Source organism: Aestuariivivens insulae, assembly GCF_022662195.1.
Taxonomy (GTDB): domain Bacteria; phylum Bacteroidota; class Bacteroidia; order Flavobacteriales; family Flavobacteriaceae; genus Aestuariivivens; species Aestuariivivens insulae.
Genome location: NZ_JAKMCS010000012.1, coordinates 1 through 103,180 on the forward strand (window position 1 = coordinate 1; position 103,180 = coordinate 103,180).

At 36.9% G+C, this 103,180-nt stretch carries 77 protein-coding genes, 3 tRNA genes and 1 other RNA gene; 33 read left to right on the plus strand and 48 right to left on the minus strand.

Annotated elements, in window-relative coordinates; all coding sequences use genetic code 11:
- Positions 1 to 63: 63 nt before the first annotated feature.
- From MR062_RS13590 to MR062_RS13625, 8 genes are all read right to left on the minus strand, one after another.
- Entirely contained in the window at positions 64 to 384 is a 321-nt protein-coding gene (locus MR062_RS13590; RefSeq protein WP_242205198.1) for an Arm DNA-binding domain-containing protein, read from the minus strand.
- 231 nt (positions 385 to 615) lie between these two features.
- A tRNA-Arg gene (locus tag MR062_RS13595) sits at positions 616 to 689 on the minus strand.
- 233 nt (positions 690 to 922) lie between these two features.
- Positions 923 to 1,423: an SRPBCC domain-containing protein gene (locus MR062_RS13600; RefSeq protein ID WP_242205200.1), complete on the minus strand. Its 501-nt coding sequence runs from the start codon at positions 1,421 to 1,423 to the stop codon at positions 923 to 925.
- 2 nt (positions 1,424 to 1,425) lie between these two features.
- The gene (locus MR062_RS13605; RefSeq protein ID WP_242205201.1) at positions 1,426 to 1,746 is read right to left on the minus strand and encodes an ArsR/SmtB family transcription factor; all 321 of its coding nucleotides are present in this window, start codon (positions 1,744 to 1,746) and stop codon (positions 1,426 to 1,428) included.
- Positions 1,747 to 2,001: 255 nt separating this feature from the next.
- Positions 2,002 to 2,586, minus strand: a complete 585-nt coding sequence (locus MR062_RS13610) for a YdeI/OmpD-associated family protein (RefSeq protein WP_242205203.1) — start codon at positions 2,584 to 2,586, stop codon at positions 2,002 to 2,004.
- A gap of 153 nt (positions 2,587 to 2,739) precedes the next feature.
- Positions 2,740 to 5,661, minus strand: a complete 2,922-nt coding sequence (locus MR062_RS13615; protein WP_242205204.1) for an FAD-binding and (Fe-S)-binding domain-containing protein — start codon at positions 5,659 to 5,661, stop codon at positions 2,740 to 2,742.
- 211 nt (positions 5,662 to 5,872) lie between these two features.
- Positions 5,873 to 7,573 carry a tetratricopeptide repeat protein gene (locus MR062_RS13620; RefSeq protein ID WP_242205206.1) on the minus strand — a complete coding sequence of 567 codons (1,701 nt, stop codon included), beginning with the start codon at positions 7,571 to 7,573 and terminating at the stop codon, positions 5,873 to 5,875.
- Between the two features lie 11 nt (positions 7,574 to 7,584).
- Positions 7,585 to 8,472, minus strand: a complete 888-nt coding sequence (locus tag MR062_RS13625) for a LysR family transcriptional regulator (protein ID WP_242205208.1) — start codon at positions 8,470 to 8,472, stop codon at positions 7,585 to 7,587.
- Positions 8,473 to 8,558: 86 nt separating this feature from the next.
- On the opposite strand from MR062_RS13625, the gene MR062_RS13630 reads away from it, so the two are divergent.
- Together MR062_RS13630 and amaB are read left to right on the plus strand one after the other, a co-directional pair.
- Entirely contained in the window at positions 8,559 to 9,470 is a 912-nt protein-coding gene (locus MR062_RS13630) for a DUF1338 domain-containing protein (RefSeq protein ID WP_242205210.1), read from the plus strand.
- Between the two features lie 304 nt (positions 9,471 to 9,774).
- Positions 9,775 to 11,304 carry an L-piperidine-6-carboxylate dehydrogenase gene (amaB, locus tag MR062_RS13635; protein ID WP_242205212.1) on the plus strand — a complete coding sequence of 510 codons (1,530 nt, stop codon included), beginning with the start codon at positions 9,775 to 9,777 and terminating at the stop codon, positions 11,302 to 11,304.
- Positions 11,305 to 11,569: 265 nt separating this feature from the next.
- On the opposite strand, the gene MR062_RS13640 is transcribed toward amaB, so the two are convergent.
- Positions 11,570 to 12,901 carry an APC family permease gene (locus MR062_RS13640; protein WP_242205214.1) on the minus strand — a complete coding sequence of 444 codons (1,332 nt, stop codon included), beginning with the start codon at positions 12,899 to 12,901 and terminating at the stop codon, positions 11,570 to 11,572.
- 256 nt (positions 12,902 to 13,157) lie between these two features.
- On the opposite strand from MR062_RS13640, the gene MR062_RS13645 reads away from it, so the two are divergent.
- A complete protein-coding gene (locus tag MR062_RS13645) occupies positions 13,158 to 16,199 on the plus strand; it encodes an aminotransferase class III-fold pyridoxal phosphate-dependent enzyme (RefSeq protein ID WP_242205216.1) in 3,042 nt (1,013 codons plus the stop codon).
- A gap of 14 nt (positions 16,200 to 16,213) precedes the next feature.
- Here the strand turns inward: MR062_RS13645 and MR062_RS13650 are convergent, their stop codons facing one another.
- From MR062_RS13650 to MR062_RS13690, 9 genes are all read right to left on the minus strand, one after another.
- Entirely contained in the window at positions 16,214 to 18,514 is a 2,301-nt protein-coding gene (locus MR062_RS13650) for a TIM-barrel domain-containing protein (protein ID WP_242205218.1), read from the minus strand.
- Positions 18,511 to 19,539 carry a sulfotransferase family protein gene (locus tag MR062_RS13655; RefSeq protein WP_242205219.1) on the minus strand — a complete coding sequence of 343 codons (1,029 nt, stop codon included), beginning with the start codon at positions 19,537 to 19,539 and terminating at the stop codon, positions 18,511 to 18,513. The genes MR062_RS13650 and MR062_RS13655 overlap by 4 nt, the downstream gene beginning before the upstream one ends.
- Positions 19,536 to 20,723, minus strand: coding sequence for a chromate efflux transporter (chrA, locus tag MR062_RS13660; protein WP_242205221.1), 1,188 nt, complete (start codon positions 20,721 to 20,723; stop codon positions 19,536 to 19,538). The genes MR062_RS13655 and chrA overlap by 4 nt, the downstream gene beginning before the upstream one ends.
- A gap of 4 nt (positions 20,724 to 20,727) precedes the next feature.
- A complete protein-coding gene (locus MR062_RS13665; RefSeq protein WP_242205224.1) occupies positions 20,728 to 22,065 on the minus strand; it encodes an aryl-sulfate sulfotransferase in 1,338 nt (445 codons plus the stop codon).
- Between the two features lie 29 nt (positions 22,066 to 22,094).
- Entirely contained in the window at positions 22,095 to 25,214 is a 3,120-nt protein-coding gene (locus MR062_RS13670) for a glycoside hydrolase family 2 TIM barrel-domain containing protein (protein WP_242205226.1), read from the minus strand.
- A gap of 11 nt (positions 25,215 to 25,225) precedes the next feature.
- Positions 25,226 to 27,253, minus strand: a complete 2,028-nt coding sequence (locus MR062_RS13675) for an MGH1-like glycoside hydrolase domain-containing protein (protein ID WP_242205228.1) — start codon at positions 27,251 to 27,253, stop codon at positions 25,226 to 25,228.
- A complete protein-coding gene (locus tag MR062_RS13680; RefSeq protein WP_242205230.1) occupies positions 27,250 to 30,582 on the minus strand; it encodes a VCBS repeat-containing protein in 3,333 nt (1,110 codons plus the stop codon). Before MR062_RS13680 ends, MR062_RS13675 begins: the two co-directional genes overlap by 4 nt.
- Positions 30,583 to 30,765: 183 nt before the next feature.
- Complete coding sequence (locus tag MR062_RS13685; RefSeq protein ID WP_242205232.1) at positions 30,766 to 32,277, minus strand: RagB/SusD family nutrient uptake outer membrane protein; 1,512 nt, start codon at positions 32,275 to 32,277, stop codon at positions 30,766 to 30,768.
- A 12-nt stretch (positions 32,278 to 32,289) separates the two neighbouring features.
- The gene (locus MR062_RS13690; RefSeq protein ID WP_242205234.1) at positions 32,290 to 35,328 is read right to left on the minus strand and encodes a SusC/RagA family TonB-linked outer membrane protein; all 3,039 of its coding nucleotides are present in this window, start codon (positions 35,326 to 35,328) and stop codon (positions 32,290 to 32,292) included.
- A gap of 525 nt (positions 35,329 to 35,853) precedes the next feature.
- Here MR062_RS13690 and cysQ point away from each other — a divergent pair.
- From cysQ to cysC, 3 genes are read left to right on the plus strand one after another with little or no spacing between them, the layout of a single operon-like run.
- Complete coding sequence (gene cysQ / locus MR062_RS13695) at positions 35,854 to 36,660, plus strand: 3'(2'),5'-bisphosphate nucleotidase CysQ (RefSeq protein WP_242205236.1); 807 nt, start codon at positions 35,854 to 35,856, stop codon at positions 36,658 to 36,660.
- Positions 36,661 to 36,666: 6 nt separating this feature from the next.
- On the plus strand, positions 36,667 to 37,083 hold the full coding sequence (locus MR062_RS13700) for a DUF2061 domain-containing protein (RefSeq protein WP_242205238.1): 417 nt from the start codon (positions 36,667 to 36,669) through the stop codon (positions 37,081 to 37,083).
- Positions 37,080 to 37,697 (plus strand): adenylyl-sulfate kinase, encoded by a 618-nt coding sequence (cysC, locus tag MR062_RS13705; protein ID WP_242205239.1) that lies wholly within the window; start codon positions 37,080 to 37,082, stop codon positions 37,695 to 37,697. Before MR062_RS13700 ends, cysC begins: the two co-directional genes overlap by 4 nt.
- A 144-nt stretch (positions 37,698 to 37,841) precedes the next feature.
- Here cysC and MR062_RS13710 read toward each other — a convergent pair.
- The 3 genes from MR062_RS13710 to MR062_RS13720 all read right to left on the minus strand — a co-directional run bounded on the left by MR062_RS13710 (position 37,842) and on the right by MR062_RS13720 (position 40,299).
- Positions 37,842 to 37,916: transfer RNA gene (locus MR062_RS13710), tRNA-Pro, on the minus strand.
- 152 nt (positions 37,917 to 38,068) lie between these two features.
- A tRNA-Ser gene (locus tag MR062_RS13715) sits at positions 38,069 to 38,152 on the minus strand.
- A 95-nt stretch (positions 38,153 to 38,247) separates the two neighbouring features.
- The gene (locus MR062_RS13720) at positions 38,248 to 40,299 is read right to left on the minus strand and encodes an HD family phosphohydrolase (RefSeq protein ID WP_242205241.1); all 2,052 of its coding nucleotides are present in this window, start codon (positions 40,297 to 40,299) and stop codon (positions 38,248 to 38,250) included.
- Between the two features lie 251 nt (positions 40,300 to 40,550).
- Here MR062_RS13720 and MR062_RS13725 point away from each other — a divergent pair, with 251 nt between their 5' ends.
- Entirely contained in the window at positions 40,551 to 41,729 is a 1,179-nt protein-coding gene (locus MR062_RS13725) for an acetyl-CoA C-acyltransferase (protein WP_242205243.1), read from the plus strand.
- Between the two features lie 6 nt (positions 41,730 to 41,735).
- Complete coding sequence (locus MR062_RS13730) at positions 41,736 to 42,485, plus strand: C40 family peptidase (protein WP_242205245.1); 750 nt, start codon at positions 41,736 to 41,738, stop codon at positions 42,483 to 42,485.
- A 66-nt stretch (positions 42,486 to 42,551) separates the two neighbouring features.
- On the opposite strand, the gene MR062_RS13735 is transcribed toward MR062_RS13730, so the two are convergent.
- A complete protein-coding gene (locus tag MR062_RS13735; protein ID WP_242205248.1) occupies positions 42,552 to 43,799 on the minus strand; it encodes a tetratricopeptide repeat protein in 1,248 nt (415 codons plus the stop codon).
- Positions 43,800 to 43,911: 112 nt separating this feature from the next.
- On the minus strand, positions 43,912 to 46,449 hold the full coding sequence (gene gyrA, locus MR062_RS13740) for a DNA gyrase subunit A (protein WP_242205250.1): 2,538 nt from the start codon (positions 46,447 to 46,449) through the stop codon (positions 43,912 to 43,914).
- Positions 46,450 to 46,698: 249 nt separating this feature from the next.
- Here gyrA and MR062_RS13745 point away from each other — a divergent pair, with 249 nt between their 5' ends.
- The 4 genes from MR062_RS13745 to MR062_RS13760 all read left to right on the plus strand — a co-directional run bounded on the left by MR062_RS13745 (position 46,699) and on the right by MR062_RS13760 (position 51,644).
- Positions 46,699 to 49,251: an ATP-dependent Clp protease ATP-binding subunit gene (locus MR062_RS13745; RefSeq protein WP_242205252.1), complete on the plus strand. Its 2,553-nt coding sequence runs from the start codon at positions 46,699 to 46,701 to the stop codon at positions 49,249 to 49,251.
- A gap of 116 nt (positions 49,252 to 49,367) precedes the next feature.
- Positions 49,368 to 49,931, plus strand: a complete 564-nt coding sequence (locus MR062_RS13750; protein ID WP_242205254.1) for an RNA polymerase sigma factor — start codon at positions 49,368 to 49,370, stop codon at positions 49,929 to 49,931.
- Between the two features lie 11 nt (positions 49,932 to 49,942).
- Entirely contained in the window at positions 49,943 to 50,509 is a 567-nt protein-coding gene (locus MR062_RS13755) for a hypothetical protein (RefSeq protein WP_242205256.1), read from the plus strand.
- Between the two features lie 46 nt (positions 50,510 to 50,555).
- Complete coding sequence (locus MR062_RS13760; RefSeq protein ID WP_242205258.1) at positions 50,556 to 51,644, plus strand: DUF4097 family beta strand repeat-containing protein; 1,089 nt, start codon at positions 50,556 to 50,558, stop codon at positions 51,642 to 51,644.
- A gap of 78 nt (positions 51,645 to 51,722) precedes the next feature.
- Here the strand turns inward: MR062_RS13760 and MR062_RS13765 are convergent, their stop codons facing one another.
- Together MR062_RS13765 and MR062_RS13770 are read right to left on the minus strand one after the other, a co-directional pair.
- Entirely contained in the window at positions 51,723 to 52,706 is a 984-nt protein-coding gene (locus MR062_RS13765; RefSeq protein WP_242205260.1) for a hypothetical protein, read from the minus strand.
- 141 nt (positions 52,707 to 52,847) lie between these two features.
- On the minus strand, positions 52,848 to 53,333 hold the full coding sequence (locus tag MR062_RS13770; RefSeq protein WP_242205262.1) for an Lrp/AsnC family transcriptional regulator: 486 nt from the start codon (positions 53,331 to 53,333) through the stop codon (positions 52,848 to 52,850).
- 135 nt (positions 53,334 to 53,468) lie between these two features.
- Here MR062_RS13770 and metE point away from each other — a divergent pair, with 135 nt between their 5' ends.
- On the plus strand, positions 53,469 to 55,772 hold the full coding sequence (metE, locus tag MR062_RS13775; RefSeq protein ID WP_242205264.1) for a 5-methyltetrahydropteroyltriglutamate--homocysteine S-methyltransferase: 2,304 nt from the start codon (positions 53,469 to 53,471) through the stop codon (positions 55,770 to 55,772).
- A gap of 41 nt (positions 55,773 to 55,813) precedes the next feature.
- On the opposite strand, the gene MR062_RS13780 is transcribed toward metE, so the two are convergent.
- Positions 55,814 to 57,127 (minus strand): MFS transporter, encoded by a 1,314-nt coding sequence (locus MR062_RS13780; protein WP_242205266.1) that lies wholly within the window; start codon positions 57,125 to 57,127, stop codon positions 55,814 to 55,816.
- Positions 57,128 to 57,193: 66 nt separating this feature from the next.
- On the minus strand, positions 57,194 to 58,009 hold the full coding sequence (locus MR062_RS13785; RefSeq protein WP_242205268.1) for a M48 family metallopeptidase: 816 nt from the start codon (positions 58,007 to 58,009) through the stop codon (positions 57,194 to 57,196).
- A 169-nt stretch (positions 58,010 to 58,178) separates the two neighbouring features.
- Between MR062_RS13785 and msrB the strand changes: the two genes are divergently transcribed.
- A complete protein-coding gene (msrB, locus tag MR062_RS13790) occupies positions 58,179 to 58,667 on the plus strand; it encodes a peptide-methionine (R)-S-oxide reductase MsrB (RefSeq protein WP_242205270.1) in 489 nt (162 codons plus the stop codon).
- Between the two features lie 78 nt (positions 58,668 to 58,745).
- Positions 58,746 to 59,297, plus strand: coding sequence for a DUF1572 family protein (locus tag MR062_RS13795; protein WP_242205271.1), 552 nt, complete (start codon positions 58,746 to 58,748; stop codon positions 59,295 to 59,297).
- Between the two features lie 137 nt (positions 59,298 to 59,434).
- On the opposite strand, the gene MR062_RS13800 is transcribed toward MR062_RS13795, so the two are convergent.
- From MR062_RS13800 to MR062_RS13810, 3 genes are all read right to left on the minus strand, one after another.
- Entirely contained in the window at positions 59,435 to 60,814 is a 1,380-nt protein-coding gene (locus MR062_RS13800; RefSeq protein WP_242205273.1) for a putative oxidoreductase C-terminal domain-containing protein, read from the minus strand.
- 113 nt (positions 60,815 to 60,927) lie between these two features.
- On the minus strand, positions 60,928 to 62,304 hold the full coding sequence (locus tag MR062_RS13805) for a Gfo/Idh/MocA family protein (RefSeq protein WP_242205275.1): 1,377 nt from the start codon (positions 62,302 to 62,304) through the stop codon (positions 60,928 to 60,930).
- A 19-nt stretch (positions 62,305 to 62,323) separates the two neighbouring features.
- Entirely contained in the window at positions 62,324 to 63,532 is a 1,209-nt protein-coding gene (locus MR062_RS13810) for a DUF6807 domain-containing protein (RefSeq protein WP_242205277.1), read from the minus strand.
- A gap of 255 nt (positions 63,533 to 63,787) precedes the next feature.
- Between MR062_RS13810 and MR062_RS13815 the strand changes: the two genes are divergently transcribed.
- Together MR062_RS13815 and MR062_RS13820 are read left to right on the plus strand one after the other, a co-directional pair.
- A complete protein-coding gene (locus MR062_RS13815) occupies positions 63,788 to 64,810 on the plus strand; it encodes a LacI family DNA-binding transcriptional regulator (RefSeq protein WP_242205279.1) in 1,023 nt (340 codons plus the stop codon).
- A 12-nt stretch (positions 64,811 to 64,822) separates the two neighbouring features.
- Positions 64,823 to 65,752, plus strand: coding sequence for a ThuA domain-containing protein (locus MR062_RS13820; protein ID WP_242205281.1), 930 nt, complete (start codon positions 64,823 to 64,825; stop codon positions 65,750 to 65,752).
- Positions 65,753 to 65,807: 55 nt separating this feature from the next.
- Here the strand turns inward: MR062_RS13820 and MR062_RS13825 are convergent, their stop codons facing one another.
- Entirely contained in the window at positions 65,808 to 67,091 is a 1,284-nt protein-coding gene (locus tag MR062_RS13825; protein WP_242205284.1) for an NAD(P)/FAD-dependent oxidoreductase, read from the minus strand.
- Between the two features lie 473 nt (positions 67,092 to 67,564).
- On the opposite strand from MR062_RS13825, the gene lpdA reads away from it, so the two are divergent.
- Positions 67,565 to 68,941 (plus strand): dihydrolipoyl dehydrogenase, encoded by a 1,377-nt coding sequence (gene lpdA / locus MR062_RS13830; protein ID WP_242205286.1) that lies wholly within the window; start codon positions 67,565 to 67,567, stop codon positions 68,939 to 68,941.
- 155 nt (positions 68,942 to 69,096) lie between these two features.
- Here lpdA and aroQ read toward each other — a convergent pair whose 3' ends face one another.
- The 3 genes from aroQ to MR062_RS13845 all read right to left on the minus strand — a co-directional run bounded on the left by aroQ (position 69,097) and on the right by MR062_RS13845 (position 71,431).
- Entirely contained in the window at positions 69,097 to 69,513 is a 417-nt protein-coding gene (gene aroQ, locus MR062_RS13835) for a type II 3-dehydroquinate dehydratase (protein ID WP_242205288.1), read from the minus strand.
- 74 nt (positions 69,514 to 69,587) lie between these two features.
- Complete coding sequence (locus MR062_RS13840) at positions 69,588 to 70,196, minus strand: porin family protein (RefSeq protein WP_242205290.1); 609 nt, start codon at positions 70,194 to 70,196, stop codon at positions 69,588 to 69,590.
- 398 nt (positions 70,197 to 70,594) lie between these two features.
- Positions 70,595 to 71,431, minus strand: coding sequence for a hypothetical protein (locus tag MR062_RS13845; RefSeq protein ID WP_242205292.1), 837 nt, complete (start codon positions 71,429 to 71,431; stop codon positions 70,595 to 70,597).
- Between the two features lie 168 nt (positions 71,432 to 71,599).
- Here MR062_RS13845 and MR062_RS13850 point away from each other — a divergent pair, with 168 nt between their 5' ends.
- Both MR062_RS13850 and xerD read left to right on the plus strand, forming a co-directional pair.
- The gene (locus MR062_RS13850; protein WP_242205293.1) at positions 71,600 to 71,863 is read left to right on the plus strand and encodes a TM2 domain-containing protein; all 264 of its coding nucleotides are present in this window, start codon (positions 71,600 to 71,602) and stop codon (positions 71,861 to 71,863) included.
- 68 nt (positions 71,864 to 71,931) lie between these two features.
- Entirely contained in the window at positions 71,932 to 72,828 is an 897-nt protein-coding gene (xerD, locus tag MR062_RS13855; RefSeq protein WP_242205295.1) for a site-specific tyrosine recombinase XerD, read from the plus strand.
- A gap of 347 nt (positions 72,829 to 73,175) precedes the next feature.
- Here the strand turns inward: xerD and rny are convergent, their stop codons facing one another.
- The 4 genes from rny to MR062_RS13875 all read right to left on the minus strand — a co-directional run bounded on the left by rny (position 73,176) and on the right by MR062_RS13875 (position 75,587).
- Positions 73,176 to 74,750 carry a ribonuclease Y gene (gene rny / locus MR062_RS13860; protein ID WP_242205297.1) on the minus strand — a complete coding sequence of 525 codons (1,575 nt, stop codon included), beginning with the start codon at positions 74,748 to 74,750 and terminating at the stop codon, positions 73,176 to 73,178.
- A 56-nt stretch (positions 74,751 to 74,806) separates the two neighbouring features.
- Positions 74,807 to 74,933, minus strand: a non-coding RNA gene (gene ssrS, locus MR062_RS13865) — 6S RNA.
- Positions 74,934 to 74,987: 54 nt separating this feature from the next.
- Positions 74,988 to 75,281 (minus strand): cell division protein ZapA, encoded by a 294-nt coding sequence (locus MR062_RS13870; RefSeq protein ID WP_242205298.1) that lies wholly within the window; start codon positions 75,279 to 75,281, stop codon positions 74,988 to 74,990.
- Between the two features lie 15 nt (positions 75,282 to 75,296).
- Complete coding sequence (locus MR062_RS13875) at positions 75,297 to 75,587, minus strand: hypothetical protein (RefSeq protein ID WP_242205300.1); 291 nt, start codon at positions 75,585 to 75,587, stop codon at positions 75,297 to 75,299.
- A 176-nt stretch (positions 75,588 to 75,763) separates the two neighbouring features.
- On the opposite strand from MR062_RS13875, the gene MR062_RS13880 reads away from it, so the two are divergent.
- The 5 genes from MR062_RS13880 (at position 75,764) to MR062_RS13900 (ending at position 83,501) form a co-directional block, all read left to right on the plus strand.
- On the plus strand, positions 75,764 to 77,449 hold the full coding sequence (locus MR062_RS13880) for a M23 family metallopeptidase (RefSeq protein WP_242205302.1): 1,686 nt from the start codon (positions 75,764 to 75,766) through the stop codon (positions 77,447 to 77,449).
- A gap of 9 nt (positions 77,450 to 77,458) precedes the next feature.
- Positions 77,459 to 79,915 carry a TonB-dependent receptor gene (locus MR062_RS13885; RefSeq protein WP_242205304.1) on the plus strand — a complete coding sequence of 819 codons (2,457 nt, stop codon included), beginning with the start codon at positions 77,459 to 77,461 and terminating at the stop codon, positions 79,913 to 79,915.
- A gap of 10 nt (positions 79,916 to 79,925) precedes the next feature.
- The gene (locus MR062_RS13890; protein WP_242205306.1) at positions 79,926 to 81,113 is read left to right on the plus strand and encodes an aspartyl protease family protein; all 1,188 of its coding nucleotides are present in this window, start codon (positions 79,926 to 79,928) and stop codon (positions 81,111 to 81,113) included.
- A gap of 51 nt (positions 81,114 to 81,164) precedes the next feature.
- A complete protein-coding gene (locus MR062_RS13895) occupies positions 81,165 to 82,790 on the plus strand; it encodes a sulfatase (protein ID WP_242205308.1) in 1,626 nt (541 codons plus the stop codon).
- A 159-nt stretch (positions 82,791 to 82,949) separates the two neighbouring features.
- Positions 82,950 to 83,501, plus strand: coding sequence for a class I SAM-dependent methyltransferase (locus MR062_RS13900; RefSeq protein WP_242205309.1), 552 nt, complete (start codon positions 82,950 to 82,952; stop codon positions 83,499 to 83,501).
- Here the strand turns inward: MR062_RS13900 and MR062_RS13905 are convergent.
- Positions 83,494 to 84,648: a cysteine desulfurase family protein gene (locus tag MR062_RS13905; protein WP_242205311.1), complete on the minus strand. Its 1,155-nt coding sequence runs from the start codon at positions 84,646 to 84,648 to the stop codon at positions 83,494 to 83,496. The two genes, MR062_RS13900 and MR062_RS13905, sit on opposite strands and share 8 nt — an antisense overlap.
- A gap of 100 nt (positions 84,649 to 84,748) precedes the next feature.
- On the opposite strand from MR062_RS13905, the gene MR062_RS13910 reads away from it, so the two are divergent.
- The gene (locus tag MR062_RS13910) at positions 84,749 to 85,648 is read left to right on the plus strand and encodes a hypothetical protein (protein WP_242205313.1); all 900 of its coding nucleotides are present in this window, start codon (positions 84,749 to 84,751) and stop codon (positions 85,646 to 85,648) included.
- On the opposite strand, the gene MR062_RS13915 is transcribed toward MR062_RS13910, so the two are convergent.
- From MR062_RS13915 to MR062_RS13925, 3 genes are all read right to left on the minus strand, one after another.
- Positions 85,642 to 86,208 (minus strand): Smr/MutS family protein, encoded by a 567-nt coding sequence (locus tag MR062_RS13915; RefSeq protein WP_242205315.1) that lies wholly within the window; start codon positions 86,206 to 86,208, stop codon positions 85,642 to 85,644. The genes MR062_RS13910 and MR062_RS13915 overlap by 7 nt on opposite strands.
- Positions 86,209 to 86,296: 88 nt before the next feature.
- Entirely contained in the window at positions 86,297 to 86,503 is a 207-nt protein-coding gene (locus tag MR062_RS13920) for a hypothetical protein (RefSeq protein ID WP_242205317.1), read from the minus strand.
- A gap of 125 nt (positions 86,504 to 86,628) precedes the next feature.
- A complete protein-coding gene (locus MR062_RS13925; protein ID WP_242205320.1) occupies positions 86,629 to 89,313 on the minus strand; it encodes a polysaccharide lyase family 8 super-sandwich domain-containing protein in 2,685 nt (894 codons plus the stop codon).
- Between the two features lie 212 nt (positions 89,314 to 89,525).
- Between MR062_RS13925 and MR062_RS13930 the strand changes: the two genes are divergently transcribed.
- Together MR062_RS13930 and MR062_RS13935 are read left to right on the plus strand one after the other, a co-directional pair.
- Entirely contained in the window at positions 89,526 to 89,807 is a 282-nt protein-coding gene (locus MR062_RS13930) for a DUF2752 domain-containing protein (RefSeq protein ID WP_242205326.1), read from the plus strand.
- Between the two features lie 17 nt (positions 89,808 to 89,824).
- The gene (locus MR062_RS13935) at positions 89,825 to 90,151 is read left to right on the plus strand and encodes a CCC motif membrane protein (RefSeq protein WP_242205328.1); all 327 of its coding nucleotides are present in this window, start codon (positions 89,825 to 89,827) and stop codon (positions 90,149 to 90,151) included.
- A gap of 46 nt (positions 90,152 to 90,197) precedes the next feature.
- On the opposite strand, the gene rocD is transcribed toward MR062_RS13935, so the two are convergent.
- The 3 genes from rocD to MR062_RS13950 all read right to left on the minus strand — a co-directional run bounded on the left by rocD (position 90,198) and on the right by MR062_RS13950 (position 92,527).
- The gene (gene rocD / locus MR062_RS13940; RefSeq protein ID WP_242205329.1) at positions 90,198 to 91,439 is read right to left on the minus strand and encodes an ornithine--oxo-acid transaminase; all 1,242 of its coding nucleotides are present in this window, start codon (positions 91,437 to 91,439) and stop codon (positions 90,198 to 90,200) included.
- Between the two features lie 151 nt (positions 91,440 to 91,590).
- On the minus strand, positions 91,591 to 91,980 hold the full coding sequence (locus MR062_RS13945) for a DUF6768 family protein (protein ID WP_242205331.1): 390 nt from the start codon (positions 91,978 to 91,980) through the stop codon (positions 91,591 to 91,593).
- Positions 91,967 to 92,527, minus strand: coding sequence for an RNA polymerase sigma factor (locus MR062_RS13950; protein ID WP_242205333.1), 561 nt, complete (start codon positions 92,525 to 92,527; stop codon positions 91,967 to 91,969). Before MR062_RS13950 ends, MR062_RS13945 begins: the two co-directional genes overlap by 14 nt.
- Positions 92,528 to 92,650: 123 nt before the next feature.
- Here MR062_RS13950 and rlmD point away from each other — a divergent pair, with 123 nt between their 5' ends.
- From rlmD to MR062_RS13965, 3 genes are all read left to right on the plus strand, one after another.
- Complete coding sequence (gene rlmD, locus MR062_RS13955; RefSeq protein WP_242205334.1) at positions 92,651 to 94,075, plus strand: 23S rRNA (uracil(1939)-C(5))-methyltransferase RlmD; 1,425 nt, start codon at positions 92,651 to 92,653, stop codon at positions 94,073 to 94,075.
- A 130-nt stretch (positions 94,076 to 94,205) separates the two neighbouring features.
- Positions 94,206 to 94,745, plus strand: a complete 540-nt coding sequence (locus MR062_RS13960; protein WP_242205336.1) for a DUF6452 family protein — start codon at positions 94,206 to 94,208, stop codon at positions 94,743 to 94,745.
- On the plus strand, positions 94,711 to 95,448 hold the full coding sequence (locus MR062_RS13965; protein WP_242205338.1) for a DUF6048 family protein: 738 nt from the start codon (positions 94,711 to 94,713) through the stop codon (positions 95,446 to 95,448). Before MR062_RS13960 ends, MR062_RS13965 begins: the two co-directional genes overlap by 35 nt.
- Before the next feature lie 3 nt (positions 95,449 to 95,451).
- On the opposite strand, the gene MR062_RS13970 is transcribed toward MR062_RS13965, so the two are convergent.
- The 3 genes from MR062_RS13970 to ychF all read right to left on the minus strand — a co-directional run bounded on the left by MR062_RS13970 (position 95,452) and on the right by ychF (position 98,139).
- Entirely contained in the window at positions 95,452 to 96,354 is a 903-nt protein-coding gene (locus MR062_RS13970; RefSeq protein ID WP_242205340.1) for a DMT family transporter, read from the minus strand.
- Positions 96,355 to 96,476: 122 nt separating this feature from the next.
- Positions 96,477 to 96,950: an SRPBCC family protein gene (locus tag MR062_RS13975; RefSeq protein ID WP_242205342.1), complete on the minus strand. Its 474-nt coding sequence runs from the start codon at positions 96,948 to 96,950 to the stop codon at positions 96,477 to 96,479.
- Between the two features lie 94 nt (positions 96,951 to 97,044).
- A complete protein-coding gene (ychF, locus tag MR062_RS13980; RefSeq protein WP_242205344.1) occupies positions 97,045 to 98,139 on the minus strand; it encodes a redox-regulated ATPase YchF in 1,095 nt (364 codons plus the stop codon).
- Between the two features lie 191 nt (positions 98,140 to 98,330).
- Here ychF and MR062_RS13985 point away from each other — a divergent pair, with 191 nt between their 5' ends.
- Together MR062_RS13985 and MR062_RS13990 are read left to right on the plus strand one after the other, a co-directional pair.
- Positions 98,331 to 101,018: a TonB-dependent receptor gene (locus MR062_RS13985; RefSeq protein ID WP_242205346.1), complete on the plus strand. Its 2,688-nt coding sequence runs from the start codon at positions 98,331 to 98,333 to the stop codon at positions 101,016 to 101,018.
- A gap of 214 nt (positions 101,019 to 101,232) precedes the next feature.
- Positions 101,233 to 102,711, plus strand: a complete 1,479-nt coding sequence (locus tag MR062_RS13990) for a carboxypeptidase-like regulatory domain-containing protein (protein ID WP_242205348.1) — start codon at positions 101,233 to 101,235, stop codon at positions 102,709 to 102,711.
- Positions 102,712 to 103,180: the final 469 nt, after the last annotated feature.

Sequence of the window (103,180 nt, forward strand, 5' to 3'; positions counted from 1 at the left end):
TTTGTAAACTCAAATAGAAACGATTCTTAGTGGCTCACTTTCGTCCGGCAAGCTATGCTCAATTTAGACCGGCAAGGGTGGCTCACTTTGCTCCGAAGTTAGTGGTATACTTTGTCCGAATTTTGCACTCAGCAGGTCTTCGTAAGATTCATAAATTTTGGCGCGTACTTGCTCTAAATATTTATTAAAGAGCCTAGCTTGTTGCTTACTTCCTCTAGCCTTCCCTTTGTCAGCATCCCAACTGGAAATGGGTAGGCGTCTTTGCAAGCTTAAATTTGTTCGTTTACCATTTACGGTTATCCTGGCATAAACAGGAACTTGACCGTTTTTAATACGTGAAGTGTTAGCCCAAAATAACAGGCTAAAAGTCGATCGGGTTTTCATAATTATCGTCTTTAGTTAAACATTTACCAAGACGAAAGTCAAATACAACTATCTAAATATAAGGGTTTTAACCCCTTATTCGGTCAACACTTTTTCATTTTTTTAAACTGTTGACCGATTTAGCATCATTTAATCTTAAATCAAATCAAATTAAATTGCTTCCTTAAAACTATAAAACCTTGCAAATCATATAGTTTGCAAGGTTTTAACACTTTTTAATTTCAGTAGTAGTGATCGCGACAGGATTCGAACCTGTGACCGTCTGCTTAGAAGGCAGATGCTCTATCCAGCTGAGCTACGCGACCATGCATCTTTTGCTAAGAGCGGTGCAAATATAAGTACCTAACCTCAACAATACAACATAAATTTAAACAAATTTTGTACTGGGTAAAAGTAGCTCTGCACAAGGTTTTATCCTCTTTTTTATAATTATAATTTGCCAAGTTGGTTTTAAGAACTCCCTTAGAAAGAACTTTAAACAGCTTAAAACTGCATCGGCACTATACCTTTTGATCTATCATACACCTTTAGTATACACTTATTTTGATAAAATAAGCAGCAGTTCATCAAGTTTTTCAAGTGTAGACATCATACCTTCTTTCATACCCATATTGATAACGGCTTCAAGATCGTTAAGTGAATCATACGTCACCACTGTGGTAACCGTCGTATTTTCTCCCTTGTCATTAAACGTTACTTTCCAATTAGCTGTGGGCAACTCATTATTTATTTTTCCCTCACTATCAGAAAACGCATCAATTGTACGGTAAGAATCAATTGGATTTATATCGTGATATTCTGTATACCCCCAATATTCAGTTCCTTCTGGATCTACCATGGCATAATGCCAATGTCCTCCATTTTCAAATACCATGGATTTAGTTTTGGTTGTAAAGGGCTTTGGCGCAAACCATTGGTCCAATAACTCTTGTTTAGTGTAGCAGTCCCAAACTAATGGTCTTTCTGCCGCAAATTCACGAACAATGGTTAGGGTACTATTTTCCTTATCTACAAGGAAGTCAAATTGTAATCTGTTCATAATTATTTGTTTTTAAGTGTATTCAATAAATTATCCAATTGATCAAAGCGGTTTTCCCAAATTGTTCTTAACTGTTCTAACCACTTATCTATTTCTTTCATTTTATCAATTTTGATTTGATAATGAATCTCGCGACCTTGTTGGTTAGCTTCTATGAGATCACATTCATTTAAAATTTGAATATGCTTTGAAATGGTTGGTCTCGCTACATCAAAGTTATTAGCAATCGCTCCAGCGGTCATAGTCTGGGATGCCAATAAGATTAATATGGAACGTCTGGTCGGGTCTGCAATGGCTTGAAAAATATCTCGTCTTAATTTCATGTATCAAAGTTTATTTCTTCACAAAGGTCACGCTTCGACAAGCTCAGCGCAATCATGTAACATCTCATCCTACTCACTATTAATCTTTATAGTTTATAGCGTTGGATGTTTCATTATGAAGTTATTTGGCTACAAATATATGTGAAGTCATTTAACTACGCAATTTTTTTGACCGCTTTTTTTCCAACCAACATGTGAAGCATGTCCAAAAAAGGATAATTCTTTTAAGTATCTGGCTAAAATACAAAGAGACCTTTACGCATCGTTTAACCCTTTACCTTTAAGGATTTTATCAATACATTTTTCAATTCTGGATGCTCTAGTCTTGGATTGTTTTGCTCCAGAAAAATATAGGAGATAACCTCTTTGCCTTCCAGGGGTCAATGTTTCGAATGCGTTTTTTAGATCGGGGATTTCTTCAAATTTCAACAACAATTCTTCGGGCACATCATATTCCTGGGTTGTTTTCATCTTCACTTCCAAACCTGCCCGCTCTACCTCAACAGCTTCAAAAATATAGGCTTTGATTGTCGATTCAAGTGCTTTGATTTCTTCTATACTTGTGAATCTTATTTGGCGGGCTGCCTGCACATTTTCGGTCTGTTGGACCAGCATGTTTTCTGTATCTTTTAAAAGCGCCCCTTTATGGAAAAGCAATGCACAATACGCTTTAAATCCATGTATTAACACGATATTTTTACCTTGAAAGGTATAACAAGGGTGCATCCATTTAAAATCTTCGGTCAACCCACAATCTAAACAAATTTTTCGCAATAGGGTCATTTCTTCATTCCACTTTTTTGCTCGCGAAAGGAACCTATCAACAACTTTTGGATTCATATTTTAGTTTTTAAGAAGTTTTTTCTCTAGCTATACAATTTTAAATCTTACAGAAAAGCAATGTAAAGATAAGAAGTTATTCAAATCCCAAAAACAAAATGACACACCAAGGCATTGCCATTGAAAACTCATAATCCATCAAAACAAGAACAATTAGAGCAAAGCCCTATTTAAGATACTCACCGGGTGTTGTGCGTTACGCTTTGTGCCATCCAATATCTGATGCCTACAGCTCGTTCCTGCCGATGCAATTAGTGTTGAGGCATCCATCTTTCTAATTTTCGGGAACAAGGTGTCCTCACCTATTTGCATACTCACATTGTAATGTTCTTTTTCGTATCCAAATGAACCTGCCATGCCGCAACAACCTGAATTAACTATACTAACAGAATAGTTTTTGGGAAGGTTTAACATGCTAAACGCAGCCTCTATACTACTCAAGGCCTTTTGGTGACAATGCCCATGAATCTTGATCACTAAAGGTTCTTTACTAAATTGATCTTCTAAAATATTTTTATTGAGAATTTCGTTCTTTATAAACTCTTCTATAGTAAATGTATGCTTCGCTATTTTTTGTGCCGCACTTTTATCGGTTGCCAACCTTAAATACTCATCGCGAAAAGATAAAATGGCCGATGGTTCAATGCCTACCAAAGGCGTTTCATTGGTTATCAAATCTTTAAAAACAGCAATATTTTTATCTATCACTACTTTAGCCTCATCCAAAAAGCCTTTCGAAATAAAGCTTCTTCCGCTTTCTTCATGATCTACTATATTAACTTTATATCCCAATTTTGAAAGCAGCTCAACAGTATCTATACCAATTTGTAAATCGTAATAATTGGTAAACTCATCTACAAACAGATAAAGTTCTCTTTTGGCTTTGGATGAACTTTGAAATACACCTTTGTTTTTATTACACCACTTCCTAAAGGTTTGTGATGCCATTTTGGGGATACTCCTTTGTATTGCTACTCCCATTATTTTTTTGGCCAAAGCCGTATTTAAAACCATATTGGTAAGCAAAGGCACCAGGCTTCCTATTTTATTGTACTTAACATTATTGGCCATCATTTTAGTTCTGAAAGATGGCGGATTTGCCTTTTGATATTGATACAGAAATTCGGCTTTAAAACTCGCTACATCCACATTACTGGGGCATTCACTGGCACAAGCTTTACAGCTCAAACAAAGGTCGAATACCTGTTTTAATTCTTTATGATTGAATTTATTGGGTTTATCTGAATTTGTTAAAAATTCGCGCAGCGCATTCGCCCTAGCCCTGGTAGTGTCCTTTTCATTCCTTGTGGCTCGATAACTGGGACACATGGTCCCTCCTGCCGATGGCAATTTTCTACAATCCCCCGATCCATTACATTTTTCTGAAGCCCTTAAAATACCCTGAGAATCTGAAAAATCCAATAAGGTATCAACTTTAGGCTCTACCCTATCAACTTCATAACGCAAAGACTCATCCATGGGATAGGCATCAACAATTTTTCCTTCATTAAAAATATGATTAGGATCGAAAGCTTGTTTAATACGTTTTAACAAATCATAATTCTTCTCGCCAATCATCAAGGGCAAAAACTCACCGCGAACAATACCATCGCCGTGTTCCCCACTAAACGATCCTTTATATTTTTTAACAAGCTTGGCCGTTTCGGTTGTAATTTCCCTGAACAAACCTACATCCTTGGATGACTTTAAATTTAATATGGGCCTTAAATGAATTTCACCAGCCCCTGCATGGGCATAATAGACTGCTTTTTGTCCATAGCGATCCATCATCTTGGTAAACTCCGAAATGTAATTGGGCAAATCATCTAAATCGACTGCGGTATCCTCTATACAGGCAACGGCCTTTGCATCTCCTACAATATTGCCCAATAGTCCTAAACCAGCCTTTCGTAATTCAATAACTTTTTTTATATCGTTGTTGTAAAGTTTTGGGAATGCATAACCCAATTCATGCTGCTTTAGATCCTGAACTAACGCATTGGAAAGTAGTTCTACTTTTTCTTTTGATGACGCCCTAATCTCCAAAAGCAATATGCCTTCTGGATCCCCCTCGATAAAGAACCTGTTTTTACTTTGCTCCCTGTTATTTTTGGTACAATCCAAAATAGTCTTATCCAATAATTCACAAGAATACAGGTTATGTTTCATAGCCACCAATGTCGCCTCTAAACTCTCTTGAATAGACCTAAAATGCGCCACAACAAATACTTCGTGTTTTGGTGGAAGTTCATCTAATTGCAGCTTAATTGCAGTTGTAAAGGCTAATGTCCCCTCACTGCCACAAAGCAACTTGGCGATATTCATTTTTTCTGAAAGTCCACTAGCTGTATTCCTGTCCAATAAGGCATCTACGGCGTAACCTGTATTTCTTCTGTGGATGGTCTCTTTGGGAAACTTCTCATGGATTTCGGTTTGAATTTCAGGGTTGGACAACACTTCCAAAATGGTCTTGTATATTGAACTTTCCAAACTTGCCCCTACCTGTTTTTCCTTCAACTCCTCATTTGATAATTCAGAAAACACGGCTTCGGAACCATCTGATAATACCGTTTCCAACTCCAACACCTTATCCCTGGTAACCCCATACTGTATTGACGTTGATCCCGATGAGTTATTGCCTACCATTCCCCCTATCATGCAGCGGTTGCTTGTTGATGTATTGGGTGAAAAAAACAAGTTATAAGGCGCTAAATAACTATTGAGTTCATCCCTAATAATTCCAGGCTGCACTACAATGGTTCTTTCCTTTTCATTAAATTCCAATATGTTGGTAAAATGTTTAGACACGTCCACAACAATACCTTCCCCAACGCATTGGCCTGCCAATGAAGTTCCAGCGGTTCTAGGTATAAGAGTAATGCCCATACTGGTTGCGAAAGCGATCAATATCTTAATATCACTTTTATCTTTTGGAAAGGCTACTGCCAATGGTACTTTTCGATAGACAGAAGCATCGGTAGCATAAATGCTTTTGTGCAAATCATCATAAAAAAGTTCCCCTTTTAATCGTTTCGAAACTTCCTTTAATTCCTGCTTTATTTTAAGGTCGGTCATATATCAATCTCTATTTGATAGTTTTTTCGCATATCCTCTATTATGCCAGCTTTAGCTAAAAACTGTCACATCGAACGTGGTTGCTGAGCTTAGTCGAAGTACAGTCGAGATGTTTTTGCCAACCTTTCGACTGCGCTCAAGGGGACAAAAACATAAATCTTGAACAAAACTTTTACTACTGGCACAATAGTGTCTAATCAATGTTTTTATTTTAAATGTTTTCTAAGGCCTCGGTTAAGCTATCGCTCTTATTCAAGTTTAATTTCTTTCTAAGGCGATGACGGGCGATTTCAACTGAACTCAGTGAAATATTATTAATGTTAGAAATCTCTTTGGAGCTTAATTTCATCTTCACCTGTACTGCCAATTGGGTTTCTTTCTCGGTTAAACTTGGGTATTTTTCCTTTAGCCTGAACAAAAAATCGTTCTGAAGCGTTTCAACATTAGCATGGAACCGCTCTATATCTTCATTTAGATTAAGCTTAAAGGAATATTCTTTTATCAATGAAGACACTCTTTTCTTAATATCGTTAACATCTTTAAAATCAATACTTTTAAATGACTTTATTAATTCTTTATATAAGGCTGACCTTTGGGATATAAACAACGCTAAGTTAGTTAATTCCTTCATTTTAAAATCCAATTTATTCTCTAGCTTTTCCTTTAAAAGCAATTGGGTTCTTAACCGCTCTTTAGAAAGCTTCTCATTCTGTTCAAATATGGCCTTTTTCTTTTTTATGTTACTGCGAAGTGACACAATAATGAGGATCGCTATAATTACCAATAATACCGCTACCAGCATGATACCTTGGCGTCTTTGGGTTTCTAAATTGCGTTGTTGCTCCAACAATTTTATTTCAGACTCCCTTCGTTCTGCCTCATAGAGCACCCGCATTTCTGTTAGCTTTTGACTTTTATCTTTTGAGAAAATATCACTTTCGGCTTCTTTGTACTTTTTATAATTAAACAACGCTTCTTTGTAATTACCTATCTCTAAATAATAATCGGATCTAATCCTGTAGTTTTCGGCAATCCATTCCTTGTTATCCTTAAACCCTTCCAACAACAATCTAGCCTCATTTAAAAGGGTTAAACAGATATCATAATTTTTTAGCTTAAGGTTAACAATAGCTAGTTCATTTAAAATTTCAACCTTGTTTTGCTCATCCTTAATTTGGTTTGCGATTTCCAATGAAGCCTCCAAAAGTTGCTTTGCAGAATCCAAATCGTCAATCTTGCGATAGCACATCCCCATATTTTTCATGGTTTCCGAAATTCGGTCTTTATTATTGAAAGGCCTTTTCAGTTCCAACGATTTTTTAAAAAAAGTTAAGGCCAAATTACAATCGCCTTTTTGTTCGTGTATTAAACCAATACTATTGTAACTATATGCTATGCGCTGCATGTCACCAATTTTTTCATGCATTTGCAAGACTTCTTTGTGATACTCTAAGGCTTTGTCAAAATACCCTATATCGTAATACAGCCATCCCAGTGTACGCAAAGTATAAGCCACATCGTATTTATTGCCTAACTCCTTTCTTATTTCCAAAGACTGCAAGCCATACCTTAGCGCATCATCGTACAGGTCTTTCAACAAATAGCCCTGACACAAATTAATAAGTGCTAACCCTTCTTGGCTTCTATCATTATAGGCTTTTGAAAGTTGCAGGGCCTCAGCTCCGTATACTATAGTTTTATCTGGATCGATAAACCAATAAATTTCTGCCAATCGGTTCAACAATACCAGTCTTTGCTCCTCTTCAGCTTTGGGCAAAATGGTTAATAGGCTATCCAACTCAATCTGGGAATCGTTTGGGTTTTCGTCCCATATATTAACCTGAGAATACGACAGTAATCCTATTAATAATGCTAATAATGACGTTAATAAGTCTTTTTTCAATATGTTCATGACATACGAGATTATATAAACTTTAAAAAATTCTTTAAAGTAGGATTGGTATAGTTCTTTTTCCAAAACACAAATAATTCTGTCTTGGATTTTGTGTCTTTTAGCTCGATAAAGCGGATGTGATAATTATTTTCATCTCGCAAGGAATTAGGGACAATAGACAAGCCCATACCGTTCTCAACCAATTTAAAAATGGTGGCCCCATGAATTGCACGATGTGTTATAATAGGACTAAAATTATACTCTGAACACAAATTTAAAATCTGTTGAAAATACATAGGGCTACTTTCGTTTGGATATAAAATAAACGACTCGTTAGCCACTTGTCCTATATTAACAAAATTTTGTTCTGTTAAATAGTGGTCTGCAGGCAATACCAATGAAAAATTCTCCTTGTAAACAGATTTAATATTCATTTCGGGAGACACTAGGTTAGACCGCATAAAACCAACATCTATCTGACCCTCTTCCAAAGCCTTCAATTGATCTACATTTGTAAGCTCTTCGCAAGTTAAGTTTACCTCCGAATAGCGGGTTGTAAACTGTTTAATAATTGGGGGCAGATAATGTTTCATGGCAGATCCAACAAAACCAATTCTTAAATGGCCTTCGTTTCCTTTTAAAGTCTCCTGCCAACGGTGCACCGATTTGTCAAAATTATTAATAATATGTCTCGCTTCCTTTAAAAATATTTTCCCAGCGGGACTTAAAGACACACTCCTATTGGTTCTTTCAAACAGCTTGACGTCCAGTATGGACTCCAGTAAATTAATTTGCTGACTTAATCCAGATTGAGATATTAACACTTTTGAAGCCGCCTTCCTAAAATGCAAAGTCTCCGCTAAAACCAAAAAATATCGCAAATGACGAATTTCTAATTGATTTGTTTTACTTATCATTTACCATTTATTAAAAATCATTGCTACTCAAATTTAGATTTATATTTGTAGAATCAAAAATTTATTTAAAAAATATTGCATTCACCATGGAATTTAATACCCAAAAACCACTGGATACCATTTTGGAATCTTTATTGACGCCCTACAAAAAAAATGTACCAGATGTGTCGAAAATTATTGACGCCATGCTCAATAATGGCATCATTAAAAGTGAGAACGACATCGTCAATGACCATATAGCATTTAGAACACTAGGAGTCGGTAACTTAGGAATTAAGTCCTTTGAAAAGATATTTCTCCACTATGGCTATAAAAAAATGGGCTATTATCATTTTGAGGACAAAAAACTCAATGCCTATTGGTATGCCCCGCCTTCGGAACATTATCCAAGGGTTTTTATAAGTGAATTGAGAGTTAACGATTTATCTGTTGAATCCCAAAAATTGATTTATAAATATACCGATAACATTACTTCAGACCCTATAGACCATATTAACTTGGACAATATAGAAGACGTTGGTAATTTTTTCTACAATCCGCTTTGGGAAACTCCAAGTGTTGAAGATTATACTCAGCTCTTAAAAGAAAGTGAATATGCGGCTTGGGTAATTTACAACAGGTATTATCTAAACCATTATACCATAAGTGTTCACGACCTCCCCATTGGCTATAACACCATTGAAACGTTTAACGATTTCTTGGAAAGTATTGGCATAACACTGAATACCGCTGGAGGTAAAACAAAAATAAGTTCCGATGGTTTATTAAAGCAAAGCAGTACCGTTGCCGAAACCATTAAAGCTAGCTTTTCCAATGGCCAGGCAATGGAAATCGCTGGGAGTTATGTTGAATTTGCCGAACGTAAACCGCTTCCCAACCTACCCCATTCGGCAACCGATAAAATTGACAGCAAATACAGAAGGGATGGTTTTGAAACAGCCAATGCCGATAAGATTTTTGAAAGTACCTATAGTGAACAAACCAAATTAAAACGATAAGCATATCCAATTAAAACACTACGGACAGCAAGTCTTTAGATTTAACATAGATAAAAGTCTATTTCGCCACGAATACACAGATATTTTTTTGGCTTTATTATTCGTGAACCTGCCTATCAGCAGACAGGTTTGTGGCACACAAAAAAATTTAGAAACCGAACATTTTGCTCTAAAAATGCATAGTTACAACTAACATTTGAGATCGATGGTTAAGTCTTGTTTCCAGAACCTTGCCTCAATAGCTTACTTCTTGGTTCTAACTCCTAACCACTGTACCTCTAATCATTAACATAATTCTATTCAAATGAAAAACTTATTAAAAGAACTCAACCTTAACCCTCCATATTATAACACCAGCAGCGGCCAAGAACACTGGACAGGCCAAGGCAAAAAAACTGTTGTCATTAAATCTCCTGTTGATGATAATACTATAGGTTCCATACAATTAACAGATAAAAAAAGCTATGAGGCCATAGTTGAAACGGCCAATAGCGCCTTCAAGATTTGGAAAGCCATGCCAGCTCCACAACGAGGTGAAATTGTACGTCAGTTTGGTGACGCCCTAAGAAAAGAGAAAGAAAATTTAGGAAAACTAGTAAGTTATGAAATGGGGAAAAGCCTACAGGAAGGCTATGGCGAAGTACAGGAAATGATAGATATTTGCGATTTTGCAGTAGGCCTATCAAGACAGCTTTATGGACTACAAATGCATTCTGAAAGGCCAAACCATAGAATGTTTGAGCAATGGCACCCCTTAGGGATTGTGGGCATCATATCTGCTTTTAATTTTCCTGTGGCCGTTTGGGCATGGAATGCGGCACTAGCATGGGTTTGTGGTAACGTTTGTATTTGGAAACCTTCAGAAAAAACCCCTTTCTCCGCCATTGCTTGCCAAGAAATATTCAAAAACATACTAAAGCAAAACAACCTGCCCGAAGGGATATCAAACTTAGTTATTGGGGATAGTGAAATTGGAAAACTTATGGCTTCAGACCAAAACATTGCCTTGGTATCTGCTACAGGATCTACCAGAATGGGTAAGGACGTAGCCGAAACCGTTGGTAAGAGACTAGGGAAATCCATTCTGGAACTAGGGGGCAATAACGCCATTATTGTTACCGAAGAAGCCGATTTAAATGTTGCCATACCCGCAATTGTCTTTGGAGCTGTAGGTACCGCTGGCCAACGGTGCACCACGACACGCAGATTAATTGTACACAAAAGTCGCTATCAAGATTTATTGGAAAAACTAAAAGAAGCCTACAAACAATTAAACATTGGCGACCCTTTAAATGAAACCAATCATGTAGGCCCACTTATAGATACCGATGCTGTTAAGGCCTATTTAAAAACAATCGAAGAGGCTCAAAATCAAGGTGGACAATTGGTTTATGGGAATAAAGTTTTAGAAGGTGAAGCATTTAAATCGAACTGCTATGTAACACCAACCATTATAGAGGCAAACATCAATATGGAAATTGTGAAGCATGAAACTTTTGCCCCTATTTTATATGTTTTCCCATATGATACGTTAAAAGAAGCCATTGCCATACAAAACAATGTACCACAAGGACTTTCCTCTGCTATTTTCTCACAAAACATGCAGCATGTAGAAACTTTTTTATCTAATTCTGGGTCAGATTGTGGTATTGCCAATGTAAATATTGGTACTTCTGGGGCCGAAATTGGTGGTGCATTTGGCGGTGAAAAAGAAACTGGAGGTGGTAGAGAAAGTGGTTCAGACTCATGGAAAGCCTATATGAGAAGACAAACCTGTACCATCAACTATGGTAAAGGAGCTCAATTAGCCCAAGGAATAATTTTTAATGTATAGATTAAAATAATTAATCATCAATTTTTTAGGAGGCTGCCTGAAAAGTGTCATTCAGAACGAGCAAAGCGAAGTGAAGAATCTTATTCTATTATAAATAAGTAATTTCATTTTTTAAATAGATTCTTCATTTCATTTCGAATTAGCTCTATAACCACATTCAGAATGACACTTTTCAGACAGCTTCTTATTATTTACTTTAACCACTTAAACACTTTAAGCCTGATAATCAAAAACTGATATTCAAATCCAGCTATAGATAAAAGGATCATGGCTTTTTGTTTATTCCCTTCCTTTTATTTATTCTAAAACGATTAAACTTTTTTCTCAAAAAGTACATAACACTTAAAACACAAAAAAAAGCTCCAATACCCAAAACCTCATATTGCTTAAGCCCTGTAAGCATCCAAATAATTATGAGTGAAGATACTATAGGAACTGTGTATCCTCCTGGTATCCTAAATCCTTTTGTTTTTGAAATTCTACCATGCCTTAGCTTAATAACCGATAGGGATACCCCCAAGTAAACCAACAACATCGAAGCACTGGATATTATTGCCAATTGTTTAAATCCACCAAAAGAAGAAAACAAGAAACCTATACTTGCATAAACAATAATTGAGACATACGGTGTGGCACATGTTTTATGTACTTTGGTTAGTGGCTTAAACGGTAGCACATAGTCATTAGCAGCCCTGAACAACACCCTGGGAATTCCCAGCACTTCACTACTTAAAGTACCAAACATAGAAACTGCCGCACCAATAGTCATTATGGTAAAACCGATAGGGCCAAACACTTGATTGGCGGCAACACTTAAGGGATTCTCATTATAAGTCCCTAATTCATCCCCCAAAACCCCTTGGGAAACGGTTTGTATAAGTATATAAAGCACCAAAACACCAACGATACTAATTAATATCGCTTTAGGTATATTCTTTTGTGGATCCCTAACTTCCCCACTTACCGACAGCCCAGACTCTGCCCCCTGAAAGGCAAAAAACAGTACCAATGACATCTCCCCTAAATTACTTAGACTTGGCAAGTGATCAATAACGAGGTATTCCGTAGAAAATTCACCCCAAGAAAACATCACCAGCATTAAAAGCGGAAGCAACTTTATAACAGTAATTGTCTTTACCACATTCATCCCTTTTTTAACTCCAATAACATTGATATATCCTAAACCGGAAAAAATAATGAAGAAAAAAAGAACCCTGAAAAATTGTGTTTTAAATGCAGGTAATATAGCCCCTATTACATCGGCTACAGCATTGGCTACAGCAGCATCTGCTGATATTGCCGAAATACCAAAAAGAACAACCGTTAAAAAACCAAAATAAGACCCAAACGATGATTGTATATAAGTATAGGCACCTCCTGAAGTTGTTATCTTACTTCCCACCTCTGCAAAACATAGCATAACAAGTGTTACAAGTAGCCCACAAAACAAATATGCTAAAATACTTGCTGGACCAAGACCACTAGCTACAATGGCCGGCAAAGCAAATATGCCTGCCCCAACCATGGTGTTTATCAAATTGGAACTAAGCCCTAATACCCCTATTTCTCTTTTTAAATGTTCTTTGGTTTCTATCATCTTTGTTGTTTTCTTCTATTTAAGTGAACATATTATATAAATGGTTATTGAATACATTTACCCCAGTTTTATCTCCAACATAAATTTTCAATAAGGTTCTTGTTTTGTAAATTTCCACTTATGCAATAAGTCTTTCCAAAAATGGAAAATCTATTCTTTAATGTTAAAAAAACCACCTTTACATAACCTTTACTCTGCCATTGTTCACGGAAAACATTGCTAAATTTGTATAAACAATTTTTCTGAAAACATATCCATGGAACTTAACACGAACTATTCCGATTTAAAGATCACTTCACAGCAAGCCGAAGACATCCTTTTTACATTGTTTAATATTAAAGGAACAGCATCGGTATTACCAGGGGAAGTCGATTTTAACTTTAGGATAAAAACCCCAAATTCCGAAGGATATATTTTAAAAGTCTCTCGCCCAGATGAAGACTTGAACTATCTGGCTTTTCAGCAAAAACTCCTTCAGTATATCGAAGACCATGGCACTAACTTAATTGCTCCAAAAGTGGTGAAAGACATTGATGGTAATTGCATTTCGGAAATTACAGACGACCTTGGCAACAAACGAATAGTTCGTTTGCTTTCTTGGGTTTCGGGCAGGGTTTGGAGCAGTGTTAATCCGCAATTGGACGATTTAAGATATAGCTTAGGCCAGCAATGTGGTATTCTAACCAATGCCTTACAAGGTTTTGACCATAATGAAGCCCATCGCGAGTTTGAATGGGACATTGCCCAATCACTGTGGACCAAGGAATATATTCATTTATTCGATGGTGAACACAAAAAGATACTCACTACCTTTCAACAGCAATTTGAAGCTTCACAAAGCAGCTATTCCCAACTAAGAAAAGCCATAGTTCATAACGATGCCAACGACAACAATGTTATTGTCTCGGAAGACTTGATACACCCAACGGTAAAAGCAGCCATAGATTATGGTGATTCGGTACATACGCAAATCATTAACGATTTGGCCATTGCTTGTGCTTACGCCGTGATGAACCATAACGATCCATTGGATGCAGCCCTGCCCATAGTAAAGGGCTACCACAGCACTTTCCCCTTACAAGAAGACGAGCTGCAACATTTATATGTTGCAATAGCCATGCGATTGGTGATCTCGGTAACTAAATCGGCCATAAATAAAATTAAAGAACCCGATAACACGTACTTGCTTATTAGCGAAAAACCCGCTTGGGAGGTTTTAAAAAAATGGCATTCTATTTCTAAGGCATTTGCTACCTATAGCTTTAGGAATGCTTGTGGCTTTATAGGGCATCCAAATGAAGAAAAGTTTGTACAATGGGCTAAAAGCAACACCTTTAAATTATCCGACCTATTCCCTAGCATTGCTAAAAATGAAGTTCATCCCATAGATTTAAGTGTATCGAGTAAATGGATTGGACACCAAGAGGAATTTAACGATTTGGAGCTATTTGAATTTAAAATCAATACGCTTCAAAAAACAGTTCCCAATAAAATCATTGCTGGTGGTTACTTAGAACCACGAGCTTTATATACGGCTTCCAGTTATGACAAAATTGGCAACAACGGAAGAGAAAGCCGAAGTATTCATTTAGGGGTTGATTTCTGGTTACCCAAAGACACTCCTGTTTCTGCTCTATTCGATGGTGAAGTCGTTATGGCCGTTAATGATGCTGGTGATAAAGAATATGGCGGTTTGGTCGTTTTAAAACATACTGTTGATGCCTTTCATTTCTATACGCTTTATGGACATTTAAGTATTGAAAGCGCTACCCAGCATAACGTTGGAGACCATATAAAACAAGGAGAAATCATTGCCAATTTAGGAAATCACCCCGATAATGGCAATTGGGCACCCCACTTACACTTTCAAATCCTATTATCGACATTGGATTATAAAACCGATTTCCCTGGCGTTGCTTATTTCAGTCAGTTGGACGTTTGGAAAAGTATTTGCCCCAATCCAAACCTGTTATTTAAATTACCATCACTTGAACAACAAGACACCATTTCAAATTATGAATTAATCCAATACCGCAAACAACATTTGGGCAAAAGTTTAAGCCTGCAATATAAAACCCCCATTAAAATGGTACGTGGTGCAGGACAATACCTTATTGACCAATATGGCAAAAAATATTTGGATACGGTAAATAATGTGGCCCATGTAGGACACGAGAATTACGGCGTTGTAAAAGCTGGTCAGGAACAAATGGCACTTATCAATACCAATTCGCGCTATTTACACGAAAATATCAATGCTCTTGCCCAAGAGCTCATTGAAACCTTGCCGCCCCAATTAAGTGTATTACATTTTGTTAATTCTGGTAGTGAGGCCAACGAACTGGCCATAAGAATGGTTAAGGCAGCTACTGGTGAACGCGATATTATAGCTTCGGAAGTAGGCTATCATGGTAATGCCAATATGTGCATTGATATCTCATCCTATAAATTTGATGGTAAAGGCGGACAAGGTGCCCCAGAACACACTCATATATTCCCCATTCCCGATGCTTTTAGAGGCAAGTACAGAGGCCCTAATACTGCCGAATCTTATGCTGAAGAAGTACAAAAACAAATAGACATTGTACGTAGTAAAGGGCGTGGTGTTGGAGCTTTTATTATAGAACCCATTATAAGTTGTGGCGGTCAAATTGAACTCCCCAAAGGCTTTTTAGCTAAAGCTTACGAAAACATTAGAGCCGCTGGCGGACTTTGTATTTCCGATGAAGTACAGGTGGGCTGTGGTCGTGTGGGAAAAACATTTTGGGGCTTTCAATTGCATGATGTCGTACCCGATATTGTTACTATTGGCAAGCCCCTTGGCAATGGACATCCACTAGCCGCAGTAGCCTGTAGCCAAGAAGTAGCCGATAAGTTTGCCAACGGGATGGAATACTTTAACACCTTTGGCGGGAACCCAGTATCCTGCGCCATTGGGACCGAAGTATTACGAATCGTAAAGCGTGATAAGCTTCAGGAAAATGCCCTACAGGTTGGCGCATTTTTAAAATCTGAATTAAAAGCACTTGCCAGTACCTTTCCCATTATTGGCGATGTACGTGGTCAAGGTTTGTTTTTAGGCATTGAATTGGTTGATGCGCATATGAATCCGCTAGCTGCCCAAACCGATTATCTGGCCAACCGTATGAAAGACCATGGCATATTAATGAGTACCGATGGGCCAGACCACAATGTACTGAAGATTAAGCCTCCCATTATCTTCAACAAAGAAAATGCCGAAGAGCTTTTATTTTACTTAAAGAAAGTTTTGGCCGAGGACTTTATGAAAATAAACTAGTTAACTTAAGAACTCTATTTTTTTATAACGATAGTTGCCTTTTCATTAGCCAATTTCTCCAGAACTACTTCTTTAAACAAGGTATTTTTATGGTTTGCTGATTTAACAAACTGGCTTTGCTTACTGTTTACAGATACCGATTTGTAGGCATTCAAAACATCCAGCACTTTAATTATCCACTTTTTTGAAGTGAGTTTGTTTTTATAATCCCCTTCGGCTTTCCCTATGGTTATTATCAACTCGCCTTGCGCGCCTACTTTTTGACTTAAAAGGGTTTTTGAATACTCGCCATTTTGATAAGCTATAGTTTTACTATCATCTTCATATAAGGTAAAGGAAGCAGACGATTTGGTTGGATATACTTCTAGGATTAAAACCTCTTCTTGTTGTCCTTCCTCTATCCAATTACGTTCAGGTATTTTTGGTAGCATGGCTCCCGATTTTATAAACAGAGGCAACTTTTCTACGTCTTCGGTATTGTAGTTAATAATGCCACCATCCTTATACACTTCCTTGCTCCAATAGTCAATCCAGTCATTTCCTCGTGGCAAATATATTTCCATGGTCTTAAAATCGCCATAAACCGGGGCTACCAATAGATTGGGCCCAAACATATACTGATAGGGCCAAGTATCAGAAAAACACAAATAGTCATCGGGAAAAGCAATAAGCATAGGACGGCTCATGGGCATACCTGTTAGGTAATTTTCAAAAGCCGTGGAATATATATAAGGCAATAGCTTATAGCGCTCTTTACGATGTTTTCTAATACTATTTTCAGCTGTTTTACCTTCACCCATACCATCTACCGCATGGGTCAATCCGTCTTTGGTTTCCTTTACAACTACGTTTTCCCTGTCCTCAATTTTTATTTTATTCTGAAAATTGGCGACATCAATATTACCTGCCCAGGGTTTAGGATTGTGGGATCTGGAAATGGCCGAAAAATCGGAAAACTGATTCCACCTTGCTTGAATTTGCCAAGTCTCACCAACTCCATCAGACGATATATAGGATACCCCTTTTAATGCGCCATGGGTATTAGTGATGGCTTTAATTTGCCATTTTAACTCATTCCAATTAAAGGAACAATCGCCTGTCCAATCAAACGGATACCGTCTAGATCCAATAATATTATTTACTGGCGTTACACTATACCTAAAATCCCACGGATTTACAGCTTGCATTTTCCGACAGCCCATAAAAAGTACCCGATTATCGTCTCCCAAAAGCTCCTGTGTTCCCAACCATATTCTACTATCGGTAATATCATTTCGCCGCGTATCCTGCCAAGTGCCCCTAACACCAATATCCAATTTCTCTTTCCATTTTTGCCACCATAATGTTTCGGGTTGCACGGTTTCTGTCCAGCCTTGCCCTACTCTATTTTTAAAATCCGGTGCATTATGTTGGATTAACATCACATCAAAATGCATGGCCTTTAAACTATCTATCATGGTCTTTGGCGATAATGGCTTAGAATAGCTTTCAGACCAATCCATAGCACTGCCCCAAACAATCTCTTTACCGTCTTGACAGCCATCACCCCACTCAAAATCGATAATTAAATTATCTACTGGGATATCATGTCTACGCAACTGTCTAGCGGCCTCCATCAGCTGTGTTTGATTTCCATGGCATGCCAAATGCTGCGTTTGGAAAAAACCAAAGGCTTTTTTGGGCAATAAAGGCTCTGGCCCCACAAGCTGGTTAAACTGGTTATAGATCCCAGTATAAGAAGGGCCATAAATAAAGTAGGAATCCATAATGGCATCTTCTCCTAAATAAATGTCATAACGTTTGGTTTCAGGATTATAAAACCAATGGGCATACCTACTGTTATCGTTTTTTTCATTAAAAAAACTGGCACTGTCAAACATACTATAACCATCCTTAAACATCCCATAAACAGGCCCATCCGATGGATAGACGCGTTTTTGTTCAGCTTTATCATCTACTCTAAGTAGCCCTTTGTATTCATCAATTTCAACGGTTAACCTTTCGGTCATAATAAAGTAGCTTATTCCTTCTTGCCGTACATTCACCTCTACTTTCTCCCAAGGCTCTACATGCCCTATAACAAATGGAATATCGTACTTTTTTGAAAATCCAAGACTATCATTCTGCAACGACCTAACCCGAAACATTGTTGGTAAATAAAACGATACTTCTGTAGTTTTTGAAAGGATTGCTTTTGTGGCATATCCATCATAAATTACCCGAGCTGATTGTCCATAACAAGCAATACCTGCTACAAAAAGCACCATTAATATTCTAACTTTTTTTAACCGCTCTTTTAGCTTAACACCCGTCATGCCACAACAGCTTTAAAAGCGTTAAGCTCTTCCAATAATTCGTTTCTTTTAATGCGGCATAATCGGTCTACTTTTAAATGATTGGACAACAGGGCTTCTTTTTTAAGCAGAACGTTTTTTTCGTTAAATTTATTAATGGTTTCAGCAGAAAACCCACTGCTTACTGGATTTGTAATCAAACCATAACCATTCTCTTCTAAAACGTCACCTGCAACACGCTCAAAAATTTCAATTTCTTCAGGTGTAAGGACTTCCAAAAACTTTCTGGTGTTATTGGACATTATTGGCATGGTAAGATTGCTCCACATATATCCCGCCGCAGCAGTTATTTTAGATTCATTTGAATTGAAATATTCTAAAGCCGTCTCATCTAAATGCAATCCCAAAAAGGCATTTATCTGTTCAAGGACTTCTTTGGGGTTCGCTATAAGCGATTCATAACTAATCGTTAAACACCTTTTAGGTTCCACATGCTGAAATAACTTTTTTGCTTTCAAGTAATTGTTCTTCCAAATTGCTGCTAAATGGTAAGCATGCTTTTCGCCTACCAAAGTTTTTTTAAAGGATGCTGCTACATCGCGTCCATCCCTAACCAAATGAATATAATAGGGTTTCATGCCATTAGCCTCAATAGCTTCGTAATAGTTTAGGTTTGCCATACTCTTACAGCACCAAAAGCTAGCGCCTTCCTGTATAGCCATAGCTTCATAAACAGCTCTGTACACTTCAACAAGTGTGTGTTCTCTACAGTTTTTTAATATCTCGTTCCGGTCTAAATTTAGATTCCATTTTACCGGATTGGTTTCAACTAATCTACATACATCGTGCACTAACCTTGAAAAATTATCATGCTGCTCTAAGTCTCCATATTTATGCAGAATGGGATAAAACACCTTTAAAATATGTGGTGGGTGGTGTGCAGAAATCAAAGGTGATTGGTTCAAAATTAACCGAAGTAAATTCGAACCTGACCGTTGGGTTCCAACAATTTGAATAGGCGTTAATGTCTTGCTTAATAAGGTCATATAAAACTAAATAATAATGTTAGTAAAATAATTAGGGCTGGATGGATTTTGGTAAACAAAAACAATAAAAGGGAGATACTAAAAATTGCCCAAGGCAAGATGTTAAATCCAAAATGCTTTAACCCTATAATGTAGGCACCACTAAAAATGAGACCAATGACTACCGATCGTACACCTTTCATCACCGCATCAATGTAAGTAAGGTGTTTTATTTTTTGTTGTACATGCGAAAGCAATATCATAAGTAGCGACGATGGCAAAAAAATAGATAGGGTTGCTATAATGGCCCCTGTAATGCCTCCCATTTTATAGCCAATAAAAGTAACACTGGATAAAATTGGCCCTGGTGTTACCTGACTTATCCCTATGGCCGCATTAAACTCTTGAAGCGTTACCCAATGCAAATCACTTACAAGAGCTTGTTCCATGATGGGGATAATAACATACCCACCCCCAAATAAGGTTAAGCTCATTCCGGAAAATACCGATGCCAAAGACAATGAGGTACTCAACACTCCCGTAAAAAAAGATAAAAGCAGCATTAATGCTACAATGCTCGCCTCAATAACAACCAATGTTTTAAGTTCGGTTTTGTTTAAAGGTTTCGCTACACCAGGATTAGAATTAACAACTGGTTCTTCCTTACCATAAATAAAATAGCCTACCACCCCTCCTAAAAAAATAGATCCTATTAAAAATAGCACATTGGGAGCCGTAATAGCCACCATAAAAGCAATTATGGCAATACACCCCTGACTCACCAATCGCATTTGTTTTTTAGCCATGTTAAAACCAACACTTGCAATTACTGCTGCCACTACTGGTATAATAAAAGCAATATGAAAATCGGCTTGCTCCCCAGTAGAAAAATAATACACCGAAAAGGTAGCCACTAAAACAACGGTAGGCAAAAGCACTCCAAAAAAACTAACCATTGCCCCTTTCACGCCCGACAAAATAAAACCGTAATAGACCACAGAGTTTACGGCCAATGGCCCAGGAAGTATGGATGCCAAAGAAACGCCATCCAAAATTTGGTCATCTGTTAATACCTTTCGTTTATCAACCAATTGTTTTCTTACCATTGCGACCAAAGCCATATGCCCTCCAAAAGCATAACTTCCTATTAGGAAAAAATTCCAAAATAGCTCTTTAAGCGATATGCTAGTTTGAGGTGCTTTCAAAGGTTTAGTTTTTAATATAAAATGAAGGAACAAATGTCGCCCTGTACGGATCGGGGATTCCTGTATTGATATGATAACTAATTTCTCCTGATGGGGATAACACCAATATGGATCTGCTACGCGGCGAACATACTAAGTAATTGCCGTTGGGTAGGGTTTCTACATTTCCCATTTTATCGGCATACAAATCATCTGGAAGGTTTATGGACACTACCGTTTGGGCTTTATTATCCTCCAATTTATAGGACACAACACTTGTTTGCCTTTGTTTTCTGCCATTATTGAACAGCATGTAATTCCCTTTCGGGTCTTTATGAATGGCATGTTGACTATTGAAAGGCAGGTCTTCAAGTTGAAAATCGCCCTCTTCCCCTAATACCCATATCCGTTTGCCAGTTTTTATATCGATTTTCCATATTTGGCTCCAATCGCGATACGATATCAACAGGTTACCGTCATCATCAAATGCCAACGCATTGGCATGCCCCCAGTCGCCATCCATATCTTCAAAGGAAATACCAACAGGATTTTTTATATCGAAGGTGCTCCACTTCCAAAGTACCTCTCCTTCTTTATTCAGCCGTACAACGGCACTCGAAACCGCTTTCTCTAATTGACCATTAACTTTATTGGGAATGGTGTCGTACACTATAGTAAAGACATCATCTTCATGTTCCAATACCTCGTGGTGCGCAACAAAGCCTAATGCGCTTAAATCTATTTGGTAAGTTATATCCCCATCAATAGTATATGAAACTATTCTGTTCCCCGCACTATTATTATGTCTGGCATTACCAACCAATACCAAGACTTCATTATCTTTAGTCCATCTTGATAATTTGGGCTGCCCATCAACCATTTGATACCACACTAAATCGGATTCATTATCGAGCATATAAACACTTCCTTTAACTAACCGTCTTTGCGTAAGCACATAGCCATCGAATGCTTTTTTGGTATTAACCCTCTCGTAAACACTCACAATATTTTCTTCAATGGGAGCCGTTCGAAAAGAGTCTATAACCGCTATCTCTTTTTCACCGTCTAAAATCTGTAATGCATAAGTCTCATTGGGCTTTAAACCCGCCAACAACAACTCATGTGCTTTGCTTTTAGTAGACACCAGATATTGCTCCTTATGTCTCTTTAAATTTTGTAGCCGAATGGTTACCAAAGCCGAATCGCTTAACGAAAACTGCAGTTTTTTTACCGTTGGATTTTTTGTTTGGGTAATTGTTGGCAAACCATTTACGGAAACCGCTTCTTTACAACTATGAAAAAAAAGCACCACTAGCAGTAATACCGCATAAAACCCCTGTTTCTTTTTGTTTTCTATATCCATACTGCAATTTATAAAATTAGCATGTATTCTTAATTGGTTTTAAAAGGATGAATGGAAAACGAATAGCTAAACACCCCTGGCCTAATCGTATATTTCTCATGGGTTTTTGCACCCCAGGTGTTATCCCCTCCTACTCCCATCTGCATATAATCAATATTTAGAGCAGTGATATTACTGGACCTTATTTCTGAGCCGTGCTTATTGGCATCTTGATTATAATGCGACAATTCACTGTAGAGAAATGGGAACACACTAAAATTAAAAACAGAGTCGCTTTTAAACTTTATCCCTTGGCCTTCTCCATTAGTAATAGTAAACCAGCTTACATCGGACCTATTACCGTTCTCTTGGGGCCTTATGTATTTGGTGTTCATGTGCTCTACCTCATCCTTATATTTTCCTATAAAAGCCGCTGTTTTTCTATCCCAATAATTCTCTTCCGGTCCACGACCATACCATTCTACTTGGTTTAAGCTACCTTTTAAAATGGTACTCATCCCTATTCGGGGTATTTCAGACAGGTTTTTATCGGCTTCCAAATTAACCGAAACAGCAACCTTACCTGAACCATCAATCTTATAAACAGTAGTTTGTTTAAATACCGTATTGAAACCATGCTGAACGGTAACTTCCAATGCATTATCATCAAAAGTATAATTAAAGCTTTTTAACTGAAGCCCTTCACTTATGTCTTTCCAGATTTCAGCTCTTTTTTGCAAACCGTTACCCAAATCGTTATCGGTTGGGGCACGCCAAAAGTTAGGCTTAAGGGGTGCTTCGAGTAAATTACCCTGACCATTTTTAAGAGCTATGATATACCCTTGGGTTTTATCAAATGTAATTTGCCAAGCATCTGTTTGTACTAACAGCAGATTATCATAATCCACTACTTTGTTTTTATTTATACCTTCCGAAGATACCTTGCTTGGCTCCAAAATACCTTTATGCAAAGCTATTTGCTCCCTAGAAATGATATGGTTTTGGGGAACTAAATCTTTTTCTGCTTTGGTCCTTACCTCAAAATTGATGTAATAATCTGATGCTTTTTCAAAAGTTAAATCATGGATTGGCACTATAAATACAGTTGAATCATTAGGATTAACATCTATTTGGTTCAACGATCCATTTTTAATCACATGCCCATTTTTTAACACCTGGTAATCTATTTTAAAATTATTGGTATTCGTAAAAAAGAAATTGTTGTTTAACTGAAACTCCCCTTTTTCTAGCTGTTTGGGTTTAATTTTCAGGTTTCTATACACATGTTTAACTTCCTTTAAGTAAGGATATGGTGTACGGTCTGCATATAATAATCCGTTGGCACAAAATGTGGAATCGTTCATCGTTTTTGGATCTCCCATATCGCCTCCAGCGGCCCAAAATGCAATGCTGTCTTTATTTTTTTTGGCAAAGGTTTGATCTACCCAATCCCAAATAAAGCCCCCTTGAAGGTTTTTATACTTTTCCATAACGTCCCAATAATCCTGAAGGTTCCCTACACTATTCCCCATAGCATGGGCATACTCGCATAAAATAAGCGGGCGGGCATCATTTTTTTCTGCAAATTCCGATATAAAATCGATGTTCTTGTACATAGGCACCACCATATCGGTATGTTGTTCATACCAGGCTTCTTGATATTGCACGGGACGGGTATTATCTCTGTTTTTCATCCAATTATAAATCTCAACAAAGTTTTTGCCGTCTCCAGATTCGTTCCCCATAGACCAGGCTATAATACTTGGATGGTTTTTATCGCGTTCTACCATGCGCCTGGCACGGTCCAAAAACGCTTCTTTCCAATTATCGTCATTGGTTAGCCTTTCGTAACTTTCATAGTGAAACTTCATGCCATGGGTTTCTATATTCGCCTCATCTACAACATAAAGTCCATATTTATTACAGAGTTCGTACCAATATTCATCATTGGGGTAATGACTGGTACGCACGGCATTAATATTGTTCTGCTTCATTAAGCTGATGTCCTGAAGCATGGTTTCCTTAGTAACATATCGTCCTAAATTGGGGCTCCATTCACATCTATTAACCCCTTTTATATAAATGGGCTCTCCATTAACCAAAAGCTGACGCTCTTTAATTTCAATGGTTCTAAATCCAACAGCGATGTTAACCACTTCCTGTAGTGTATCATTTACCGTGTTTTTAATGACCAATTGATACAGATTAGGGTTTTCAGCAGACCATTGCTTTGGTGCTTCAATCGTTTCCTTGAATGCTACGGTTTGGTTTTTGGCTGCTTGTGGCATATCTATAACCTTACTCCAAATAGGTACTTCATTATCATCTAAAAGTTGGATATCCAATTTTAGATTGGCATCATGACCAAGCCTATTCGACAAATCTATTGAAACATCCAAAATTCCATTGTTATAAGTTTCATCCAAAGTTGCCTTTGCAAATACATCTTCAATATGAACATCGGGCACTTGATACAAATACACATTACGTTCTATACCACTTATGCGCCAGGTATCCTGACCTTCCAAATAGGAACCATCGCACCATCGGTAGACCATTACGGTTACATCATTTTCTCCATTAACCAAATAATCTGTTACATCAAATTCGATGGGCACTTTGCTCCCTTTGGCGAACCCAATTGCTTTGCCATTAATCCATACGTACACGGCTGCTCTTACCGAACCAAAATAGAGGATGGTTTTAGTATTGGCATCCCAACTATTGGCCAAGGTAAACTTGCGTTTGTAAACCCCAACAGGATTGTCTTCTGGCGTATATGGTGGATTGGGGGTAAAAGGATATTCTTCATCCAGATAATACGGCACCCCAAATCCTTGTGCTTCCCAATTGCCAGGCACCGAAATAGTGTTTAACTTTTCTAATGGATAGGATGGGTTGGTGATGCTCTTATCCACTTCATTTGATGTTTCAAAATATTGAAAATTCCATGTGCCATTTAACGATTGAAAGTGCTTGGAACTTTCCTTATCTCCCAACAGGGCCAATGCTTCATTTTCAAAAGCAAAAAATGTGGCCCGCGGTTTTAAGGTATTCTTTGAAACTATACTGGGATTATGGAGTTCTTCAGGATTATTTTGATGGTTGCCATTACAACCAACCATTAACATTGCAAATACCAGATATAAGTAGGTAAATTTATAATTCATTTAGTTTACTTTTATTCAATTAACAATAATACATGCGCTGCCGACCAACTAAAATGATTGGCATTCAAGCCTTCTCCGGTAATTGGATGATAATTTTCCCTAATGGGATATCCTTTTTCCAGAAGGCCTTCGGCATTTTTAATAAGTTTTTCCTTTAATTGGATCGCCTCTTGTTTGTACCCATAATTTTCCAAGCCAACTATGGCAAAATAGGCTTGATCTAACCAAACTGGACCACGCCAATATCCGTTTTGGGGATCGAAATCTTTATGGGTAATATTTAAAGTTGGAAATGGCACCTTACTATTAAATAAGGTTTGGTCCAGTATTTTATTTTTAACCGCTTTGGCTTTTTCTGAAGTGGCGATATTGGCCCAAAGTGGCAACCACCCTTCTGGCCCTATCACATTAATGGTTTGATGATTATCTGTATTACGATCGAAGTAATATTGTTCTTTGTCGTTAAAAAAAGCAGTATTAATTGCTTCTGAAATTGCTTCTGCTTCTTTCTCCAGAAGGTCTATAGATGCTGTATTACCTGAAACTCTCGCCAATTTGACCAATCCTTTTTTTTCGGCCACCAGATAAGCATTTAAATCAACCGATTCCTGATTTAACGACCAAGCCCTTGAATTGTTTTTAACTATTTGCGCCTCATCGAACCTCACGGCATTGTCCATACCACTTTCCCAAGCCGCAGCAATTCTAGTTCCATCGGTAGAGCCATATTCGCATAGCTTATTACCATCATGGTCTCTATTGGCATACCACCAATTATGGTATTTTAGAAGTTTAGGGAACATCTGTTTTACAAAAACGGTATCTCCGGTTTGTTCAAAAATTTCATTAACTGCCCACGTGGCCAGTGGAGGTTTGGTATCCCGCCAATTATGCTTCTCTATAAGGGTATCCCGAAACACACAATCGGCAATCATACCTTCGTTATCTTGGTAATCGAACATGGCCAATACTTGTGCCTTGGCTAATTTAGGCTCAAACCGAGCTAGGGCCACCGCATGCTTCCAAGAGTCCCATGCCCAAAACCCGTGGAATCCTTGGTATAGGTAAGACGGAAATAACCCGTCATGTTTCAATTCACCCTCGGCAGTTTTCCAGTTTCCTATTAGGGTCTGTATTGCTTTTGTTTTTAGCAATTCAAAATCCAATGAATCCAACCAATGCCCTTTTGTGTAGGGAAAGGCTTCATGATAAGCTTTCCATCGGTTAATGGTTTGATTATAGGAATTGACCACAAAATCATTACTAATAGATTGCTCCTTTTGGTTTTCAGCTTTTTGAAAAAATGAGGAATATTGTAAATTGACTGTTTCAGCTGTATTAGGCTGTATTTTAAATGCCTTTGAAGTCTTGGTTACAAACGATTTTCCTGAATCATCCACTTCAGTTTTAAAATCTCTGTCGAACTGATAATAATGAACCGATTCAGCATCTGAAAAGGTCACCTTTAGCGCTTCTTCTGAATTAAATTGAGCCATTTCCAACCACACATCACCTTCCCACCCCACAAAGAGTGCTATAGGTTTTGAATTGTTATTTTGAACTTTAGCCGATACCAACACCGAAGTACTTGAATAAAACCATAGTTTTAAATTGATTTCCAAGCCCTCTATTTCTGTAATAATATGCTGTTCTAAATAACCGGGATACTGATTTAAATTAGCCTTTACATACTGTATCTTATCTCCGTTTGCTTTATATAATGATAGTTTTGCAAATGTTTTCCCTAACCAAATGCCGTTGTCCCTATCCATAGAAAAAGGTCCTATAAAACTTCCGTAAAATTCCTCACTATTGTTGGGCAAGGCAAAAGCATGCCAAGATCCCAAATCGGTAAAACTAGACACCGAACGATCTTGTGGTGTATTGGGTACTCCTTTTAGATTGAGGACATTAGACATAAAATTGTTATGAGCTAATGGCAACGATTTGTTATTGACTTCCTTTTTACAGGACAGCCAACCTACCAATAGCGCCAAGCACAATAATGTGACATATATAGTAAATGTTCTTATTTTCATAGATTTGGTGCTTTACGCTTTTGGGTCTTTAATAAATGAAACCTCAGCTTATCATTGTTATAAACTGATAATAGCCCCTTGTCTCCATTACCCAAGGTGATTAATTTCATATCCCGAAGGTCTCCATTTAGATAAAGCCCAGTTTTTGTATTATCCAGATTTGAAAACCCTCCTTTGCCATCACCAAGTAAAAGTGTTCCCATACTGGCATCGTTTCTTGTGGTTTCTACTTCCGACTGATAATTGTTTCCTGCCAACAAAACATCTAAATGCCCATCATCGTTAAAATCGAATACCTCGATAGCATTAACCGCTGAGAACTGTGCCGAAATGGGCAATGGCCTAACCTCAAAGCTTTTATTGCCTTTATTTTCCACATAAACCGACGCAAAACTGTAAACACTGTAGTGCAACGCATTTTGAAGTTGATCTGTTCCATAAACATCAGATAGGTTTGCACTGGCAAATTCGTGATAGGTTGGAAATCTTTCTTTAATGCTTGGCATTTGCTGCGACGAACATTCTCGTCCACGCAATGGGTATAGATTACCTTTTTCGTGATAACTCAACACAATATCAAACTTGCCATTGTTATCAAAATCATTGGCAAAGACCTCAAATGGTGCTTCAATACTGGCTTTGTATTTATAATTCAATCCGTTATTCCCTATAATGTAATCTATATCGCCATCACCATCAAAATCGGAACCAGCAATGGCATTCCACCATCCTGTTGTATGCTCAATCCCCGTAATACCTTCATCTTTTTTAAACACGCCATTGTTATTTTCTAAAAAGACAACCCCTGTCCACTCGCCTACCAAAATGATGTCTATATCGCCATCGGTATCATAATCGGTCCAGGAAAAGTCGGTAATCATACCAATGTTCACCAAATCGGGTGCAAGCTCTAAAGTGGCATCTTTAAGTACGCCATGCTCATTTAAAAATAGTTTCGATGTTGTTGGCGAAGGGTATCTTCCGGGAAATTGTCTGCCTACCGAAAGGACATCCAAATCACCGTCCCCATCAAAATCGAATGCCTTTACTTGAGAACCACTCTGACTGGAACCATCAATTTTTACAGATTTATTATAGATACCATTATTGTTTATATACAAACGATCGGTATAGAGCTTATGTCCATTTACAAATTCATTTCCCCCACTTACTACATACAAATCATTATCGCCGTCGGCATCAACATCAAACAACAACGACCCCATGTCTTCATATTGTTTATCGTTTACCAAAGCAGGTTGGTTTATTCTTTTAAAACTACTTTCATTTGTTTGCATAAAAACCGCTCCTGCCTGACCCTGGGCTCCGCCAACATAAATGTCATTCAACCCATCATTATTAATGTCGCCTACGGATGCATGAGGCCCTAGCCTGCTCATACGATGTGGGATAAGCACTTCCCTTTCAAAATCATTAAACTCATTTTCTTTATGCTGAAAATCGAGACCTAAGCTATTGGCCGAATCTGTTGAAAACAAGTAATTATCTGCTATGTCCTTTATTTTTGAAGGCTTGGAAATTGCATTCTTACAATCCAAAACCAACTTTTGATTGGTGGCTACATTATATAGGGTTTGCTTTTTGTCATCCGGCCAAGTAATTTCTAAACTGTCAATGCTTTTACTGCCTTTAAAACCAAAATGGATAATAGGTTCTACCGAAGATTGATAGCCCCGAGTGGTATACATTTCCTTGGTTTGAAAGGTCCTTTCATTATAAACCCTTACTTGCGCCCCAATTCCAGAACTGTTATTTTCCGATCCTTTAAGGCTAAGGGTTAAATAATTGCCCAAGTGCTGGTCTACGCTATTGTTTTTATATATAAATGGTTCTTCATCTACATTATTGACCACCAAATCCAAATCACCATCGTTATCGAAATCGCCATAGGCCAACCCATTTGAAAAGGATTTGACAGCTATACCCCATTCGGAAACTTTATTTTCAAACTTCAGATTATTGTGTCCTTTATAAACATAATTAACCAATTGCTTTTGTGGTGTTAGATTTACCAAACTTTCAATTAGTGCTTTTTTATTGACGTTGGCTTGCTTTTCGGCTTCGGCAATAGCTTTCTTTTTATAATTTCTGAAATCGTTATTTCTAAAATCACGTTTTAGTCCATTGGTAACAAATAAATCCTGAATACCATCTAAATCGATATCCAAAAAAAGAGGCGCCCAACTCCAATCGGTATTGGACATTCCCGAATATTGTCCAATCTCACTAAAATGTAAATTCCCTCTGTTTAGTTGTAAGGTGTTGTGCATGTATTGGTAATGGAATCCGTTTTTAACATGGGCAAAGAACAGTTCTTCATTCATACTGCTCATGCTTGTTTTTTTTCCGTAATTGTCTTCGGAAACCATATCTAAAACAGCAATATCCATTAGGCCATCGTTGTTGATATCGGCTATATCGGTTCCCATGGCATAATTGGACTGATGACCAAATGATGATTTAGTTTCTTCCTTAAACGTACCGTCTTGTTGGTTTATGTAAAGAAAATCATGTTCGGAATAATCGTTTGCTACATACAAATCTGGCCAACCATCTTGGTTTAAATCTCCTGCCGAAACTCCTAAGCCATAGCCCAACTCGTTTGAAATGATTCCTGCTTTTTCTGAAACATCTACAAAAATGCCGTTATCATTCCGAAACAGTTTATCGCCCACATTGGGGTCTCTGGTCCGTTTAATTTTTTCAATATTAAAAAAGGGCTTAACGTTCACATTATGATTAAGTAGAAACATATCCAAATCGCCGTCCTTATCAAAATCAAAAAATAAGGCTTGGGTACCATAACCTGTATCTGCCAATCCTAGTTTGGTAGCAGATTCTTCATAGATAGGTATATTTTGGGTTGATAGTCCTTTTGATACAAAGAACAGATTGGCACGTTGTGCTTCTGGTAATTTACCTGAACGGCACACATAGATATCCAAAATGCCATCGTTATTTATATCGACCATAGTCGTGCCTGTGGTCCAGCTTGGAGAATCCCATACACCAGCTGCTTTTGTAATATCCTTAAACTTAAAACCTCCAAGGTTTAAATAGAGTTTGTTAGGGGTTACATTACCTGTAAAAAACACATCGGGCAAGCCATCTTTGTTCACATCGCCAACCGAAACACCGCCTCCATTATAATAGTACTCATAGGTCATACTATTCATTTCCGCACTCTCTGGTATGGTGTTTTTAAAACCCATCCCCATAGCATTTCCTTTTAGTACAGAAAACAATGGCTCGTTTGCGACAGCCTTAACGGTATTATTAACCGTAGCCTTATCGTTGTTACAGGCCATAAATAAACTTATTATCAGGAGTACTCTAAACTTCATGTGATATGGAAAAACTATAGTCTCTTCTATTTAAACTGAATACACAAAAGGATGGACACCTCTTGTTGTGATTGTTCCCTATTGCTTAAAAAAGAGGTAAACACTAAAATGATTTACCCCTTTTTAATAACAACTCAAAAAATTAAATTAATATCCTGGGTTTTGCACTAGGTTTTCATTGATATTCATCTCACTAAGCGGGATTGGGAAAATATCATGCTTGCCATCAACAAAGTTCTCCGCAAATGGTTTTGTGTGATCGGTTAATGTTTCGCTAATGGGTTCTGTATTGGCACTACCTTTCGCCCAACGGTATAAATCGAACCATCTTATGGTATATTCCATAGCCAACTCTACCGGTCGCTCATGGTGACGTATTTGATCGCGTAATTGCTCTTTATTTAAGCCTGCCAAGGCCTTTGCTTTCGATCGTTGTCTTACTTCATTCACCAAATCTAAAGCTTCGGGTGTTTGGTTGTTTTCATTAAGTGCTTCGGCTTGCATTAACAATACGTCTGCATAGCGCATAAGGTTAATATTAATGCCGTTGTAGAAACTTAAATCGAAATCCTCTGTATACTTTTTAAAATAGATAGGGTGACTTAAATTGTCCTTAACTTCAGCATAACTCTTGTTAACGCCTTCATATCTATCACTCATTTCAGACATGGGGTCGTCAAAGAATATACTGGCATACACGCGATCACTAAAGCCATCGGTATCTGTTAAATCCTGTTGCATTTCAGAGAACAACCAATCGGATGGATAATATAATTCCCATCCGCCTAAAGCTCCAGGGGTAACCTCGAAATTAAATGGGTGTCTTTCATCATTTCCATTTGAACGGTCTGCGCTCCATTGGATTTCAAATACGCTTTCTGAACTATTTTCCCCTTGACCGTTAAAATTATCGGCATAGTTTGGCAATAAGCTATACGCTCCACTTGAGATTACAGCTCCAAACTCTGAAATGGCCTGAGTATATTTTTCCTGAAACAAATATGCTTTTCCTAAATAGGCTGTAGCGGTGTGCTTTGTCGCTCTACCTAAATCGGCTCCATCCCAACTAGCTGGCAACCCCGCCTTGGCATCTGCAAAGTCGGCTTCTATTTGTGCCCAAACTGCATCTGGTGTAGTTTGCGACACGAAGAAATCCTCTGGTGTTTTAGGCGTTGAGGTTATTAAAGGAATATTTTCGAAAGCAATTAACAGATGAAAATTATATAATCCTCTTAAGAACTTTGCCTCTGCTATTATAGCGTTTTTTTCTGCTTCGCTCATAGACTCTATAGTAGGCACATTTTCAATAACCTGATTGGCATATGAAATTCCGGCATAATTAGATCTCCAAAAGCTGGAAAACGTAATATCATCGGTACCATTGGTAAAGCTTGCCAAGGATTTACCATAATCGGTTGGCGCATTTAAAATATCATCGGCTTTCCAGGTCACAGCAATGTACATCTGTTCGAAAAATGTCCATTTAGAACCATCGTAAGCTTGTAAGGCTGAGTAAGCAGCAACAATCCCTTTTCTGGCATCATCTGCATTTTGCCAAAACGATTCTTCTGTTAATTCCTGTACGTTTTTCTGTTCCAAAAAGTCATTACACGACCATAAGGTTAGTGTAAGACTAAGTAATAATATAAGCTTTTTCATTTAAATTCTTTTTTAAAAATTAAGTTGTAATCCCAATAAAATGTTTCTTGAAAGCGGATATAATCCTCTATCTACACCTCTAGCAAATGTTGTATAGTTTGATACGCCAGGATCGAAACCTGTATATTTTGTAAACGTTGCTAAGTTTTCGGCACTTACATAAACTCTCGCATTAGAAAGCCCTAATTCTTCTGTATCTATGGTATATCCCAACTGGATATTCTTAATTCTTAAATACGATCCATCTTCTAGGAAATAATTAGAAGGTCTTATATTTTCATTTGGATCTAATGAAGAAACTCTAGGCACACTGGTATTTGTATTGGAAGGTGTCCAGGCATTCAAGAAATCGGAAGAGAAATTTTTTCGGTCTCCCATTCTTCTATATAGAAGCACTTTCGTTCCATTATAAATATCGTTCCCTTGAGATCCTTGCATGAATAATGTGAAATCGAAATTCTTATAGTCTGCTTTAAAGGTTATACCATACTCTAAATCTGGTAAACCGCTACCAAAATATCTTCTATCATCATCATTCAACTCTCCATCACCATTTATATCTACAAATCTTAAATCTCCAGGCACTGCATTGGGCTGTACACCATGTGTATTAATTTCGTCTTGATTTTGGAAAATCCCATTGGTTTCAAATAAATAGAATCCGCCAATCTCCCTTCCAACTTCGGTTCTTGTTGTTGGGTGCGTATCGAAAATGGTAAACCCATCGGTAAACGACTCATCTTGGAATCCTAACTTGGTGACTTTATTTTTACTGGATGATGCATTTACCGTTACACTATAACTAAAGTCACTACTAGAATTTTTATAGCTCAATGACACATCCCACCCCTTATTCTCTAAGGTTCCTGCATTGGTAACTGGAGGAATGGTAATACCTGTAGTTGCAGGTACAGGTACACCAACAAGCATATCGGTGGTTTTGGTTATAAAATAATCGAATGTGGCACTTACCTTATTATTAAACATCCCTAGCTCCAAACCAAAGTTTGCAGTTCTAGATTCTTCCCATTTAATATCTTCGGCCGAAAGGGAACGGCTAATGGTCCCTACATTAACAAATTGCGATTCGCCTCCTCCAAAAGGATAGTTAATGGCATTATTGTTACTTGACAGTCTTGATAAGTATAAAAAGTTACCTATATTTTGATTACCAACGGTTCCCAAACTGAAACGTGGCTTTAGGTTACTGATAAAAGGCACATCAAAAAAGTCTTCTTCAGTAACTCGCCATCCTAATGAAAAGGAAGCAAATGTGGCATATCTGTTTTTAGGCCCAAATCTAGAAGACCCATCACGACGAACACTTGCATTCACCAAATACTTTTCTTTGTAGTCGTAGCTTAACTGCCCAAAGAAAGACTCTAAAGAATTAGTAACGTTAGATCCATAAGAATTGGCATCACCAATTCCCGCCCCTAAAGCCAATAGATTATTGGAAGGGAAATTGTTGTTTGAACCTCCTGTTGATCTATATTCCTCTTTTTCATAAGATATACCAGCCAGTACTTTTACATTATGGTCGTTATTAAAGGTCTTGGTATATTCTAAGGTATTGTTCCATACGGTTCCCGTAAACCTAGACCTTAATTCACCAATATCAGCTTGGTCATTGACTTCCTGTGGCCCAAACTGATAGGTTGGTGCATGGTAAAAATAAAAGTCATTGGAAATATTAATTCCTATTCGGGTTAAAAACTTTAATCCGTCCAAGAGCTCAATTTCACCAAATACATTACCTTGAATATGGTCTATCTCTGTTTGATCGGTAACAAGCTGGGTAATCCCAACCACATTACCAGATCCTACTACTGGATCGGCATAACCATCGATGGTATTGGGATCGTAAACGGCATTATGCGGTAATGATGACAACATGGATAGTATTGGTGAAAACCCAGAGTTTCCTCTACTTCCCGATTCATCTTCACCGATTAGATTACGCGTAGAACGTGCATAAGCAATCGACTGGCCTACTCTAATTTTATCACTTAAATTAAAGTCGGTATTAATTCTGAAGTTATAGCGCTCAAAATCTGAAGCTATTATCGTTCCCTTGCTATCAAAATACCCTAAAGACATACTATATCTGGCCTTATCTGAACCTCCAGAAATCCCTAAGTCGTATTTTTGCTCGAATCCAGTTCTAAAAAATTCATCTTGCCAGTTAGTATCTGCTACCCCAGTTAATGAAGTATAGGCCAATGGTGCCTCACCATCATTGGCATGGGCTGCATTACTTATTTGATTGTTTTGCGCTGTGTTTAAAACGCCCATACGCTCTGGTATGGTGCTAACTCCTAAATAAGAATTGAAAGTTACTTTTAAAGCACCTTCCTTACCTCTTTTTGTGGTTACAATAACAACCCCGTTAGAAGCTCGGGCCCCATAAATTGTTGCTGAAGACGCATCCTTAAGTACGTTTATAGCTTCTATGTCTGCGGGGTTAATGGTTGAAATATCCCCTGGAATACCATCTATAACATAAAGCGGATCGTTATCGCCTATAGTGGCCAATCCACGTACCCGAATTACAGGTGCACTACCTGGAGCACCAGAACCTGGGGTGGCAATAACCCCTGCTACTTGCCCTTGAAGTAAATTAGCAACGTTAGCTCCTGGCAACTTTTTAATATCTTCTACATTAACCGATGAAACGGCTCCTGTAATGTCTTTTCTATTTTGTGTAGTATAACCTACCACAACAACTTCAGACAGTGCTTCTAAATCTTCGGTGAGATTTATATTAATTTCTGACTCGCTTCCTACTGCTACTTCTTTAGTTTCATATCCAATGTAACTAAATACCAATGTAGCGTCTTGACTTACCTTTATGGAGTAGTTTCCATCAAAATCGGTTACAGCCCCATTGGATGTTCCTTTTTCTGATACGTTGACGCCCATCATCAACTCACCACTAGTTGCATCTTTCACTGTTCCAGAAACCACCTTCTCCTGAGCGAAAAGGCAACCTGCTGACACTAGAAATAATGCTAAGGCTAAAAAATGGTTTTTAAAGTTAGTTTGTTTCATAAAATGTTGAGATTATAAATTGTTTTGACCAAAATTGATAAAAATTACTTCCAGAGCATAGAAAAACACCTTTACACAACCTTTACAGCTTTATAAATACTTACTTGTTAACTACATGAAGAACTATAAAAGCTACCCTTTTAGGCGAATACCGAAAAGCCCAAACCCCTTATCATTAAAGACGACAAGGACAGTTAAGCATGATGCTTCCGCTTAGTATAATTGAAACAAACTAACTTAACTAACTATGTGAGAGATATAATAAGCCTTTATGGCTACAAGAGAAAAGAATTTACAAATTAAGGACTATATAAAGAACATTTATTTACATTTGAATTGAACCATAATTGTCTAATTGATACCTATTAAATTTAAGTTTCCAAAAAACCATTTTAATAATAAGCTGAAAAATAGAAATCATTGCATCTTGACTTTTTACGGCAATCGGGATAAAAACAATTAATTTAAAAACCCTTAACTTGAGGTATAACGATATTTGATATCGGCACCAAATAGAATTTACAAATGGATACACCCGCATCATACTTAAATATGGCTATAAAGGCCTCCTTAAAGGCTGGAGAAGAAATCCTGAAAATTTATAACCGCGATTTTTCCGTAGCATATAAAGACGATAAATCGCCATTAACGGAAGCCGATTTAATTTCCAATAGTATTATTAAAGCTGAGTTACGGCATACTAGTATTCCTATTATAAGTGAAGAAAGTAAACAGGATTCTTACGCATTGAGAAAAACATGGAGCCAATGTTGGATTGTAGATCCTATTGACGGCACAAAGGAATTTATAAAGAAGAATGGGGAATTTACTGTGAATATTGCACTAGTAGAGAAAGGCATAACCCAATTGGGTATAATTTATGTGCCTGTTAGCAAGGAACTCTATTATACCGATCCCAAAAAATCCAGAGCATACAAAACTATTGTTTCTGATGTCAATGGGCCTTTAAACAGCTTTTTGTTCAGTGACAAGGATCTTATAAAACCCTCTATGGAGCAAGGAGAAACAATAAGAGTTGTTGGAAGCCGATCCCATATGAACCAAGACACATTAAATTATGTTAAGAGCTTGGAAAAGATTGGTAAACAAGTTGAAATAGTATCAAAGGGAAGTTCATTAAAATTTTGCTTGGTCGCAGAAGGAAAGGCCGATATTTACCCTAGGTTTGCGCCTACCATGGAATGGGATACAGCTGCGGGCCAGGCCATATGTGAGGCCGTTGGACTTAAGGTTATCGATCAACAAACCCTTAATCCCATACAATACAATAAAGAAAACCTAACTAACAATTACTTTTTAGTTTCCCAATAATACCTGATGCAAAACAGCATATATAAAAGACATATAGCCAAAACAATAACCTGGAGAATTGTAGGTACTATAGATACCATTTTACTATCTTGGATGATTTCGGGCAATTCATTAACTGGCCTAAAAATAGGAGGACTGGAACTAATAACAAAAATGATTTTGTATTATTGTCATGAGCAAGTATGGTATAAAGCAAATGTCACCAAAAGCCAAAAAAGACATTTTTTAAAGACCATAACCTGGAGAATCATAGGAACATTAGACACCATGCTATTAGCATGGATTATAACAGGAAATCCATTAACAGGGTTTAGTATTGGCATTGCCGAAGTGCTTACAAAAATGGTTTTGTATTATTTGCACGAACGTACCTGGTATAAAATAGATTTTGGTTTAGAAAAGAGAAGAAGGTCAAAACAATGACAAAAAACATCAGAAATCAGCAATACAAAATTAGCAGGGAAGAACGCCAAAAATTAAACGGGCATCATTCGTTTTTGGTTTTCTTTACTGGTCTGTCGGGAGCAGGGAAATCCACTTTGGCCAATGCATTGGAAGAAAAACTGCATGGAATGAAAATCCATACCTATGTTTTGGACGGCGACAATATAAGGCGGGGCATTAATAAAAATTTAGGGTTTTCTCCTGAAGACCGATCTGAAAACAATAGAATTATAGGTGAAATATCCAATCTGTTTATAGACGCAGGTATATTGGTTTTAGCCGCTTTTGTGGCGCCCTATAAAAAGGACAGGGATTTCATTAAGGAAACAGTGGGTGAAGACCATTTTATTGAAGTTTTTGTTAACACCAGTTTGGAAGAATGCGAAAGAAGGGACACTAAAGGGTTATACCAAAAAGCTCGAATTGGGAAAATTAAAAACCTAACCGGCATTTCGGCTCCTTATGAAATACCTGAAAACCCAAACATTGAAGTGTCCCATTTAAACACCATTGATGAATCTGTAGAGATTATTTTCCAATATATTAAAGATAAATTGGATTTAAAATTAACTCATCCCGATAAAACACTTTGAGGTAAATCCTTTTTTAGCGGAATATCGCCTCCTGTTTCCTGCGAATAGATGCTTTTATTTCATATCAAATAAAATGCATAAAAACAAAAAACACTGAAAATCATACGATTAACAGTGTTTTATTCCTAGTTGATACTAGGTTCGTCGGGGTGGCAGGATTCGAACCTGCGACCTCCTGCTCCCAAAGCAGGCGCGATGACCGGGCTACGCTACACCCCGAAAAATGTAAACTTCGTTGTGTAGTTTACCCCGAGCGAAGTCGAGGGGCTACACCCCGGACTGAGTGTTAAGAAAATGTCCTATGAACATTTCTAGCGAAAGGACCAGCCGGCGGGAAGGCCTTTTAATCGCTTTACTCAAGTCTTTAAATGCGGAGAGACGGGGATTCGAACCCCGGCAACACTTACGCGTTGACAGATTAGCAATCTGCTCCATTACCACTCTGGCACCTCTCCTATATTATATTAAGAACCTACGCAATAAAATTGCGGTTGCAAATGTAATTTATATGAACATAGAACGCAACTATTTTTTTACTTTTTTAAACATTTTATTCTGGGTACTCAATTCGTAAATGGTAAATGTTTGCTAGCTTGTGCTTTAACACCTTTTTAATTGATTCTATTTCTTTAAAAGTGATGTTCGCATTTAAAAATTGTTCCTCCTCTATCTGCTTATCTATTATGTTTTCTACAAAAACATCTATCTTAGTTGAAGTTGGTTCTTTTAAACTTTTAGAAGCCGCTTCCACACTATCACACATCATTAAAATAGCCGTTTCCTTACTAAAAGGCTTTGGTCCTGGATAACTGTAATCCAATTTATCCACAATAACATCCTGTAGCTCCTTTTCCTTCATATAAAAATAATACACTATGCTTGTGCCGTGGTGGGTTCTAATGAAATCAATCACCCTATCCGGTAGTTTATTTTTTCTCGCTATTTCTATCCCGTTAATAACATGATCAACAATAATTTTAGCACTCTCCCTAGATGAAAGTTCGTCATGAGGGCTAATTCCTGTAGATTGGTTTTCGGTAAAATAGGTTGGATTTTTCATCTTACCAATATCATGATATAATGCCCCCACCCTAATCAACATGGCATTGGCACCTACTTCATTAGCGCAAGCTTCAGCTAGATTTGCCACGTTTAAAGAGTGATGAAACGTCCCAGGCGCCTTATTTGATAACTCTTTTAGTAACTTAGAATTGGTATCCGATAATTCCAAAAGAGAAACATCAGACACCAGGCCAAACAATTTTTCGTAAGCATAAATTAATGGCTGTACGAACAAAGTTGCCAAACCGCACAAAATAAACCATGCAAAAGTCTCCCATTTTATGGTTTCTACGGTTCCTTCATGAATTACAAAAAACGCGAAGTAAGCCACGATATATATTAACGTAATCTGCCCTACCGAAATAAACAAATTGGCACGCTTATAAAGTTCTGAAACGGTAAGAATGGTTACAATACCCGCTATAATTTGAAGGAACATATACTCGTAGCTATTAGGTACAATAAACCCTAATAACAATACCGTAATAACATGAGCAAACAACCCTAACCGGGCATCGAAAAAGGCTTTAAATACCAAAGGCAATATACAAATAGGAACAACATAGATGTATTTTGAATTGTAATTAACCACCAGCGTTGTTATGAATATGATAAGGAAAATATTAAAGAAGATGAATGTCACCTTAGTATTGTCATCGAAAACAGATTGCCTATACTTTCTTAAAAACAATAACAGCATCAATAAAGCCAAAGCAACCAATAGTGTATAGGCAAACAGTATCCAATTATAATTGGATGCGCTCCAAACTTGGGATTCGTATTCAGACTTTAATGAATTTAAAAGCAGATACTTATCACCTTCAACAATTTCACCCTTGGAGATGATTAAAGTCCCCCTTTCTACACTTCCCCTGGCATATGAAATATTTTTATATTCATCCTGCAAAGCTTTATCGGTAAATGATTTATCAAATGACAGATTGGGTTCTATGATGTCAAAAAACAAGGAAACAAAACTACTTTTATAAGCTTCTAGGTTTTTAACCAATAAGCTGTTAGTTATAACATCCGATATGGCATCTGGTTTTATTAAGTTTGAAAAAAACGTTTTTTCTGTTATCGTTCTACTGTTTAGAATGACCACAGGTTTTTCATCAGGAAAATCATAGGCCTGATCCAAAATACCATTTTTATACAGCTTCTCAATAGTTGCCTTACCTACATTAAACAAAAGGTTACGATCCAATCTTGGAATAGTATCTGAAAAAACGTTGTTGAATTCGGTCTCATAAGCCCCTTTAACCTTATTAACAACAATACTATCCAAATTAAAATACAAAACTGCATTATTGGCTATTGTTTCTTTCTCTGCTTCAATTTCTTCATTGGATTTTTTAATGGCAAAATCAAAAGGGGCATATAAATTTTCGGATTGCCAAGGTTTTCCTTTTTCAAAATTGTATTTAAACTTTCCACTCTTAGGGAATAAATACACAATTAAAAATGTAGCACTTATAAAAAGCAATCCTTTGTATATTAAGGAATGGTTTCTGTAAAGTTTGTTTATTAGGTCTTTCATCTATTCACTTTTATTACTTTTATCCCGATAGCTATCGGGAATTAGATGTAACCCCTTTAAGCCAGCTGGCAAGTTTCATGTTTAAACTTACGTATATAATATTTATATATGACCGTTACATGAAAAGAATTCAAGTTTTTCAAAAATAATAAAATAATGGGGGCTTTTTGATTTTTTATATTAACTGATTCGTTCGCCTTAATAGTAAAAAAATCCTTATTTTCGCAAGTATCTAACTCAATGCTATTTTAATGAATAAAGACGTTGTAATAGTTTCGGCTATAAGGACTCCAATAGGTAGTTTTTTAGGAGGATTATCGACTGTCCCCGCTCCTGTTTTAGGAGCAACAGCCATTAAGGGCGCTTTGGAAAAAATTAACCTCAACCCAGAAATGGTTGATGAAGTTATTATGGGACAAGTAGTTCAGGCTGGCTCTGGACAAGCACCTGCCAGACAAGCGGCCATTAAGGCCGGCATACCCAATACGGTGCCATGTACAACCGTAAACAAGGTGTGTGCTTCTGGTATGAAAGCTGTAATGCAAGCAGCTCAAGCGATTATGCTTGGCGATGCAGATGTTGTTGTTGCTGGTGGTATGGAAAACATGAGCCTGATTCCACATTATTTACACGCTCGTAATGGCAATAAATTTGGTCCTATATCATTGATCGACGGTATGCAAAAAGATGGCTTGGTAGATGCCTACGACCAAAATGCCATGGGCGTTTGTGCCGATGCCTGTGCTCTTGAATACAACTTTTCTAGAGAAGAACAGGATGCCTATGCCGTACAATCATATAAGCGTTCTGCTGAAGCTTGGCAAACCGGAAAATTTAACAATGAAATTGTTCCTGTTGAAGTTCCACAACGTCGTGGTGAGTCTATACTTGTTGCCGAAGATGAAGAGTACAAGAATGTTAAGTTGGATAAAATACCACAGCTTAGGCCAGCCTTCACAAAAGAGGGCACCGTTACAGCTGCTAATGCCTCTACCATAAATGATGGTGCTGGTGTTATGGTATTAATGAGTAAAGATAAAGCTGAATCGTTAGGCTTAAAGCCACTCGCAACCATTAAGGGTTATGCTGATGCTGCACAGGAGCCAAAATGGTTTACCACGGCTCCAGCCAAAGCCTTACCCAAAGCTTTGGATAAAGCTGGAATAACTCTAAAAGATGTGGATTATTTTGAATTTAATGAGGCCTTTTCAGTAGTTGGGCTTGCCAATATGAAAATACTAGGGCTTAACGATAACAATGTAAATGTCAATGGTGGCGCCGTTTCATTAGGACACCCACTGGGATGTTCTGGAGTTAGAATCCTTATTACACTTCTTAATGTATTAGAACAAAACAATGCTAAGATTGGAGCAGCAGCTATTTGCAATGGTGGTGGCGGTGCTTCGGCAGTTATTATTGAACGCAACTAATTTTTAATGCAATACGGAATTTGTAATTTAAGCATTGTTCCTCTAAGGCTCGACCCTTCAGATAAAAGTGAACTCGTATCACAAATACTCTATGGTGAGTATTTTAAAGTTATAGAACCGCGCAAATCTTGGAGTAAAATTAGACTGGACTTTGATGGGTATGAAGGTTGGATTGACAATAAGCAATATACCGAAATTGATAAGGACCTATATAACACCCTAAAAAAGGAAAAACCTAGGCTTACTGCCGATTTGGTTGAATTTATCCAGGACGAAAATCACCAACTCCATCCCATATTAATGGGGTCTTCCCTAAATGGTTTGCCTGTATTAAAACACCATTTTGATGGTAATGCCATTGAAGGTAAGATGGCGAAAAGCAACCTTATAAAAACGGCATTCCTATATCTAAACACGCCATATTTATGGGGTGGCAAAACCCCTTTCGGAATTGATTGTTCTGGTTTCACACAAATGGTATATAAACTTAATGGCTATAAACTGTTGCGTGATGCCTCACAACAAGCCACACAAGGTGAAGCCCTTAGTTTTATTGAAGAAAGCGAACCAGGTGATTTGGCGTTTTTTGACAATAATGAAGGGGAAATAATTCATGTGGGCATTATCATGGAAGACAACTATATTATACATGCCCATGGTAAGGTAAGGGTTGACCGATTAGACCATTCTGGGATTTACAATGTGGATAAAAGAATGCATACCCATAAACTTAGAGTCATAAAAAAGATTATATAAAAAAGCCGCATGCACTTCGAGAACCTCAGCGACCATACGGCTTTAATTTTTATTTAAAAGAGGTGTTTATTGCCCCTCCAAAGTTTCTACCTTAGCTTTCAATGCTTTGTAGTTGGCAGTATCGCCAGTAACACTATAAATATTCATTAAGGTTTTAGCGGCATTAATATTTTCTGGATCAATTTCTAATGCTTTTGATAAATACGGTATAGCATCTTTATATAACTGTTGACGCTCTTCTTTTAGCTCCTCATATCTTTTGTCATCTTCTTTAGAGGTCCCCAACCCATTCATTTCTTGAATAAGTGGCTCTTCACGGCTTAACACTAGAGCTGCCATATTAATATAAGCGTTTACATAATTAGGATCTAACTCAATAGCCTTTTTGTAATACTTCTTGGCATTTTCTTTATCATCAGATTCTGAAGCTATAACGCCCAAGTTGTATTGTAATTCTGGATTCTTAGGATCCATTTTTGTTGCTTCTTCCAAAAGCTCCTTAAATTTATCCTTATTGCCCATCTTATAATGCACATTAGCTTCACTAAGAATAAGGTTTATATCCTCTGGACTCTCTGCCCTGGCATCTTTCATAGCTTCAAGAGCCTTTTCGTTATTGCCCTCACTTACATAAATAAGAGCAACATTCTTAACTATTTCTGCTTTTTTAGATTCTGTTTTGCGCTCTCCTGGCTTAATATGGGTACCACTTTTTACATATAAATCCCTAGTGGTTTTGTCTAAAACTTCCTCTTCTCCAGTTTCCTTATTAGTCGCATAATATTCTGTAGCAACGCCTGTGTAACCTATCTTTTTTAATTCTTCGTATAATTTTAAAGCCCTATCGTATTCTTGGACGTTAACTGCTGTCGCTGCTGCATAATAAAGGAACAATGTATCTTTTGGAGAAGTTCTAAAGGCATGTTCGAAATGTTTTGAAGCCTTCGAAAAATCTTTTGCTTCATACGCCTTGTTTCCTTTAGTTAATATATTATTGGTCATTTGCTGTTTAATCTCAGCTATTTCTGATCCGTAAGCCCCATCAACCTTATTAAAGCTTTCTAGTGCTTGATCAATATCTTGATTAGAACCTGCTCCTCCTGCATAGAGGGCTTGCCCCAATAAATAATAGTATTTTGCCTTATTCTTTTCATCCATTGCAGACATTAAAGCCTTAGCTTGGTTTAAAGCCGCTTTAGCTTCTGCATAATTAGTCCCTTTAATAGCTTTTTCTGCTGTTTTCAACTCTTTCTTTTGCGCAAATGAAAATGCGCCAATCGAAACAGCTAAAGCTACGATAACTTGTTTTTTCATGAGTGTGTTTAAATTTATTGTTTTTTATCGGTTATATGTAACATCCATGTGTCCTTATACTATACGATAAAGGTCTTAGCATGGATGTTCCATTTTAAAATAATATTAGCTTTTAACTTTCTGCTTTATTTTCGTCCAAATTACTATCAAGAGTTGTGCCACCCTCCGAATCATTAGCATTTTCAATAGCTTCAGCATCTTCAACTTCATCATCTTCATGCATTACTTTTGCAACAGCAGCTATGGAATCACCATTTCTAAGGTTGATTAGTTTAACACCTTGTGTTGCCCGGCCCATCACCCTTAAATCTTCAACAGCCATACGAATAGCTATTCCAGATTTGTTGATAATCATTAAGTCATCTGCATCAGTCACATTCTTAATGGCCACTAAATTACCTGTTTTCTCTGTAATTGAAATGGTTTTAACTCCTTTTCCACCTCGGTTGGTAATTCTATAATCTTCTAAACTAGAACGTTTACCATAGCCATTTTCAGAAACAACCAATATATTGCTTTCCATATCGTCTACGGCTATCATTCCAACTACTTCATCACTATCGTTGGCTAAAGTAATACCTCGAACCCCTGAAGCATTACGCCCCATAGGTCGCGTTTTGGCCTCCTCAAAACGAATGGCTTTACCCGATTTAAGTGCCAACATCACTTGGCTATTACCGGTGGTTAGTTTGGCTTCCAGTAATTCATCGTCCTCTTTAATGGTAATGGCATTAATACCATTGGTACGTGGGCGCGAATATTGTTCTAAAGACGTTTTCTTTACCTGTCCGTTTTTAGTCGCCATAATAACATAGTGGTTATTAATATAATCTTCGTCCTTAAGGTCTTGCGTACAAATAAATGCCATGACCTTATCGTCCTGTTCTATATTAATAAGGTTTTGGATAGCACGTCCTTTAGACGTTTTACTACCTTCTGGGATTTCGTAAACACGCATCCAGAAACACTTTCCTTTTTGTGTGAAGAACAACATATATTGGTGATTGGTCCCCACAAACAAGTGTTCTAAAAAGTCTTCGTTACGCGTGGTTGATGCCTTTTGCCCAACGCCACCTCTGTTTTGTGTTTTATATTCGGTAAGTGAAGTACGCTTTATATAGCCCGCATGGGAAATGGTAATTACCACTTTTTCATCTGGAATCATATCCTCAATACTTAAATCACCTCCAGCATATTCTATAATTGAACGACGCTCATCACCATACTTTTCCTTAACCTGAAGCAATTCTTCCTTAATGATTTCCATACGACGCTCTTTCTTGTCTAAGATATCTTTTAAGTCTTCGATGGTCTTTAATAGCTCTTCATACTCTAAGCGTAACTTATCTTGCTCTAAGCCTGTAAGCTGTCGCAATCGCATTTCAACAATGGCCTTCGCTTGAATTTCGGATAATTTGAAGCGTTCCATTAACTTTTCGCGTGCTTCATCGGCATTGGATGATGCTCGAATTAATGCAATAACTTCATCTATATTATCAGATGCTATAATTAATCCTTCCAGGATATGGGCACGTTCTTCAGCCTTACGTAATTCATATTTCGTACGTCTAACCACAACCTCATGCCTATGCTCCACAAAATAATGGATCAAGTCCTTTAGATTGAGCAGTTGCGGACGACCGTCTACCAAAGCAATATTGTTCACACTAAACGACGACTGTAAAGCCGTATATTTATATAACTTATTAAGAACGATATTAGGAATGGCATCACGCTTCAGTACATAAACTATACGCATACCATTTCTATCGGACTCATCACGAATAGTTGAAATACCTTCTAATTTCTTTTCGTTCACCAAATCGGCAGTCTTTTTAATCATATCTGCCTTATTGACCTGATAAGGGATTTCGGTCACTATAACACATTCCCTACCATTAACTTCTTCAATATTGGCGTTTCCGCGAATCACTATTCTGCCACGACCTGTTTGGAATGCTTCCTTTACTCCATCGTAACCATAAATGGTCCCTCCAGTTGGAAAATCTGGTGCCTTTACATATTTTATGAGTTCATCGACTTCAATAGTATTATCCTCGATATAAGCCACTGTACCATCTACAACTTCAGAAAGGTTGTGGGGTGGCATATTGGTAGCCATTCCAACCGCAATACCAGACGCACCATTTACCAGCAATCCAGGAATACGCGTTGGCAAAACTGTTGGCTCTTGTAAGGTGTCGTCGAAATTTAATTTATGGTCTACAGTTTCTTTGTCGATATCTGCCAACATGTCTTCCGATATCTTGCGCATACGTGCTTCGGTATAACGCATTGCTGCTGGGCTATCGCCATCTATCGATCCAAAGTTACCTTGACCATCAACAAGCATGTAGCGCAAACTCCATTCTTGTGCCATACGCACCATAGCATCATAAACCGATGTATCTCCATGAGGGTGGTATTTACCTAAAACCTCACCAACTATTCTTGCAGATTTTTTGTGAGCTGAATTCGACCTTACTCCCAATTCGTGCATACCATAAAGTACGCGTCTATGTACTGGTTTTAAACCGTCTCTAACATCTGGTAGAGCACGTGACACAATGACCGACATTGAGTAATCAATGTATGCCGATTTCATTTCATCCTCAATATTAATAGGGATCAATTTTTCTCCTTCTGCCATATATTATTTAATTAAATTTTATCAATTTTTCAAAACATGCTAATATAAGTATTTCATTAGTTATACTAAGCTTTTCCAGCGTATTTTTTTGATGGTTTTTATTAACAATTTAAGCAGCTTTTTTAGTTAATAAGTATCTGCCAAAATGTTTTGATTTTATAAAGATTTTTTCGTCAATTAGCATTTTAAGGTATAGTTTTTGCCTTTAGTAACTATTATTAGTATTTTTAATGCAGAAAGGAGACTATTATGGATGATAATTTTTCACCTAGGGTAAAAGATGTAATTGCTTATAGCAAGGAGGAAGCATTACGTTTAGGCCATGATTTTATTGGCACAGAACATTTAATGCTTGGTTTATTAAGAGATGGCAATGGTAAGGCTATTAATATACTTAATGCTTTAAATGTAGATTTAAACCACTTAAGACGTAAGGTAGAAATTTTAAGCCCTGCCAATCCCAATATTTCTGCTTCTTCTAACGAAAAAAAGAACTTACATTTAACACGGCAGGCCGAACGTGCCCTTAAAACAACTTTTTTAGAAGCCAAACTGTTTCAGAGTACTTCCATTAACACGGCACACCTGTTACTTTGCATTCTAAGAAATGAAAACGACCCAACTACAAAACTTTTAAATAAACTAAAAGTTGACTACGACAATGTTAAAGAACAATTCAAACTTATGATTACAAACGACAGTGACTATATAGAACCTAAATCAGAGTCTTTCCAAGACGATGATTCAGGCACTGAAGAAGCTTCAGATAAGGACAATATTTTTAATACCCCTACAAGCAAGTCTAGCAAAAAATCCAAAACCCCTGTTCTAGACAATTTTGGGCGCGATTTAACTGCATTGGCAGAAGATGGTAAGTTAGACCCTGTAGTAGGTAGAGAAAAGGAAATAGAACGTGTCTCACAGATTTTAAGTAGACGCAAGAAAAACAATCCCCTATTGATTGGCGAACCTGGTGTTGGTAAATCTGCTATTGCCGAAGGATTAGCGTTGCGTATTACCAAGAAGAAAGTATCCCGTATTCTATTCAACAAACGGGTGGTTACACTCGATTTGGCAAGCTTAGTAGCTGGCACAAAATATCGCGGACAGTTCGAAGAACGCATGAAAGCCGTTATGAACGAACTTGAAAAGAACGACGATGTTATTTTATTCATTGATGAAATCCATACCATTGTTGGTGCTGGCGGCGCTACAGGAAGTCTAGACGCCTCAAATATGTTCAAGCCTGCTTTAGCAAGAGGTGAAATTCAATGCATTGGCGCAACTACCTTAGATGAATACAGACAATACATTGAAAAAGACGGTGCCCTGGAAAGACGTTTTCAAAAGGTTATCATTCAACCTACTACGGTTGAAGAAACCATTGAAATCCTTAACAACATTAAGGGCAAATACGAAGAGCACCATAACGTCGATTTTACCCAAGAAGCCATTGAAGCTTGTGTGAAATTGACCAATCGTTACATGACAGAACGCTTTCTGCCAGACAAAGCCATTGATGCTTTAGACGAAGCTGGATCGCGCGTACACATTACCAATATTCAAGTTCCTAAACAAATTATTGAACTGGAAAAGAAACTTGAAGATGTTAGGGAAACCAAAAACTCGGTAGTAAGAAAACAAAAATACGAGGAAGCCGCTAAATTAAGGGACGACGAGAAGCGTCTTGAAAAAGAATTGGCCATTGCCCAAGAAAAATGGGAAGAAGAAACAAAACTCCATAGAGAAATTGTTACCGAAGACAATGTTGCCGATGTGGTATCTATGATGACAGGAATACCCGTAAACCGGATTGCACAAACCGAAATCAATAAACTGGCACAATTGCCAGACTTAATAAAAGGTAAGGTTATTGGCCAGGATGAAGCCGTTTCTAAAGTCGTTAAGGCCATTCAGCGCAACCGAGCTGGACTTAAGGATCCTAACAAACCTATTGGTTCGTTTATCTTTTTAGGTCAAACCGGAGTTGGTAAAACACAATTAGCCAAAGTACTATCGAGAGAACTTTTTGATAGTGAAGACGCACTGGTCCGCATAGACATGAGCGAATACATGGAAAAATTTGCCATTTCCAGATTAATTGGTGCGCCTCCCGGATATGTTGGTTATGAAGAAGGCGGGCAGCTCACCGAAAAAGTAAGACGCAAACCCTATGCGGTAATCCTTTTGGATGAAATTGAAAAAGCCCACCCCGATGTGTTCAACATGTTGTTACAAGTATTGGACGATGGTTATTTAACCGATAGCCTGGGCAGAAAGATTGATTTTAGGAACACTATAATCATTATGACATCTAACATTGGAGCCAGAAAACTTAAGGATTTTGGAACTGGTATTGGATTTGGAACCGCTTCGCAAAAAGCACAAGAAGATGCCAACGCAAGAAGCGTGATTGAAAATGCCCTTAAAAAATCGTTTGCTCCAGAGTTTTTAAATAGAATTGATGATGTAGTGGTATTCAATCCGCTTGAAAAAGAAGACATCAATAAGATTATTGATATCGAACTGGAAAAACTTCTGGCAAGAATAAAAGGCTTAGGTTACAATCTTACCATAACCAATAATGCCAAAGATTATATTGCGGAAAAAGGATTTGATAAACAATACGGAGCCAGGCCATTAAAACGCGCCATTCAAAAGTACGTTGAAGATGCATTGGCTGAAGAAATTGTAGCATCCCATTTACAAGAGGGCGATAGCATAAAAATAGATTTAGACAAGAAAAATAATGAACTAAAAATATCTATTGAAAAAGCCGAAAAGCCTACAGAATCTGAATAAAGAACACTTTTAAACATTATTAAAATCCTACTTTCAATTTGAATGTGGGATTTTTTTTTTGAAAAAACTGTAACAAAAAAATAATTCGCTAATCTATAGAGTAACAATTTGTTTTATTGACACCAACCCAATTAAATACTGAGCAGCTAATAGCACTTTGTAAGTCTGGAGACCAATCTGCGCAATTGGAAATTTATAACAGATACTACAAGGCCATGTACAATGCTTCCATAAGGATTATAAAAAACCAATTTGAGGCAGAGGACATCATGCAAGATTCATTTTTAATGGCGTTCACAAAACTGGATACCTTAAATGATCCTAAAATTTTTGGTTCATGGTTAAAACGAATTGTTATAAACAATAGCATACATCACTATAACAAAAACAATAAAAACAACCATGTTCCCTTAGATGATGTACTATACAAGATTAAAGAAGAAACCAATGGCTTTGACAGTGCTTATGATTTTAGAAACCTAAAAGCCAAACAGGTTTTAAATGCAATGAAATTACTAAAGGATAATTACAGGATTGCGCTAACCTTAAATTTAATTGAAGGCTACGATTATGAAGAAATAAGCGACATTATGAATATCTCTTACACCAATTGTAGAACAACCATCTCAAGAGCAAAAGAGAGTTTAAGGCAAAAATTACAAGCCTCAATTGCTTACTAAATCATTTGATTATGGACAAGACAACTTTAGACGATATATTTAAAAACCTAGAACATGATTTTGATACTGAAAATCCCGAAACTGGGCACGAGGCGCGCTTTTTAAAAAAACTTAAAGACCAGGACGCTCCAGTAATTAAAGTAAACAACACAAAAAAATACAACTGGAGATCTTTTGTTGGGATTGCGGCATCCATTTTACTTCTAATAACCATTGCTTTTGGCATGCAGCAAGAAACAGAAACGGGTGATTTAGCTAGCATATCTCCCAAAATGGCAGAAACGCAAGGTTTTTTTACTGCAACTATCGATGAAGCGCTTAATAAACTAAAAGCAGAGTCAATTCCTGAAGTTCAGAGCTTGGTACAGGACGCTTTAAATCAAATCAAAATATTAGAAACAGACTACGAAAAACTCAAAACCGATCTAATTGAAAGCGGTGATGACAACCGCGTTATTTATGCCATGATTTCAAACTTTCAAAATCGTATAACTATTTTGAAAAATACTTTAGAACAAATTGATACGGTAAAACAATTAAATGATACATCAAAACATTTAAACGAATCCCATATTTAGATTACTAAAACATTATATTTTTTCACAACAATTAAAAAACGAACACATGAAACGAGCACTACATTTTAAAACCCTAGTTACATGCTTAATGTTGCCCTTATTCATTTCTGCCACATCTGTTATAAAAGATAAGCATAGCAAGACTAAAACTATAAACAAGGAATTTTCGGTTAATGCAGATGCTAGCTTAAAAGTAAAAAACAGCTATGGCAACTTAGACATTGTTACCTGGAACGAAAACCGAATTGTTTTTGAAATCACCATTACCGCTTCTGGCAAAGATGAAGAAAAAGTAATGGAAAAATTAAATGCTGTAGATGTAACCTTTTCAGCTACAAAAGATTTGGTTGCCGCAGAAACTAAATTCAACAAGAAAAGCTCTAAATCTTGGTGGGATTGGGGAGGCAAAAGCAAGGTTAACATAAAGGTAAATTACGTGATTAAAATGCCCATATCCAACCATGTTAATTTAAAAAACAATTATGGCAATATAAACTTAGAGAAACTAGAAGGTAAGGCCACAATACATTGTGATTATGGAAAAATAACCACTGGTGAATTAATGGCAGATGATAACGCTCTCGAATTTGACTACAGTAAAGGCTGCTACTTTGAATATATAAAAAGCGGAAGTATAAATGCCGACTATAGCGAATTCACCGTTTCGAAAGCCCAAAAAATTGACCTTAATGCAGATTACACCAATTCAAAAATTGAAATAGCGGAAGACGTAAATTACAATTGTGATTATGGCAATATCAAAATAGATAAAGCAAACAATATAGTTGGAAATGGCGATTACCTAACCACTATTATAGGAGATGTTTACAAAAGCGTTACCCTTAAAGCAGATTATGGCAATATTAAAATAGGTAGAATGGATGAACATGCAACGAATGCTACCATCGACTCCGACTATACCGGTATAAAAATAGGTTACGATCCAAACTATAATTTTAAATTCAACTTAGATTTAGATTATGCGTCTTTTACAGATAAGGACGGACTAACCGTCACCAAAGAAACCAAAAACTCTGTTAGCAAATTATACCAAGGATATCATGGTAACCAATCATCAAATAATGTCATAACCATTAAATCAGATTATGGCAATGTAACCTTTTTCAAAAATTAAATGCATCATCAGCAAACAACGGACAGTAACAAAAAAACCACTCAAATTGAGTGGTTTTTTAATAACTTATTTAAACCTTTAATTGACTGTATAAACCTTTAATTCCTGTAGAACATTACTAGTAATATTATCGTCTGCATCATAAACAGTACCTTCAACTTTTACCACACCTACATCCTTAGCAAAATAATAAACATAATCTACAGTAGCAGTGCTTGCTGGCAGACCTTCTATTGATGTTACCTGCTTAAACCCAAGCTTAATAACATTAGAGAACGTTACTCCATTCGACTCTACAGATATGTTTTTGTCCAAAATTTCGCAATCAATATTATAATTAGACTTAACATCTGGTAAGTTAGGTACACCATCAGCTATTGGAGCATAAGATGTTACCACATCAAAACTAGTACTCCATTTCCCTCCTACATCAAGATAATCCCTTAAAATTATATAATCATAAGCGCTTTGGGTTACTTTATAAGTTTGAGGTATTTCTAATGTCATTTCACTTATCGCAATGTGATAATCCCCATTGTGCTTATGTGTGTAATATTTAACATTAATATTTTCAAGACCTGTGCCATCAGTACCCTGTGCAGCTCCTATAAAGTTACTGTAATAATATCTTGAAACCCCTAGATAGTCTTCTACTCCACCTATTTTCATAGTCGATTCTGGCTGGGAAACACCATCAATCTTTTGATTGTAAGTCCAACTGTTCTCCACATTCATAGGCCAATAATCACCAGATGCTGAAGGCTCCTCTCCACAATCTCCCAAGGCATCAACCAATAATTGAAAACTACCATCTGGATCGCCACATACCGCTATTTGATCTTCTAGAGCAGCCTTATAGGCTTGGCATAGCACTATATAATTTTCATCTGACGGCACTACCGTTGCATAATTCAATGCCGCTGCTGCTAGATTTTGAGTCGCTTCTTCACAAGACGGAACTTCTTCAGGTACATCCCCTTCATAAGGCTCTATATTACAAGAGAAAAAAAACGAAACAAGTACAATGGTAGCAAAAAAAGACTTCAAGTGGTTAAAATTCATAATGTAGATTTATTTCTACAAACATACTAATTAATATTATTTTTCGGATACTTTGTCTTACCTCTTTGACACTAAAAACGGATTCAAAAACTTATCTAAAACCACCCTTGATCCAGACTCAATTACCCCACATACATTGCTCTATAAGGGAATTGCATACGTATGCTTTATCTCCCCCATAACAAAAGTACTATGAGCACTTCCTACACCTGGGATATTACCCAAGCGATCCAATACAAAACTTTGATACTCTTTCATATCGCTAACCCGAATTTTTAAAAAAAAGTCGTAATCTCCAGAAATATTGTAGCACTCTACTACTTCTGGAAGCGCAAGGATCCCCTCTACAAATTGATTTCCTATTTTACGTGTGTGTTCCTTTAATGAAATATTACAAAAAACCATTAAGCCTTTATTTAACTTCTCTGCATCTAAAACAGCTACATAGTTTTTTATATATCCAGCCCTCTCCAACTTCTTAACACGCTCAAATACAGGCGTTGGAGATAAATCCACTTTAGCCGCCAATTCTTTAATGGTTAAATTAGACTTTGCCTGTAATATTTTCAAAATACGCATATCAACAGTGTCCAGCTGCAATACAGATTTTTTTTCTATTAACCCCATCCTTATTTAGTTTGAAAAGATTTTTATTCTGATATATCTATCAAATATAGATATTATATTCAAATAACTACATATATCATTCTTTTTCATTCTTTAAATTTAATTTTGAACAGTCATTAACACTAATAATATTTTATGAAATCTACCATTTTAGGATACCCAAGAATTGGAAACAAACGCGAACTTAAAAAAGCCTGTGAAGCTTTTTGGGCTGGAAAAATAGACGAAACGGCACTACTGCAAACCGGAGCTGAAATAAAAAAACAAAATTGGCTTCTGCAGGAAGAATTAGGGCTTGATTTAATTCCATCCAACGATTTTTCTTTTTACGACCAGGTTTTAGACACCTGTTTAATGGTTGGATGTATTCCAACACGCTACAAAAACATTGCTGAAAATAACTTTTTAGAGCTCTATTTTGCAATGGCCCGAGGTCTTCAAAAAGAAGATATCGATGTAACCGCCATGGAAATGACAAAATGGTTTGACACCAATTATCATTATATCGTTCCTGAATTTGAAAAAGGACAAACTTTCGAATTCTTTTCAAAAAAAATTATCAACGAATATACCGAGGCACTGGAACTGGGAGTTAAAACAAAGCCTGTACTGGTAGGCCCTGTAACATTTCTTTTGTTAGGAAAGGAGAAAGAAGCAGGGTTTCACAGATTGGATTTATTAAGTGAGCTGCTGCCTGTTTACCTTGAAATAATTCAAGAACTAACAAACTTAGGAGTTGAATACATACAATTTGATGAGCCTTGCCTTGCCCTAAATCTTAATTATAAAGAACAACAAGCTATTAAATCCACTTACGAACAAATAAACACCAAATTCCCAAAGCTAAAAATATACCTAGCCAACTATTTTGACTGTTATGGTGATAATTTAGAGATTGCCCTTCAATTACCGGTAGACACATTGCATCTGGATTTGGTAAGGTGCCCGCTTCAACTTGATGACATTCTGGAGTCTAAACACTTTAACCCTAGCACTAAATTATCCTTAGGGCTTATTAACGGAAGAAACGTTTGGAAAAATAACTTTGAAGCGTCATTGAAAATTATAGAAAAAGCATCCTCTAAAATTCCTTTGGATAATTTATGGATTTCGGCTTCTTGTTCGTTACTACACACACCTTACGACCTAGACCTAGAAACCAATTTACCATCCGAAATAAAACAATGGCTGGCCTTTGCAAAACAAAAACTTAATGAAATAATAGCGCTTAAAAACCTGTCCTTACCAGAAAACGATGCCTATTTATTCCTTTTTGAGGAAAATAAGCTGGCCAACTTAACAAGAAAAAAATCAAAATTAATTCACAACCAAAACGTAAAAGAGCGCATTGCAAACCTAGAAGATTCAGACAGCCATAGAGCAAGTAATTTCAAGGTACGGCAAACAAAACAAAAGCATGCGCTTAACTTACCTTTATACCCAACAACTACCATTGGTTCGTTCCCACAAACAAAAGAAGTTAGAAGTTGGCGGTTAAAACATAAAAAGGGGCTGTTATCCCAAACAGAATACGACGCCCTAATTGCAAAAGAAATAGAGGCCTCTATACATTTTCAAGAAGATATAGGACTGGATGTACTTGTTCATGGTGAATTTGAGCGTAATGATATGGTTGAATATTTTGGAGAAAAATTAAACGGATTTGTCTTTAGTGACTTTGGATGGGTACAAAGCTACGGTAGCCGATGCGTAAAGCCCCCTATTCTATTTGGTGATGTATCCCGCAACAAGCCTATGACCGTAAAATGGTCTTCCTACGCCCAGTCGTTGACCAACAAACCATTAAAAGGTATGCTAACCGGTCCTGTAACCATTTTGCAATGGTCCTTTGTTAGGGATGACCAACCCAGAAAAATTACCTGCAATCAAATAGCCCTAGCCATTAGGGACGAGGTTGTTGACCTTGAAAAGCATGGTTTAAAAGTAATACAGATTGACGAACCCGCTATTAGAGAAGGCCTACCGTTAAGAAAAGAAGACTGGGCTAACTATTTAAACTGGGCCGTTAAAGCGTTTAGAATTTCAGCCAGTGGCGTTAAAGATGAAACCCAAATCCATACCCATATGTGTTATTCTGAATTTAATGACATTATAGCGAGCATTGCCGATATGGATGCCGATGTCATCACCATTGAAACCTCACGCTCTGAAATGGAACTGCTTGATGCCTTTGTTAATTTTAAGTATCCCAATGAAATAGGACCTGGAGTTTACGATATTCACTCGCCGCGAGTACCAACGCTAGATGAAATTGAGCAACTTCTTATAAAAGCTAAAAACGTACTGCCAAAAGAGCATATTTGGGTAAATCCAGATTGTGGCTTAAAGACCAGGAATTGGCCAGAAACCAAAAAAGCTTTAGAGAATATTGTAAAAGCTGCTAATAATCTAAGAAAGCTGGAAACTGAACTAGTATAGCCCAAAAGCCACGCTTCAACTAAGAAAGCCTAAATTCTGAGTTAAAACAACTCAGCATTAGGCTTTTCTTTTTTCGGCACCCTAAACAATAAAATAATGCCTAATAAAAAGAAAATGACCAAAAACAAAATAGCATTTCGCATGCTTCCCGTAAACTGGTCAATAGTGCCATAGATAACCATACCAATAACAATACCTATTTTTTCGGCAACATCATAAAAACTAAAATAGGATGTTGTGTCCTCTGTTTCTGGTAAAAACTTTGAATATGTCGATCGTGCTAAGGATTGTATCCCCCCCATAACCATCCCCACAATTCCTGCGGCGATATAAAAATCAAAAGGTGTAATCATAAAAAAAGCATAAACACAAAGCACCATCCAAATAACATTTACCCCTATAAGTGTTTTTATGTTACCAAACTTTTCAGACGCCTTCGATGTTAACGTTGCCCCTATAACAGCAACCAGTTGAATAACCAAAATACTAACAATCAATCCCGTAGTTTTTTCTTCAGCACTAGCCCAAGCAATCTCTTCCTCTCCAAAAAATACCGCAACCAACATTATGGTCTGGACTGCCATACTAAACACAAAAAAAGCATACAAATAACGCTTTAACCTCAAGTCTTTCTTTAAATCCTTCCAAACCAATCGCAATTCATTAAAGCCATTAAACAAAATAGCTTTAGTTATTTTATGACCTTCTGAAACACCTTTTGGCAACCAATAAAATGTATACTGGCTAAACAACGCCCACCATACACCAACAGTTATAAACGAATAACGCATCATTTGCATTTTAGCTTCACCTGACTCTTGACTCATTACCATTGCTAAATTTATTATCAATAAAACAACGCTACCTATGTACCCCATTGAAAACCCTTTAGCACTAATACTATCCTGTTGTTCTGTATATGCAATATCCGGCAAATATGAATTATAATACACCAAACTTCCCCAATAGCCTATTAGGCCCATGAAGTAAAATAACAAGCTTAAATGAATATATTCCAAGCTAAACCAGTACAAGCCAATACAGCCTGCACTTCCTAAATAGCAGAAAAACTTTAGAAACGTTTTCTTGTTACCTATATAATCGGCTACACCAGATAATATGGGTGAAATAAACGCCACTACCAAAAAAGTAAATGCCGTAACAAAAGTGATTAACGCCGTACTTTTAAACTCAAAACCAAAGGCTTGTACTTGTTTAACTTCAGTAAGAAATAATGCCGAATAAAAAATAGGGAATATAGATGATGCTATCGTTAAGGTATATACCGAATTTGCCCAATCGTAAAACGCCCATGCGTTAAGAAGCTTTTGGCTTCCTTTTTCAAGTTTTCTCATAAAAAAAGCTGTCTAAATTGACAGCTTCTAAAGTAAACAAATATTTTATTTTAGTCATACAAACTATTACCTAAATGAGGTAACCCCAAATTTTCTAGCTTCTTCTTTTGCTTTGGGAGCCCATTTGGTCAAGTTACTTATTCGCGTTTCATTGGAAGGGTGCGTGCTTAAAAATTCTGGTGGTGTCTGCCCGCCACTACTAGCTTTCATGCGTTTCCATAGCTCTGCCGCTTCATCAGGGTTATACCCTGCAACAGCCATAAGGTATAACCCTATTTGATCGGCTTCGGTTTCATGACTTCTACTAAACGGTAACATAACCCCTACTGTAGATCCTACTCCATAGGCTTGATTAAATACATTTCTTTTTTCTTCATCTTTAATGACAACATTTCCGGCCACAGCTCCTACCTGCTGTAACATGCCTGCGCTCATACGTTGCTGCCCATGGTTTGCCAAGGCATGTGCTACCTCGTGTCCCATAATGGCCGCCACACCGGTTTCATTTTTGGCGATAGGCAAAATACCGGTATAAAACACTATTTTCCCTCCTGGCATACACCAAGCATTAACGGTTTTATCGTCGACCAAATTATACTCCCATTTATAATCCTTTAAATAACCGTGATTACCGTTGGCATTTAACCAACGTTCTGCTGCTACTGCAATACGCTGGCCTACCCTGGTTATCATTTCGGCGTCTTTTGTGCCTTTAACCACTTTGTGCTCACTTAAAAAATCATTGTATTGGGCAAACGAGGTAGGGAACAACTGGGAATTTGACACTAAAGCCATTGTCTTTTTACCTGTAAATGGATTGGTCGCACAAGCCATAATTAATACAGCTGAACTTATAATTAACAAAGTCTTTTTAATTTTCATTACATCAATTTTTAATTTTATTTAATGTTAAAAATACAAAACATCTATATATACAACAGACACTTTTTATTTTTATTGGTCACAAAAATTTATTTAATTTGAATATTGATCAATACAACATGTTAGGTATAAATTAGGTTTTCGACTTAGTACAAACAAAATCCATACCATGAATAAAATCATAATTATACTGTCGTTTATACTAATATGCAATTGCAATTCTTCTGCCCAAAAGCAAGCTGAAAAATCCAATACCAAATACAAGGTTTCCAAGACAGAAGCCGAATGGCAAAAACAATTAACGGATTTGGAATATTACGTTTTAAGGAAAGCGGGTACAGAACGTGCTTTTTCCAGTCCTTTAAACAACAACTACGAAAAGGGCATTTATGTTTGTAAGGCTTGTGAAACACCTTTGTTTAAAAGTGAACACAAGTTTAATTCCGGAACGGGTTGGCCTAGTTTTGACCAAGAGATAAAAGGCAATGTAGCATACGCCAGCGGCAATACCAATAGCTTTTATGGCATTGAAGAGCATTGCGCCACCTGTGGTGGTCACTTAGGACACATTTTTAATGATGGCCCCAAAGACACTACGGGTAAACGCCACTGCATAAATGGTGTTGCCATAAAATTTATTCCAGAAAAAGATAATTAGAGCGCTCTAAAAATTATTTTAATGCCCAAAATCTCATTACCGTTTGGAAATTGGGATTTGAAATTTTATTTTTATTGAATGGAAAGCTATCTCACAAGTATTATTAAACAATTTGAATATTATAAAAGCTTAGGTGATAAAACCTTTAGCCAGCTAAATTTTGACGACCTACAAAATGAAATTGCAAAAGATGCCAACTCTATCGCCATAATAGTGAAGCACATGTCTGGTAATATGTTAAGTCGATGGACTAATTTTTTAACTGAAGACGGAGAAAAAACCTGGCGACATCGGGATTTGGAGTTTGAAGACAGCTATACTTCCAGAGAAGAGCTTCTTGATACTTGGGAAAAAGGGTGGCAATGCTTATTTGATACCATAACACCTTTAAAAACTGAAGACCTAGAAAGGATTATTTATATTAGAAACCAAGGGCATACAGTTACCGAAGCCATAAACCGACAATTGGCGCACTATGCTTACCATGTTGGGCAAATTGTTTTTTTGGGAAAAGTCTTAAAAGGTAAAGACTGGAAATCGCTTTCAATTCCTAAAGGGGACTCTAAAAGTTTTAATCAAGAAAAATTCAGCAAAGAAAAGACCAGAACACATTTTACTGATGATCTGTAAAACAACCTGTTTTCTACTCAATACAAGACAGGAAACTTTTTGGCCCTCATTAATACCACCTCGTTTCAGTTACAGGCTAGAAAGCAAAGAAAAAAATACAAAGGATTTTTGTCATGTCCTAAACCTATTAACCCATTTTAGTTCTGTATTGCCATTTTAAAAGCTTCAATAGTGGTATAGTATTTGGCTATCATATTGGGTTCTTCCCAATCGGGAAGTTTACCTGCCTCCAAGTACTTTAGATAATTTTCTGTAACCTGTGAAAAATGGGCTTCATGACCTATTTTAAAGACGTCTGGCACCTTTATTTTCCAAATATTGTCTGCAATTTTCTCTGCCGTTGTTCCAGAAAACACCTTATCTACTTCAGTTTTCAGTACTGTATTTAAAGCTTCTTCAAACCCTTTTGTGTTTTTTGCTTCTACATAAAGCGTCGGTTTATAATGTTCTTCTTTTCCCTGCTTAATAATAAGGTTGCTTTTAGTTCCCCTCATATTACTATAATGCGTGTCACCTGTACCTTCAGGAGCTTGGTAATTCCAAATTACCGACACTTTAGCATGCTTTCCATTAATTTTATAAATCATTTCTCCATTACAATACACATGCAGCTTTCCATCTTTCACATCCTTTTTAAGATATTCTGGAAAAGCGTCCAATCCCGTAACCTTTTGAAATTGTTCCTTACTCAAAACAGTCGCCCAACGTTTGGCACTCAACATTTCAATATTAGTTGAATCTATAACCTGGCCTGGAAAAGCTTCCCATTGGATTAAATCGACCAAATGTGTGGTTACATCCACTATCCCCTCGCCTTCTTCATTAACATCAAAAAACCAAGCCGGACGCACCAGAGGTTTACCCGAGACATACTTAAAAAAATGATGGATACTTTCTTTACTTATTGACGGATCTTCCAGAGTCCCTTCTTCCAAACTTCCAAATACCTCTGGTAATGTGGAAAATAATTTTTGGATTGCTGTTGTAGATTCAAACCTTTCGGTCATTATATCGTAAATCAACACTTTATTTTTCTTGGCTATTTTAAAGGCTTCTTTAAGCTTTTCAAATCCTTCGGGATTAATCACTAGTGGCTTATCTGCATAAACATTCAACCCCGCTTTTACGGCTGCCAGAATATAATCTACCTTTTTAGAGTTCTTTCCTGCTACAACCATAACATTACCTGGTTTCTTCTCCAACATTTGATTTAAGTAATCTTCACTTAAAAATGTGTTGACCTTCCATTGTGTAGGCGACTCTTCTCTTGAATTATAAGATGCTATTTTGCTCAAAAAATCATTTACTTCTGGACCTTCGGGAGCAAAAACATATATATTAGGATCTACTTGATCATACATTGTTTTTTGAACCAATGCCGCATGAAAATGTCCAGGGTCTAAAGTCATTAACTTAACCTTTTCTGGCTTTTCTACCTGAACCGCTTGATCTGATTGCTTCTTATTAGCACACGACATGCCAAAACACATCAACAATATTAATACTAAATATTTCATTCTATACTATCTATTAAAACCCGAAACTATGAGCTAACATAGTTACTGATTTTCTTTAATAAATCAAAACACCTCCGCTTTAATAAAGGAGGTGTTCCCTAAGTTTATCTAAATTATATTTTTACATAATCGGTACCATATGGCTTACGCTGCTCTCGACGTAACATGGCATTAGCTTCATCGTCATTAATAAACACCTCTTTTTCTGGGTCCCATTCCAGATTTCTATCAAATTGCATGGCGATATCACTTATTAAACAAATGGCACATGCCTTATGTCCTTTTTCTATTGATGAAATGGGTTGTTTCCTTGTTTTAATACACTCCAACCAGTTACCATGCTGATCGTCTATTTCTTCAAGATGAATTTCATTTTCACCAATAACGGATTCTAATAGTTTTGGATCGGATGCATTTAATGCCTTAGCACTCTTTTCTTTATCTACCGGATCTGAAGCCGAAGCTGTATAGGCTCCTCGGGATACAAAAATCCAACCATCGTCTCCTATATACTTGATTCCGTTGGTATATCCACCACTAGTATAAACGGTAACTCCGCTTTCGTATTCATGCTTTACAAAGAAATCGCCATGTACGTTCCAAAGTCCCGATTTTGGGAATTCGGCCAATGCTTCTACAGAAATTGGCCCCGTTAATTCGGTGTTCATTCCCCAAGCTGCTGAATCGTAATGGTGTTGTCCCCAACCGGTAATCATTCCCGCACCATAATTTCTTTGGCGCAACCACCCTGGTCTACCATAGCCATCTTGTGGATGCACACCTATTTCTGTATATGGCACTTCTGGGGTCGACCCTAACCACATATCAAAATTTAGGTTTGGAGGAATAGGCATTTCTGGTGCTTCTGGTCCAGCTGGATCACCTGGAAGTCCAATTTTAACTGTATGGAGTTTCCCTATACGTCCGTTTCTCACCAACTCAGCTGCAATTCTAAATTGAGGCATGGCACGTTGTTGTGTACCTACTTGTAAAATAGTCCCACTTTTCTGTACGGCTTCCCGAAGCTGTTGCCCTTCCCTAACAGTTAAAGATGTTGGCTTTTGCAGATAAATATCTTTACCGGCCAATGCCGCTTCCATAGCAGGCTGTGAATGCCAATGGTCTGGTGTACTGATAACCACCGCATCAATATCTTTATTTAACAGCATTTCCCGATAATCTTCATACACCCTGGTATTCATATAATTGGCTTTCCCTGTCTTTTCCTTATAGAACCCATCAACCAAGTTTTTAGCGTCTATAGCTCTTTTGGAATCGACATCGCACACGGCCACAAATCGGGCTTCATCAAAGCGAATGGTATCATGTATGTCATGGTCGCGCGCTATACGTCCACAACCAATCTGACCAATATTTATCTTGTTACTAGGCGCATTTTTACCTAATACATGTGCCGGGACAATGGACGGAAATCCTACCATAGCCACAGTTCCCAATGCTGTTTGGTTAATAAATTTTCTTCTATTCATAATACTTTATCGGTTTAAATTATAAAACAATCTGCACTTGCAAAGGATTTGCGAATGCCTGCCAATAGGCTTCTGCTTCTTTTGCTGTTAGCTCCCCATCAAAAACGACCATTCGATACTTAAGGCTATAGTTTTTATCTGGTTCTATTTTCCATTGGTTATGGCGGATGGGACAAAACTCAAAAAACATGTCTCCCCTCCCGTTATTGGCATCTTGCGGCCAAACACGCATGGGTTCCGGATGCATTCTGTTATCTGGATAACTCATGAATAAAATCCCATTTGTACTATCTCCCTTGCTATTTTCGCCACTCACTATAACCCATCTTGCATTGGAACCATCGGCATCCAAACGGGTCTTTCCTTCGGAAGTCAACACCTTACAATTGTCTTTATGCCAACGTTCGTTAAACCGCATACCGAGACCGCCTCCATATCTGTAAGCTTCAAAAAGAATACCTTTTTCTAGTGGAGTACTAAATTCTGAAATATAATCGAACATATAACGATCGGTTCTATCTAGATCCCATAAACGTACCTTTAAATTTTCGTTTAGTGCAACTTGGGGAGCCTCTTTGGTCTTCAAATCAATATGTTCCTGGATAGCATTGAACCCGTTGTAGACAATTCCTTCTTCAGTGGACTCAAACGCTTTAAACAGAACCGTACCTTGACCGTCTCCCAAATTCCAAAAATCTACACGTACCGAGTCAATCTGTGTATGGGTCCAAGGGCCCCAAATTCCGTAATGATGATTATGATCTGGCGGATTGATTCGCGTCAAGGTATCACCTTTAGGGGTTATAATAGGGTGTATGTACCCTGACTTTTTAAAAATGGAATCTACACCTTCTGGCGGATAATGCATTTCATATCTGTATTGCAAAACTGGCTTGTTGTTTAATAACAATTTAAGGTCCCCATTTTCATTCTTATATTTCAATTTTGTTTCTTCTTGTTCTTCTTTAGGCTTTTCTTCAATATAAAATGTGGTAGACTGATTGGGCTGATATATAAACCATAGCATATTATGCTCATGATCTACTTGATAAGGTACTTCTCCATTTTCATTTAGCAGAACAAAGTCCTTAAATGTTACATTTGACATATCCAATGCTACTGGAGTTTCCGCTAAGTATGGTTTTCCCTGAATTTCAAAACGGTAAACCTCCTTATTATTACAGGCCAATAAACTCAACAAAAAACCATATAGAATGAGGTACTTCAACTTAATAGGTTTAAACAATAAATTAATCAAATATTCATGCATTTTTATAAGTCTCAGCAAACATAATTAAAAGCAACATATTACGCAACCGATTGCGTAATTATAATTCATTAAAAATGACTTTATTTTAAATATTATACATGTCAAAACACAAATATATTACAAATAACTAACTATTTATTATATTTTAAATTCTAAAAACGAAACAATTTCACTATTATTTCGTAGTATTGCATTGATAATTTTAATTTTTAAATGGATAAGAAAGTAACCATTTATGACTTGGCAAAGGAACTTAATGTTTCTCCTGCAACCATTAGCAGAGCACTAAATGACCATCCTTCGATAAGCTTAAATACTAAAAAGCGGATTGTATCGTATGCTCAAAGATCTGGATATCGCATCAATAAATTTGCAGCTAACCTAAGTAAGCAAAAATCTAATACCATTGGTGTAATTGTCCCAAAGCTAAATTCTTATTTTATGTCGTCTGTTCTATCGGGAATCGAAAAAGTGGCAAACGGCCATAACTACAACCTGATAATAAGCCAATCTTTGGAATCTGAAAACAAAGAAAAGCTCAACACACAAACATTATACGATAGTGGTGTAGATGCGCTTATGGTTTCCCTAGCTTTTGGCACCGAAAATTACGACCATTTTGCGCTATTTAGAGATCAAAAAATCCCGCTTTTGTTTTTTGACAGGGTATGCCACTTACCAAATTGTCCTACCATAACGATCGACAACAGAAAAGCGGGAGCTGACGCCACCGAGCATTTAATACAGAATGGATGTAAAAACATACTGCATGTTGGCGGCCACTTAAAACGGAATGTCTATACTGATCGTTTTACAGGCTTTAAAGATGCGTTGAATAAATATGGGCTGGAATACAAACCTTCCAATTTTATAGAGACAAATTTGGATGCTGCCAAAATTGAGGAGATCATTGATCATTTGATTAATTCAAAAGAAAAATTCGATGGTATTTTTTTTGCTAATGATGCCATGGCCGTGGCCTGTATGCAATCGCTTCTCAAGAAAGGTTATCGTATACCCGAAGACATCAAAATAATAGGGTTTAACAATAATCCCATTTCAGAAATAATACAGCCCAATTTAAGCACCATTAACTATCCTGGTTACGAATTGGGTGTGTTAGCTGGCCAAAGCATTATAAGCCATTTAAACGGGAATATTAATATCGAGTCAGCAGAATCCATTCTTTTAAAACATGAATTAATAGCCAGAGCATCATCATCATCAACAAATTAAAGATAACAAAAGATGAAAACAAGATCCCTAATAACCATTTTACTTTTTACCACATTGTGCCTGTTTAATGGCATTGCACAAAACATGAAAGAATTTGAGATCTCACCTGAGTGGATCTCTAAAATAGAACGTCTTGCACCCTCTGAACCTTCAGTGAAAGATGTAAGCAAAAAACGTATTTTGGTGTTTTCCAAGGCTACTGGTTTTAAGCATTGGACCATTCCGCATAATTTAGAAATGCTTAAGATACTGGCCAAGAAATCTAATATTTTTGAAGTTTATATAGGTTATGATATCGAGAATTTTAGCAAGGAAAGCCTTAAAAAGTATGATGCAGTCATCCTAAATAATTCGAATCCCGAAAGCCCAAAGCGCGACCTGTTTTGGGATCTTTTAAAATTAAACAGTTCTTTATCTGACGAGGATATTGCCAAAGAAGCAAAAAAATACGAAAATAACCTCTTGGAATATGTAAAAAAAGGGGGCGGTCTCATGCTTTTACACGGCGCCATTGTTGTGCAAAATAATTCGCCAGAGTTTAGCAACATGACAGGGGGAAGTTTTGATTACCATCCGAAACAACAACAAATGCACGTCAAAGAGGTTGATGTAAACCACCCTTTGGTAAAAGCTTTTAAAGGAAAAGGCTTAACTCATGTAGATGAGCCTTACTTTTTTAAGAATGCCTACTTCAATTATAATTTTCATCCCCTACTATACATAGAAGCAGACCAATTGGAAGGCTTAAGAAAAAAGCCCGCAAACAATATTAACTATGTCTCATGGATCAAAAGATATGGTAAAGGCAGAGTATTTTACAGTTCGCCTTCACATAATGCCCAAACTTTAGATCACCCTGAGTTTCTTCAGTTTTTATTAGATGGCATGCAGTATGTTGTTGGCGATCTTATTGTAGATGACAGTCCTTTAGTTAAGCATTAACGACATCTAAATCTAAAATCAGCAATTGTCCATAACACCTTCCTTGCTAAATACACTATATTTTTCTATTTTTTTTAAATGGTCTTATAATCAATCGTGCTTCCCTATCAAAGCGCACGTAATTATATACCCAATTGATAAAGACCACCATACGGTTTCTAAAGCCAATAAGGAAAAATAAATGGACAAACATCCACACGTACCAAGCAAATACACCTTGAAACTTAAACCGTTTTAAGTCTACCACAGCCTTGTTTCTACCAATGGTCGCCATAGCTCCTTTATCTTTAAACGTAAATGGCTTCATGGGTTTTTGCTCGATAAAACGCAGTAGGTTACTCCCTAATTGTTCGCCTTGTTGTATTGCGGGCTGGGCCATCATGGGCAAACCATCTGGGAAATTTTCGGTCACCATATTCGCTATGTCTCCAATGGCAAAAATATGCTCAAACCCTTTAACCTGATTAAATTCATTTACCAAAAGCCTATTGTCCCGGGTTATAAGTTCGGTTGCATCCAGACCTTTAATGGTGGCTCCCTTTACACCTGCTGCCCAAATTAGCGTTTCAGTTTCAAAGGCGAGGTCGGTATTGGTTGTTACGGTTTTGCCATCGTAATGGGTTACTCTAACATTTTTCCAAATATTAACACCTAGCTTTTCCAAGAACTCTTCTGCTTTTTCCGATGCCTTTTTGCTCATGCCCTTTAAAATACAATCGGCCGATTGTACGATATGTATTTGCGCCATACGGGTATCTAAATCAGGATAGTCCTTGGGTAAAATCCCTTTTTTTATCTCGGCCAAAGCACCGGCCAATTCAACTCCTGTTGGCCCCCCTCCCACAATCACAAAGTTCATAAGGGCATTGCGCTCGTTTAAATCAGAAGTCAGTAAAGCAGCTTCAAAATTTTCAAGAATCAAGCTTCTTAAATTAAGCGACTGTGGTATGGTCTTCATGGCCATACTATACTTTTCAATTTCAGAATTACCAAAATAATTGGTTTTAGAGCCCGTGGCAATCACTAAATAATCAAATTTAAGCTTTCCTATATTAGTAACAACCTTATTTTTTTTGGTATCTATGGCTTCAACATTAGCCAGCCTAAAATAAAAATTAGAGAAATCCTTAAGTATTTTTCTAATGGGATAAGCTATGGAATCTGGTTCCAGCCCTCCGGTAGACACTTGATATAACAAGGGCTGAAAGGTATGGTAATTATTTTTATCCAAAAGGATCACCTGTACTTCTTGTTTGGCTAATTTTTTGGCTAGGGCAACGCCGCCAAACCCGCCTCCAATTATAACAATTCGCGGACTACTCGTTCTTGGTATGTTCATAAATAAAAACTTGGTACACAAAGGTAGTAATACCATTTATCATTTGGAATGACCTTAATAAAAAGTAATGTACGACAAACCTCTTTTTTGCTAATCGTTTTTTGGGCAAATGGCAAGCCACCACGCTATACGCTATAGTTTTTATAAATTTTAAGAATTTAAAAAAAGCTGCCGCTCCTATCGTTTTTGCGGGTTTTAGTCTTTCAAATACCAGCTTCCAGCTTTCAACTTCCAACTTCCAATTTCTAGCTTCTAGCTTCAAGCTTCCAACTTCAAGCTTCTAGCTTCTAGCTTCTAGCTTCCAACCTCCAATATATCCATCAATCTTAACCACGCTTTTACAATCCATCCTAAAGATAAAATTTGCCGTAACCCCACTCCAAATAACAACTGGTATAAAGATGTAAATTTAGCCTATTCTAAATTCACTATTAAAATTGGTTTTTGTAAATTCGTAGCCTAAAATTTAACACATGAGTAAATACGATATTATTGTTCTTGGAAGTGGTCCTGGTGGTTATGTTACAGCGATTAGAGCATCACAATTAGGGTTTAAAACAGCTGTTGTTGAAAAAGAAAATTTAGGAGGTGTTTGTTTAAATTGGGGTTGTATACCAACAAAAGCCTTGTTAAAATCGGCCCAAGTTTTTGAATATCTTAAACATGCCGAAGATTACGGTTTGAAAGTAAAGGATGCCGAACACGATTTTGATGCGGTTGTAAAGCGAAGCCGTGGAGTTGCCGATGGCATGAGTAAAGGTGTTCAATTTTTAATGAAGAAAAACAAAATTGATGTTATAGAAGGTTACGGTAAACTAAAACCTGGAAAAAAGATTGATGTCGATGGAACAGAATATAGTGCAGACCATATTATAATAGCAACTGGAGCGCGTTCTAGAGAATTACCTAGTTTGCCTCAAGATGGTGAAAAAGTAATTGGTTATCGTGAAGCTATGTCCTTGCCAAAGCAACCTAAAAAAATGATTGTGGTTGGTTCTGGTGCCATAGGCGTTGAATTTGCGTATTTCTACAATTCTATGGGTACCGAAGTAACCATTGTAGAATTTTTACCTAACGTAGTACCTGTTGAAGACGAAGAAGTTTCTAAACAATTGGAGCGTTCGTTTAAAAAGAGTGGTATAAAAATAATGACTTCTGCTGAAGTGACCAGTGTAGATACTTCTGGCAGTGGCGTTAAAGCGACCGTAAAAACTAAAAAAGGTGAAGAAATCCTTGAAGCCGATATTATTTTAAGTGCCGTTGGTATTAAAACCAATATTGAAAATATAGGACTGGAAGATGTAGGTATTGTGGTAGACCGCGACAAAATATTGGTCAACGATTTTTACCAAACCAACATTCCGGGGTACTATGCTATTGGCGATGTAACTCCTGGTCAGGCTCTAGCGCACGTTGCTTCTGCTGAAGGGATTCTTTGTGTTGAAAAAATTGCAGGACAGCATGTAGAAGCATTGGATTACGGAAACATCCCTGGTTGTACTTACTGTTCTCCAGAAATCGCTAGCGTTGGGCTAACCGAAAAACAAGCCAAAGAAAAAGGATTTGATATTAAAGTTGGTAAGTTCCCATTCTCTGCTTCTGGAAAAGCTAGTGCAGGTGGTAACAAAGAAGGCTTTGTAAAAGTTATTTTCGATGCCAAGTATGGCGAATGGTTAGGATGCCATATGATTGGTGCCGGTGTAACCGATATGATTGCCGAAGCTGTATTAGGTAGAAAATTGGAAACTACAGGCCATGAGGTTTTAAAAGCCGTTCATCCCCACCCAACTATGAGTGAGGCTGTTATGGAAGCTGTAGCTGCTGCTTACGATGAAGTGATTCATATATAAAACGCCCCTCCTAACCTCCCCTAAGGGGAGGAAATCCACTCATACTAAAAAAAAAAAAAACGGTTCATAAAAAATTTATGAACCGTTTTTTTTTAGGACTAGTCATTGTTTACGCAAGATTAAGCGTTCCTCCCCTTAGGGGAGGTTAGGAGGGGCTACAAAAAACTTTGAATAGCCAACTCGTAACTTTGCAAACCAAACCCAAGAATAACACCTTTGGCATTTGGTGAAATGTACGATTGGTGCCTAAATTCCTCCCTTGCATACGTGTTGGAAATATGCACTTCTACAACAGGTGTTTCAATACCTTTAATCGCATCGCCTATTCCAATTGATGTGTGTGTATAAGCACCAGCATTTAAAATGACGCCATCATAGCTAAATCCCACCTCATGTAATTTATCGATAATTTCTCCTTCAATATTCGATTGGTAATATTCCAACGCTATGCCTTCGTATTTTCCTTTAATGGTATCGAAAAACTCAGTAAAAGTTAAACTACCGTATATATTAGGCTCTCTCTTTCCCAGTAAATTCAAATTGGGACCGTTGATGATGATAAGTTTTTTCATAAATCCAAAGATATTTAATTTTTGGGCATAAAAAAACCGAAGGCTAACTTCGGTTTTAAATAAATCAATATATTTTATGGTTGAATAATTACGCCCACATTAAATGCAGACGTAGTATTTGTTAAACTAAAATCTAAATTATCTATTACATTAATAAAGCCTCCATAACCTTGGTACTGAATGTAAAGCTGTGTAGTATCTGAAACTTCAAACTTATAACCTATCCCTATACCTAACCCTACGTCAAAGGTTGCATCAATTTCATCTTTGATATCAATCTCACCTTGCGGGGTATCTGCTTTAGCACTTAACAAAAACCCCAAAGTTGGTCCAAAGTTCAAAAACCAATCTCTTTTAGACCCAAAATGCCAGTTGGCGTGTAGCGGAATGGCAAGATAATTTAATTTATCTATATAATTTTCTCCTGACTCAGTTATTTTCGTCCCTTTAGAATCATAAAGTAGACCAGAGCGCACACTCCAACGGTCACTAAAATAATATTCACCTATAGCTCCTGCATTAAAGGATAACCTAATTTTATTGTTTAGATTTTCAGAGCTTGTGTAATTAGAAAGGTTCAAACCGACTTGAGGTGCTATAGTAAAGTCTCCAGACCTAGATTGTGCCTTTACATTTAATAAGCCAAATACAGTTAAAGCTGCAACAAAAAATAGTTTCTTCATAATTATGATTAATTTAATTGGTTTTATTATGCGAATAAATATAATAAAATAACTACGCATACTAGAAAACAAACTTATAAATTATTAAATATTTTCCTATAAGCAATAACATAAAAATAATAGCACTAATAAATAATAAAAATCTTACTAAAAGAAATATTAAAAGTTATGTTTAAAACCCTAGGCTTCCCTAAAAATGGATAAATATTCTGACCTAAGGTCAACTTTAGTTATGCCAGAACCTATTATAGGAACAATAATGACCTGTTTGATATTGAAGTACAGTTTGAAAAACCACTCTTACATTTAAAATTTTAATCGTCCCTACTAGATAGTTAAATAAATCATATTCTCTTTCAAAATACATAGGTAAATCCGGAGAAAATACCTCGGTTTTCTTACTTTTGCCTAAGGATATCAATTTGGGTTGTTTCCCCCGTATTTAAATTGGATAGAGCTTTTATGGTATTGTTATCATCTTCAATTTCAACAATTACGGTATTTGGAGCGATTAAGCCTTCGTTTAGTGCCTTGATAACAATCTCTGTTTTATCATCTATCATTTCAACCGCAAACACTTTTTTAACCTTGTTGGCTTCAAAGTTTGATAAGATTTGTTTGCCATTACTAAAAATTGATATTCTATCGCCATCTTCCTTTCCGCCATCGTAGATTGTAAACTTTATTGTTTTTGCTTTACTGAACATAGACATAACCTGATCCTTCTTTAAAACATTCATTTGTAAAGAATCCATCATTTTATATAAATTCAATTTTTGCTTGATACTGTCTGGAACCTTTTTAGATTTATTTATTTTATCGGTAACTTTATTCAAACGCTTTTCAACATCTTCAACCGCATTCAAAAAAATTTCCCCATTAACGCACTCCGTATGGTCTGAAAAGAGCCCAATAAACTTGGTCTTTATTTTTCTGGTTTTCCCTAAAGCAAATCCTTGTATTGTGGTATTAACATGACAAAACCCATAATCTTCTTCCAAAGGCGTTTTGGTATAAACTACAGTCACCTCCCTAAAACTAAGTGCTTTATTTATCTCATCATATTCACCTAAAATAGTCGATCTTGTTTCATAAATTCCTCCTAAATCTGTGATAGAGAACCCTTTTACATTGCCTTTATTTACCTGAAAATTGATTTTATAAGATATTACTGTTGAGTCATTAAGCTTAATACCTCCAACATATTTATAGTCATTTTGAGAGAAACTATGCATTGAAGTTATAAGGATGAAAAAAATCAGTAATCCGTTTTTTATCATTATCTGCGTATTTTTTTATACATTAGTGAAACAAACATAAACTAATTTATTATGAAAATTAAATTATTACTCACTCTATTAACTGTATGCTTAACAGTTTCTTTTAGTTATGCTTCCTTTCCCGTGAAACGCACTGTTGCCTCTTCTGAGAATACTGAACTCCATAAATCGGATACCTCAGTGGCATCCTATGTACCGCTGGCTAATACAGCCGCCAAAGATTTAACCGTTGGTATTATCTTATGGTTTTTCTTAGGATGGGCTGCCGGTCATAGATGGTATTATGGTAAACCTGTAGGGTGGAATATTTTATTTATTATAACTGCTGGCGGACTAGGTGTTTGGTGGGTAATTGACTTAGTAAATATGATCCAGGGTAATTTCTAAAGAAAGAATCGAAAATATTATTGAAGACCACTATTTTAGTGGTCTTTTTTTATGCTATTTTTACACTAATGAAATGGCAAAACGCACTTAAAGACTATCAACTCTACTTAAAAATAGAGCGCGGATTATCTAAAAACTCAATAGATAATTACACAAGGGACGTTAAAAAATTGATTAATCATTTAGAATCCCATGACATTAAAATATCTCCCATTGCCATTACCACCGAAACTATTCAAGCCTTTATTTATGAAACCGCCAAACAAGTAAACACACGATCGCAGGCACGCTTAATTTCTGGGTTACGCAGCTTTTTCAGCTATTTGGTATTTGAAGATTATAGGGACTCTAACCCCTTAGAACTTATCGAGTCGCCTAAAATAGGTAGAAAATTACCGGATATTCTTGAAGAACAAGAAATTGACCAACTCATTGCGGCCATCGACTTAAGTAAACCTGAAGGCGAACGCAACCGAGCCATTTTAGAAACGCTTTATGGCTGTGGGCTACGTGTTAGTGAACTGACCAATCTAAAACTGTCTGATCTTTTTTTTGAAGAAGGCTTTATAAAAATTACAGGGAAAGGCGATAAGCAACGTTTTGTCCCTATTGTCCCCACTACGCAGAAATATATCAACATCTATATAAAAGAGATTCGGTCTCACCTTAACATACAATCTGGACACGAAGACACCTTATTTTTAAACCGTCGTGGTAAGCAATTAACGCGCGCCATGATCTTTACGATTATTAAGCAATTGGCTGAAAAAATCGGGCTGAAAAAAAGTATTTCACCTCACACCTTCAGACATTCCTTTGCGACACATTTATTACAGAACGATGCCGACCTAAGGTCCATTCAACTTATGCTAGGGCATGAAAGCATTACCACTACAGAGATTTATGTGCATTTGGATAAGAGTCACCTTAATGAGGTTATCAACAAATTCCATCCTAGGAAATAGATAATGGACGTTAGATGTTAGATGTTAGATGTTAGATGTTAGATGTTAGATGTTAGATGTTAGATGTTAGATGTTAGATGTTAGATGTTAGATGTTAGATGTTAGATGTTAGATGTTAGATGTTAGATGTTAGAAAAATACCATTATATATTTGAAATCTTATGTTTTAAAACAAAAAGATATAATTCATTTTAAAAATCATACTGTTATTCAGAGCTGTCAGACTGAGCGTGGTTGCTGAGGCACTCGAAGTGCAGTCGAAGTCGAAGCGAAGAATTTCATAATAATTGGATTTAACCTCCAGCTTCGAACCTCCAATTTCGAACTTCAATGCTCCAACAAATAATCTACTTCGCAATATTAACCGCTCTGGTCTCCCTAATTACGGTAATCTTTACCTGTCCAGGGTAGGTCATATCGGTTTGTATTTTTTGCGAAATATTAAATGATAATTCTGCGGCTCTTTGGTCATCTACCTTTTCGCTTTCCACAATAACACGAAGCTCCCTTCCTGCTTGTATGGCATAAGCCTTTTTCACACCTTGGAAACCAAAAGCGATATCTTCTAAGTCCTTTAATCGTTGGATATAACTATCCAATACCTGACGCCTTGCTCCCGGTCTTGCTCCAGAAATAGCATCACAAACCTGAACTATAGGAGCTAATAACGATTTCATTTCTATCTCATCGTGGTGAGCTCCAATCGCATTGCAAACCTCAGCTTTCTCTCCAAACTTTTCGGCCCATTGCATACCCAAAATAGCATGTGGTGTTTCCATATCGGTTTCGGCATCTGGCACTTTTCCTATATCATGCAATAATCCAGCTCGCTTGGCCAGTTTCGGATTTAATCCAAGTTCTGCCGCCATAACACCACAAAGTTTCGCTACCTCACGCGAGTGTTGTAACAGGTTTTGCCCGTAAGACGAACGGTATTTCATTCTACCTACCACCTTAATAAGTTCTGGGTTTAAGTTATGGATGCCCAAATCGATTACAGTACGCTTACCAACTTCAATAATTTCCTGATCGATTTGCTTTTTAGTTTTCTTAACCACCTCCTCAATTCGTGCAGGGTGTATACGTCCGTCTGTTACTAATTTATGTAATGACAAGCGTGCTATTTCCCTCCTAACAGAATCGAAACACGACAAAATAATAGCTTCAGGTGTATCATCTACAATAATCTCAACACCCGTAGCCGCTTCCAAAGCACGTATATTTCGTCCTTCACGACCAATAATCCTTCCCTTAACATCATCAGACTCAATATTGAATACAGAAACACAATTGTCTACAGCTTCTTCTGTACCTATACGCTGTATGGTGTTTATAATAACTTTTTTGGCATCTTGTTCTGCTGTAAGTTTTGCTTCTTCCAAGGCATTCTGAATGTAAGCCATAGCATCGTTCTTGGCCTCCCCTTTTAAAGATTCTACCAATTGGGCCTTAGCATCTTCTGCAGACAAACTTGAGATAACCTCTAACTGTTCTACCTGGCTCTTATGCAATTTATCCAGTTCCTGCTTCCTTTTTTCCAAAAGCTCTTGCATGTGGTTATATTCTTTTATCTTACCTTCTATTTCGGTATTAAGCTTTTTGTTTTTGGAAAGTTCACTGGATATTTGGGACTCTTTATCTCGGGTACGTTTTTCGGCTTCGGCCATTTTTTTATCACGGGCCAGAATGACCTTTTCATGCTCGGCCTTAAGCTCTATAAACTTTTCCTTAGCCTGAAGAATTTTATCTTTTTTTATACTTTCACCTTCAGCCTTGGCTGCTTTTAAAATAGAAGCTGCACTGCGCTTAGCGTCTTTTATCAATTTAGAGGCATTACTTTTTTCAATTGACTTTGCAATAAAAAATCCAACTACCAATCCTAGTAGCACTCCTCCTGCAATTAATATGATTGTATTATCCATTATTTTAGTTTAATTTGAATATATAAAAAAGCCTACACCGGTTTAAAGTTTTGTATAAACTCCTTAAAAACAAGTTTAGGGCTAACAAGCTGATCAAGGGTCTGCTAAGTACCGAAGTTAATTCAATACAGCAGCATGCTTTTACAACTTAAACTCACCCTTTTTAAAGAATTAATGTTGAGTTTATCAAAAAAAATAACCAATGTAGGCAGTAACTTTTATTTATTTTAAAGAACGTTAAGAGATTAAATGAGACTGTAACAATTTATTAAGGGCATCTAGTTTTTCTTCTAAATGCTCATTGACATGCTCTTTATCTATTGATTTCTGTTCTAATTGAGAAGCAAACTGTAAGGCACACATGGCCAATACATCTTGCTTATCGCGAACAGAATAACTTTGCTCAAATTGCTGTATCATAGCGTCAATGTTCTTAGCTGCTTTACGTAATCCCTCTTCTTGATGGGCGTCAATAGTTAAAGGATACACTCTGTTAGCTATTGATAGCTTTATTTTAAGCTTTTCTGACATTGAATTTATGTTGCCTTATTCCGATAATTGAGCAATACAATGGTCAATGTCTCGAATTAATGCATTTATTTTAAGCTTAGTTTCTCTTTTATTATCGTCACTACCAAGCATTGTATTTGCAAGTTTAAGCGCTTCGTACTTTTCTTCCCATGATGCTATTTGCTTTTTTTGGGCTTCAAGTTTTTGCTTTGAGTTAGCCAACTCATCATTCAATTTTGAATTTTCAAGCTTTAAAAGCTCTAATCTGTGCAATACCTTACTGATTTTGTTTTCTAATGAATCTACAATATCTTCAATATTACCCATTTACAAATTTCAATACTTATCTCACAAAGTTAACATACCTTACCATAAATTACAATTGTTTTTCAATAAAATTTTTTATTTCCCGTTACAACTGATACTAAGCGTAATGCTTGATTTTTATTTAATTTTTTGTGTATTTAAAGCAATTTAATATTTTAGCCTCAACGCCATTATCTATGAGATTAATCCTATTTACTCTTTTATTTTTTTCGATTACAGTTTTTCCCCAAAGCAACTATCCGCAGGATTATTTTATCCCACCTTTAGAGCTCACTCCATCATTATCTGGTACATTCGCCGAATTGAGATCCAATCATTTTCATTCTGGTGTAGATTTAAAGACCCAACAACGCGAAGGCTTTAAAGTTTTAGCTGCTGCCGATGGCTTTATTAGCCGAATTAAAGTCTCTTTTTTTGGCTATGGTAAGGCTTTATATATTACCCACCCTAATGGATATACTACGGTTTATGCCCATTTACAAAAATTTGCTCCAGAAATTGAAGCCTATGTAAAAAAACACCAATATGCTAAAGAGTCCTACCAAGTAGAACTCTTCCCAAAGGCTGGCGACCTTTTGGTTACTAAAGGCCACTTGATAGCCATTAGCGGTAATAGTGGGGGTTCCCTTGCCCCACACCTACATTACGAAATTAGAGACAAAAAAGAGCGTCCCCTAAACCCAATGTTGTTTGGTTTGGATGTTAAAGACTCTACGCCTCCCTTTGTTACAGCTGTTTATGCTTATCCTATTGGCGATAACTCGCATATAAACCAATCTAATACCAAACAAAAATTACGCCTTATACCGCTTCAAAATGGAGACTATACGGTTGAAAACATAGAAGCCTTTGGTAAAATTGGTATTGGCATTGTTGCAAACGATAGACAAGATTACGCCCCTAATAAAAATGGGGTTTATAATATTCAAACCTTTTTTAATGGCAGTAAGTCTTATGAATTGGATTTTAAGCAATTTTCATTTGCCGAAACAAGGCATATAAACAGACTTATAGACTACGAACACTACAAGGAAAAAAAGCAATACTTACAAAAACTGTTTAATGACAACAATCCATTAAGCATTATAAAACCAGCAATAAATGATGGCTTTTTAAACATTAAGGATAGTACTTACTCCGTTTATAAGATTAAGGTAAACGATTATAAAAACAACCCCACATGGATAACCATGGAAATAAAGGGCGTAAAAAACAATTCTATTAAGCCTAAGGTGAAGCAAACAACACCTTATTTTATTAAGGCCAACCAAAATACCCACTTAAAGGAAGGTCATGTTTCGGTAGATATCTATAAGGAAACGTTTTACGATGACTTCTATATGAATTTTGAAGTACATAGTGATACGTTAATACTTCACGAGGATATTTTACCAGTAAAAAAGAACATGACAATATCCTACGATGTTAGCAATTTTACCGAAGAGGATAAAGAAAAACTGTATATAGCCAACTTAATAGGCCGTTCAAAATACCCCGCCTATACATCTTCAACATTAAAAGGGAACTTATTAACTGCCCGAACCAAAAGCTTAGGCACTTATGCATTGGCTTTGGATACCATTCCTCCAACTATAAAACCCAAAAACTTTAAGAATAAACAATGGGTTAGTAATTACCACTATTTAAAAATTAAAATCGAAGACACTCCTAGTGGCATATCCAATTATCGCGCCACTATAAATGGCAAATGGATACTAATGGAGTATGATTACAAAACCAAAACCCTAACTTACGATTTTAATGATGGCATTGTAACCAATACAAAAAATAATTTAAAATTAATTGTTACCGATAATGTTGGAAATAGTTCTACTTTTGAAATACTGTTTTACCGAAAATAAGTTACGCCTTTGAACACAAAACATATACTAACCACTATTTTTGTTTTACTAACCGTTATTGGGTTTGCTCAAACCGCAACTGTTAAAGGAGTTATTCTGGATAATAACAACAATCCTGTTACTAGTGTAAACATTAAAGCTGGTGCCGTAGGCACCGAAACTAACGACAATGGTTTTTACAGCTTAAAAATTCCAGCGAATCAAGATATTACTATTGCTTTCACACACCTTTCATACAAAAGAGTAGTAACAACTTTTAATTTAAAAAATGGAGAAGAATACGAGTTCAACCCTGTCTTAAATGCTTCTGTAGAACAAATAGCCACGGTAGTTATTTCTGGTAATAAGCGAAAAGATGTAGAAGGAATTACGGTTTTGGCGCCAGAGACCATTAGAAAGATCCCAGGAGCCAATGCAGGTGTGGAAAACCTGTTACTTACCTTGCCTGGTGTAAGCAACAATAATGAACTGAGCACACAATATTCGGTACGTGGTGGTAATTTTGATGAAAACTTGGTTTATGTAAACGATATTGAAGTATATCGCCCTTTTTTAATCCGTTCGGGACAGCAGGAAGGCTTAAGCTTTGTTAATACCGATTTGGTACACAATGTCGATTTTTCATCAGGTGGGTTTCAAGCTAAGTATGGTGACAAGCTATCCTCGGTATTGGATATCACTTATAAGACACCATATCAATTTGAGGTTAATGCAGACCTTAGCCTTTTAGGAGGTGGTGTGTCCGTTGAAAACATTAGTAAAGATTCTAAATTTACAAGTATTGTTGGACTTCGCTACAGAGACAACGGTTTACTGGTTAATGCCAAGGAAACTGAAACAAATTACAAAGCCGCTTTTGCCGATGCCCAAACTTTCCTAACTTATAAATTTACCGATAGATTTCATTTGAGCTTCTTGGGCAATGCTTCGCTCAACAAATACAATTATGCTCCACAGGCGAGACAAACCAATTTTGGAACTTTGGCAGATCCCATTGCTCTTATTGTATTTTATGAAGGCCAGGAAAAAGACCGTTACCAAACATTATTTGGCGCCTTAAAAGGTTCCTTTTTTGTTAATGACAATCTTAATTTAAAGCTCATCACTTCTACTTACCATACTACCGAGGAGGAATATTTCGATATTTTGGCACAATATAACCTTGGTGAAGTCAATACCAATATTGGAGATGAAGATTTAGGCGAAGTTGAATTTAGTGAAGGTATAGGCAGTCAACTTAATCATGGGCGAAACGATTTGGATGCACTTATTACTACCGTAGAACACAAAGGTGATTTAAGTATAAACGACAATCGCATAGAATGGTCCATTAAATACAATAACGAAGATATAAGAGACCGATTGGTAGAATGGGAAGTTATCGATTCAGCTGGTTTTTCTATTCGACCGCCATTTATACCGGGCAATGAACAACCTTATATCCCTTACAGTGGTCCTTTAGAGCCTTTTCAAAATGTTAGAGCAACCAATAGCGTTAAAATAGATCGACTACAAGCTTATGTTCAATGGAGCAAACGCTCTACAATAGGTGCAAGCGATGTTTGGTACAATGCTGGGGTAAGGGTTCATAACTGGTCTGTAAACGGTAAAGGTATCGAATCATCAAACCAAACCGTTTTTAGTCCACGTGCCCAGTTTGCTATTAAACCGTATTGGCAAAAGGATATGTTGTTTAGACTTGCTGCAGGGTTATACTATCAACCACCTTTTTATAGGGAGCTTCGCGATTCATCAGCTACCATTCAACCTCAAGTCAAGGCTCAAAAATCATTTCATATGGTGTTAGGTAACGATTACAGTTTTAAAATGTGGGATCGCCCGTTTAAATTAACCTCTGAGGCTTATTATAAAAACTTAAGCGATGTTAATCCCTATACTCTGGAAAATGTACGTATCCGTTATCGGGCCAAGAACAATGCCAAAGCTTATGCCTACGGATTGGATATGCGTTTAAATGGTGAGTTTGTACCCGGAACAGAGTCGTGGTTTAGCTTTGGATATTTAAAGACTGAAGAGAACATCGATAATCGCGGGTATATTTCCAGACCTACAGACCAACGTTTAAAATTCGCTGCTTTGTTTCAAGACTATGTCCCCAATATTCCAAGCATGAAAATGTACTTAAACTTGGTTTATAATACAGGTTTGCCAGGGGGATCACCCAGTTATGCAGATCCCTATGTTTACCAAACCCGATTGCCCGATTATAAACGTGCCGATATTGGGTTTCAGTTTGTTTTAGTTGATGAGAAAAAGCAATTTAGTAGCGGCTGGAAAAAACCATTTAAAGAACTGTCTTTTGGCGTTGAAATATTCAATATTTTCGATGTACAAAACTCCATTACCAATACTTGGGTTAGGGATGTATATAGTAAACGTCAATTTGCTGTTCCCAATTACTTAACCCCTCGTGTATTCAACCTAAGAACCACCATGAAATTTTAAAAATCATAGCGTGACTAAATATGTCTTAAATATCATTTTTTGTTTTGTATTAGTCAATTTTAGCGGTGCCCAAAACAATACATTTAAGACGGGCAAACCAACCACCAAACATTATTACACAGAGATTCCATATAAAAATGTTAGAGGAAAGCTTATAATACCTGTAACAATCAACAATACTTCTTATCGTTTTCTTTTTGATACGGGAGCTCCCAACTTAATATCTTCAACTTTATTAAAGGAAATAGGTAACAATAAATATAAGTCCATTTCGGTTAGGGATGCCAACCAAAATAGACAGCGCATGAAACTTACAACGATCCCCCTTTTAACTATTGGCGAGGTTTCCTTTAAAAATACCAGTGCTTTGGTTTTTGATGAAGCGGATAATTTAGTGTTCGATTGTTTCGAGATTGATGGTATTATAGGTAGTAACCTGTTGCGGAAATCGATTGTTCAAATTCAACCTAAAAGAAACCTCTTCATTATAACAAACAATCGCAATAAACTTCAACTTAACAAAAGCAAAGGCATTGAATTAATGTTAAGAAGTAATCAAAGCAGTCCCTACATTACTGTTAAAATAAAAGGAAACAAAAATGCCAATGAACATGTACTCATCGATACTGGCGCCAGTGGACTTTACGATATGTGTAAAACAAATTACAAAGTATTAGAGCAACAAAATGTATTAAGTTATTATGCAAGTGGCTCAGGCGCATCCAGTATTGGCTTGTTTGGCACACCGGAAGCACAAACCCAATACCAAGTAAAACTACCCGAAATGGAAATAGGTGGGCACCTTTTTAAAAATGTATCGACCATCACTTCTGGTGATGACAATTCCAGAATCGGTTCAGATATTTTAAAATATGGTGGCATGACCATAGACTTTAAACACAAACGTTTTTATTTTAACGCTTTTAACACTACTAGTGATGCCACCGAAAACGATTTTGGCTTTACGCCTACTATTAAGAACAATAAATTAATTGTTGGGGTTATTTGGGATGAAACTTTAAAAAGCAAATTAAACAGTGGTGATGAAATTTTAAAGATAAACGACCTCGACCTTTCAACATTAGATCTTTGCGACCTCATCACCAAGCCCTCGCCTTTTTTAATGAATGATACTATTCAAATCGTTATCAAGAACAACAATGGAAACACTACTTCTTTCGACCTAAAAAAGAATTAATAATTTATTGTATTTTACCACCATTAAATCATACCAAAACTATTAATTATAATGCTTGCTACTTTACGCTTTACAACCCAAATTATAAAAACTATTTCCTCCTTTTTATTTCTCTCAATTATAATAACCGTTACATCCTGCCAACAAAAAGAGTCCAAAGAAAATGTAACAAACAAACACCCCAACGTTCTTTTTATTTTAGTTGACGATTTAGGCTATAAAGATTTGAGCTGTACGGGTAGCGCTTATTATGAAACCCCAAATATTGATAAAATTGCCAATGAAGGCATGGTCTTTAACCAAGGCTATGCAGCCAGTCGTGTTTGCAGTCCGTCTAGAGCTAGTATCATGACCGGAAAATTTACGGCTAGACACGGTATCACCGATTGGATTGGAGCCCCACAAGGTGAAGCATGGCGTAAACTTAATAGACATGATAAATTACTACCTGCAAATTACGAACATATCTTGCAAAAAAACGATATTACCATTGCCGAAGCCATGAAGGCTGCTGGCTACAAAACCTTTTTTGCTGGAAAATGGCACTTGGGCGAAGAAGGATCTTATCCAGAAGACCATGGTTTCGATATTAATAAAGGAGGCTGGAAAGTTGGGAGCCCCAATGGCGGGTATTTTTCACCTTGGAAAAACCCTAAACTGGAAAATAAAGTAAAGGGAGAAAACCTTTCCATGCGCCTTGCTAAAGAGACTGCCGACTTTATCACAAAGCATAAAGACACTTCGTTCTTTGCCTTTCTATCTTTTTATGCCGTTCATGGCCCTATTCAAACAACACAATCTAAATGGGAAAAATATAGAAATAAAGCTGAAGCTCAAGGCATTAAAGACAAAGGTTATAAAATGGAACGGGTCCTCCCTATAAGGCAAGTACAGGACAATCCCATTTATGGCGGATTGGTTGAAAGCATGGACGATGCCGTAGGCCATGTGCTCAACACCCTTAAAACATTGGGATTAGATGACAACACCATTATTGTATTTACTTCAGATAACGGAGGTGTTGCTTCGGGAGACAGTTATTCCACTTCAAATTTACCCTTACGTGGCGGAAAAGGCTACCAATGGGAAGGTGGTATCCGCGAGCCTTTCTTTATAAAAGTGCCATGGCTTAAATCTAATGGTACTTCAACAGATTATCCGGTTATAGGCACAGATTTTTATCCCACTATTTTAGATTTGGCCAACGTTAATTTATTGCCTGAACAACATATGGATGGCGTAAGTTTAAAACCGCTTTTAGAAGGTAAACCTATAGCCGAAAGGTCACTCTTTTGGCATTACCCTCACTACGGTAACCAAGGCGGTGAACCTTCTTCAATTATAAGAGAAGGGAATTGGAAACTCATCCACTATTGGGAAGATGGCAGAAATGAATTGTACAACCTACAAACAGACCCTGAAGAACAAAACAATGTTGCTGGTTCTAATGTCGATTTATCTAAAGAACTATATAGCAAACTTAATGCTTGGTTGGACTCTGTAAAAGCCAATAAACCTTCAAAAGACTTAGAGTATGATGACGCATTGGCACAAAAGCGTAAAGACTACTTAAAAAATACATTTTTACCTAAACTAGAACAAGATCGTTTAAAAGTACTATCAAAAGATTTTGAGCCTAATGCAGATTGGTGGCAAAGTAAAGTGACTATAGATTAGCTTTCCCTCTACTTGATAAGAGATTAAAGTTTTTATTCTACCCGTTATTCAATATCTTTATATTCCATAACTGGCCTACATTAATCCATTGACATGGGATTATATCATAAACATATACTTCCTAAATTAATTGACTTTGCCTGTAGACAAAAGCCAAATATGAAACAACGCGAGAAAGTGGTTCCATTGGCCACCGGACGTGTTTTGGAAATCGGTATTGGTTCTGGATTAAATTTACCATTTTACAATAACCAAAATGTAAAGCAATTAACCGCTTTGGATCCTTATGAAGCACTGTGGCAGGAAAACAACATAGCTATAGACGACCTTGGTTTTGACTTTCAATTCATCAAAGCTTCTTCTGAAAATATTCCGGAAGACAATAACACATTCGATTCTGCAGTAATCACCTATACCCTATGCTCTATAGATGATGTTAAAAAAGCCTTGCACGAAATTAAACGGGTCCTAAAACCTAATGGCATGCTTATATTTTGCGAACACGGGAAAGCTCCCGATAAATCCGTAGAAAGAGTACAGCAGCTCATTACCCCCATTTGGAAAAGACTTGGCGGAGGTTGTAACCTGCAAAAGGACATTCCTAAAATCATAACCAATAACGGTTTCAAAATTAATGATTTAAAAACCATGTACATCCCTGGATGGAAACCTATTAGCTATAATTTTTGGGGAACCGCAAGACCTAATTAACAATCAATTCCTTTAAAGCACCTATCACATAATCAATCTCTTCTTTTGTATTATAAATACTAAAGGAAAAGCGAATGGAAGGTTTCTGTAAGTCTTCTTCACTTAATATTTCGGCCAGTACATGGGAATTTTGGTTACTCCCACTTTGGCAGGCACTTCCCTTGGAACAAGCAATACCTTTCAAATCCAACTGAAACAAAAACATAGCTGCTTTATTACTGGATATGGGCAGACAAACATTTACCAAGGTATAGATGCTTTTGTCCATATCACCAGAATTACCATTAAAGGTTGCTTCAGGAATTTCAGTAGTTATTTTTGATATGAAATAACGCTTCAATTCTTTAACGTAATCACTTTCTTGTGCCAAATTTTCGTAAGACAAGCTTAACGCTGCCTCTAACCCCACAATATTATGTGTGCTTTCGGTTCCTGCCCTTAAGCCCCGCTCTTGTTCACCACCAAAAATTAAAGGCTTCAAACCAGAGTTTTTTCTAACAAAAACAAAACCAACACCTTTAGGTCCGTGAAACTTATGTGCACTAGCCGCTAAAAAATCAATAGGGATTTCATCTAACGGTAACCGATAATGCCCCACAGATTGCACCGTATCGCTATGGAACAAGGCATTATTGGCCTTACACAAATGGGCCACACGACTTAAATCCAAAATATTGCCAATCTCGTTATTAATATGCATTAAGCTCACCAAAGTTTTTAAAGGCTTGCCCAGCAATGTTTCTAAATGGCTATAATCTATTTGGCCTTGTTTATCTAAGTTTACAAAACTTACCTCTAAACCGTATTCCGCTTGTAACTGATCTACACTGTGCAATATCGCATGATGCTCTATTTTTGCAGTAATAATGTGTTTCACCTTCAAATCCCTAACAGCACTCCTAAGCACCAAATTATCAGCTTCGGTCCCACCAGAGGTAAATACAATTTCACCAGCTGAAACATTGAACTGTTTAGCAATGGATTTTCTGCAAGATTCGATAACCGATTTAGAGGAACGTCCAAAACCATGCGACGACGAAGGGTTGCCATAGCTGTCTTTCATGGCAACAACCATACGTTCCACAACCTCATCCCGTATAGGGGTTGTGGCAGCATTATCAAAATAAACAGGCTTTGGCGAAGTCATTGAATAGAGTTTTAGACCCCAAAAATACTTGAAATAAAATTATTTTCAATATGGTACGTTATAAATTACAATTCTATTATTTTTGCCTAAAACCCAAACCATGAGAAAGGTCATTTTTGTTTTTATTGCTATTGGCATATTTTTTCAATCGTCTTGCGACGACGGTGATATTATTACAGTTGAATTTGATTTTGCCGATACATTTAAAAGTTGTGGTGATTTGGTATTCTACAAAACAAAGAACGATCCTTCCGAATCCTTATCCCTAAGGGTTACCGATGTAGATTTTGAAAGCCTTTTTAATTTAAATGCAGGTGAAACACTCACTACTCCTTCAAATTCTAATACCTTTAACTATAGAACCTATAGCAATACCTCCTTACCTTCTAATTTATTTTGTAGTGATATCCCGCCTTCTGAAATCGATATCAAAGAAGACTACGAAAGTACTAACAACAAGGCCACCTTTACCACTTTGCTTGTTGAAGACGACAACGATGGCATCCCTGCTGAATTTGAAGATATAAACGGTGATGGCAATTTGGATAATGATGATACTGATGGTGATGGTATCTGGAACTATTTAGATGACGATGATGACGGGGATAATGTACCAACCAAAAGCGAAAACCCTAATTTTACGGAGGCAGACGGCCTTGCCAATGCACAGGACACCGATGGTGACGGCAAACCTGATTACCTAGATGATGACGATGATGGTGACGGTGTGTTAACCCGTGATGAAGAAAGTGTTGACCAAAATGAAGACCCTAGAGACGATGTTAGAGACCCCGATGTTGGTGCAGATTATTTGAATAAAGATGTCATTGAAGCTGTTCCTGCCAAAGCCTATCGCGAGCATACCATCTACCAAACTTATAATATTACTCTTATTATTGAAAATGTTAATTTGGAAATCATTACCCAAGATTTCAACTTTGGCTCCTTGGAAGACAGCGCTACATCAAAATCCAGAAAGGTAACGCCTCCTTTTCAGTAAGTCGGTTTAGCATTTTGGTAAATATAAACTTCTGTTGCCCCTAAGCCATATTTTTGGTAATTGGCATCGTAGAATTTTATATTGCCATAGCGTCCAAACAAATATTCCAGTTCCAGCTTTAGGACACCTTCACCAACACCATGTATAAATACGATTTTTTGTATACCCTTTTTAATTGCAAATTCTAGTTGACGCCTTGCTGTGTCCAATTGTAATGTTAAGATGTCGTGATTAGACATCCCTTTGGGCGACTTCATCAATTGGTTAATGTGCAGGTCGACTTCCATTGTGGGCTCATAGCGTTCCTTTGCTTTGGTTCTTCCGGTTTTTTTCCTTTTGGGACTTTCTTTTTCAGAAACTACAGCATTTAAATTATCGTATGAGAAAATACCTTGCTTAAGCGAATTATCCGCATGATGCTTAATTAAAGCTGCTCTGGGAAAATCCAACATGAAACCCTCATCGGTTTCAATAGAAACGGTATCTCCAAAAATCTTTTGAACCGTACCTGAAAGGTCTTCATCTAAAACCAAAACATAATCACCTATCTTCAAAGCCATGATCTTTAATTGAACTTTATCAAACTTTCAACTTTAAAAGTTCTTGTAACGCTATGCTAATTCCCCTCTTCAAGCTTTATCAATCCCTTTAATCTTTTTCAATCTCCCCGCTCTTATCTTGCTCAACCTCTTTATCCCGCTTACTCGGAATCGTTTTTGATATGCGGTATACACCAACCATCAACATAATTATCCCTCCTATCAATATGTATGGACTCTGAGCTTCAGATACTTCCCCATAAAAAGCTACAATCACCCCTAAAACAATTAAAATATAGTTTTTATTTTTATTCATAACAATCCTACAATAGAGCCACAAAAATACAAAATGGTTTGCTTTATATACCAAAACAATTGAGTGCAACACATTTTATAATAAACATGTTGCACTCAATAATAGTTACGCCTTTTATTATAAGCTTACTTTTCTACCAATATTTTTTTGGTAACCGTTTTGCCTCCATCTAATTGCAGTCTTAAGAAGTAAATCCCGTTTTGAATATTAGATATATTAATTTGATTATTTATAACTTGAACATGACCAACATACTGCCCCAGTAAAGAAACAATAGAAACACTGTATAGCCGATTAGATTCCAAACCTCTAATGTTAATACTGTTTTTAGCCGGATTTGGGTAAACCTTAATCACATTTTGCTCATTATAATCCTCTACTCCAAGTGCAGCCGGATTAAGCAAAACCTCACTAGACAGCCCATCCTTCAATGTGAATTCAATAACGGTATCTTCAGATGATTGTGGAGTTACATCCTGTACATTATTATAAGCCTGACCCAGACTCCATTTACCTTGCAAAGTTACCTGCCTTGTGGTAGCATTTACGGCCGCATAAGATTTATAACCTGTAATACCTACATCTGGATTAACTACAGACAATCTTAGCTGTTGTCCACTGCTATCATATTTAGTCATAACCAAACACGACGCATTCACCCCTTTTACATAATCGTAACTTAAGTTTGAAACTGTGTTGAAAAAGGCATAGCCCCAAATAGACTGTGCGTGATACTCCAAGATATGGGCATTGGCATCTTTTTGGTGTACTGTATAAGGCTTGTTTCCTCCACTTATAGTGGTATGCAAAGTGGTCATTTCACTGGTTGTGGTATTGGGTTTCACGATATACTCGTATCCTGCATTCGATGGCTGCTTTCCATGGTCCAAATAACTGATATAGTAATAATCACTTCCCGTTAGCACACTGGGGTCGGTTTGGTTTTCATTTGGGGTTTGGTTCAATACACGCATGCCCTTAATCGTTGCATTCGACACAATATAAAATCCTGTGGCATAATTACTCATTAGCCAGTTATTTGCCCCCGATATATTTATTGTTCCATTGTTAACACTTCCATTTAAATAAACATCTCCATTATTATCCATCCGCTGGTATAAAGTGGTAATGGTGGGGTTTGAACTATCATCATTGCCTATCCCAGATCCCAGGCTTACGATGAAATCATCTAAAAAGAAGGTAGACTTTTTAAACACAAAAGTATTATTATGGTTAGAGGTTGAAGAATATACCGGAGTACTCCAGGCTAACCCCTCCTGTTCTTGAAAATCCATGGCAAACATACCATAGATTCCATGGTTATTATCCAATACCCCATTGTTTTTTTTATCTAGGGCTAAAGCACCTGCAAAACGCTTTTGCTGGCGTTCGTCCAGTCTGGCTGCCTCTGCATGTAACTTATCCCATGGCAAATGGATAACGGTAGTGCCCGGATTATAGTTCCAATCCCACGACTCTACATTATAACCATTACCGGTAGATTTATCCCCAGGGTACAAAATCTCCAAGGCTCCATAACTTTGGTAGCGCCCATACCTATTTTCGTCTTTATAAATTTCACTGCCCCACGTGCTAACAACAAATCCTTTATTAAAGGCTACCCAGTCGTTACCGTTTCCTGTCTCTTTCCTGAATGCACCAGCCGATGTATGATTAAATTGAAAAAAACCAGATTCAAAAGGAGCTATGGTACTATAATTAAAACTTGAATATACGCCATGAATCCTGTTATACATACCTGCTAAAATGGGGTCGGCCGTCGATAAGCCCAAGATTTTACCTCCTGATATAGCCAATGCCCTTAAATTGTATAAACCAAATTGCCGTGATCTTGCTTCTGGGTTTCTCCCTGCTGTAGACAGCGCCTGATGCCCATAATCGTTGGCCTGAATGTACTGCGCATAAACGGCATCACGAAACACCTTGTAACTATCGGAAGACACCTGAAACTCGGTATCATCCATATAAGACAAAATGCTAGCAGCTGTTTTATAGGCATACATATAATTATTATAAGCCGCAGCGTGGTGAAACCCCGAACCATCGGGTTTTAAACCATCCCTAGCCCCAGTGGTATAAGAAAAAAAACGCTCCATATAGCGTTTAAAACTACGCATATAACGGTAACGCTCATCGGCTGTATTGGGATAGGTTAAACAATAGGCCAACAGGCCATCTCCAATGGTATATATGACATCGGTAACGATGGTTCCGTTATTGGTTTGATAGGCCTCATCATAATTCGCAACAAATAGGGGACCAAAATTATCTGTTTGCACATATAAGGTATAGGCAAATTTATCCTTTACCGCTTGTGTTAAATTAGGAATGCACAAGGAAGCCGCCCTTCCAAAGTCATCATAGGCATATCCTGTACCATCAACTGCCAATGTACCAGCACAGAATTGGTCCGAGGCCCATTCAATGACATTGTTCACCTTAGTTTCAACATCTATATAAGTGGCAGTTCCAGAAGTAGCATTTCTTAAATACTGGACATAGGTTTTTAAAAAACCCCAACTTTGACTTCCCCAAGTACTAATAGATTTCTCTCCCCCCTGGCCTATTTTAAGCCCATCATAAGTTGAATTGGCACTTGTAAGAGATGGCACTCCTGTACCCAAATACGCGGTCGCAAACCGATTAAACATTGTTTCTATTTCTGTTTCAATAGATGCATTTGAAGTAGTAAGGGACAAGTCTGGTGTTACAGTAACCGAACACTGTGGGAATGCCGAAAAAACAGAGGTAATTATTACTGTTATAATTAATTTGTGAATAAATTTCATTTTTAGTAGGTTAATTATTAGTTTCAATAATCATCAAAAATCTTACAAATTCTACCAACACTAAGGGTAGTTCCTGTTCTTTTAAAGGGTGCAAAATACCCTAGCATCAAGTTTATCAAAAAAGTATAGCTACCAATAGATGATCAAGTAAATTAAATACGCTATTTAAATAAGGGGTAAATTTAATATATTAGCCCTACAAACTTAAATTTATGTCCGGTTTAGACGATTATATGCTCCCTTGTTTAAACAAAAAGCTTTTTGGTTTTGAGTGTATGGGTTGCGGGTTACAACGATCGGCTTCTTTAGTGGTTCAAGGCGAGTTTACTGATGCTTTTTATATGTATCCAGCCATTTACACTTTAATACTTCTCTTAATAGTAATAATTCTTAATGCATTTAAAAAATTCAGGTTAGGTAATAAAATTATTACTATTTTGGCTGTACTTAATGTTGTAATTATTGTTACAAATTTTGTTTTAAAACTTATTTAACCTATTAATATAGAACTATGGAACAACAAAAACTCAATCCTACTCTTGTATATGTTTTAGCTATTTTAGGCCTTTTATGTTGCTGCTTTGGTGGCTTAGGTTTTATTTTATCTGGGATTGCATTCTTTATCGCTTATAGTAAATTAAAAAATGCAGAAAACAATCCCGATGCTTTCGATCCTGCCAGTGTAAAAGCAATGAACACGGCAAAAATTGTAGCAATGGTTATTTTAATAATCAACATTCTATATTTTATTATGACCATTTATAGAATATCTACTGTTGGATGGGATGAAATCATGAGACAATCCCAAGAAATGATGGAGCAAATACAGAATCAATAATTTAAATGCAACAAAAAAGCACCCAATGGGTGCTTTTTTGTTTGCTCTATTTTTCAAAGGCTTTTAGTGTTTTACTTATAATCGCGATACAGTCCATTAGTTGCTCTTCAGTCATTACCAGTGGTGGTGCAAAACGAATGATATTCCCGTGCGTTGGCTTAGCCAGTAAGCCATTATCCCTAAGCTTCAAACAAATATCCCATGCGGTAGAACTGTCTTCAGAATCATTAATAACAATAGCATTTAAGAGTCCTTTCCCCCTTACCAGTTTTACCAAATCGGTCGTTTCAACAAGTTTTTGCATATGCGCTCTAAACATATTACCGAGACGTTCGGCATTTTCGGCTAAACCTTCCTCTTCCACAACTTCAAGAGCAGCCATAGCAACAGCACAGGCCAATGGATTGCCTCCAAAGGTAGAACCGTGATTACCAGGGCGGATTACCTCCATCACCTCATCATCGGCCAATACAGCCGATACTGGCAATACACCTCCAGAAATGGCCTTTCCTAAAATAAGAACATCTGGCTTAATCCCCGAATAGTTCACTGCTAACAACTTCCCTGTTCGTGCAATACCCGTTTGTACCTCATCGGCAACAAACAATACATTGTGTTGCTTACACAAGGCATAGGCAGATTTTATATAATCTTCATCTGGCACATAAACACCAGCCTCACCTTGTATTGGCTCAACTAAAAAAGCGGCAACATTTTGGTCTTTTAATGCAGCTTCCAACGCACTTAAATCATTATAGGGTATAGACAACATACCAGGTGTAAACGGCCCAAAATTTTCAGTTGCTACAGGATCGTTGGATGCAGAAATTATAGTAACTGTCCTACCATGAAAATTATTTTGGCAGACAACTATTTTAGCTTGATTGGCAGGAATTCCTTTTTTTTCGTAACCCCATTTTCTGGCCAACTTGATAGCGGTTTCAACAGCCTCGGCTCCTGTATTCATAGGTAATACCTTGTCAAAACCAAAGTATTGGGTAACATACTTTTCATACTTACCCAATTGGTCATTATAAAATGCCCGGGACGTAAGCGTCAAACGCTCGGCTTGATATTTTAGGGCATCGATGATTTTAGGATGGCAATGCCCCTGGTTAACCGCTGAATAAGCCGATAAAAAGTCATAATACTTTTTGCCTTCCACATCCCAAACAAACACACCTTCTCCTCTAGTAAGCACTACGGGTAACGGGTGGTAATTATGGGCACCATACTTGTTTTCTAAATCAATTGCTTGCTGTGACGTTAATTTTTCTAAAACAGCCATTTTAAATCATTTTATAAATTAAAAAATAACCATTCCTACTATACCTTTATCCTTTCGAGAAGTATCGAAAATTCAGCGTGGGAGAGAAATCATCCTTAGATGGGTGCAAGTTAATAAATATAGGCTGCTTTATAAAATCATATAATGTTTATTATTCTGTTATTCTACTTGATAAGGATAAAATCTGCAATTCCAAACGCTTAATTTCACGCATTAAAGCGTTTTTATCCATTTGCATCCAGGCAAATACCTTAAGCATACTTACCCCTAATAAAAAAGCTATACTGCCTATGCCCCATTTTATTAATTCATTTACAGCTTCAGTATTAAAGAACTGCACCAGACAATACACGAATAGCACAAAGAATACTAAGGTCATTACATTCATGAGGTACATAATCCATTTATTTTTACCTTGGAACAGCCCCCCTAGCATCTGAATCACATTTTGTTCTTCCAGTCCTTCATAAAACTTAGCTTCTTCTTGCGTTAAGGTCTCTTTGATTAACTTATCAATGTCTTCCATATTAGTCGTTTTCATAATTCTTTTGTTTTAATATTATTTTTAATTTTTCCCTAGCGTGAAATAACCTGGATTTGGCAGTCCCAACCGATATTCCCAACATATCACCAATTTCCTTTAGTGAATACTCCTGAACATAAAATAATCGAACAACCAATTGTTGTTGCTCCGGCAATTTATTAATCAGCTTTAAAAGATCTTGCTGTATGTTAATAACGTTAGATACTTCATATTCTTCAAACGTATCTTGTTCTTGTTTTAGTTGGTTCTGAATTGTATTTGCTTTATTAACTGCCTTAAGGACATCAATAGACTTTGTATAAACTATACGCATGGCCCAAGCTCCAAAACTATTAGGGTCTTTCAGTTTGTCTATATGTTCTATAATAATCTGCCAGCAATCTTGAGCGATATCTTTGGCAGTATCGAGATCCTTAACAATCCAATACGCCTTATCGCAAAAAGTTTTATGCCAACGCTTCACTAGGGCAACCAGTGCCTGGTTATTGCCTCTTTGAAATTCCACAACCAATTTACCATCGATTATGCGTTCCTTTTTGTTCATGTATCAAGTGCTCTTGTACTATAAAGACGTTAGAATTGAAATAAGGTTCAATTATTTTCGATAAAAAATTCAAAATCACCTAAAGTTAATAGATTTATCTCAAGCGATTACTATTTTTGCAGCATGTCTAGAAAAAAAGCCAGAAAACAATTTTTTGAACAAATAGAAGTATTGGATGCCGGGGCGAAAGGCAAGAGCATTGCCAAAGCTCCAGATGGTAAAGTTATATTTTTACCCAATGCCGTACCAGGTGATGTTGTTGATGTACAAACCTTTAAAAAGCGTAAAGCTTATTACGAAGGTAAAGCGACAACGTTCCATAAACTCTCAACCAAGCGTGTAGAGCCTGTATGTGAACATTTTGGCACCTGTGGCGGATGCAAATGGCAACATATGGGTTACGAACACCAATTGCACTACAAACAAAATGAGGTTACTAATAACCTAACCCGAATAGGCCATGTAGGTTTACCCGAAATAACTCCAATTTTAGGATCTCAAAAACAGTACTTCTACAGAAATAAAATGGAATTTTCCTTTAGTGATAGCCGTTGGTTAACACAAGAAGAAATTCAGTCTAATGAAGATTTAGGCAATAAAAATGCCCTAGGCTTTCATATTCCGGGGATGTGGGATAAAATTTTGGATATTAACCAATGTCACTTACAAGCCAATCCTTCCAATGCAATAAGGAATGCGGTTAAGCAATTTGCCACCGAAAATGGATTGGCCTTTTTTAACACCCGAAACCAAACGGGCTTTTTACGTACCATGATGATTCGTACAAGTACTACGGACGACCTTATGGTGCTTATACAATTTTTTAAGGAGGATGTTCCCAAACGTGAACTGCTACTTGATTTCATTGCTGAACAATTTCCAGAAATCACTTCATTGCTATATGTTATCAATGAAAAAGCTAATGATACCATATATGACCAAGAGGTGATTTGCTACAAAGGCAACGATCATATTTTTGAAGAAATGGAAGGCTTGCGCTTTAAGATCAATGCCAAATCGTTTTACCAAACCAACTCCGAACAAGCTTACGAACTCTATAAAATAACCCGCAATTTTGCCGGACTTACAGGAAATGAGCTCGTTTACGATTTGTATACGGGAACAGGTACCATTGCCCAGTTTGTTGCCAAGCAAGCTAAAAAAGTAATTGGCGTAGAATCTGTACCAGATGCTATTGTCGCTGCAAAGGAAAATGCACAATTAAATGACATAAATAACGTTGATTTTTTTGTTGGCGATATGAAACAAGTTTTTAACGAACAATTTATTGCATCGCATGGGCTTCCTGATGTTATAATTACCGATCCCCCTCGAGACGGCATGCATAAAGATGTTGTTCAACAAATATTGAATATTGCTCCAAGTAAAGTGGTTTATGTGAGCTGTAATAGCGCAACACAAGCAAGGGACCTGGCCTTAATGGATGCAATATATAAAGTTACCAAAACACAAGCAGTAGATATGTTTCCACAAACGTTTCATGTTGAAAATGTTGTACTTTTGGAACGCAGACAAACTGAAAATTAATTTATGAAATGAGGATAAACAAATTTCATCATTACATATCAAACATTATGATTAAATTTTTTATACGAATTGCTGAATGCACAGAAATTTTTAGTTTCTTCATTTTCAGTGAACTAAAAATTTCAAACAGATGAAAAAAATAAGCCTACTTATTTTAGTGGTATTACTAACCAGTCATTTTAGTTGCGAACGTGATGATATTTGCCCTGAAACCACTTCCACTACACCACGGTTAATTATTGATCTATACGATTTCTCCAATCAAGAAGAAAAAAAGAACGTTATAGATTTTAGGGTTCAAGGGGTTGATAATGATGAAGTCTTACCTGACTACAACGTCATTAAAGCCACCAATAATATTATCCTCCCTTTACGTACCGATACCAATAAAACGGAATACATGCTCCACATTGATTATGCTGTTAACGACAATGGTACACCAGACAACACAGATGATGATTTTACTGAAGGCAACCAAGATATCATCTCCATTAATTACACCACCGAAGAAGTCTATGTATCAAGAGCTTGTGGTTATAAAACCATTTTTAAAAATGTAACACTTTCCATTGTAAGCGATAACGATAACTGGATTAAACTAAAAGAATCTGTAACCGAAAACCAATCTGTAGAAGATGAGACAACAACACACTTTAACCTATACCATTAGTAGCTTAGTTATAGCACTATTGCTTTGTGTGTCTGTTAGTGCACAAAACGATAGTATCCCAACAACCCCTACAGACTCTATAACCTACAAATTAAAATATGGTTTGCGTGTTGGTGGTGACATTGGCAAACTTATTCGTTCCTTTTTAGATGATGATTATAGCGGTTTTGAAGTGATTGCAGATTATCGCCTAAAAAATAAATTATACATCGCTGGTGAATTGGGGATTGAAGAAAAGAACACCATTACCGACCATCTAAACATTACCACTAAAGGCAGTTACCTTAAAGGTGGTATTGATTATAACTTGTATCAAAATTGGTTAGATATGGACAATATGATCTTTTCTGGGTTTCGCGTTGGTGCCAGTTCCTTTAGCCATACCAGAAACAGTTTTCAAGTGTATAGCACAGACCAATATTGGGCACCTCAATATACAAATACCGACAGTGAAAAATTCAATAGCCTAACTGCCGTATGGATAGAATTGATTATAGGTATTAAAGCCGAACTATTCAACAACCTTTATCTAGGGCTTAACCTTCAATTAAAGGGATTGGTTAGCGAAACAGAGCCCAGTGGTTTTGAAAATCTTTATATTCCTGGGTTTAATAAAACTTACGACAGTTCTGGTATTGGTGTAGGATATGGCTACACCCTTTCCTATCGCATCCCGCTTTACAAAAAGGATAAGCACAGGTAACCACTACCTTTTGGGGCTCTTTAATGACACCAACAAAATCCCCACGATAACCACCAAGGTTCCCATTAGTTGTATCAAAGTTAACTTTTCACCTAGAAAAATAGCGGCTAAAACTATAGTCGATATGGGGCCTATACCTGCTATTATTGCAAGATTAGATGAATTGATTAGCTTTATTGAAGCAGATACTAAATATGATGGAATAACGGTGGCAAAAACAGCTATACAAAACCCTAGCAAATAGACTTGCCACGGTAGGCTTAGTATACTTTCTTGTGCTGTAATACCATAATGTACAAATACACAAAGACAGGACACCAACATGGCATAACTTGTAAACTTTACAACCCCAAACTTTGGAATTAACCAACCACTTCCCACTAAATAAGAAGCATAGGTTATAGCGCTAAGCAAAATAAAGACACCTCCTAAATACGTATTGCTCCCAGACACATTAACCTCTTCTCCAATGGTTATTACAATACCCAAGTAAGTTAAAATAATCGCTCCCAATTGAATTTTACTTATAGTATACTTTAAAAACACTCTATTTAACAACAGTACAATGGTAGGGTATATAAACAAAATGATGCGTTCTAGGCTGGCCTTAATATAGGTTAGGCCTACAAAATCAAAATAACTGGCCAAATAATAGCCTACCAATCCAAATACAACTATCCAGTAATAATCTGCTTTTGTAGTAACAACATCGCTGTTCTTTTTTCTATATAAATAGGCTATAGTAACATAAAATGGAAATGAAAAAACCATTCTTAACAATAAAACACTAATGGCATCAACCTTATATGCATAAGCTAATTTTACCATAACCGCCTTAGATGAAAACAGAACAATCCCAATAACACCTAGTACTATACCATAAATAAATCTATTAGTATCTCTCATGTAGCTAAATTAGAATAGACTTATCTGATACCTTATTAAAAATTGAAGTGTCTACGATGTTCAAGAAATAAAAAAATGGAAAGCTTCAAGTGGTAAATGATTATTAAAGCTTGTCTTCTTTACTATAATACTCTATAAAGTTCTTCTGCCCGATCTTTAATAGATTGCCCACGTCTTTTTATGAGGTTTCTCATATAACGCTTTAAAAAAACCTCATCTGCAAACCTTCCCAAAAGCTTATATGGCGACTTAAAATGAAAGATATTGGTCATTATTGTTTTACTTTCGGTATGCTTTGAAGATGTAAAATGATACACTAATCGAAATGACTCAAAAGCTCCAAGGACCATTTCTACTACAAAATAATTAGGAGCATCAAACTCGGTGATTTTAGAAGTTAAATGTTGAACAAAACCTAAATGATTAGCTTCCCAACTTACCCATTCACCTGGACCAATTAAACCCGAAATCCTTCCAGCTATAGCCTTTTCTTTTGAGAACTTTAAGGTTTCCTGATGAAAATCAATATCTCTAGCTAGATCAAAACACATTCTAGCATCAGCATTAATTTCTGTTTCGATTTTTATTGAGGGCATAATACTTAGTATTTCGAAAGATACAAAAGTATTAAAATTCTTATAACTACAAAAAAAACTTACAAAATAACTCTACATATGTTTTGCTATGTACCTAAACATTAAACAAGAAATGCATCACATCGCCATCCTTAACTATGTAATTTTTACCTTCCACACGCATTTTTCCAGCTTCTTTTACTTTTGCCTCACTACCATAATTTACATAATCCTCATAACCAATAACTTCGGCTCTAATGAAGCCTTTTTCAAAATCAGTATGAATCACACCAGCTGCTTGAGGTGCTGTAGCTCCAATGTTAACAGTCCATGCACGTACTTCCTTAACACCTGCCGTAAAGTAGGTTTGTTGATTTAACAATCTGTATGCTCCACGAATTAATTTAGCCGATCCAGGTTCATCTAGCCCTATGTCTTGCAAAAACATTTGGCGTTCCTCGTAATCGTCCAACTCGTTAATATCGGCTTCCGTACCAACAGCCAAGACCAAAACCTCTGCGTTTTCATCTTTAACCGCTTCCTTTACTTGCTCTACATAGGCATTGCCAGAAACTGCAGCCCCTTCATCTACATTACAAATGTACATTACGGGCTTATCGGTAATAAACTGTAAAGGTTTTACAAAATCGTTATAATCATCTTCATCAAAGTCTAAGGCCCGTACAGAAGTTCCAGACTCTAAACCAGACTTTAACTGTAAAAGGGTAGCTTCCTCTTTTTGCGCCTCTTTATTCCCTGTTTTCGCAGCTCGCTTAACTTTATCCAGCTTCTTTTCAACTGTCTCTAAATCTTTAAGCTGAAGTTCCATATCTATGGTTTCCTTGTCTCGAATAGGGTCTACACTACCATCCACATGAACAATATTATCGTTATCAAAGCAGCGTAACACATGTAATATAGCATCAGTTTCTCGAATATTACCTAAAAACTGATTACCCAAACCTTCCCCTTTACTGGCTCCTTTTACCAAACCTGCTATATCTACAATTTCAACAGTTGCTGGAAGTACACGTTCAGGTTTCACTAAAGATTCCAATGTTTCCAATCGCGGATCTGGCACATTTACAACCCCAATGTTAGGCTCTATGGTACAAAATGGAAAGTTTGCACTTTGTGCCTTGGCATTAGACAAACAATTGAATAAAGTTGATTTCCCAACATTTGGCAATCCTACAATTCCTGCTTTCATGTGTTTTAATATATTGATTTTTGCGAGTGCAAATATATATTATATTCAGGGTTTTCCTTTTATTTTTTCAGTTGGAAATTCATTAATCGCTTCATATAACCTTAATTTTTACTAAGAAACCGCTCATACTTAGTGGTTTTAAACAAAAAATTAACTTATATTTAATGTAACTAACTCAAACAAAACAACTTATGAAACACATTTATTTTTATTTGTTCATGTTAGCTACATCGCTAGTATGGGCTCAACACAGTGTTACCGGAACTGTAAACGATACAAATGGAACACCGCTACCTGGTGTTAACATTACAGAAGAAGGTACTTCAAAAGGAACAACCACAGATTTTGATGGAAATTTTACCATCACTGTTAATGAAAACGCAACCTTAATTTTTAGTTATGTAGGTTATAATACCGTAAGAATGGCAGTAAACAACCAATCGACCATGAGTATAACTATGGAAGAAGGGGTTAGCTTGGAAGAGGTTATACTGGTAGGTTCGCGTAGCCCTCGCAGAACAGCAACAGACACACCTGTTCCTGTTGATGTTATAGATGTTTCGGGTATAGCATCAACTACCGGGAAAGTAGAAGTTAACGACATCCTTCAGTATGCTGCACCCTCCTTTAATGCCACAAGACAATCTGGATCGGATGGTGCCGATCATATCGTACCGGCATCCTTACGCGGTTTAGGCCCAGACCAAACCCTAGTGCTAATTAATGGTAAACGTCGTCATCAGTCATCATTAGTCAATATTTTTGGAACGCGAGGTCGAGGTAACTCAGGAACCGACCTTAATGCCATACCTGCTTTTGCTATAAAGCGTATTGAAGTTCTACGGGATGGTGCTTCTGCCCAATATGGTTCCGATGCCATAGCCGGTGTTATCAATATTGTTTTAAAAGACTATACCGATGGGTTTTCTGGAGGAATAACCTATGGGGCATATAGCACAGCCATTGGTGATGGTTGGGAAGATGCCACGGGAGAAACTCTATATAACGTAGAAGGCAAAAACCGATTGGATGGCAATGATAAAAACTTTGATGGTGCTACCGTTAAAATTGATGCTAATTATGGAGTACTCCTTAATAATCTGGGAGGTTTCATAAACTTTACAACCGAATTTCTATCCAAGGAACGTACATTACGTCCCGGATTCTCATGGAGAAAGGGTTATGGTAGTGCTGGCGTAGATGGTTTTAACTTTATGATCAATTCGTCATTACCAATAAACGACAATACCGAAGTTTATGCCTTTGGTGGTAGAAATTATAGAGATACTGATGCTTATGCCTTTTCAAGGGATAGCTTTCAGGATGGGGATAACCGCTCTGTCCCAAGCTTATACCCCAATGGTTTTACACCTAGGATAACATCTAACATTACCGATGTTTCTGTATCTGTTGGTGTTAGACATAAAATGGACAATGGTTGGAACGTGGATTTCAATAATACCTTTGGAAAAAATAGCTTCCACTACTTTATTAAAGGCAGTAACAATGCCTCCATGAAGGACGCCTCGCCAACCGATTTTGATGCTGGTGGCCACTTTCTATCCCAAAATACAACAGGATTGGATTTTAACAAATACTTGGAAGATGTCGCTTCTGGACTGAGCTTAGCTTTTGGGTTTGAATATAGAACGGAGAATTTTGGCATTTTTTCTGGTGAAGCACAATCCTATGGACTTTACGACAATAACGGAGTTATAATTACCAATCCTGCAGTTCAAACCGTTGCCACAGATTCCAATGGTGATGACTTACCTGGAGGCTCACAAGGATTCCCCGGTTATAGCCCTGCCAATGAAGTGGATAGAAGCCGAACCAATTATGGTATTTATTTCGACACCGAATTTAATGCTAGTGAAACTTTTATGGTTGGTGCCGCCGTTAGGTTTGAAAACTACAGCGACTTTGGCAATACCTTTAATGGAAAACTGGCCACTAGACTAAAGTTAAGTGAAGACCTTTCAATAAGAGGCTCTATCTCAACAGGGTTCAGAGCCCCCTCCTTGGCACAGCTTTACTACAACCTTATCTTTAATAACATTGTGGCAGGCGAATCTGTTCCTTCATTGTTATCGGCCAATAACAGTACGGTAACCAAAGCCTTTGGCATTGGACAGCTAAATGAAGAAAAAGCATTTAATGCCAGCATAGGGTTTACTTTTAAAAGTGGAGATTTCACAGCAACAGTTGATGCCTATTCCATAACAGTTGATGACAGGATTATCTTAACCGATAACTTTACCGATCAAGCTGTACTTGGTCCTTTAAATGTCGATGCCGCTCAGTTCTTTGCCAATGGCGTGGATACCAGAACGTCTGGTCTTGATATTGTTTTGGGTTACGAAACCAGTGTGAGTGACGATTCCAAAATTAAAGTAGGGTTAATAGGTAACATTAACGACTTGAAAATTAAAAATATAAACAATGGCAATTTAAATGAATTTACGTTCTTTGGGCCTTTCTCACAAGCTTATTTAGAAGCCGCTGCACCCGATTATAAATTCGGACTAAACCTGGGGTACAACTGCAAAAAATTTGATGCTTCAGTAGCGCTGACCCAATTTAGTAAAGTTACCCTACAAGATTTCCAATGGGTGGACTCCCCGGCAACAACCCAAGCAGAAGCCGATGCGCTTTACGATGTCGCTACCGATATTTATAAGGCCTCTATGGTTGTAGACCTAAGCTTAGGGTATCAAATTTGTGAAAATGCCAAGTTTAGTATAGGAGCCAATAATTTATTCAATAAATACCCAACCCCACAATTCGATGGCTGGACAGACCAAGGGGGGTTGGCCGATTCCGTTCAAATGGGATCTGATGGGACTTACATTTTTGGACGATTGAATTTTAACTTTTAAAACTCTTTAACAAACCCAGAGGGAGCTAAAAATATTTTATATGTAGTAAGGTTGAGCGCAGTCAAACCCTAATATTAACTTTCAATAATTTAAAACATTTGACTTTGTTCAATGTAGCATAAAATCAATTTTTAGCTCTTTCTTTTTTTCTATGTTACCTAGCTCCATGTAACAAAACAAGCCTTTATTCGTCATTTTTTCAAAGCGACTACTTATGAAGAATATTTTATGGCTTGCCTTAGCACTTACCATTTCCTTTTCTGCATTTTCACAAACTATTACAGCTAAAATTATCGATAATACCAACGGTAACCCTATTGCATATGCTACTGTAAAAACAGGACCGCACAGTGGTGTTATCTCCAATGAAGAAGGTTATTTTTCAATTAATACCGAAAACGACCTAGTATCTGTATCCATTTCCTGCATGGGATACCAACCTAAGGATATTACTATTGAAACGATAAAATCCCTTGATTATACCATCCCGCTCGAAGAAGCCATAAACCAGTTAGACGAGGTGTATTTAAGTAACAAAAGACCGCATGTCGACTCCATTATAGCTATGGTTAAACGAAATATTAGCAAGAACTATAATATCAATCTAAATACTTATCACCTTTTTTACCGCAGTACCGATCATGTCGATTTTAAGCATCTGGACTTTGAAATTGAAAAGGCCAAACATGTTCCGTCCAAAAATATACATCTGGCCAATGCTGAATTTACCCAATTGACCAATACCATTATGAATAGTAACATTGTTCATTTTACCGATGTTAAAGGAGCGCTCCATACCCTTAATCAAGATAGTAGCAAAATGGTGGTTGAAAAAGTAACAAAACTATTAGACCATAAAAAAGATTTTTCTATTGAAAACATCGAAGAAAAAGCCAAAACATTGGTCTTAAAATATCTGGATACGACCAAAACCTACAAAGTAAAGACAGGTCTTTTTAAGGTTGAAGATTCCATGTCTATAAAAGAAGAAGAACTTAAAAGCGATAAAGAAAAAACTTATGCAGTAGCCAATTTAAAAAACAGTACCAGGTCTTTGATAAAAAAGGCAACCTTTAGCCATAATTCATTTTTAAACACACTCATTGATCCAGATTTATACGATTACACATTAGAAGACATTATTTACGATAAAAACGACCTTAATTACATCATCCTATTTGAACCCAGAAGGGCTAAATCTAAATTAACTGGGACCCTTGTAATTAATGATGATGATTATGCCATTACCCGTGTAAATTACAACTATTACAAATCACGACATGGGAGCAAGTTTAATTTACGCCTGCTCCTGGGGGTTAAGTATGTTGAAAATATAAGCGAAGGCACTTATATCTATGAAAAACAAAATGATAGTACTTACCAGCCCAAGTACATCAAGCGTATAAAAGGCAGCTATTTTTATGTAAACCGTGATTTTAAATTGATTGAAAACAGCCCACAAAAACACAAAATAGGTTTTAACTTTAAAATTGAAGGTGATAACCGCACCAAAGAAGAATTTCTATTAACAGCCATGACCAATAACGATTTAGAAAGCTATAACAAGATACAACAAGAAAAAGAAGTACCGTTTATACAATTAAGCGCTTTCGATAAATCGGCTTGGGAAAATGAGGAGATTATTGAGCCGCTCGAGGAAATGAAACGGTTTGGGAGTGGGAATTCATTATAGCTCTCTGAGGATGTAAAACAAAGAAGCAAACTTTTTCCTTAGGATATATTATCAACCAATCTGTTTAAGTCCTGTCGAAATGAGGCACGATTGAGACATCGCATTATTTGAATTTAATTATATATTGTCTTAATTTCTTAATGTGATTTCTCACTACGTTCGAAATGACTACAAGTATCAACCAAAAGCTACTGTCATGTCGAAATGAGGCACGATTGAGACATCACATTATTTGAAATTAATGATATATTGTCTTAACTTCTTAATGCGATTTAGCTCCTCTGAACCTTATTGGTTTCTCACTTTGTTCAAAATGACTGTAAACGTCAAACATAAGCCTTAGTCATGTCGAAATGAGGCACGATTGGGACATCACATTATTTGAACTTAACCATACCATTGGCTTAATTTCTTAATACGAGTTAGTTCGCTGAACCTTATTGGTTTCTCTCTACGTTCAAAATGACCG

Bases quoted from the DNA above. Each gene is read 5' to 3' on its own strand.
- MR062_RS13910 (WP_242205313.1), top strand. From the start codon at position 84,749: ATGAGAAAGGTCATTTTTGTTTTTATTGCTATTGGCATATTTTTTCAA.
- MR062_RS13815 (WP_242205279.1), top strand. From the start codon at position 63,788: ATGGATAAGAAAGTAACCATTTATGACTTGGCAAAGGAACTTAATGTT.
- MR062_RS13610 (WP_242205203.1), bottom strand. From the start codon at position 2,586: ATGAATCCAAAAGTTGTTGATAGGTTCCTTTCGCGAGCAAAAAAGTGG.
- MR062_RS13670 (WP_242205226.1), bottom strand. From the start codon at position 25,214: ATGAATTATAAATTTACCTACTTATATCTGGTATTTGCAATGTTAATG.
- MR062_RS13925 (WP_242205320.1), bottom strand. From the start codon at position 89,313: ATGAAATTTATTCACAAATTAATTATAACAGTAATAATTACCTCTGTT.
- MR062_RS13675 (WP_242205228.1), bottom strand. From the start codon at position 27,253: ATGAAAATAAGAACATTTACTATATATGTCACATTATTGTGCTTGGCG.
- MR062_RS13685 (WP_242205232.1), bottom strand. From the start codon at position 32,277: ATGAAAAAGCTTATATTATTACTTAGTCTTACACTAACCTTATGGTCG.
- MR062_RS13895 (WP_242205308.1), top strand. From the start codon at position 81,165: ATGCTTGCTACTTTACGCTTTACAACCCAAATTATAAAAACTATTTCC.
- MR062_RS13650 (WP_242205218.1), bottom strand. From the start codon at position 18,514: ATGACGGGTGTTAAGCTAAAAGAGCGGTTAAAAAAAGTTAGAATATTA.
- MR062_RS13900 (WP_242205309.1), top strand. From the start codon at position 82,950: ATGAAACAACGCGAGAAAGTGGTTCCATTGGCCACCGGACGTGTTTTG.
- MR062_RS13720 (WP_242205241.1), bottom strand. From the start codon at position 40,299: ATGAAAGACCTAATAAACAAACTTTACAGAAACCATTCCTTAATATAC.
- ychF (WP_242205344.1), bottom strand. From the start codon at position 98,139: ATGAAAGCAGGAATTGTAGGATTGCCAAATGTTGGGAAATCAACTTTA.
- MR062_RS13970 (WP_242205340.1), bottom strand. From the start codon at position 96,354: ATGAGAGATACTAATAGATTTATTTATGGTATAGTACTAGGTGTTATT.
- MR062_RS13825 (WP_242205284.1), bottom strand. From the start codon at position 67,091: ATGAACATACCAAGAACGAGTAGTCCGCGAATTGTTATAATTGGAGGC.
- msrB (WP_242205270.1), top strand. From the start codon at position 58,179: ATGAATAAAATCATAATTATACTGTCGTTTATACTAATATGCAATTGC.
- lpdA (WP_242205286.1), top strand. From the start codon at position 67,565: ATGAGTAAATACGATATTATTGTTCTTGGAAGTGGTCCTGGTGGTTAT.
- MR062_RS13745 (WP_242205252.1), top strand. From the start codon at position 46,699: ATGGATGATAATTTTTCACCTAGGGTAAAAGATGTAATTGCTTATAGC.
- MR062_RS13680 (WP_242205230.1), bottom strand. From the start codon at position 30,582: ATGGCCTGTAACAACGATAAGGCTACGGTTAATAATACCGTTAAGGCT.
- MR062_RS13630 (WP_242205210.1), top strand. From the start codon at position 8,559: ATGGAATTTAATACCCAAAAACCACTGGATACCATTTTGGAATCTTTA.
- MR062_RS13665 (WP_242205224.1), bottom strand. From the start codon at position 22,065: ATGGATATAGAAAACAAAAAGAAACAGGGGTTTTATGCGGTATTACTG.
- MR062_RS13730 (WP_242205245.1), top strand. From the start codon at position 41,736: ATGCAATACGGAATTTGTAATTTAAGCATTGTTCCTCTAAGGCTCGAC.
- amaB (WP_242205212.1), top strand. From the start codon at position 9,775: ATGAAAAACTTATTAAAAGAACTCAACCTTAACCCTCCATATTATAAC.
- MR062_RS13840 (WP_242205290.1), bottom strand. From the start codon at position 70,196: ATGAAGAAACTATTTTTTGTTGCAGCTTTAACTGTATTTGGCTTATTA.
- metE (WP_242205264.1), top strand. From the start codon at position 53,469: ATGAAATCTACCATTTTAGGATACCCAAGAATTGGAAACAAACGCGAA.
- MR062_RS13765 (WP_242205260.1), bottom strand. From the start codon at position 52,706: ATGAATTTTAACCACTTGAAGTCTTTTTTTGCTACCATTGTACTTGTT.
- cysC (WP_242205239.1), top strand. From the start codon at position 37,080: ATGACAAAAAACATCAGAAATCAGCAATACAAAATTAGCAGGGAAGAA.
- MR062_RS13875 (WP_242205300.1), bottom strand. From the start codon at position 75,587: ATGGGTAATATTGAAGATATTGTAGATTCATTAGAAAACAAAATCAGT.
- MR062_RS13930 (WP_242205326.1), top strand. From the start codon at position 89,526: ATGTCCGGTTTAGACGATTATATGCTCCCTTGTTTAAACAAAAAGCTT.
- MR062_RS13785 (WP_242205268.1), bottom strand. From the start codon at position 58,009: ATGAAAATTAAAAAGACTTTGTTAATTATAAGTTCAGCTGTATTAATT.
- MR062_RS13800 (WP_242205273.1), bottom strand. From the start codon at position 60,814: ATGAAATATTTAGTATTAATATTGTTGATGTGTTTTGGCATGTCGTGT.
- MR062_RS13845 (WP_242205292.1), bottom strand. From the start codon at position 71,431: ATGCATAGTTTCTCTCAAAATGACTATAAATATGTTGGAGGTATTAAG.
- MR062_RS13870 (WP_242205298.1), bottom strand. From the start codon at position 75,281: ATGTCAGAAAAGCTTAAAATAAAGCTATCAATAGCTAACAGAGTGTAT.
- MR062_RS13795 (WP_242205271.1), top strand. From the start codon at position 58,746: ATGGAAAGCTATCTCACAAGTATTATTAAACAATTTGAATATTATAAA.
- gyrA (WP_242205250.1), bottom strand. From the start codon at position 46,449: ATGGCAGAAGGAGAAAAATTGATCCCTATTAATATTGAGGATGAAATG.
- aroQ (WP_242205288.1), bottom strand. From the start codon at position 69,513: ATGAAAAAACTTATCATCATCAACGGTCCCAATTTGAATTTACTGGGA.
- MR062_RS13965 (WP_242205338.1), top strand. From the start codon at position 94,711: ATGAGACAACAACACACTTTAACCTATACCATTAGTAGCTTAGTTATA.
- MR062_RS13915 (WP_242205315.1), bottom strand. From the start codon at position 86,208: ATGGCTTTGAAGATAGGTGATTATGTTTTGGTTTTAGATGAAGACCTT.
- MR062_RS13975 (WP_242205342.1), bottom strand. From the start codon at position 96,950: ATGCCCTCAATAAAAATCGAAACAGAAATTAATGCTGATGCTAGAATG.
- MR062_RS13985 (WP_242205346.1), top strand. From the start codon at position 98,331: ATGAAACACATTTATTTTTATTTGTTCATGTTAGCTACATCGCTAGTA.
- MR062_RS13735 (WP_242205248.1), bottom strand. From the start codon at position 43,799: ATGAAAAAACAAGTTATCGTAGCTTTAGCTGTTTCGATTGGCGCATTT.
- MR062_RS13780 (WP_242205266.1), bottom strand. From the start codon at position 57,127: ATGAGAAAACTTGAAAAAGGAAGCCAAAAGCTTCTTAACGCATGGGCG.
- MR062_RS13620 (WP_242205206.1), bottom strand. From the start codon at position 7,573: ATGAACATATTGAAAAAAGACTTATTAACGTCATTATTAGCATTATTA.
- MR062_RS13625 (WP_242205208.1), bottom strand. From the start codon at position 8,472: ATGATAAGTAAAACAAATCAATTAGAAATTCGTCATTTGCGATATTTT.
- MR062_RS13960 (WP_242205336.1), top strand. From the start codon at position 94,206: ATGAAAAAAATAAGCCTACTTATTTTAGTGGTATTACTAACCAGTCAT.
- MR062_RS13945 (WP_242205331.1), bottom strand. From the start codon at position 91,980: ATGAAAACGACTAATATGGAAGACATTGATAAGTTAATCAAAGAGACC.
- MR062_RS13805 (WP_242205275.1), bottom strand. From the start codon at position 62,304: ATGAATAGAAGAAAATTTATTAACCAAACAGCATTGGGAACTGTGGCT.
- MR062_RS13640 (WP_242205214.1), bottom strand. From the start codon at position 12,901: ATGATAGAAACCAAAGAACATTTAAAAAGAGAAATAGGGGTATTAGGG.
- MR062_RS13755 (WP_242205256.1), top strand. From the start codon at position 49,943: ATGGACAAGACAACTTTAGACGATATATTTAAAAACCTAGAACATGAT.
- MR062_RS13725 (WP_242205243.1), top strand. From the start codon at position 40,551: ATGAATAAAGACGTTGTAATAGTTTCGGCTATAAGGACTCCAATAGGT.
- MR062_RS13880 (WP_242205302.1), top strand. From the start codon at position 75,764: ATGAGATTAATCCTATTTACTCTTTTATTTTTTTCGATTACAGTTTTT.
- cysQ (WP_242205236.1), top strand. From the start codon at position 35,854: ATGGATACACCCGCATCATACTTAAATATGGCTATAAAGGCCTCCTTA.
- MR062_RS13690 (WP_242205234.1), bottom strand. From the start codon at position 35,328: ATGAAACAAACTAACTTTAAAAACCATTTTTTAGCCTTAGCATTATTT.
- MR062_RS13700 (WP_242205238.1), top strand. From the start codon at position 36,667: ATGCAAAACAGCATATATAAAAGACATATAGCCAAAACAATAACCTGG.
- MR062_RS13905 (WP_242205311.1), bottom strand. From the start codon at position 84,648: ATGACTTCGCCAAAGCCTGTTTATTTTGATAATGCTGCCACAACCCCT.
- xerD (WP_242205295.1), top strand. From the start codon at position 71,932: ATGAAATGGCAAAACGCACTTAAAGACTATCAACTCTACTTAAAAATA.
- MR062_RS13770 (WP_242205262.1), bottom strand. From the start codon at position 53,333: ATGGGGTTAATAGAAAAAAAATCTGTATTGCAGCTGGACACTGTTGAT.
- MR062_RS13820 (WP_242205281.1), top strand. From the start codon at position 64,823: ATGAAAACAAGATCCCTAATAACCATTTTACTTTTTACCACATTGTGC.
- rocD (WP_242205329.1), bottom strand. From the start codon at position 91,439: ATGGCTGTTTTAGAAAAATTAACGTCACAGCAAGCAATTGATTTAGAA.
- MR062_RS13615 (WP_242205204.1), bottom strand. From the start codon at position 5,661: ATGACCGACCTTAAAATAAAGCAGGAATTAAAGGAAGTTTCGAAACGA.
- MR062_RS13600 (WP_242205200.1), bottom strand. From the start codon at position 1,423: ATGAACAGATTACAATTTGACTTCCTTGTAGATAAGGAAAATAGTACC.
- MR062_RS13645 (WP_242205216.1), top strand. From the start codon at position 13,158: ATGGAACTTAACACGAACTATTCCGATTTAAAGATCACTTCACAGCAA.
- MR062_RS13935 (WP_242205328.1), top strand. From the start codon at position 89,825: ATGGAACAACAAAAACTCAATCCTACTCTTGTATATGTTTTAGCTATT.
- MR062_RS13605 (WP_242205201.1), bottom strand. From the start codon at position 1,746: ATGAAATTAAGACGAGATATTTTTCAAGCCATTGCAGACCCGACCAGA.
- MR062_RS13990 (WP_242205348.1), top strand. From the start codon at position 101,233: ATGAAGAATATTTTATGGCTTGCCTTAGCACTTACCATTTCCTTTTCT.
- MR062_RS13655 (WP_242205219.1), bottom strand. From the start codon at position 19,539: ATGACCTTATTAAGCAAGACATTAACGCCTATTCAAATTGTTGGAACC.
- rlmD (WP_242205334.1), top strand. From the start codon at position 92,651: ATGTCTAGAAAAAAAGCCAGAAAACAATTTTTTGAACAAATAGAAGTA.
- MR062_RS13590 (WP_242205198.1), bottom strand. From the start codon at position 384: ATGAAAACCCGATCGACTTTTAGCCTGTTATTTTGGGCTAACACTTCA.
- MR062_RS13950 (WP_242205333.1), bottom strand. From the start codon at position 92,527: ATGAACAAAAAGGAACGCATAATCGATGGTAAATTGGTTGTGGAATTT.
- MR062_RS13760 (WP_242205258.1), top strand. From the start codon at position 50,556: ATGAAACGAGCACTACATTTTAAAACCCTAGTTACATGCTTAATGTTG.
- rny (WP_242205297.1), bottom strand. From the start codon at position 74,750: ATGGATAATACAATCATATTAATTGCAGGAGGAGTGCTACTAGGATTG.
- MR062_RS13920 (WP_242205317.1), bottom strand. From the start codon at position 86,503: ATGAATAAAAATAAAAACTATATTTTAATTGTTTTAGGGGTGATTGTA.